At 38.3% G+C, this 115,343-nt stretch carries 99 protein-coding genes (2 of these 99 cut by a window edge); 20 read left to right on the top strand and 79 right to left on the bottom strand.

The window, feature by feature from the left end; all coding sequences use genetic code 11:
• From ACERJO_RS01090 to ACERJO_RS01015, 16 genes are all read right to left on the bottom strand, one after another.
• A protein-coding gene (locus ACERJO_RS01090) for a SulP family inorganic anion transporter (RefSeq protein WP_373646327.1) crosses the window boundary here: on the bottom strand, positions 1–634 show its 5' portion. 1,076 nt of this gene lie to the left of the window's left edge; 634 of the gene's 1,710 nt are visible here — the first part of the coding sequence; the start codon lies at positions 632–634; its stop codon lies beyond the left edge, outside the window.
• Positions 635–819: 185 nt separating this feature from the next.
• Positions 820–1,635: an urease accessory protein UreD gene (locus ACERJO_RS01085; RefSeq protein ID WP_373646326.1), complete on the bottom strand. Its 816-nt coding sequence runs from the start codon at positions 1,633–1,635 to the stop codon at positions 820–822.
• Positions 1,632–2,246, bottom strand: coding sequence for an urease accessory protein UreG (gene ureG, locus ACERJO_RS01080; protein WP_247105270.1), 615 nt, complete (start codon positions 2,244–2,246; stop codon positions 1,632–1,634). The genes ACERJO_RS01085 and ureG overlap by 4 nt, the downstream gene beginning before the upstream one ends.
• Positions 2,247–2,271: 25 nt before the next feature.
• Entirely contained in the window at positions 2,272–2,958 is a 687-nt protein-coding gene (locus ACERJO_RS01075) for an urease accessory protein UreF (protein ID WP_247105269.1), read from the bottom strand.
• The gene (ureE, locus tag ACERJO_RS01070; protein ID WP_247105268.1) at positions 2,951–3,397 is read right to left on the bottom strand and encodes an urease accessory protein UreE; all 447 of its coding nucleotides are present in this window, start codon (positions 3,395–3,397) and stop codon (positions 2,951–2,953) included. Before ureE ends, ACERJO_RS01075 begins: the two co-directional genes overlap by 8 nt.
• Positions 3,398–3,410: 13 nt before the next feature.
• Positions 3,411–5,120, bottom strand: a complete 1,710-nt coding sequence (ureC, locus tag ACERJO_RS01065) for an urease subunit alpha (protein ID WP_247105267.1) — start codon at positions 5,118–5,120, stop codon at positions 3,411–3,413.
• Positions 5,121–5,441, bottom strand: a complete 321-nt coding sequence (locus ACERJO_RS01060) for an urease subunit beta (RefSeq protein WP_247105266.1) — start codon at positions 5,439–5,441, stop codon at positions 5,121–5,123.
• Positions 5,442–5,456: 15 nt separating this feature from the next.
• Positions 5,457–5,759, bottom strand: a complete 303-nt coding sequence (locus tag ACERJO_RS01055; protein ID WP_247105265.1) for an urease subunit gamma — start codon at positions 5,757–5,759, stop codon at positions 5,457–5,459.
• A gap of 182 nt (positions 5,760–5,941) precedes the next feature.
• A complete protein-coding gene (locus ACERJO_RS01050) occupies positions 5,942–6,184 on the bottom strand; it encodes a hypothetical protein (protein WP_247105264.1) in 243 nt (80 codons plus the stop codon).
• Positions 6,184–7,734 carry a sodium:solute symporter family protein gene (locus ACERJO_RS01045; protein WP_247105263.1) on the bottom strand — a complete coding sequence of 517 codons (1,551 nt, stop codon included), beginning with the start codon at positions 7,732–7,734 and terminating at the stop codon, positions 6,184–6,186. The genes ACERJO_RS01050 and ACERJO_RS01045 overlap by 1 nt, the downstream gene beginning before the upstream one ends.
• 427 nt (positions 7,735–8,161) lie before the next feature.
• Positions 8,162–9,742, bottom strand: a complete 1,581-nt coding sequence (locus ACERJO_RS01040; protein WP_373646325.1) for a response regulator transcription factor — start codon at positions 9,740–9,742, stop codon at positions 8,162–8,164.
• Positions 9,739–11,517: a cache domain-containing sensor histidine kinase gene (locus ACERJO_RS01035; protein ID WP_373646324.1), complete on the bottom strand. Its 1,779-nt coding sequence runs from the start codon at positions 11,515–11,517 to the stop codon at positions 9,739–9,741. The genes ACERJO_RS01040 and ACERJO_RS01035 overlap by 4 nt, the downstream gene beginning before the upstream one ends.
• Positions 11,507–12,553: an autoinducer 2 ABC transporter substrate-binding protein gene (locus tag ACERJO_RS01030; protein ID WP_373646323.1), complete on the bottom strand. Its 1,047-nt coding sequence runs from the start codon at positions 12,551–12,553 to the stop codon at positions 11,507–11,509. Before ACERJO_RS01030 ends, ACERJO_RS01035 begins: the two co-directional genes overlap by 11 nt.
• A 208-nt stretch (positions 12,554–12,761) precedes the next feature.
• A complete protein-coding gene (locus ACERJO_RS01025) occupies positions 12,762–13,754 on the bottom strand; it encodes an ABC transporter permease (protein ID WP_373646322.1) in 993 nt (330 codons plus the stop codon).
• Positions 13,751–15,256, bottom strand: a complete 1,506-nt coding sequence (locus ACERJO_RS01020; protein WP_373646321.1) for a sugar ABC transporter ATP-binding protein — start codon at positions 15,254–15,256, stop codon at positions 13,751–13,753. The genes ACERJO_RS01025 and ACERJO_RS01020 overlap by 4 nt, the downstream gene beginning before the upstream one ends.
• A 72-nt stretch (positions 15,257–15,328) precedes the next feature.
• On the bottom strand, positions 15,329–16,330 hold the full coding sequence (locus ACERJO_RS01015) for a sugar ABC transporter substrate-binding protein (protein WP_247105257.1): 1,002 nt from the start codon (positions 16,328–16,330) through the stop codon (positions 15,329–15,331).
• Positions 16,331–16,826: 496 nt separating this feature from the next.
• Between ACERJO_RS01015 and ACERJO_RS01010 the strand changes: the two genes are divergently transcribed.
• The 6 genes from ACERJO_RS01010 to ACERJO_RS00985 all read left to right on the top strand — a co-directional run bounded on the left by ACERJO_RS01010 (position 16,827) and on the right by ACERJO_RS00985 (position 26,033).
• Entirely contained in the window at positions 16,827–18,623 is a 1,797-nt protein-coding gene (locus ACERJO_RS01010) for a cache domain-containing sensor histidine kinase (protein WP_373646320.1), read from the top strand.
• Complete coding sequence (locus ACERJO_RS01005) at positions 18,620–20,095, top strand: response regulator transcription factor (protein WP_373646319.1); 1,476 nt, start codon at positions 18,620–18,622, stop codon at positions 20,093–20,095. The genes ACERJO_RS01010 and ACERJO_RS01005 overlap by 4 nt, the downstream gene beginning before the upstream one ends.
• A 125-nt stretch (positions 20,096–20,220) precedes the next feature.
• Positions 20,221–21,552 carry an ABC transporter substrate-binding protein gene (locus tag ACERJO_RS01000; RefSeq protein WP_373646318.1) on the top strand — a complete coding sequence of 444 codons (1,332 nt, stop codon included), beginning with the start codon at positions 20,221–20,223 and terminating at the stop codon, positions 21,550–21,552.
• Between the two features lie 81 nt (positions 21,553–21,633).
• Positions 21,634–22,494 (top strand): carbohydrate ABC transporter permease, encoded by an 861-nt coding sequence (locus ACERJO_RS00995; RefSeq protein ID WP_373646317.1) that lies wholly within the window; start codon positions 21,634–21,636, stop codon positions 22,492–22,494.
• Positions 22,494–23,354: a carbohydrate ABC transporter permease gene (locus tag ACERJO_RS00990; protein WP_373646316.1), complete on the top strand. Its 861-nt coding sequence runs from the start codon at positions 22,494–22,496 to the stop codon at positions 23,352–23,354. Before ACERJO_RS00995 ends, ACERJO_RS00990 begins: the two co-directional genes overlap by 1 nt.
• 27 nt (positions 23,355–23,381) lie before the next feature.
• The gene (locus ACERJO_RS00985) at positions 23,382–26,033 is read left to right on the top strand and encodes a family 78 glycoside hydrolase catalytic domain (RefSeq protein WP_373646315.1); all 2,652 of its coding nucleotides are present in this window, start codon (positions 23,382–23,384) and stop codon (positions 26,031–26,033) included.
• A 139-nt stretch (positions 26,034–26,172) separates the two neighbouring features.
• Here the strand turns inward: ACERJO_RS00985 and ACERJO_RS00980 are convergent, their stop codons facing one another.
• From ACERJO_RS00980 to ACERJO_RS00970, 3 genes are all read right to left on the bottom strand, one after another.
• Positions 26,173–29,559 (bottom strand): alpha-L-rhamnosidase, encoded by a 3,387-nt coding sequence (locus tag ACERJO_RS00980; protein ID WP_373646314.1) that lies wholly within the window; start codon positions 29,557–29,559, stop codon positions 26,173–26,175.
• A 388-nt stretch (positions 29,560–29,947) separates the two neighbouring features.
• Entirely contained in the window at positions 29,948–30,952 is a 1,005-nt protein-coding gene (locus ACERJO_RS00975; RefSeq protein WP_247105256.1) for a FecCD family ABC transporter permease, read from the bottom strand.
• A complete protein-coding gene (locus ACERJO_RS00970) occupies positions 30,952–32,007 on the bottom strand; it encodes a FecCD family ABC transporter permease (protein WP_373646313.1) in 1,056 nt (351 codons plus the stop codon). The genes ACERJO_RS00975 and ACERJO_RS00970 overlap by 1 nt, the downstream gene beginning before the upstream one ends.
• A 156-nt stretch (positions 32,008–32,163) precedes the next feature.
• Between ACERJO_RS00970 and ACERJO_RS00965 the strand changes: the two genes are divergently transcribed.
• Entirely contained in the window at positions 32,164–33,144 is a 981-nt protein-coding gene (locus tag ACERJO_RS00965) for an ABC transporter substrate-binding protein (RefSeq protein ID WP_373646312.1), read from the top strand.
• A gap of 50 nt (positions 33,145–33,194) precedes the next feature.
• Here the strand turns inward: ACERJO_RS00965 and ACERJO_RS00960 are convergent, their stop codons facing one another.
• Positions 33,195–33,692 carry a hypothetical protein gene (locus ACERJO_RS00960; RefSeq protein ID WP_373646311.1) on the bottom strand — a complete coding sequence of 166 codons (498 nt, stop codon included), beginning with the start codon at positions 33,690–33,692 and terminating at the stop codon, positions 33,195–33,197.
• A 306-nt stretch (positions 33,693–33,998) separates the two neighbouring features.
• Between ACERJO_RS00960 and ACERJO_RS00955 the strand changes: the two genes are divergently transcribed.
• Positions 33,999–34,946, top strand: coding sequence for an ABC transporter substrate-binding protein (locus ACERJO_RS00955; RefSeq protein WP_373646310.1), 948 nt, complete (start codon positions 33,999–34,001; stop codon positions 34,944–34,946).
• 56 nt (positions 34,947–35,002) lie between these two features.
• Here the strand turns inward: ACERJO_RS00955 and ACERJO_RS00950 are convergent, their stop codons facing one another.
• From ACERJO_RS00950 to ACERJO_RS00895, 12 genes are all read right to left on the bottom strand, one after another.
• Complete coding sequence (locus ACERJO_RS00950; protein WP_373646309.1) at positions 35,003–35,854, bottom strand: ATP-binding cassette domain-containing protein; 852 nt, start codon at positions 35,852–35,854, stop codon at positions 35,003–35,005.
• Positions 35,855–35,866: 12 nt separating this feature from the next.
• Positions 35,867–36,250 carry a GntR family transcriptional regulator gene (locus ACERJO_RS00945; protein ID WP_373646308.1) on the bottom strand — a complete coding sequence of 128 codons (384 nt, stop codon included), beginning with the start codon at positions 36,248–36,250 and terminating at the stop codon, positions 35,867–35,869.
• A gap of 12 nt (positions 36,251–36,262) precedes the next feature.
• Positions 36,263–37,003, bottom strand: a complete 741-nt coding sequence (locus ACERJO_RS00940; RefSeq protein WP_373646307.1) for a hypothetical protein — start codon at positions 37,001–37,003, stop codon at positions 36,263–36,265.
• An 11-nt stretch (positions 37,004–37,014) separates the two neighbouring features.
• Complete coding sequence (locus ACERJO_RS00935) at positions 37,015–37,491, bottom strand: small multi-drug export protein (protein WP_247105248.1); 477 nt, start codon at positions 37,489–37,491, stop codon at positions 37,015–37,017.
• Between the two features lie 164 nt (positions 37,492–37,655).
• Entirely contained in the window at positions 37,656–38,066 is a 411-nt protein-coding gene (locus ACERJO_RS00930; RefSeq protein WP_247105247.1) for a hypothetical protein, read from the bottom strand.
• A gap of 274 nt (positions 38,067–38,340) precedes the next feature.
• Complete coding sequence (locus ACERJO_RS00925) at positions 38,341–38,697, bottom strand: MmcQ/YjbR family DNA-binding protein (protein WP_247105246.1); 357 nt, start codon at positions 38,695–38,697, stop codon at positions 38,341–38,343.
• A gap of 203 nt (positions 38,698–38,900) precedes the next feature.
• Complete coding sequence (locus ACERJO_RS00920; RefSeq protein ID WP_373646306.1) at positions 38,901–39,692, bottom strand: AraC family transcriptional regulator; 792 nt, start codon at positions 39,690–39,692, stop codon at positions 38,901–38,903.
• 171 nt (positions 39,693–39,863) lie between these two features.
• Positions 39,864–41,048: a DUF418 domain-containing protein gene (locus ACERJO_RS00915; RefSeq protein WP_373646305.1), complete on the bottom strand. Its 1,185-nt coding sequence runs from the start codon at positions 41,046–41,048 to the stop codon at positions 39,864–39,866.
• Complete coding sequence (locus ACERJO_RS00910; RefSeq protein ID WP_373646304.1) at positions 41,048–42,124, bottom strand: saccharopine dehydrogenase family protein; 1,077 nt, start codon at positions 42,122–42,124, stop codon at positions 41,048–41,050. Before ACERJO_RS00910 ends, ACERJO_RS00915 begins: the two co-directional genes overlap by 1 nt.
• Positions 42,125–42,126: 2 nt before the next feature.
• On the bottom strand, positions 42,127–42,309 hold the full coding sequence (locus ACERJO_RS00905; protein WP_373646303.1) for a hypothetical protein: 183 nt from the start codon (positions 42,307–42,309) through the stop codon (positions 42,127–42,129).
• Positions 42,306–42,812 carry a class I SAM-dependent methyltransferase gene (locus ACERJO_RS00900; protein WP_373646302.1) on the bottom strand — a complete coding sequence of 169 codons (507 nt, stop codon included), beginning with the start codon at positions 42,810–42,812 and terminating at the stop codon, positions 42,306–42,308. Before ACERJO_RS00900 ends, ACERJO_RS00905 begins: the two co-directional genes overlap by 4 nt.
• Complete coding sequence (locus ACERJO_RS00895) at positions 42,809–43,015, bottom strand: hypothetical protein (protein ID WP_373646301.1); 207 nt, start codon at positions 43,013–43,015, stop codon at positions 42,809–42,811. The genes ACERJO_RS00900 and ACERJO_RS00895 overlap by 4 nt, the downstream gene beginning before the upstream one ends.
• A gap of 118 nt (positions 43,016–43,133) precedes the next feature.
• Here ACERJO_RS00895 and ACERJO_RS00890 point away from each other — a divergent pair, with 118 nt between their 5' ends.
• Entirely contained in the window at positions 43,134–44,213 is a 1,080-nt protein-coding gene (locus ACERJO_RS00890) for a helix-turn-helix transcriptional regulator (RefSeq protein ID WP_373646300.1), read from the top strand.
• A gap of 164 nt (positions 44,214–44,377) precedes the next feature.
• On the opposite strand, the gene ACERJO_RS00885 is transcribed toward ACERJO_RS00890, so the two are convergent.
• The 13 genes from ACERJO_RS00885 to ACERJO_RS00825 all read right to left on the bottom strand — a co-directional run bounded on the left by ACERJO_RS00885 (position 44,378) and on the right by ACERJO_RS00825 (position 59,617).
• Positions 44,378–44,878: a CBO0543 family protein gene (locus tag ACERJO_RS00885; RefSeq protein WP_373646299.1), complete on the bottom strand. Its 501-nt coding sequence runs from the start codon at positions 44,876–44,878 to the stop codon at positions 44,378–44,380.
• Positions 44,879–44,895: 17 nt separating this feature from the next.
• Positions 44,896–46,596, bottom strand: a complete 1,701-nt coding sequence (locus tag ACERJO_RS00880) for a GMC family oxidoreductase N-terminal domain-containing protein (protein ID WP_373646298.1) — start codon at positions 46,594–46,596, stop codon at positions 44,896–44,898.
• 11 nt (positions 46,597–46,607) lie between these two features.
• On the bottom strand, positions 46,608–47,207 hold the full coding sequence (locus tag ACERJO_RS00875; RefSeq protein WP_247105237.1) for a hypothetical protein: 600 nt from the start codon (positions 47,205–47,207) through the stop codon (positions 46,608–46,610).
• Between the two features lie 156 nt (positions 47,208–47,363).
• Entirely contained in the window at positions 47,364–49,625 is a 2,262-nt protein-coding gene (locus tag ACERJO_RS00870) for a GH32 C-terminal domain-containing protein (RefSeq protein WP_373646297.1), read from the bottom strand.
• A 99-nt stretch (positions 49,626–49,724) separates the two neighbouring features.
• Complete coding sequence (locus ACERJO_RS00865) at positions 49,725–51,332, bottom strand: ABC transporter substrate-binding protein (protein WP_373646296.1); 1,608 nt, start codon at positions 51,330–51,332, stop codon at positions 49,725–49,727.
• Positions 51,333–51,455: 123 nt separating this feature from the next.
• On the bottom strand, positions 51,456–52,058 hold the full coding sequence (locus tag ACERJO_RS00860) for a YesL family protein (RefSeq protein ID WP_247105234.1): 603 nt from the start codon (positions 52,056–52,058) through the stop codon (positions 51,456–51,458).
• Positions 52,059–52,090: 32 nt separating this feature from the next.
• A complete protein-coding gene (locus ACERJO_RS00855) occupies positions 52,091–52,987 on the bottom strand; it encodes a carbohydrate ABC transporter permease (RefSeq protein ID WP_247105233.1) in 897 nt (298 codons plus the stop codon).
• A 15-nt stretch (positions 52,988–53,002) separates the two neighbouring features.
• The gene (locus tag ACERJO_RS00850; protein WP_373646295.1) at positions 53,003–53,962 is read right to left on the bottom strand and encodes an ABC transporter permease; all 960 of its coding nucleotides are present in this window, start codon (positions 53,960–53,962) and stop codon (positions 53,003–53,005) included.
• 41 nt (positions 53,963–54,003) lie between these two features.
• The gene (locus ACERJO_RS00845) at positions 54,004–55,527 is read right to left on the bottom strand and encodes a glycoside hydrolase family 32 protein (RefSeq protein WP_373646294.1); all 1,524 of its coding nucleotides are present in this window, start codon (positions 55,525–55,527) and stop codon (positions 54,004–54,006) included.
• Between the two features lies 1 nt (position 55,528).
• Positions 55,529–56,518, bottom strand: coding sequence for a PfkB family carbohydrate kinase (locus ACERJO_RS00840; RefSeq protein WP_373646293.1), 990 nt, complete (start codon positions 56,516–56,518; stop codon positions 55,529–55,531).
• 76 nt (positions 56,519–56,594) lie between these two features.
• The gene (locus tag ACERJO_RS00835) at positions 56,595–57,596 is read right to left on the bottom strand and encodes a LacI family DNA-binding transcriptional regulator (protein WP_373646292.1); all 1,002 of its coding nucleotides are present in this window, start codon (positions 57,594–57,596) and stop codon (positions 56,595–56,597) included.
• Positions 57,597–57,746: 150 nt separating this feature from the next.
• Entirely contained in the window at positions 57,747–58,643 is an 897-nt protein-coding gene (locus ACERJO_RS00830) for a DMT family transporter (protein ID WP_373646291.1), read from the bottom strand.
• A gap of 14 nt (positions 58,644–58,657) precedes the next feature.
• Entirely contained in the window at positions 58,658–59,617 is a 960-nt protein-coding gene (locus ACERJO_RS00825; protein WP_247105227.1) for a proline dehydrogenase family protein, read from the bottom strand.
• Positions 59,618–59,736: 119 nt separating this feature from the next.
• On the opposite strand from ACERJO_RS00825, the gene pdxR reads away from it, so the two are divergent.
• A complete protein-coding gene (gene pdxR / locus ACERJO_RS00820) occupies positions 59,737–61,149 on the top strand; it encodes a MocR-like pyridoxine biosynthesis transcription factor PdxR (RefSeq protein WP_373646290.1) in 1,413 nt (470 codons plus the stop codon).
• 54 nt (positions 61,150–61,203) lie between these two features.
• On the opposite strand, the gene ACERJO_RS00815 is transcribed toward pdxR, so the two are convergent.
• The 13 genes from ACERJO_RS00815 to ACERJO_RS00755 all read right to left on the bottom strand — a co-directional run bounded on the left by ACERJO_RS00815 (position 61,204) and on the right by ACERJO_RS00755 (position 77,785).
• Positions 61,204–61,818: a response regulator transcription factor gene (locus ACERJO_RS00815; protein ID WP_373646289.1), complete on the bottom strand. Its 615-nt coding sequence runs from the start codon at positions 61,816–61,818 to the stop codon at positions 61,204–61,206.
• Positions 61,799–62,545, bottom strand: a complete 747-nt coding sequence (locus ACERJO_RS00810) for a sensor histidine kinase (RefSeq protein WP_373646288.1) — start codon at positions 62,543–62,545, stop codon at positions 61,799–61,801. The genes ACERJO_RS00815 and ACERJO_RS00810 overlap by 20 nt, the downstream gene beginning before the upstream one ends.
• A complete protein-coding gene (locus ACERJO_RS00805) occupies positions 62,496–62,915 on the bottom strand; it encodes a hypothetical protein (protein WP_373646287.1) in 420 nt (139 codons plus the stop codon). Before ACERJO_RS00805 ends, ACERJO_RS00810 begins: the two co-directional genes overlap by 50 nt.
• Before the next feature lie 34 nt (positions 62,916–62,949).
• Complete coding sequence (locus tag ACERJO_RS00800; RefSeq protein WP_373646286.1) at positions 62,950–63,642, bottom strand: ABC transporter permease; 693 nt, start codon at positions 63,640–63,642, stop codon at positions 62,950–62,952.
• Complete coding sequence (locus ACERJO_RS00795) at positions 63,639–64,370, bottom strand: ABC transporter permease (RefSeq protein ID WP_247105222.1); 732 nt, start codon at positions 64,368–64,370, stop codon at positions 63,639–63,641. The genes ACERJO_RS00800 and ACERJO_RS00795 overlap by 4 nt, the downstream gene beginning before the upstream one ends.
• Entirely contained in the window at positions 64,370–65,314 is a 945-nt protein-coding gene (locus tag ACERJO_RS00790) for an ABC transporter ATP-binding protein (RefSeq protein WP_373646285.1), read from the bottom strand. Before ACERJO_RS00790 ends, ACERJO_RS00795 begins: the two co-directional genes overlap by 1 nt.
• Before the next feature lie 170 nt (positions 65,315–65,484).
• A complete protein-coding gene (locus ACERJO_RS00785) occupies positions 65,485–66,348 on the bottom strand; it encodes a methyl-accepting chemotaxis protein (protein WP_247105220.1) in 864 nt (287 codons plus the stop codon).
• Between the two features lie 19 nt (positions 66,349–66,367).
• The gene (gene yfmT, locus ACERJO_RS00780) at positions 66,368–67,825 is read right to left on the bottom strand and encodes a benzaldehyde dehydrogenase (RefSeq protein ID WP_247105219.1); all 1,458 of its coding nucleotides are present in this window, start codon (positions 67,823–67,825) and stop codon (positions 66,368–66,370) included.
• A gap of 142 nt (positions 67,826–67,967) precedes the next feature.
• Positions 67,968–70,520, bottom strand: coding sequence for a S8 family serine peptidase (locus ACERJO_RS00775; RefSeq protein WP_373646284.1), 2,553 nt, complete (start codon positions 70,518–70,520; stop codon positions 67,968–67,970).
• 243 nt (positions 70,521–70,763) lie between these two features.
• Entirely contained in the window at positions 70,764–70,952 is a 189-nt protein-coding gene (locus ACERJO_RS00770) for a hypothetical protein (protein WP_373646283.1), read from the bottom strand.
• Between the two features lie 124 nt (positions 70,953–71,076).
• Positions 71,077–71,949, bottom strand: a complete 873-nt coding sequence (locus ACERJO_RS00765; protein WP_373646282.1) for a hypothetical protein — start codon at positions 71,947–71,949, stop codon at positions 71,077–71,079.
• A gap of 156 nt (positions 71,950–72,105) precedes the next feature.
• Positions 72,106–74,442 (bottom strand): beta-galactosidase, encoded by a 2,337-nt coding sequence (locus ACERJO_RS00760; RefSeq protein WP_373646281.1) that lies wholly within the window; start codon positions 74,440–74,442, stop codon positions 72,106–72,108.
• A gap of 1 nt (position 74,443) precedes the next feature.
• Positions 74,444–77,785 carry a DUF5107 domain-containing protein gene (locus tag ACERJO_RS00755; RefSeq protein ID WP_373646280.1) on the bottom strand — a complete coding sequence of 1,114 codons (3,342 nt, stop codon included), beginning with the start codon at positions 77,783–77,785 and terminating at the stop codon, positions 74,444–74,446.
• Between the two features lie 169 nt (positions 77,786–77,954).
• On the opposite strand from ACERJO_RS00755, the gene ACERJO_RS00750 reads away from it, so the two are divergent.
• A complete protein-coding gene (locus ACERJO_RS00750) occupies positions 77,955–78,836 on the top strand; it encodes an AraC family transcriptional regulator (protein ID WP_373646279.1) in 882 nt (293 codons plus the stop codon).
• Between the two features lie 599 nt (positions 78,837–79,435).
• Here the strand turns inward: ACERJO_RS00750 and ACERJO_RS00745 are convergent.
• From ACERJO_RS00745 to ACERJO_RS00720, 6 genes are all read right to left on the bottom strand, one after another.
• The gene (locus ACERJO_RS00745) at positions 79,436–82,252 is read right to left on the bottom strand and encodes a glycoside hydrolase family 2 protein (RefSeq protein WP_373646278.1); all 2,817 of its coding nucleotides are present in this window, start codon (positions 82,250–82,252) and stop codon (positions 79,436–79,438) included.
• A gap of 129 nt (positions 82,253–82,381) precedes the next feature.
• Positions 82,382–83,497, bottom strand: a complete 1,116-nt coding sequence (locus tag ACERJO_RS00740; RefSeq protein WP_373646277.1) for a GntR family transcriptional regulator — start codon at positions 83,495–83,497, stop codon at positions 82,382–82,384.
• Between the two features lie 150 nt (positions 83,498–83,647).
• Complete coding sequence (locus ACERJO_RS00735) at positions 83,648–84,274, bottom strand: YesL family protein (RefSeq protein WP_247105210.1); 627 nt, start codon at positions 84,272–84,274, stop codon at positions 83,648–83,650.
• A 38-nt stretch (positions 84,275–84,312) separates the two neighbouring features.
• Positions 84,313–85,158: a carbohydrate ABC transporter permease gene (locus ACERJO_RS00730; RefSeq protein ID WP_373646276.1), complete on the bottom strand. Its 846-nt coding sequence runs from the start codon at positions 85,156–85,158 to the stop codon at positions 84,313–84,315.
• A complete protein-coding gene (locus ACERJO_RS00725; RefSeq protein WP_247105208.1) occupies positions 85,158–86,078 on the bottom strand; it encodes a carbohydrate ABC transporter permease in 921 nt (306 codons plus the stop codon). Before ACERJO_RS00725 ends, ACERJO_RS00730 begins: the two co-directional genes overlap by 1 nt.
• A gap of 72 nt (positions 86,079–86,150) precedes the next feature.
• Entirely contained in the window at positions 86,151–87,515 is a 1,365-nt protein-coding gene (locus ACERJO_RS00720; RefSeq protein WP_247105207.1) for an ABC transporter substrate-binding protein, read from the bottom strand.
• A gap of 503 nt (positions 87,516–88,018) precedes the next feature.
• On the opposite strand from ACERJO_RS00720, the gene ACERJO_RS00715 reads away from it, so the two are divergent.
• Positions 88,019–88,417 carry a hypothetical protein gene (locus ACERJO_RS00715; protein ID WP_373646275.1) on the top strand — a complete coding sequence of 133 codons (399 nt, stop codon included), beginning with the start codon at positions 88,019–88,021 and terminating at the stop codon, positions 88,415–88,417.
• Between the two features lie 125 nt (positions 88,418–88,542).
• Here ACERJO_RS00715 and ACERJO_RS00710 read toward each other — a convergent pair whose 3' ends face one another.
• From ACERJO_RS00710 to ACERJO_RS00700, 3 genes are all read right to left on the bottom strand, one after another.
• On the bottom strand, positions 88,543–89,151 hold the full coding sequence (locus ACERJO_RS00710) for a transglutaminase-like domain-containing protein (RefSeq protein ID WP_373646274.1): 609 nt from the start codon (positions 89,149–89,151) through the stop codon (positions 88,543–88,545).
• Between the two features lie 184 nt (positions 89,152–89,335).
• Positions 89,336–89,683 carry a hypothetical protein gene (locus ACERJO_RS00705; RefSeq protein WP_373646273.1) on the bottom strand — a complete coding sequence of 116 codons (348 nt, stop codon included), beginning with the start codon at positions 89,681–89,683 and terminating at the stop codon, positions 89,336–89,338.
• A 263-nt stretch (positions 89,684–89,946) separates the two neighbouring features.
• A complete protein-coding gene (locus tag ACERJO_RS00700) occupies positions 89,947–91,395 on the bottom strand; it encodes a family 43 glycosylhydrolase (protein ID WP_373646272.1) in 1,449 nt (482 codons plus the stop codon).
• Between the two features lie 235 nt (positions 91,396–91,630).
• Between ACERJO_RS00700 and ACERJO_RS00695 the strand changes: the two genes are divergently transcribed.
• From ACERJO_RS00695 to ACERJO_RS00685, 3 genes are all read left to right on the top strand, one after another.
• Positions 91,631–92,515 (top strand): pectinesterase family protein, encoded by an 885-nt coding sequence (locus ACERJO_RS00695; protein ID WP_373646271.1) that lies wholly within the window; start codon positions 91,631–91,633, stop codon positions 92,513–92,515.
• Positions 92,516–92,540: 25 nt separating this feature from the next.
• Complete coding sequence (locus ACERJO_RS00690; RefSeq protein ID WP_247105194.1) at positions 92,541–92,957, top strand: DUF1761 domain-containing protein; 417 nt, start codon at positions 92,541–92,543, stop codon at positions 92,955–92,957.
• A gap of 1,200 nt (positions 92,958–94,157) precedes the next feature.
• Positions 94,158–95,642 (top strand): potassium/proton antiporter, encoded by a 1,485-nt coding sequence (locus tag ACERJO_RS00685; RefSeq protein ID WP_373646367.1) that lies wholly within the window; start codon positions 94,158–94,160, stop codon positions 95,640–95,642.
• Positions 95,643–95,759: 117 nt separating this feature from the next.
• On the opposite strand, the gene ACERJO_RS00680 is transcribed toward ACERJO_RS00685, so the two are convergent.
• From ACERJO_RS00680 to ACERJO_RS00650, 7 genes are all read right to left on the bottom strand, one after another.
• Complete coding sequence (locus ACERJO_RS00680; RefSeq protein WP_373646270.1) at positions 95,760–96,713, bottom strand: formylglycine-generating enzyme family protein; 954 nt, start codon at positions 96,711–96,713, stop codon at positions 95,760–95,762.
• A 78-nt stretch (positions 96,714–96,791) separates the two neighbouring features.
• Positions 96,792–98,333 (bottom strand): sulfatase family protein, encoded by a 1,542-nt coding sequence (locus ACERJO_RS00675; RefSeq protein ID WP_373646269.1) that lies wholly within the window; start codon positions 98,331–98,333, stop codon positions 96,792–96,794.
• 40 nt (positions 98,334–98,373) lie between these two features.
• Entirely contained in the window at positions 98,374–99,228 is an 855-nt protein-coding gene (locus ACERJO_RS00670) for a carbohydrate ABC transporter permease (protein ID WP_247105190.1), read from the bottom strand.
• Between the two features lie 54 nt (positions 99,229–99,282).
• Positions 99,283–100,227 (bottom strand): carbohydrate ABC transporter permease, encoded by a 945-nt coding sequence (locus ACERJO_RS00665; protein ID WP_247105189.1) that lies wholly within the window; start codon positions 100,225–100,227, stop codon positions 99,283–99,285.
• A gap of 55 nt (positions 100,228–100,282) precedes the next feature.
• A complete protein-coding gene (locus ACERJO_RS00660; RefSeq protein WP_373646268.1) occupies positions 100,283–101,716 on the bottom strand; it encodes an ABC transporter substrate-binding protein in 1,434 nt (477 codons plus the stop codon).
• A 206-nt stretch (positions 101,717–101,922) separates the two neighbouring features.
• A complete protein-coding gene (locus ACERJO_RS00655) occupies positions 101,923–102,672 on the bottom strand; it encodes a response regulator transcription factor (protein WP_373646267.1) in 750 nt (249 codons plus the stop codon).
• A gap of 13 nt (positions 102,673–102,685) precedes the next feature.
• Positions 102,686–104,524, bottom strand: coding sequence for a sensor histidine kinase (locus ACERJO_RS00650; protein WP_247105186.1), 1,839 nt, complete (start codon positions 104,522–104,524; stop codon positions 102,686–102,688).
• Positions 104,525–104,842: 318 nt separating this feature from the next.
• Here ACERJO_RS00650 and ACERJO_RS00645 point away from each other — a divergent pair, with 318 nt between their 5' ends.
• On the top strand, positions 104,843–106,888 hold the full coding sequence (locus ACERJO_RS00645) for a sensor histidine kinase (protein WP_373646266.1): 2,046 nt from the start codon (positions 104,843–104,845) through the stop codon (positions 106,886–106,888).
• A gap of 4 nt (positions 106,889–106,892) precedes the next feature.
• Complete coding sequence (locus ACERJO_RS00640; RefSeq protein ID WP_373646265.1) at positions 106,893–107,579, top strand: response regulator transcription factor; 687 nt, start codon at positions 106,893–106,895, stop codon at positions 107,577–107,579.
• Between the two features lie 69 nt (positions 107,580–107,648).
• Here the strand turns inward: ACERJO_RS00640 and ACERJO_RS00635 are convergent, their stop codons facing one another.
• From ACERJO_RS00635 to ACERJO_RS00615, 5 genes are all read right to left on the bottom strand, one after another.
• The gene (locus ACERJO_RS00635; protein ID WP_373646264.1) at positions 107,649–108,368 is read right to left on the bottom strand and encodes an IucA/IucC family C-terminal-domain containing protein; all 720 of its coding nucleotides are present in this window, start codon (positions 108,366–108,368) and stop codon (positions 107,649–107,651) included.
• A gap of 9 nt (positions 108,369–108,377) precedes the next feature.
• On the bottom strand, positions 108,378–109,199 hold the full coding sequence (locus ACERJO_RS00630) for an ABC transporter ATP-binding protein (RefSeq protein WP_373646263.1): 822 nt from the start codon (positions 109,197–109,199) through the stop codon (positions 108,378–108,380).
• Positions 109,200–109,214: 15 nt separating this feature from the next.
• The gene (locus ACERJO_RS00625; RefSeq protein ID WP_373646262.1) at positions 109,215–110,255 is read right to left on the bottom strand and encodes a FecCD family ABC transporter permease; all 1,041 of its coding nucleotides are present in this window, start codon (positions 110,253–110,255) and stop codon (positions 109,215–109,217) included.
• Positions 110,248–111,264: a FecCD family ABC transporter permease gene (locus ACERJO_RS00620; protein ID WP_247105180.1), complete on the bottom strand. Its 1,017-nt coding sequence runs from the start codon at positions 111,262–111,264 to the stop codon at positions 110,248–110,250. Before ACERJO_RS00620 ends, ACERJO_RS00625 begins: the two co-directional genes overlap by 8 nt.
• 138 nt (positions 111,265–111,402) lie before the next feature.
• Entirely contained in the window at positions 111,403–112,428 is a 1,026-nt protein-coding gene (locus tag ACERJO_RS00615; RefSeq protein WP_373646261.1) for an ABC transporter substrate-binding protein, read from the bottom strand.
• Between the two features lie 635 nt (positions 112,429–113,063).
• On the opposite strand from ACERJO_RS00615, the gene ACERJO_RS00610 reads away from it, so the two are divergent.
• The 3 genes from ACERJO_RS00610 to ACERJO_RS00600 form a co-directional block, all read left to right on the top strand.
• Positions 113,064–114,029: an iron-siderophore ABC transporter substrate-binding protein gene (locus tag ACERJO_RS00610; RefSeq protein ID WP_373646259.1), complete on the top strand. Its 966-nt coding sequence runs from the start codon at positions 113,064–113,066 to the stop codon at positions 114,027–114,029.
• A gap of 199 nt (positions 114,030–114,228) precedes the next feature.
• A complete protein-coding gene (locus tag ACERJO_RS00605; protein WP_373646257.1) occupies positions 114,229–115,035 on the top strand; it encodes an AraC family transcriptional regulator in 807 nt (268 codons plus the stop codon).
• Between the two features lie 129 nt (positions 115,036–115,164).
• A protein-coding gene (locus ACERJO_RS00600) for a carboxymuconolactone decarboxylase family protein (RefSeq protein WP_247105175.1) crosses the window boundary here: on the top strand, positions 115,165–115,343 show its 5' portion. It continues 268 nt past the right edge of the window; only the first 179 of its 447 coding nucleotides appear in the window; its start codon is at positions 115,165–115,167; its stop codon lies beyond the right edge, outside the window.

The raw sequence follows: 115,343 nt of genomic DNA, 5'->3' as shown, positions 1-115,343 counted from the left end.
AAGCCACGACTATCGTTGAAAGAAAAACAGCGACTAAAGCATTTGGTAGCTTAGGAGTAAATTTCTTTACTAGTATAAGAAGAAGAATACTCCCTAAACCAACAGCTAGTGTCAGTAAGTGAATCTCATTTATCCGACTAAACACTTCAAAAAGCAGGAAATGAACTTGCAAATAATTGCCCGTATCCATACCTAATAAATGGTTTAATTGACTTATCCCAATCACAATCGCTGCCGCTGACGTATACCCATTAAGTACCGAGTGTGGAATAAACTTCACAATCACTCCCCACTTGAATAAACCGAATAAAAGCTGCAGCCCTCCAACCATGAAAGCCAAAACAATGACATAGGTAATATAAACTGATGAACCCGGTTCGGCATAGACAGATACCCCCGAAAAAACGAGCAATGACGTAATCGCTACAGGACCAATTGACAAATGCTTAGATGAGCCAACAAGTGCATAGACAAATAAAGGAACCGTTGCAGCATACAAGCCCATTACAGGCGGAAGTCCAGCAAGCATTGCGTAAGCCATCCCTTGTGGAATGAGCATCACAAACAATGTTAAAGCAGCTATTAAGTCTCTCTTAAACATTATTGGATCGTATTTCTTTAATGAGTTTTCCATACCGGCACCTCCTAACCATTTCAGCTCATACCTAGTTTACCACACTTTTAACCAAAATGGTTAAAACCTTTCGCACTACTTCTTTGTTGCACGCTATCATTCTAGTTGAACATGTACTTCACCAATACGTCTACTTCCCAATCCAATAAAATAACAACACCCCTCATCGGAGTGTTGCTCTCTTCTTAATACTTCCGCCAAGCCGCATATTCCCTGCCAAATAACTCCTTTCTTGAAAAAGAATGTGCAACCTTAATCAACTTTTCTATTACCATCGTTTGATTAGCTAATATTCTAATGATCACACCTTTAACAGGTAATGCAGACAAACCGAACCGAGCAGGCGAATTCAATTGAACGAGCTCTTCGTATAAACGATCGATCCATTCACTGTTCACCTGTTCATGAACGATCATGAACATGCCAACATGCGAATATCCATCCATTTGAAGAATTCCACTCATCTCTCCATCAGGGTGTAGTAACAAATGATCATAGACGACTAGTTTTCCATTTTGAATGATCTTTAGCTTAGAACGGATCCAATCATATTTAAAATAACTACCGTCTTCAGCCCATCCTGGAGTCATACTATCACTATAAATCAAGCAGGAATTAGGCTCCATTTCAACGACCGTCTCTTGTTGAAAACGCGAATTTTTATATGCGATCAGTGCATCTGGTACATATTCAATCACACTATTTCCCTCTAAAGTTATACGTGTTACTTGCTTCACAGGTGTCTTTGGGGTTTTGTATATTTTCGCAGAAGCCTGTGATGTTACAGCCAAGTGTGCCCCCTGCTCAACATGTAATGTCGTTGCATACGTATCACCATCAACATAACCACCGCCTATATCAATCATATATATAGTCGGTACATCCTCTTCTAAATAGACAGGCCTTGTTATTTTCATAGCTCCTTCATAATAGACATCGGAGAGAATCGACTTCTGCTCTCTTTTCGTTGCCGTTACCTCTAGGGTTCCTGTACGTTTCATGACTCCAAGCCAAGTAGCAGTGTCTGTTCTTTAATCCATTTCACTACTCCATCAAGACCCGTTTCATCCTTTAAATTTGTAAAGAAAAATGGTTTTTTACCACGAGCATTTATCGTATCCTGCTCCATCACCTCAAGACTCGCTCCTACATATGGCGCAAGATCCGTTTTGTTAATTATAAATAAGTCAGACTTAATCATTCCTTGCCCGCCTTTTCGAGGTATCTTTTCACCTTGAGCGACATCAATAATATAGATCGAGAAATCCACAAGCTCCGGACTGAACGTTGCAGCTAAATTATCTCCACCACTTTCAACAAAGATGACATCTAAGTCAGGATGCTTCTCCTTCAACTCATCGATCGCTGCGAAATTCATTGAGGCATCCTCGCGAATCGCTGTATGAGGACATCCACCTGTTTCTACTCCTATGACTCGATCTGCAGGCAAAACACCATTTTTCAATAAAAATTGTGCATCTTCCTTCGTATAAATATCATTCGTTATAACCGCCATACTCAATTCCTCATGCATTGTTCGTGTCAATTTCTCAACGAGCATCGTCTTCCCTGCTCCTACAGGGCCACCAATTCCAATTCGTACAGGTTCCATTGTTCTTCATCTCCTTTTCTCTTTACTAAGACATAAATAAACGTACATGTAAACGTTCATGACACATTTGCGCTACTTCCAAACCTGGACTTATCGCACCTAAATCATCTATTGTTAATGAAAATATGCCTTCAACCACTTTTTTCAAATCCGTTTGAAGCTCAACTAATATACGTTGACCATCTGTTTGTCCAAGAGGAATGCCCCTTACTGCGTTTTGCACTAATGAAGATAAAGTCGTAAATAAATACGTTTCAACTGCTGTTTCAATGTCTAATTGTAATTCATAGGCCACCGTTGCAAATACGAGTGCTGAATGGCCATGAGCTTGCTTTTCTTTTAAGAACATTAAATATTTCAAAAGAGCTTCAGATGGATACAGCTCATAACACAACTTCGCCATCCGCTCACCAATTCGTTTATTACCAAGTCTTGTTTCCTCTGCCAAACATGATACATGCAACAATTGGTCTAGCTCAAAAAATGACGAAAAATCGTCTGTTCGTAAAGCCTCATATCCTAACCTACACGCTAAACCATCAATATACTTTAGCTGCTTTTCTACATAAATCACTAATGCCTGCTTGAAGCTTTCCGTGTCGGCAATAACCCCCTCTTGAATATACGTTTCTAGACCAAACGAATGCGAAAAAGCCCCCGATGGAAAGTTAGAATCACTCAACTGTAAAAGGGGAAACAACTGATTAGTCATGACTATGCCCTATATGACGGAAGGCTTGTTTCACCTTACGATTCTCCCGTTTGTAAGGAATTTCAAGCTGCCGCAAAAGTTCTTCCACTAAATAATCATATTGAACAAGCATCTCGTCTCCTTCAAACTGGGCAGGTAAATGTCGATTTCCTAACTGATGTGCAATATCCCCCATCTGCTGAATAGATGTAGGCTGAATAACTAATAAATCATCCTCGGTAACAGATACAACGATCATATTTTTTTCATCCAAATACAATATATCACCGTCAACAAGCTCTCGATTTTCCTTTAGACGAATCCCAAGTTCCTTACCGTGGTCGGTTACGACCCGTTGAATTCGTTTAACTAAATCATCACTTTCCATGTAAACACGCTCAATATGTGGTGCACGCTTTTCCATTGTTGTAACATTTCCCACAATACTTTCTATAATCATTCGATTCCCTCCTTTAAAATAAGAAATAACGTTGCGCCATCGGAACTTCGTCAACTGGCTCACATGAAATGAGCTCTCCATCAACCTTTACTTCATACGTTTGTGGATCAACTTCAATTTCTGGTGTTTCATCATTCAACATCATCGACTTTTTCGAAATGTTACGCACATTATTAATTGGTTTAATTTGTTTCTGTAAGCCTAGCTTTTCCTTGATACCTGCATCAGCTGCAGCCTTCGAAACAAACGTTATCGCTGTTTTAAATTTTGCTTTCCCGAACGAAGCAAACATTGGACGATAAAGAACAGGCTGCGGTGTAGGAATACTTGCATTCGGATCACCCATAATACTATGAGCGATCAATCCGCCCTTTAGGATGAGGTCAGGCTTCACACCGAAGAAAGCAGGACTCCAAACGACCAAATCAGCTAGCTTACCAACTTCAACCGAACCAACATAATCAGAAATACCATGAACAATTGCTGGATTAATCGTATATTTGGCAATATAACGCTTTACACGATGGTTATCACCTACACCTTCATCACCTTTAAGCTTCCCACGCTGCTTCTTCATCTTGTCTGCCGTTTGCCATGTACGACTGATCACTTCACCGACTCGTCCCATCGCTTGAGAATCAGACGAAATCATGCTGAATACACCAAGGTCATGTAAAATGTCTTCAGCTGCAATCGTTTCCTTGCGAATTCGTGAATCGGCAAAAGCGATGTCCTCTGGCACACTCGGATCTAAATGATGACAGACCATTAGCATATCTAAATGCTCCTCTAGCGTATTGGCCGTAAATGGTCTCGTAGGATTCGTGGATGACGGTAAAATGTTTGAATATCCAGCAGCCTTAATAATATCTGGAGCATGTCCTCCACCAGCACCTTCTGTATGATACGTATGAATGACACGCCCATCAATCGCCGCTAACGTATCCTCGACAAATCCACCTTCATTAAGCGTATCTGTATGTATTGCTACTTGAACATCGTACTCATCGGCAACTGATAAGCATGTGTCAATTGAAGCTGCTGTAGTTCCCCAATCCTCATGAAGCTTTAGCCCAACAGCCCCCGCTTCAATTTGTTCACGAATCGCATCCTTTCCAGAGCTGTTCCCTTTCCCTAAAAAGCCGAGGTTCATCGGAAACTCTTCTGCTGCTTGTAGCATACGATAAATATTCCATGGACCAGGAGTACAAGTCGTTGCATTTGTCCCTGTCGCCGGGCCAGTTCCTCCTCCTATCATCGTCGTTACCCCCGATGACAGCGCGGTCTCAATTTGTTGTGGACAAATAAAGTGTATGTGCGCATCAATGCCACCTGCTGTAACGATCTTTCCTTCTGCAGCAATGACTTCAGTCGCTGCTCCAACAACGATATCGACACCATCCATTAAATAGGGATTTCCAGCTTTCCCAATTGCCGCAATGTAGCCATCCTTCACACCAATGTCCGCTTTGTAAATACCCGTGTAATCGACAATGGTAGCATTGGTTAAAACGAGGTCGACACTTTCCTCACGTGTCGCCAAAGGGTGCTGTCCCATCCCATCGCGTATAACTTTACCTCCACCAAACTTCACTTCATCACCATAAGTAGCGTAATCCTTTTCTATTTCAATGAAGAGCTCTGTATCAGCTAAACGAATGGCATCTCCAACAGTCGGACCAAACATATCAGCATATTGCTTTCTAGGCATTTGAAAGCTCATCTACTTAGCCTCCTTTTTTAACGATCCATTCGTTTTATTATTCAACCCAAATATCTTTAATTCACCTGAGAACGCCACCAGCTCCACTTCCTTCTCATCACCCGGCTCAAAGCGAACAGCTGTCCCTGCAGGGATATTTAAATGAAATCCTTTCGTTTTCTCTCTCTCAAAATGAAGATACGAATTGACCTCGTAGAAATGAAAATGCGATCCAATTTGCACAGGTCGGTCTCCTTTATTTAATACAAGGACCTTGATAATGCTTTTGTTATCATTACAAGAAATAGGCTCTCTGTTTAATTGATATTCTCCTGGTATCATAAGTATCGCCTCCACTTAACGTATTGGATTATGGACGGTGACAAGCTTTGTCCCATCTGGAAATGTCGCTTCTACTTGAATATCGGAAATCATTTCCGGAATCCCTTCCATGACATCCTCTCTCGACAGAATTTTCGTCCCATATTGCATAAGCTCCGCTACGGATTTCCCATCACGTGCCCCTTCAAGAACTTCGTATGTTATAACAGCTGTAGCTTCAGGGTAATTCAGCTTCAAACCACGTGCTTGACGGCGTCTTGCCAGGTCCGCCGCTACTACAATCATTAGCTTCTCCATCTCCCTCGACGTCAACTTCATGACTCTCACCTCTCTTTTTTCCGATTATTCAATTAAATTCATTTGTTATTCATTTTCTAATATACTACACTTCTATTCATGTTTGTCTCATATAGAGAAAGATAACCTAACACCATTCATGCTTATTTTGAAAAAAAGGATGCCTCACCATTCATCGAGACACCACTTATCTTAATTCGTACCTATTGCTCCGCTTTCTTCTTCTCTAAATAAAGCTCTACCCAAGGACGAATCGTAATATACAACCCTGCTATTATTAACCAGCCATATGCTAAATACGTCCATCCTGTAAAGAAGGCTAATGTATAATTATACCCCGTTAGAAACATCACACCTGGAAACACAAAAATCAAAACAAATGTTAACCCTAAAGCCCAGCGTGTACACATCTTAGCATCTTTTAGTAATTGTTTATCTCCTGTCATTAGACGACTTCCTTTCTACTCGCTGCCGTTTGAATCAACTCTTCATTCTCCTCATCAAAGCTCTTAAATTGATCTTTCATTGCTTCAAAATCAAAGCTTTCCTTCTTCATTAATGAGTGGCCCACTACAATCAAACCACTAACTAAGAATACCGTTACATTACCGAACAACATCGAATGTAGTTGTCCAAGCGAGTCAACACTAACTACTCCATATGTGCCATATGCATATGAAAACCACACGGTCACACCCGAAACCATCCCAACTAGCGCACCGTAGAAGCACCCTGTATTTGTCGTCCTCTTCCATAGTAATCCTAATGTTAACGGAATAACGGCCCCACTTACGAATATACCCATAGCCATATAAACAAACCCTAAACCAATTCCAATGTTAAAGAGCAGTACCGAGAATACTCCCATCGCTAAGCCAAAGCTTAATGTGACAATCCTTGAAACCTTTAATGTTTGTTGACTTGTAGCAGTAGGGTTAATTGACTTACGATAAATATCTGTGACAATAATGTTCGTAATCGCCGTTAATTCCGCTGCTCCAGTAGACATAACTGCCATAAATAGCATAACTAAGAATAAGATAGATCCAACTGTTCCTAGTAAATGAGCAGCCATTAATGGTGCAGATGCGTCTGGATCTGTGACGTTAATCCCTAAACCAGCTGCAGTCACCCCTAAAAACGTCGCGATCGAGAATGGAATCGCAAACCAAGCTATCCCCCCATAAATATATGCTTTTGATGCGGCACTATCCTTACTCGCAATCGCACGCTGCCAATAGGATTGATCGACAAATACTGTACCAAAATTACCAATAATGTTTATCATCCCAAACAACAATCCAGGAATAGAAGCCATAGTCAGCATCTGTTGTGATTCCGGTAACGAACGTAACCCTTCATAAACTGTCGTCACACCAAAATTCAAATACACAACCGTTGCAAAGATCGTTAAAATAACAAAAATCATGACTGTGTTTAAATAATCAGCAATAAAAGAAGCCTTTAATCCCCCAATCATCGTATAAATCGTGAAAGTGATCGGAATTAATAAAGCAGCTATGTAAATATTCATCCCCGTTAATGAATTAAGAGCAATCGCTCCACCTAAAATAACCATTGACGTAACAATAATGTTTGTCATTAACGCAAACACCATCATTAATTTGTGGTTTTTCTTATCAAAACGCTTTCCAATAAACTCCAAAAACGTATGAGCCTTAGGTGCCTTTCTCTTTAAATGAATCGCCACAATCGCAAATAGCAGCACTTGAATACACGCTCCAGCTGCATACCAATACGGACCGCTAATTCCATATTGAAACCCTGTTGAAGAGGACATCATCAATGTCGCAGCCCATGTCCAAGCCGCGATAATCGAGGCACTTGCTAGACCCACTCCAACACTACGACCAGCTGTACTGAATTGTTCAGCTGTCATCGCCGTCTTACGCCTTCTCTGCATGACAATTGTGAGAGTAGTAAAGAAAATTCCGAATATTAGCAAAATTAAGTATCCAGTTATGGGTGTTAACATGACCAAACCTCCAAATTTAAATTCATCTATCCATCCTTCAACATGAATGAATGTCAAAAACTCTAACAATGTGGTTTAGTATAACGGAGGTTTGGAACAGCCTTCAATGATGATGTGATATTATCTAACATCATTTTTCAATCTTGTTTGTCAAGGAAACGTATTTCCCCCTTAATGTCATGTCACATACAAGAATAAATACAGTGTACAATGAATAAAACATACGAATCAGATACTAATCTAGCCGTTCTTTGTGCATATTTTATAACATATCAAAAAGAAATTATGACAAAAGTCTTACATGTGTGATTGATCTAAATATAATTTAAGAACAGACTTACCAATACAAGTAAAACCAGATCAACTAAAATGAACCTAAAGAAAGAGTGTTTATAAAAGATCCCTCTTCTAAACACCCTTCAACACTTCACACATTCTTTTGCAACTCACGATACCTTGAAGGTACCTCCCCCATATATTGCTTAAATAACCGACTAAAGTATTTCGTATCCTTATAACCAACCTCTGTCGCGATATCATAGACTTTTTTATCTGTTTGTATTAATAATTGCTTCGCCTTCACCATTTTCTTCTTCGTTACAAAGTCTAAAATCGTTTCCCCTGTTTCATTTTTAAATACTTCACAAAAGTAGTTTGGATTCATATGAATTTGCTCTGCTACTTTTGAGATCGTTATATTCTCATGCAAATGATCGATAATCCATTCCTTCGCCCTATCTATCGGACTCCATTCATTCTCGCTCATTGATTTAGACTTAATGATGGCTCTCGTCCAATTCAGTACAATCGATTTCAATTCTTCGAAATTCGCTGCTTTTTTTATCTTATATAAGACATCCTCAAGAGGACTTGACTTCCATTCATAGTTCGATACTACCTGATTGTAAACCGTTGTAATATAAAATTGTACAACCTTCATCACAACATGAGCGGATTCACATTGTTGTAAATTGACAAAGAATCGCGCTAGCATTTTGTCCATTTGTACCAAGTCAACTTTCTCAATCGTTACAGACAAGTGTTGCACCATCTGATAGAGATCATTCGGTATGACACTCTCATCGTTTGGGTCATGAAGCGATTCCAGTGTACCAGGTGAGAATATTCGATTACCCCCTAATACTAAACGCATTTGAATCCTTGAAAGAAGCTGATCCCTAATAACAGGAATTAAGGATAATTCCTCAAAAGAATCACTTAACGCAACAGACAATGATCCTTGTTTCTGTAACGATTGGTGGAGTTGATTCATATACTCCTTTTGACTTCCAGACTCCACTACCTCCATCAACAATATCCAGTAACTCAAATGATCTCCGCGCCACCACCAAAACTTTGAATGGCCAAGCTGCGACACTCTCAAGTGATCAAGCTCTTTTTCAATAGCTTCAAGTTTCTTTGCTTGCTCTTCTTTATCCTCATGCTTATTCAATTGAGGATCATCCATACTTATATAAGCCAATGTATACGTTCCGTTTGGAAACTGCTTCACCCATTGTAACTGCGATAAATCGGTTTCCTTCATCCATATTAACTCACTAAGCTTCTGTATCTGTCGCGAATATATGACTTGATCATCTAGTTCAATCTGCCCCTTCATCTCCACAACTTTTCCTTTCAGCCTTTCTAACTGCTCTGCAAATGTCTTGCGATTGATCGGCTTCAACATATAATCAACAGCACCTTGACGAATTGCATTCTGCAGAAAATTAAAATCATCAAATCCGCTTATAACAACAGGTAAGAAAACATATTGCTCCTTTTTTAAGGATTCTATCAACTGCAATCCATCCATTTTAGGCATTTTGATATCAGTAATGAGAACATCAAAACTTACATTGGTTGAGCGAATTCCATCGAATGCCTTCTGACCATCAGCATAGCTTCCAACAACCGACCACTCATTTTGATTTTGTTCAATAAGACGTTCTATCCCTCTTCGAATACGTGCTTCGTCTTCAACAACGATGACGTTCATACTATTCATTCTTCAGAACCTCCTTCTCCCAAATACCTGACGATAGGAATACGTATGGTGATATCAGTCCCTTCTCCTACTTCACTATGAATTCGAAGTCCATATGACTCCCCATACATCATCACAATACGCGCATGGACATTTTTCAGACCAAAGCTCGAGTCCTTTTTTAGCATTAATTCAGCCTTTAATTGTTTCTCTAATTCAATTAACTTCTCAGGTGATATTCCTGGTCCATTATCACGTACAGAAAACACGATTTCATCGCCTACTTTTTTAACGGAGACATGGACGATCGCTTCCTCTTTATCCTCGATTGTATATTTGACAGCGTTCTCAACAACTGGTTGCAAGATAAATTTCGGGGTGAAGTATTGTTGACCATCTATGTTCTGTTCAATCGAAAAGGAAAGTCGATCTTCAAATCGATATTTTTGGATCGTGAGGAAATCTCTAATATGATCAACCTCTGTTGCAACTAACACCACTTCCTCCTTGTTACTCAATGAATAACGGAGCATGTTCCCTAAAATGGACACGACTTCAACAACCGTTTCCTTATCGTCCTCTTCGACCATCATACTAATCGTCTCTAGCGTGTTATACATAAAATGCGGATTGATTTGAAATTGCAATGCATACAATTCAGCTTCCTTTTGCCTAAGAGCTGTTTGATAATTGCTTCTAATTAATTCTTTTATTCTCGTAACCATTGAATGAAAGCTCCTCGTTAATACAGCTACTTCATCTTGAGACCTTGGATGCTTTGGTATATTAATGTCAAAATCGCCTCTTTCTACAGCACCCATTAATAGACTTAAGCGATGAATCGGTCTTGACACATTCCATGCTAGTAGAATGGAAATAATAACAAAGACCACAACAAAAGCAATAAAAATGATAATCGTAATATTACGTACAAAGTCTGTCCGATCTGTTAAATGCTTTGCTGGAATACTATGAGCAAGGATCCACTCATGCTCATCTGACGTACTAACACTAATGACTTTGTTATCATCGTTCGTTAACGTCTTAAAACTTCCATGCTGTACAGGCAATTTCTCTACTTCATTAAATCGCTCACCAATTCTATTCCGTTCCGAATGGTACAGAATACGATAGTCTTGATCCATCAACCAAATATCGCCACCATCACGCATTTCTTCTACTACCTGATCAATAAATTGTAAATCCAATGCAATGAACATCGTTCCTAAACTCTTTTGGTTATCAAAATCAATAATTTCCCTTTCTATTAACAAAAAAGGAATATCTCCTTCAAAACGCAAGTCCGTTTCAAAAAACGGTGTCACTTGATGCTGACCGTAGCTTGGTACATGCTCCAATTGTGCTTCACTTACAATGTCCACACGTGAATGATGAAAAAGACGATTATTCGATTGAATAAAAACAGCAATAATATCGTAATGAATCCCACTTAAATAAGCATTAGACAAGTACGTATTCATCTCAAATTTATCTCGCAATAACGTCGATTGATTCGGGTATTCATCATTTCGCAAAATAGACATAACAGATGATGAGCTATATAACAATTCATTCAATTTTTGTAGCTCCATAATTTGTTTATCTATATTCATATTTGCTTGCTTTAATAGTTGTGGGAAAAATTCACCTGCCTGTGCTTCAATTGATTTCGTGTAGTGATGATAGGAAATAAAACCCAAAAAGGCCATTGGAATAACCGTCAATATGATATACGTAATAATTAGTTTTGAGGCAAATCTTGACTTATGAAAATTTGAAAATAGTTTAGAAATCATATTGATCCACATTGTCCTTAGTAAAGTCTATCGGCTCTCCCATAATGACCGTATCACCATCAAAACGTATCCGTCCTACATTCGCAATATTTTGGAGATCGGTCGGTAACTCTTCTTCTAATAATTGATGAGCAAGACTAATCGTTAAATATCCAAGTTTCTTTGGGCTCCACAACGTAGTCATTTGTGCCGAACCCTCAAGCAAATATTGACGCATTTCTACCGGTGACGATAAACCAACAACATGGATATCTCCACTCAATCCTAAATCACTTACTGCCTGAGCGGCAGCTGGCGGACCCACCGATGACGTACCAATAACCCCTCTAAGATTCGGATTCATTTCAATTAATGAAACAGCTTCTTCATACGCTTTCACAGGATCATCATCTGTCGTCACAATATCAATCAAATTCATATTCGGGTAAAACTCCTCATGTTGAACTTGAATCCAATTTAACCACTCCCGAATATTAGCCGAGCCTGTAGAGCCTCCAAGAATGGCAAAATCTCCTGATTCATTTATCGTCCATGCCATTGTATCCATTAAATGACGCCCTAATGTCTCAGGGTTCACCATGTTAATAAAAAATGTTCGTAAATGAGATGAAGTATCCGAATCCCACGTGATTACCTCAATCCCCTTTTTGTGCGCCTCCATTATTACATCCTGTATGCTATCAGGATCAATTACCGAAATCGCTAATAAGTCCACACCTTCTTCTATTAAGTCTTGAATAATTTCAATTTGCATCCTCGAATCCACAATAACAGGCCCTCGATAAATCAGTTCCACTCCTAAGTTTGCAGCTGCTTCTGTCGCACCCATTTCAACACTATTAAAATAATGGATATCTACCTGCTTAGGGACCATCGCAACACGATATGTTTCCCTCTTTTCCTTTTCCATAAAGTCAAGAGGCTCTTGATCTGAACTATAAAGAATGACATACGCTTCATCTTGAGTCATTTGATGATATAAGATAGCGCTTACAATCAAAACAGAAACAATGGCTATTACTTTTAGTTTCGACATGGACTCACCTCAATCTAGTTTGAAAGCTACTATTATCATACAACCTGCCCTACTTGCTGACAAATTCAAATGATGTGATAAAAGGGATATTTTTCCTTATAATAAAAAGAAAGCAACAAGTAAGAAGTACACTGAAAAAGTGCGTTTTTTACTTTTTCAGTGTACTTAAAGTAAGACCCTTGCTCACCTACCTGTTGCTTTGTTCAATTTATTTTTTCTTCTTATTAAAAATCCGGTCTGCCCCAACAGCAATAATTAAAACCGAACCGACAATGACCATTTGATAGAATTCTCCGACATTCAAAATAACTAACCCATTTGATAGCACACCCATAATTAAGACGCCGAGAATAACCCCAATTAACTTACCTTGACCACCGAAAATACTCACACCACCAAGAACAACCGCTGTTACTACGTCTAACTCAAACCCTTGTAGCGCATTGGGTTGACCTGAATTTAAGCGCCCTAGTAATATTAAACCTGCAATAGAACAGAAAAACCCCGACATCATATAAACCATTAATTGAATTTTGTTCGTATTAATCCCCGATAAATGCGCCGCTTCTTCATTCCCACCGAGAGCATAGATATGGCGACCAATATACGTTTTATATAGAAGAATGTACACAAGAACAAAGACGAGCACCATCATAATAACTGGGACTGGTATCCCCATCACAAATCCCGTTCCAAACCAACGGATGCTTTCTGGGAAACCAAAGACAGGATATCCATCCGTAATAACAAACGTAACACCTCGTACGATCGTTAACATCCCTAATGTAGTAATCAACGCAGGGATTCCAACTTTGGTAATAATCAATCCATTAATAAGCCCAACTAACACCCCAATAGATATCCCTATTAAAATAGCAATAAACGGATTAACACCAGCTGCAATAAGCATTCCCATCGATACACTTGTTAGTGCTACATTCGATGCTACTGATAAATCAATTCCTCCAATAAGTAATACCATAGCCATCCCGGCAGCAATAATACCTAGCATTGCTACTTGTCTCGTTATGTTAATAAAGTTCCCCGTTGTAAAAAAGCTCGTCGACATGACTGAAAAGAAAATAATTAGTCCAATCAAAACAAGAAATAAAATAATTTCTTGATTTAATTTAAACAGCTTCTTATTTGATTTTGCTTCATTTGTCGGTGTAGGATTGTTTTCATTTGTGATTGTTTTCATGATTTCACCTCATTATCTAACTCTAAACCTGCCGCTAGTTGTAAGATCCTCTCCTGGGTTGCCTCTTCTTGTGAGAGGATCCCAGCCATTTCGCCTTCACACATGACCGCTATTCGATCAGATAGATTTAGTAATTCTGGCATTTCAGAAGAGATCATAATAATAGCCTTTCCTTCACTTAACAATTGGTTCATTAGATTATAAATCTCTTGCTTGGCACCAATATCAACCCCTCTTGTCGGTTCATCAAAGATAAGAAGGTCAACATTCGTTGCTAATGTTTTCGCAATGACGAGCTTCTGTTGATTCCCACCAGATAACTGCCCTGCTAGTTGTCCATTATAATATTTAATGCGAAGCTTCTCTTTATAGTTAGCTGTCACACGCTTTTCCTTTTTCCCATCAAGAAATAACCCTTTTGCAAACTTCTTAACGGATGGAAGAATGATATTTTTGACACAGTCTTGATCTAATACTAATCCTTCCTGCTTACGATCCTCTGGAATTAAACCAATTCCTAGCTTAATCGCCTGTTCTGGCGACTTTACGTTTTCAATCTTTTTTCCATCTATCGTAAAGGAACCACCTGTAATCGGAAATACACCAAATAACGTTTTTGCTAATTCCGTACGACCAGATCCAAGCAGCCCCGCTACCCCAAACACTTCTCCTCTTCTTAGCTCAAAGGACACATTTGAAATTTTATCCTCTGAGCTAAGATTCTCCACTTTGAGGATGATATCATCTTGTGCGACAGATGTTTTCGTAGACATCTCCAGTTCACGTCCAACCATTAATTGAATTAATTTATCATGATCCAATTCATCAATCGATTTTGTAGCGATATATTCACCATCCCGTAAGACCGTTATACGATCTGAAATTTCAAACATCTCATCAAACTTATGGGAAATATAAATGATCGCAACACCTTCATTTTTTAATTGCTCGATTAATTGAAATAGCTTTTTCACTTCTTCTTCTGTTAAAGCTGCTGTAGGCTCATCCATGATTAACACATTCACTTCTTGTGAAATCGACTTCGCAATCTCGACCAACTGCTGCTCTGCTACTCCTAAATCTTTCACAGTCGTTTTGGGCGAAAAATGAGCACCAATCCTTTTTAACGCAAGCTTTGTCGTCTCTACGTTCTTCTGCTTCTGAACAAATAAACCACGTCGATTCTCTTTTCCAAGCATAATGTTCTCTTCTACGGTTAAATGCGGAACTAAATTAAACTCTTGATAAATAATTCCGATTCCTTTATCCGCTGAAACTTTAGGAGAAAATTCTTCAATGACTGTTCCACCAATTTTCACGGTTCCTTCTGTTGGTGAAATCGCCCCTGCTAATATTTTCATCAATGTTGATTTCCCTGCACCATTCTCCCCGGCAATTGTATGAACCTCACCCTCATGGATACTCATCGTCACGCCACTTAATGCCGTCGTTCCTGGATACCTCTTCACAATATTTTCGACTTCAATCACTCGTTTTGTCATCTGTGTGATCACCTCTCGATTCAATAAAAAGGCTGGGGGAACCCCCTTGATATGGATTCCCCACCTTTGCTCTTACTCTTGATCAAACTGTGCAATGTTTGAATCATTAACACCCTTCACTTCAATTTCAACTTCTGACTCAAAATCTTCCCCATTAATAAGCGCCATCGCAATATCTACTAGAGATTCACCTGTTGCAAACGGTTGTTGATCAACAGTAAATTTATAAATGCCACCTTCACGAATCGCTTCCACCGCTTCAGGCACCGCATCAATTCCACCTACAGCAAACACGTCACTATCCTTACCTGCACCAACAGCTGCATTATACGCCCCTAACGCTCCACCATCATTAATTCCAAACACACCAATCATATCTGGATTCGCTTGTAAAAACCCTTCCGTCACATCGTAACCACTATTCGGATCTCCAGCTTGTTGATCACCGACAACCTCGACATCTGGTGCATGTTCATGAATTCCATCAATAATACCTTGCTTACGTTGAATAACCTGTTCAATTTGGTCGAAGTTCAAGATCCCGACTCCCCCTTGTCCTTCATGTGTTTCTAAAATCCATTCACCTGCTTGGATACCTAAAGCCCAACCCATGGAATATTCATCAGCACCAACCCACGCATCCGCATTCTCTAGCTTTGTCGTATGAGCAATTACTGGAATACCTGCATCCTTCGCATCTTGAATCGCTTCATTAATCACTTCTTGGTCCGTCGCTGTAACGATAATCGCGTCTACACCTTGTGAAATGAAGTTTTGAATCGCATCAACTTGCGAGTTCACATCATCTCTCGGATCATTTACGTTGACTGTATAACCATGCTCACCCGCTAAATCAGCCACCGCTTCTGTTAACTGAACAAAGAACGGATTTCCTAAATCAAGAACGGACATCCCGATTACGCCACCCTCACCAGTTGTTCCTTCATCCGTCACCTCTTCGCCACCAGTGCTATTATCATCCCCAACAGGTCCTGTACTTGCATCATCATTTTCCCCACACGCTGTTAAGATCATCATCAGTGCAAGTGAAACAATCATCCATAACTTCTTCATCTGTCTTCTCCCCTTTTTCATTTTCGTTCATTTGATCTTTACTCAGAGCAAGAACCCTCTTACTACCACATGAACGTATACGCTTTCATTTGTAAATAAATGAGCTCTCTGCTTCAGATCATTTATTTAATGTCATTGTATTGCTTATGTAAGCGCTTGAAAACGAGTCATTCTTCAGTTAGGGTAGACAATATTCAGATGTTAATCAAAACCACAACTGTGATACTCTCTTTTAATTCTCCCTTAGTAGTAACTCCACTATTTACACTGTATAATCACTGGCGTTTAATAAAAAATTTGTTTCCCAGCCTGTTAATAGATTATAATCAAGTCTTAATAAAGAAGCTTTAATGAAATACCTTATAGTTCTATCTACCGCGATTTGAAATCGCTATCATATAACGTCACGTTAGAAGTTATAATTTGAGGATTTTCTTAAACAACGTGAAGTGGAGTTATAAACAAATTTACGTTTCACATGATAAGGGGTGACCTAATGAAAAGCTTCTTTCATAAATTAACGATAAAAAATAAAATTTTTATTACTTTTGCCTTTACATACGTTATTGTCATTACTGTTATTGGTGTGTTGATGTATGTAACAAATGTTAATGAGATGAAAAACCAAACACAGTCCATGTCGAAAGTTTTGACAACTCAGTTTTCTCGAACAATTGATATGTATTTTGAAGATATCGAACGCCTGTCTATGGCCATTTTTACCGACTCTACTATTCAAACAACTTTGTCAAATTATGAAGAAAGTATCCTTTATAATGACATTACTATACGAAATGTTTTATACCCTCGATTATTCACTTTCGTATATCCACATGATTGGGTCGTAGGTGTTGAGTTATATACAAATACCGGTACAGTATTTGATTATAGAAATCACCGTAATTTGTCAATTCGATATGACACTCAACCACACGAATGGATGCTTCAATTAAATGAAATGGATAAGATTGATTTTATGTTATTACCAACAACCACCCCTTCTCCACCAGATGAAGGTGTAGAGCATATTGTCTCACTCGTGAGACATGTGTATGAAATTCCGCAACGTAACAAGATCGGTTCCATTAAAATTGATATTGATTTAACCGTTTTTGAGGAATTGTTAGAAATTGAAAATGTAGAAGAATTAGAAGAACATATGCGTGTTATAGTTGTTGATGACGATATGAATGTGATCTATGATCAAAATAATCAACTAATAGGACAACAATCTCAAGAATTAGCAACAGCCATTAACAATAGTCAACATTTAAATGATGGCATCATCAACTGGCAATCATCGCGCTTCCTTTATACAGATAACTATTCTGATTTTACAAATTGGAATATGCTCGTTTTAATTGAAAACGATTTTATCGTTTTTGAACAAAAGCAAATCTTATTTTTCGTAGTTATAACAGGTGCTATAACAATTACAATCATTGCCTTAATTTCTTATTATTTATCCTATGGAATCACACGTCCTTTTGCCAAACTAATGAATAAAATGAAACGAGTGGAACGAGGAAATCTATCCGCTCATATGAAAGAAACCCAAAACCCTGAAATCGATGTTTTAGTAAGAGTTTATAACAATATGTTAAATAGCATTCACAAACTTATTTCGGAAGTTTACGAATCAAGTATTACAGAAAAGAATGCAAAAATATCCGCCCTTCAATCACAAATTAATCCACATTTTCTTTACAATACATTGAATATTATGAAGTCCATTAGTCGTGTGAAAGGTGTGGAGGAAGTAGCAGAGATTTCAGAGGCATTATCAGATCTATTTAAATATTCAATGAAAGATTTAGACAAAGAAGTGACCTTGCTCGAAGAAATTAACCATATAGAGAATTATATGCGCATCCAGCAGCACCGCTTCCGAAACCGTTATCGTCTCCAAGTCAATATGACGGAACAAGTTAAACAAGCAAGTATACCGAAGTTAATGATTCAGCCATTAGTTGAAAATGCTGTAAACCATGGATTGAAAGATATTCAAGAAAATGGTCTCGTCACGATAACAGCCTTCCAAAAAGAACAAACCATATATATTACTGTTATTGATAATGGAGCTGGTATCTCAGAAGATAAATTACAACTTTTAAATAGACAACTTAATCAAAAGATCATTGAAACAAATGATTCAGGCGTTGGGTTAACAAACGTATCTCAACGATTACGTCTCATGTACGGGGCTCGCTATCAACTACAAATAGTGAGCAAAGAAAATGAAGGTACAAAAGTAACGATTCAATTACCATTTAATAGGAAAGGATCAAAATGATGAATATTTTTATTATAGAAGACGAATACTGGGCTTTAGCAGAGCTACAAACATTATTAAAGGCATATGAATCAAATCACTCCATCTCTTATTTTGAAAATGCACTCTCTGCTGTTGACGCATTAAAAAAAGAAAAACCAGACTTAGTCATAACAGACATTACAATGCCAGGGATGAGTGGCCTTGATTTTGTCAGCCACGTAAAGAAAATCGACGACCAAATTGAATGTGTCCTCTTAACTGTTCATGACACATTTGACTATGCGAAAAGCGGGATCAAGCTAGGTGTTGCAGACTATATATTAAAGCCGATAAGAAAAGAGTTATTATTTGAAACAATCGATAGAGTTTTAGTGAAAATTCAAGAAAAACAAAAAGATGAAGAAAACAAACAAGAATGGTCGATTCGAAATTTACTTTTTAAATCATCTGAACATGTTGATGAAGAAGATCAACATTTAGAACGGCAATCTTTGACCATCATTTATTTATTGTTTAAAAATTGGAAAACACCTCCAAATATTAATCAGCAATTGCTCAAAAGTAAAGTAGAATCTTTTATAAATAGAAATGACTACTATTTATCAATAGATGAACGTAGAAAGTTGATCATTCTAAATCACTTTCAAGAAGATCACTCCCTACGTTCATTATATAAAGAGCTGGCTTCCTTTTCACAGATCCATATTGCTATATACAATAAATCTGAAAAAGAAACATTAAATCACGGTTTCCTGAAAGTGCACCAAATGTTGGAACAACATAAGCATTTTGGTCATTCGAGCTTTGTAAATGAACAAAATCAACAAGAAGATCCATCATTAACTCCTATATGGGATATTGTTCGTTTATTGGAAAAGCAATTAAAAGCTGGTCAGTTTGGCTCAGCTGAACAGCAAATTCAACAATTAATGAGTAAAATAACACTCTTAAAGATTTCACAGCAACAACTGTTTCAATTTTTAATTGATATGTACTATGCATTAGCCCTTAATTTAGAAAAAACGATGAATATTAAAATTCAATTTGATGTTGACCTTCAGCTGGACAGTCTAAATCGCCTTTCTACATATGCCGAGTTGGAAAAGTGGATAACGAATATGCTACGTAACATTGAATCATACATTCATATTGATGATAGTGCGCCAAAGCATCTTATTCCTAAAATTAAAAAATGGATTGAATACGATTATGCCAATAGTATTACATTTCAACAATTTGCAGAAGATCATCATGTCAGTTTAAGCTATTTATCACAAGAATTCAAAAGACAAACAAATTGTACATTTTCAGAATACTTATCTCAAGTACGCATTGGGAAAGCAAAAAAATTATTTGAAAGTGGATTAACACGTACAGCTGAGGTCGGAGAATTAGTTGGTTATCATGACCCTAAACATTTTAGAGAGGTATTTAAAAAAATGACCGGAATGACCCCTAAAATGTATAAGGAGCATATACAAAGTAAGTGATGAGTACAAAACGGATGGGAGGGATTTGTAAAAACCCCCCCCTGTTTTTGTGAAATAGATAGGTTTTTTATTGTTGTAAGCGCTTTTAAAATAAGAATGTAAGAAAAAATAAGGGGGTAAGAAAAATGACTTTATTAAAAAAACAGTGGTTGTTAGGTGTAGCAGTCTTATTACTATTAACTATGGCAGCATGTGGTGGCAATGATTCAGACACAGGTACTTCAGGTGATAATGACAGTGAAACAGAATCAAATGAACCCGTGACACTTTCACTTTTAGTTGGTAATCAAACCGTATTAGATGGGATTGAAGCTGTAGCGGAAGAAATTGAAGAGTTATATAATATTCGAACCGATATTGAATTAAGGCCAGGTGGATCAGAAGGTGATAACCTTGTTAAAACGAGGTTAGCAACTGGCGATATGACAGATTTACTTGCTTATAATTCCGGCTCGCTCTTTAAAGCATTAAACCCAGAAGAATATTTCGTAGATCTATCTGGTGAAGAATTCACTCATAATTTAGAAGATGTATATACCGAAGCTGTTTCGGTAGGTGATGCTATTTATGGTATCCCGTCAACAAGTGCTGCAGCAGGGGGATTGCTCTATAACAGAGCCGTTTATGAAGAGTTAGGCTTAGAAGTTCCGACAACTTGGGATGAATTTTTAGAAAATAACGATATTATTAATGAAGCCGGTATTACACCTGTAATAGCATCTTATCGTGATACATGGACATCTCAACTCTTATTTTTAGCAGATTTTTATAATATCCATTCGATAGATCCTGATTTTGCAGACAACTTTACAAATAATGAAGCTAAAATTGCAGATACTCCGCTTGCATTAAGAAGCTTTGAGAAGTTACAAGAATTATTAGAGCGAGGGCATTTTAATAATGAGCAATCTTCGACAGGTTACGAGGATGCATTAGCTATGCTAGCCCATGGTGAAGCTGCACATTATCCAATGCATACATTTCCTTTAGCTGAGATTAGAAATACTTTTCCAGATGAAATTGATAATATAGGTTTCTTCGGACTACCTGGAGACGATCCAGATAATCATGGTATTACGTTATGGTTACCAGATGGAATCTATGTTAATAAAGATTCAGAACATGCAGAAGAAGCAAAGCAATGGATTGAATATTTCGTATCTGAAGAAGGTCTAACAACGTATATGTCCGTTATGCAAGCTGATGGTCCTTACATGGTGTCAGGTGTTGATTTACCTGAAGATTCATACGAGGCGGTAAAAGAAATGGTTCCCTACATTGATGAAGGAAAAGCAGCTCCTGCACTTGAATTCATTTCTCCTCTTAAAGGTCCAAATTTAGAACAAATTACAGTAGAAGTTGGATTAGGGATGGTAACACCTGAGGAAGCTGCTATAAATTATGATCGTGATGTCGAAAGACAAGCACAACAGTTAAACTTAGAAGGTTGGGAATAAGGTTTGATTTAATATAGAAGAAGCCCTGTTATATTACTTCTTTAACAGGGCTTTTCTATTAAGAAATAAGGGGGGAGAACAATGAAAATAAATAAAGTATATAGCTATTCTTTGTTAATTCCTGCTGGTCTTATATATGCTTTATTGTTTTTATATCCAACTGCTGTGTCTTTTTTCTTTAGCTTCACACGATGGACATTAACAGATTGGGAATGGATTGGCCTAACAAATTTTAGAATGTTTTTTGAAGAATCTTCTCTAATGATCGGCTTCAAAAATACATTTGTCTTTGCCTTTTTAACAGCAGGATTAAAGGTCGTATTCGGATTGCTTTTTGCTGTATTTTTAACATCACAAATAAAAACGAAACGATTCATTCGCTCAACTGTATTTTTCCCTGTTTTAGTAAGTACTATTGCAGTCGGTATCGCATTTAGTGTGTTAATGCACCCATCGCAAGGGTTAATTAATCAATTTCTTTCCTTTATAGGAATTAATGGTCCAGATTGGTTAGGGAATCCAAATCTAGCTATTTATTCTGTTGCATTAGTTGATGTTTGGAAAGGAGTAGGAATAGCTACAGTTATTTTCATTGCTGGGATGATGTCAATTCCGAAAGATTATTATGAAGCACATCAAGTAGATGGCGGAAACAAAGTTAATGCTTTTTGGCATATTACTTTACCTCTTTCAAGGCCAGCCATAAATGCCGTAATTATTTTAGCTTTAATTGGTGGACTTCGTACATTCGATCTTGTTTGGGCCATGACTGGTGGGGGACCTGGATTTAGTTCTGACTTAATCGCTTCGATTATTTACAAACAATACCAAGCAGGGTTCTATGGCCTTTCAACGGCTGGCAACGTCATTCTATTCCTAATGGTTGCCGTCATCGTCTATCCAATCTTTAGGTATTTAAATAGAAAAGAGGTGAACCTATGATGCGACAATCAAAGTTAAATAATGGTAAGAGAAAACGAAATATAGTTCAAATCATTGTTGAGTCATCTCTAGTGCTAATATGTGCTGTAGTGTTTATCATTCCATTTTATTTTATTGTTGTTAATGCGATGAAAACGAGAACAGAAGCGGCTCAACTATCCATTGCATGGCCTTCAGAATTTCGTATTATTGAAAATATTCAAGAAGTATTAGCCGCTAGAGATGGGATGTTGCTCTTAGCATTCTTCAATAGTACGGTCATTACAGTGACTTCTATTTTCATTTTGTTAGTCATTTGCTCGATGGCTGGCTTTGTTTTGCACCGTCGCAAGGGGAGATTAGTGAGTATAATCGGCTCAACCTTTTTAGCAGGTTTAATGATTCCACCTGCTGTTGTCCCTACTATTTGGGTATTAGAACAATTTCATTTATTCAAAACATTTCCAGGTATTATTTTGGTCATGGTTGCGATTTCCATTCCATTTTCTGTTATTTTATACACAGGCTTTATTGCTACAATTCCCAAAGACATTGATGAAGCTGCGATTATTGATGGGTGTGGTGGTTTTAGGTTGTTCTTTAACATTATATTTCCGATGTTAACGCCTATTCATTCCACCGTTATTATCTTGAATGCTGTACAAATCTTTAATGATTTCGTTCACCCATTATATTTTTTCCCAGGCTCAGAAAATGCAACCGTTCAGCTAACTTTATATAACTTTATGAGTATGTATAATACAGACTGGAATTTGCTATTTGCTAATGTGTTACTAATTACAATACCTCCTTTCATCTTGTTTTTAATCTTTAGCGAGAAGATTGTTGCAGGTATGACTTCTGGAGCAGTGAAAGGGTAATGACAGTATTAAAGGAGGAAAAAATTTATGATACAAGTTTACGATGTAAGGTGTGAGTACCTAAAAAATCCAGTAGGTCTCGATGTCCTAGAACCGAGAATTAGTTGGAAACTAACATCTGAAGAGAGACATGTTAAACAAATGAGCTATCAGCTACAAATAGCAGCTGATGATAACTTCTCATCCATTATATGGGATTCAAATGAGGTTATTTCTGACAAAAACCTTCATATTACTTTAACCGACATTCAACTAGTGTCAAGGAAACGCTATTATGTTCGTGTTAGAGTAACCGATCAAAAATCGAATATGTCTTCCTGGTCCGACATTGCTTATTTCGAGATGGGCTTATTAACTGCAAATGAATGGCAGGCGAATTGGATCATCCCCCCCATTACAATTAACGGAGAGCCCTGTCCTGAATTTAAAAAAACATTTCATGTATCAAAGAAAGTCACTCGAGCTCGCCTATATGCAACAGCATTAGGTTTGTATGAATTAAAATTAAATGGTGAAAGAGTTGGCAATGATTATTTCACTCCAGGTTGGACTCATTATGAATCAAGGTTACAATACCAAACATACGATGTGACTGATAAGTTAGTTGCAGGAGAAATAGAATGGACAGCATTATTAGGAAATGGTTGGTATAAAGGAAACCTTGGCTGGATAGGTGCTCGTGATATTTTTGGAGATCGGTTAGCATTGTTAGCCCAGCTTCACATTGAATATACAGACGGCTCTGAGGAAATGATCGGAACTGATAATTCTTGGCAAGTTACAGCAAGCGCTCTACAAATGTCTGAAATCTACCACGGTGAAACGTTTGATGCTACAGCGACAACAAGTGATTGGCAAGTAGTTGAAACAATTGATCATCCTAAAGATATTTTAGTTGCCCAGGAGAATGAACCTGTGCGAAAAATTGAAACGGTACGACCTCAAAAATTAATCCAAACACCCAATGGTGAAGTTGTCATTGATTTTGGGCAAAATTTAGTCGGTTGGGTTGCTTTTGATATTGAAGGTGAAGCCGGTCAAAAACTTGTCATTAAACATGCTGAAATATTAGATGGGGACGGTAATTTTTATACCGACAACCTAAGAACTGCAAAACAAACAAATACATTTATTATAAAGGGTAACGACAAAGAATCCTTTGAACCACATTTTACATTCCAAGGTTTTCGCTATGTACAATTAATCGGTTTTCATGATAAACAATTAGATTTAACTAATTTCCGTGCTGTTGTTTTACATTCTGATTTGGAATTTACAGGAGACTTCACATGTTCCGACCCTTTAGTAAACCAGTTACAAAGTAATATTATTTGGGGATTAAAAGGGAATTTCTTAGATGTTCCAACAGACTGTCCACAGCGTGATGAACGATTAGGCTGGACAGGTGACGCACAAATGTTTATACGAACGGCCAGTTACTTAGCCAATGTAGCTCCATTTTTCAAAAAGTGGTTACGTGATTTAAAAGCTGAGCAACTAGAAGATGGTAGTATCCCATTTGTGGTTCCAAATGTTCTTATTGAGGATATGAAAGAGCCTGAAGATACAACTACTCACAAACCTTATGGATCAGCTGCATGGGGTGATGCAACCGTTATTTGTCCATGGACGTTATATATCGCTTATGGTGATGAAAGAATTCTCGCTGAGCAGTATGATAGTATGAAAGCTTGGGTTGAATATATTAAATCACAAGGTACAAACCCTTATTTATGGAATACAGGATTCCACTTTGGCGATTGGTTAGCATTAGATGCTAAGCCTGATAGTTATATTGGGGCAACAGATCGTCCTTATATCGCAACTGCCTTCTTTGCTTATTCAACATCGCTAGTTCGAAAAGCGGCTAAAGTACTTGGCAAAGATGAAGATTACCACTATTTTTCTAGTCTTGAAGATCATATTATTAAAGCATTTACGAATGAATATGTCACGCCAAATGGTAGACTAGCTGTTCCGACGCAAACGGCACAGTTGTTAGCATTAATGTTTGACTTAGTGGATAACAAAGGAAAAGAACGCGCCGTCTGCAAGCTACAAGAATTGTTAGAAGAAAGCGATCATCATTTAACAACTGGATTTGTCGGTACTCCTTACCTCAATCACGTGTTAACAGAAAATGGTATGAATGACGCTGCTTATAAACTATTATTCCAACAAGATTACCCTTCTTGGTTATATCAAGTCACTAAAGGGGCCACAACCATTTGGGAGCATTGGGATGGCATTAAAGAAGACGGTTCGTTTTGGAGCACAAATATGAACTCATTTAATCACTATGCATATGGTGCAATTGGTGATTGGTTATATCGTAAAGTAGCCGGCCTTGAACTTGATGAACAAATACCTGGATTTAAGAAAATTATGATTAAGCCTTACACCGGTAATGGGCTAGACTATGTCGAAGCAAAATTAGAGTCAATGTATGGTCAAATTTGCAACGCATGGAAAAAAACAAACACTGGCATAGAATTAGAAGTTACGATTCCAGTCAATACGACAGCAAGCATTCATCTATTAAATGTAGACCGTGACCATATAAAAATAGACCAACAAAATCCAGAAAATGTAGAAGGAGTGCTTTTAGTAACTAATCAAGGAAAAGACACAGTGGTCACAGTTGGTTCTGGAACCTATGAAATAGTAACGAGCCTATAACTTAACGTTTTCAAACGATACCCTTAGAAACATAGTGTAATAATAAAAGTGGCACTCACCCAATGAGTTAGGGTGTGTGCCACTTTTTCATTTACAAAATTATCCTCGATCTCTTTAGTCATGCAATGTCTCTTTCATTTTACCAAAAGACCTCAAGTGATCGTGCACCAATTAACAAGTGAGCTTTTACACTCTCAGATAGTTCGACTTTATTATTTAAATGTTTTAAGAAGTTATTCAAGTGATGCTCTGCTTGTTTATATGCATCTCGATTAAGATGGTGCTGTACTTGATTTAAGCTGTTTGTTAATTGTCTTGAAAGTGGTTTTGTTACATCACTAGAGTCAATATAGCTTTCTAGTAATCCTTTCAACAAATCAATAGATTTTATTTCCTCACCGTTAATGACAGAATGGAATTCATAGCTACCTGATTGAAGTTCAAATACAGCTCTTCCATCCTCAAATTTAATGAATTCTACACCTTCTGCATTCGATGCTAACACATCTCCTTCAAGCACCATGTTTTCTGAAACGGCTTCTAGATAAAGAGTAGCTGTCGTATTTGCTGGAACTGTTGTTTTATAAATAACCGTATTCCCTTGATTTGTCCATTCGCTTTCTATTGTTCCATATACCGAGTCATATGAACCTTTCACCCAATCAATTCGGTTATAGGTATCTACAGTTGGCTTCAGAATAGTATGTTTGAATCCTGGGTTGCTTGGGTCATTAGAAATCCCAAGCATATCACTATACATCCATTCACCAATAGCACCGTATGCAAAATGGTTAAAGGAATTCATACTGGCTGGTCCAAATCCATCTTCTACGGAGTAAGAATTCCACCTTTCCCAAATAGTTGTTGCTCCGCTCTTGACTGAATATAGCCATGAAGGCATTTCATCCTGTAGAAGGAGAGTATACGCTAGGTCAGAATGTCCAACTTCACTTAACACAGGTCCTAAAACATTTATTCCTAAGAATCCAACAGATAAAGTATTTTCCGCAAAATACACTCTCGCACTATCTGGATTAGCAGCCTTGTATTCATCGGTATTTTGTATATTAGCTACCAATAAATCAACCATCTGTTGCCTTTGTTCTTCATTTTCATGAAGCCCTAGTTTCAATGCCCATAACAAAGACGTTTGAGCATTATCCTCACCAGGGTTCGATAAGTTTCCAGTTGTTCTACTACCTGCTAACAATGTTAGATTTCCTTCATCTATAACAATATAGTTTTCGATAAAGGCTACCTTAATATTTTCAAATAATGTCTTATATTTTTCAACATCTTCTGAATAACCAAGAACTTCTGCCATCTCAGCCATAAGCATAGCATCATATGCGTAGAAAGCATCACTAAGTAAATAGTGATTAGATCCCGACATTGCACTAACATCAGGTCTTTGGAATGACAACCAATCCCCATACGTACTGCCCGGCCCTCGATAAGTATCGCCAGTCATTGAATATAACAAATCCATGTACTCTTCCATACTTTCGTATGCTCTTTCAATTAACGTCGTATCTCCTGTCATTTGCCAATGAGTCCATGGAACAATAACTCCTGCATCTGACCAACCAGAGTCTGGTGATGTATTCCTACTGTAACGAGAACGTGGAACTGTTACTGGATATGAACCATTGTCGTATTGGGCATTAATCATATTATCAGTAAAGTGTTCCATGAAGTTAATAGTATCCATGTTGTAGAACCCAGTTTTTGCAAATAATTGTACATCTCCTAACCAACCTGCACGCTCATTCCTTTGCGGGCAATCCATAGGTATCCACAAATAATTACCACGTTGACCCCATTCAATATTACTAATTAGTTGATTCACATCTTGATTAGATGTCACTAATGAACCCGTAACATCAACAGCAGAGGTAGCAACTTTACCTGTTAAATTCTCAATTTCAACAGAAGCTCCTTCCGTTAAAACCGTTACTTCTACATATCTAAAGCCATAAAAAGAAAGAGAAGTTTGGTAAGATTCGCCTTCCTCATCACCGTTTAATGTATAATAGGCGCTTGCTTGAGCTCCCCTAAGGTTAGCAACATAAATTGAGCCTTCTGGTCCGTCAGCCCCATTACTATCATCATTTAACATTTCAGCGAATCGTATTCTAATCTCTGTACCTTCTTCTCCGTTCACATTAATATTAGGGACACCTACCATATTTTGTCCAAGATCATATATGACCGTTTCACCCTCTGTAATAGATGGTGAAAACTCTTTAGCTCGTTCTGGATCGCTCTCTGATTTCTCTGGAACAATGTCAATTTCTCCTCTTGCATTTCTACTAGACTCTTGATTAACAATAGAATCATACGTAGTAACTGAAATTGGATATTGATCAAGTTCATCTACAATTTGTGCTGTTTTTCCATTATAAGACGTAACGATAGCATTCGGAAATTGTTCTGTATAACCATGCTCTTTTACATCATCCCACTCAGAATCATCAAATCCAGTTTCATTCCACCCATTAATTTTTTTCGTTGCATCGTAAATTTCACCGTCGTAAATATCATCCGATATATAGGGACTATCATTTGTTCCTTTCCATCCAGAAGTTGTATCTGTTACGATACTTTCAGTTAATCCATCTGTATACGTAATGAGCATTTTAGCAAATAGGGCCAGGTCATTACCTGAATTACTATAATAAGGTGCTCCGCCTGAGGAAATCCTACTGTTATACCAACCATTTCCTAGTATCGCCCCAATAGTAACATTTTCCTTACCTTCTAAATAATGTGTCACATCATAGGTCATATAATTAATTTCTTTATCATAGGAAGTCCACCCTGGTGCCAACAGTTCATAGGATGTATCTCCTTCTTCAGTTAAAACTCCTAACTTTTCACCATTTATATATGCGTCATAAACACCTAATGCAGTAATATACAAACGTGCACTTTCTACCTCTCCATTTAATGATGCTTCCTTACGTAGCATAGGTGCTCCATTTTCTTCAGTTGCATCTAAAGCAATCCATTGGGCACCATCCCATCCTTCTACTCCATCCGTGCTCAATAGGCCCGTCTCAAAGAAGGAGTCCTCTGATGATTCAATCATGTCTCCATCTTTATCCCATACCGTAACTTTCCAATAATAGCGTGTCGAAGCTTGAAGAGTGTCTCCTTCATATTGAACGGCAACCGACTCATTCGACTCGACTTTTCCACTATCCCAAACATCTGCACTTTCAGGAGTTAAGTTATCAGAGCTCGTAGCTACTAATATCCTATACGCTGTTTGCTGTTGTCCACGAACTCCTGAAGCTATCTCCCAACTAAAGCGGGGCTTCTCTATATCCACTCCGATAGGGTTGTTCTGGTATTCAACCCTTAAATTATTCATATATGTCTGATTGCTTGCTGCCTTCACACTTGATGAGTCATTAGATTGGATTGATAATCCCGTATTAAAAACTGATACAGGAATCACCAATAAAAAAGTAGTAACAATGATCAAACAACGCTTGAGTAACTTGGATCGACGATTACTCATCATGTTCCTCCTTTTATTTCGCTTTTTTCGCTTCCATTCATAATAATAACCTCCTTCCTCAACTAAAAGGAAGCGCTTTCATAAAATTATCATTTTTTATCATTATTTTTAAGGAGACAATTCTCAGATTAGTAGGATATTCTTCATTAACTATCATTTTTTATAGAAATATAGCTGACTATTAATAGACCTAATGTGAAAATAATATATTTTTTCTACAAAAAATTGTTAGGGAATACAATTTGAGTAAAAAATAAAGGAAGAGGAAATAATTGTAATCATTACCTCTGCCTTCGTCTTCGATTATCTCTTACAGTTATTCACACTACAGCTTTGCATTTGCAGTAAAACTCTCATTAAAACTCTGTATATATGAAGAAATAACTTCCTAATCCACCTTAATCAACAAATAAATAAAATACGGCGCTCCTAAAGCCGAAACAACAAGCCCAACTGGTATTTCAGACGGTGCTAGGGCATTACGTCCTATCGTATCAGCAACTAATAAAAGCAGGGCTCCCATTAGTGCCGTTGTCGGAATTAGAACGTGATACTTCTGCCCGACAAGTCGCCGTGCTAAATGCGGTGCGACAAGTCCTAAAAAAGAAATTCCACCACCAACCGCTACACAAGAGCCTGCTAGGGCAACAGAAAGAATCAATAGTATTCTTCTTTCCTTTTCAACATCAGCCCCGAGACCAGTTGCCACTTGATCACCTAATGATAGAACATTCAAATATCGTGCTTTATAAATAACAATTGGAATTAAAATGAGAATCCATGGCAAAATCGTTAATACAAACGTCCAATTCGCTCCCCAAATACTTCCTGAAAGCCAAATCGTTGCTTGCATAAAATCTTGTGGATTCATCTTCAATTGAACAATAAGAAGCGCAGCACCAAATGCCGCATTCACACCAATTCCGACAAGAATGAGCCTAACGGGTGTTACGCCTTGTTTCCAAGCAAGTGTATAAATGAGAAAGGCTGCTAGTAAGCCTCCGATTAAGGCTGCAACTGGCATGACAAATATCGAAAGCGTACCAAGACCTGAAACAGAACCTTGGAAGAAAAAGATAAAGAGAACAACAGCTAACCCTGCACCGGCATTAATCCCTAAAATCCCTGGATCAGCCAATCCGTTCTGTGATACCCCTTGTAAAATCGCACCTGACACACCAAGACCTGCACCAATAAGCAAGGCAATGACCATTCTTGGCAAGCGAAATTCAAACAATACGAGCTGATCATTTTCAGTTCCTGAACCGAATAATGTCTTAATTACATCAATCGGTGTAATTTTTATGTATCCTAAATTCAAACTCACAAAAAAGCTGATAACTATGAAGATCATAATGAGAATCATAATGAGAATCGGTTTCTTTTCTTTCATTACATTCCCCTCCCATCACGTCGAGCAAGGTAAAGGAAAAAGGGCACTCCAATTAAAGCCGTAATCGCCCCTACTGGTGTTTCAAATGGTGGGTTCACTATGCGCGCTCCTAAATCTGCTAATACTAAAAGCAACGCTCCTAACAGTGCCGAACACGGAATGATCCAACGATAATCTACACCTACTAAGAAGCGAGTGATATGCGGGATGACTAGACCTATAAATCCAATGGTGCCAGCGACTGAAACCGCTGCCCCGGTTAAAAGTAAAACGACAATCGTTCCCAACACTTTTACTAGTCTCGTTCTTTGTCCCAACCCCTTTGCTACATCTTCACCTAAACTTAAAACAGTTATCGAACGTGATAAAATAATAGCAAGAGTAATACCGACGATCGCAACTGGAATGAGGAGTTGAACACTGAACCACCGCACACCAGCAACGCCTCCTGCGTACCAAAAGCTAATGTCCTGGGCAACATGAAAATGAATCGCAATCATCGAGGAGATCGAGCTCAATAATGCGGTTACAGCAGCACCAGCTAATGCTAGCTTAACAGGTGTCAGTCCACTTCTTGAGAGACTTCCAATTGTAAAAACAAGCCCTGCTCCCAATCCAGCTCCGATAAATGACCAAATCATTAAGCCGAGATAGGATGTCCCTGGAAAAAAAGCAAATGCGATCGCAATCATAAATGCAGATCCAGCTGTTACCCCCATAATACTAGGAGAAGCTAACGGATTGCGTGTCATCCCTTGCATAATCGCACCAGAAACGGCTAAAAAAGCTCCTACTAATCCAGCTGCTATTGCTCGTGGCAAACGTAATTCTTGAATAATTTGATGCTCGGTCAAATCAGGATTAAACTGAAAAACTCCCGTCCAGACCGTTTTCAAATCAATACTAGCTGCACCAAATGATATTGATACAGCTATACCAAAAACAAGAGCAATCGCTCCAATAATTAGTATACTTACAGCGAAGACAGGTCGCGTCTTTAAATTCTTAACCTCTTCACTTGGGGAAAGCTCCGATTTCCTATCCTTTGTTTCCATCTTGACGCATCCTTTATAAAAGTTTATGATAATGAGAATTATTTTCAATATAAAGTATAGTGATTTACACCTATAAAATCAACAACAGCTTCTAAATATATGAAAATAAAATAAATAGTTTAAGAGAATCAGTTAGATACAGGGGGGAATTATACAATGAGCAAGAAACACAGAATTACTTCACTATTAGCCATTTTGCCTTTATTCATCATGCTTTCAGCGTGTAGCGAAGCTAATGAACCAGCTTCTGAACAAGAGCAAACACCGGATGCTCACCAAGAAGCTTCAGCGAACGAATATGTATTAACAGATGCGCTTGGAAATGAAGTGGACATACCTACTAACCCCGAACGCATTATTGCTTCGTATTTAGAAGATCATCTAATTGCTCTAGGAGTAACTCCGATTGCACAATGGTCCATTCATGATGGTGAGGGTGTGCAAAACTACTTGCAAGACTATTTAACAGGCGTCGAACCCATTCCATTCGACTTACCTTTCGAAGCCGTAACAAGCTTCTCACCTGATTTACTAATTATGAGCTCAGCCGAATTAGTATCTGAAGGAAAATATGAGCAATATGCTAGAATTGCACCTACCTATGTTGTGGCAGAGGAAACAAATGATAACTGGCGTGAAACCCTTACTCAACTGGGTGACGTGTTGAATCGTGAGGAAGAAGCTACAACAGTATTAGAAGGTTATGAAGCAAAGGCACTAGAAGGAGCAGAGCAATTGTCAAGCGAAATTGGGACAAATTCAGCAGCAGCTCTTTGGCTCACGAGTAATCAATTTTTTATTGTGAGCAAAAATGTATCAAGTGGCGCAGTCTTGTATGATGATCTTGGGATTACCATTCCAGCAACGGTTGAGAAGGTCTCAGAATCAGCTACTGGAAACTGGTCAGCTATTTCATTAGAAGAATTAGTTGAACTTGACGCTGACTATCTATTTTTAATTAATAGTGATAGTAGTGATGGCTCTGAAATGCTCGATGATCCATTATGGCAGAACATCCCTGCTGTCCAACAAAATCAAGTATACGAATTTTCATCTGATACAAGCTGGCTCTATTCAGGTCCAATCGCTAATGAACAAATCATTGATGATGTATTATCTAGCTTGATTGATAAATAATACGAAACAGCCTCGTTCTACGTCGACGTAGAACGAGGCTGTTTTTACCCTTACAAATCATAATACTCCCACTCAATTTCCATTCCCCATTCACCGGCAAGCTCTTCTAATTGTTCTACAAACTGGTCATCAATTTCTCTTGCTTCAAGAATCGTATCCATATATTGATCTGGATCTAAATCAATTAACCATTGATACTCTGCATCTAGCTCTATTTGCAAAGATTGAGTATATAGTTGATGAATTTCTTGTAATCTCTCATTGTCAATTTGTTCACCGTATTCTTCAGACTCAACAACTAGTTGCTCAAGTGTAGGAATAAATGTCTCTTCTGTATATACAACAATATCCTCTTCGAATTCAGCCGTTTCGAAAGCCTGTTCTGATTGTATCTGTAAGTTAACATATTTATCCGTCATCCCATTTGTATCCTCTAAATAATCTTCCATTAACCCAACATTCCCATTGATGGTATGGATGATCGAGCATCCTGAAACTATCCCTAATACGATGACTGACACGAAAACCATCATTACCTTTTTCAACATTTTTAATCATTACCTCCTGTTTTTTACATTTGAACCTATAAAATTATAGAGGAATGTGGAGAATATGGGAATAGACCGAATATCCTATTTTAATGCTTTAAACAAATTAATCTCCTAGTAAAGCTTCTTCCACTTGGTCTAACACTACATGATATGCTACTGGGCCATAACCAGAAACCCATTCTGAGCTATCAACAAAATACACTTGTTCCTGCTGTACAGCAAAAAAGTGTTAGACAATCAGTTACAAATAGCATAACATTAATGATAATGATATTCATTAATGTTAATGACGGAGGGTATAACATGCATTCAAAAGTTCAATTGTTCCTGGTTTTCTTATTACTACCATTAGTAGGTTGCAATAGTGAGAGCTCTAGTAGTTCTCCCGAAGCTAATGAAAATGGCGAAACAAAGCTGTATACAGATGTAACAGGTAGGGATGTTGAAATTCCTGTTGAGCCGACAAAGGTTGTCACAACCCAATTTTTAGATGCACTGCTAGCATTAGATATAACACCTATTGGCGCACCATCACACGTATTAGATAACGAGTACTTAGGGGATCTCCAAGAAGGGGTAGCAGATTTAGGTCACCCATACTCCATGGAAAAAATAATAGAATTAAAACCTGACCTTATTATTACTTCCGATCCAGATGAAGTAGAACAACTAATGAAAATAGCGCCAACTGTTGTCGTCCCATGGATGTACGGTGATGTATTTGCACAGTTTAAAGAAATAGCTTCCATATTGGGGAAGGAGCAACAAGCTGAACAATGGATAGCAAGCCTCGATAACCTTGCTGCTAATGTACAAGAGGACGTTGCTACTAAGATCTCAGAGGATGACACTGTCTCGATATTCATGACGTTTGGTAAAGATGTACTCAGAATATACGGAGGAAGAAATATAGGACATATTATCTATCGCTCTTTAGACTTAACACCTCCGACGTACATAAAGAACAGGTTAGAACAAGACCCTACGTTCGAAGAATTTGTCTTCGATCAAATTTCAATGGAAATGCTACCTGAATATGCAGGCGATCACATCATCATGCTCGTTTACGACCAAGAAGCAAGAGATGAAGGCGGGATGTTTCATCAAGTAGAAGAAAGTACGCTTTGGCAAAATCTTGAGGCTGTTCAAAATGAACAAGTATACTATATAGACCCTGATCCTTGGTTCTCTTATTCTCCTATTGCCATTGAGAAATCATTGGAACAAGCTAGCAAGCTTTTTTCAAATTAGTAAAGGAAAAGGGTTTATCCAAAAATCATTTCTCACCTTTTAGATAAACCCTTGCCTTATTCAAAATAATACTCCATCACTTCATCTAACTCTAATCGTTGTCTATGGGTAACTTGAACATCCTTTTCCTGAAGAATTTCTTCAACATTAGGGAGATGATCCGTTACTATTTGTAAGGGCGCATGACTAATCGATTTTACATTTGGATGGTCTTCGAGCTGCTTGGGTAATGAGGATATCCAAATTCTTGCCCAGCACTCTTGAAGTTCGTCCTTTTCAAACTGATCAATAATCTGTCCTTGATTAATGAACCATATATAATCACTTAATTGCTTAATCTCATCCTGTTGATGAGTCGCAATAATAATACTCCTTGCACCACTTTCCATATAATCCATTAAATCTTCCTTCATCTTTCGTTGTGAAATGAGATCAATACCTGAAGAAGGCTCATCAAGCAATAATAACGATGGGTGATGGGCAATCGCTAAGATAAAATCAATCTTTTTCTTCGTTCCTGTTGAACAATTACGATACTTTTCACTCAAATCAATTTCATAGCGCTCTACTAACGATTCATACCACTCGTGATCCCAATTTGAATACCAATAAGAGACAAACGATGTTAATTCTTTAATGGACAATTGTTCAAATACATTATACAGCCCAATTCCCACATAGCCGACAGACTGTTTGAAAGAAGTCTCCTTATACCTTACATTTTCGTTATTCCATGTGATAACCCCTTGATCTTCATGGACCTGATTCATTAATAAACGGAAAAATGTACTCTTTCCAGATCCGTTTGGACCGACTAGAGCGACAATTGCACCTTGCTCCACTTCGATATCAATAGGACCAAATGAGAAGGATTTATAGCTTTTCGTTAATTGATTCACCTTTAACATCATCTCACCACACTATCCTTTTTGATTCATAATTTGATCAAACGCTATTCGAATTTCTTCTCTCGTACTACCCATTAGCTCAGCTTGCTCAATGGCTTGCTGTAGTGCGGAAAGAATGACTTCTTGCTTCGTATTTTGTTTCATATTATGATCTAATTCCTTTACAAACGTTCCTTTACCTTGAACAGTTTTAATAAACCCATCATTTTCCAGGTTTTGATACGCTCTCCTCGTTGTAATGACACTACAGGCCAATTCACTAGATAGTGCTCGAATAGAAGGAAGTAACGTATGAGCAGATAGCTGCCCACTCACAATTAACGTTTTCACTTGCATTTCAATTTGATGATAAATCGGTTGCTTACTATCGTCTGATACAACGATCGGTAGCTTCATAACTCCAGCCTCCTACACATAGTCTCTCGTTAAGAGGCGTTTCTTCAAAATGTGATAAAAGATCACGCAAGTGCTTCCCCCAACTAAAACGGAGATACTTGCAGCGAACCAACCATAGTCTTCAATTAAACGAAAGCTCGATTCAACAATACCAACATTATATACATGCTGGAACAATAGAGTTAAGACAATATAAATTAAAAGAAAGACGAATGAAAACAAATAAAGCATCTTCCCATTTGTCCCAAACTCAACAAACGTGTTAAAGCTTCCGAATAGTAACGTATATCCGAACCAAGCGATGATAAAGATCATCCAATTCTCCACAGATACATATTGAAAGAACGGTTCTGCTATTCCGATTGTAAGAACAGTATAAAAGACGATCGACATCGTCAATAGCGTCAGTAGCATAAATACTATTCGACTTAACGCAATGACACTAATTGGAATTGGTAATGCCCGGTAAAAACCAATTCGTTTCCCAAAAGGGTCTTCTTTAATCGTTCGAAACGTTAAATAAGGTCCCGACATAAACAATGCAGAGAAGGACGGTAAGATCCCTAGAAAAATCAGATCATGCACAAATTTGCTATAGAAGATATCTTCGCCACCATACATTTGCCTGGCAAACAAATCAAAAAGCGGGATCGTAATTAGACCGATAAAGGCTGCCGCCAACATCGTTAACAGAAATGCCCCACTGTGAAATTTCAATTCTTTTTTAATGAGCCATATTGAACTCTTCCACATCCTTTACCCCCCTATTCTGTAAAAAATCGTTCAAGGAAAGGATGCTCAATATTTAATACATCAATACCGAAAAGTGCCAGTATAGATAGAACGATACTCCAACCACAAATACTAATGAGCATCCAAACCGTTACCGCTTTTTTCGTACCACCGAATACTAACCCTAAGAAAGCAACTAAGTGACTTCCGATAATAAACGGCGCAAGCAACGCAAAACCAGGTAACCCATATTTTTGCCACATCCTTTGTGCTCTTGCCGCTTTTTTACTCGACCGTTCTTCTCCCTTCTTTTTCTTGCGCCACTCTCTAATTTTATCAAAAAAGACGATTACAATTAAAACGGTCAGTACATTTCCGGCTATCGCAAGAATGACTGAAGGAGCAAATGACAATCCTCCAAATACGGCAATCGGGCTAATATAAATTGCTTCCATAAGCGGTGTTGCTGACAATAAAAAGACTAATACATACATCCATAATACATCCATCATTTCAATCACCTCAAAGTGTTATAGTGTTTATATCAATATAAACAGTATAACACCATTTACCGTATTGTCAACTACAATAATAAACCTCCATGCAAATAAGCTTACCGAAATCTCGTTACACGAAATTTTAACGACAAGCTCAAGTTGGACTGTAAATCCTGCTAAAACTGAATAAATAGGTAACAAACAAAGATCGCAATAAGGACTGTATCTACAAGCGCAAGATACAAACCTATTTTAGACGATTTCACTTTTTCTAATTTATAGTTAAATAGACAATCATACAAGCTTATGATGAACAGAATGCCTGCCATAATAGCGACAACTAAATACTCTGTCACTAAGACTGCTAATATGTAAATCAACCATCTCCGAAAAAAATTGAATGTAAAAATGAGAACAAATATTGAAAAGGAATTAGGGTTTACATCTAATTCATCCTCAGTTTGAATCTCTCCAAGCCCTTCTTTAATCTGTTTATGTTCTCTTAAATAGCTAATATTGATCCACAATAGAACGAAGCAATATACGATAATAAACATTTCTTCATTGTTTAGCACAAATTCAGGCAATGGCACTCCTCCCTTCAATTACTCCAGGACATTTCAATCAATAACGACGCCTATTTTTCATTATAACACGAACCTCCTAAATGATTGGTACGAGTTATGTTTGAGAGACGTAATGAGGTCACTGATTTGACTAGCAATGGCTTCACTCGTTACTCGTTTGATAAGAGCATATCAAGCTTTTTAAAATAGACAAACTGCTTCGCGCAATGCTAAAAGGGCACCGAAAAAGTTAAAAGCAAACTTTTTCAATGCCCTCTGAAATACGCCCCCCGTTTCAAGCTTTCAATTCTTCCTTTTTTTTCTTCGTTAATTTGGAGAACACGAGTCCATAGGATTCCTCGATCATTTGTTCCATAATTTCCTTAGGTACATCACATTCTTCAAGGAGAACCGAATTCCAATGCGTCTTATTAACATAGTATCCAGGAATGACACTTTCGAACTCCCGACGGTAATGATCTGCTCTTTCAGGCTCACATTTTAACGTAACAATTTGTTTTCCTTCACCGTTTGTTCCCATCATCGCAAAAATCTTCTCACCGACAAGATACCGTATCGCTTCCCACTCTTCCTTATAATCACGCTCAGCTCCCAATTGCTTCTGACAGACTTCCTCAATAAACGATTGCACGCCTAATCAACTCCTGTTTCTTCATTATGCTGACACAGCCAACACATACTGTTAATGATTTTATGAATGTAAGGTCATTCATAACTCGCACACAATATGTACAAGCTTTGCCAAACTATTTGTTTTAGTTAAGCACATGCACATGCTTGCCCTTATCGTATCTACAACACTTTTCAATGTATTGTAAAAAAACGACATACACGTTATATCTCTTGTATCATCCTCTTAGGAGTCCTTCCACTAAATGTTTTAAAGTCCCTTATGAAATGAGATTGATCAACATACCCATACTGATAAACTAGATCTGCTGCATCACACGTGCGAGTAGCGTACATTCTTCGCCATATTTTCTGAAAGCGAACAAGATTGATCATTTTTTTCGGAGAGAGTCCGGTGTATGTTCGAAATAACCGTTCCAGCTGTCGTGCCCCAATCACACAATGCCTCTTTAGATCCTTCTGCGTAATAGGATCATTCGCCTGTAGTATCAAGTCCATGCTATTAAGAAAGTCAGGGTGAAGCTGTTTTCTTTCTTCAACTATCCTGTTCAATAAAACATTCTCGATCAGCTTTATCTTCTGTGCAGGATTCACACTTATAAAATGTTCACTTTGAAATAATGATGTTAGCATTGGAAAGTAATCCTTTGAATCACCAATGATATTTTTAGTTGATGTCAAATCCTCCGCAGAGAATAACCAACCACTCCACCCAAAAAAACGAATTCCTAACACGGCGCTCGCTAACTCCGTTGTCGTATCAAAATAAGTATCATTCATTCCCGAAAAGATCGAACGAACCTTATTTGATTCTTCATCAATATAGATCAAAACATCCATACATAAATCGGGAATCACACGCGATCGAGATTGAAGCAGGTGATCAAACCAAAAACAATGGACATACGTCTTTAAGATCGGGTGAGGCTCATACTCATCATAACCAATTTGATGAGGTTTAGCCGTTAACGTTTGAAACCTTTCCAGAAATTTCACGTCTACCTCCTGCTTTCATCCTTTCCTAACTCATTCGCCATTTAAAATTCGATTCCTCTAAAAAGTTCGTAAGCTTAACTGTTGAAAAAGAAACAATCCAAAAGGAATTGTCTCTTTTATACTAGCACTTCTCTTGGCGTAAGGATTCGTTATATAGTTGCTTTCCTAGCTTCACACCTTATAATACGTATACTTTCGCCACAGCCACTCCATTGGCCCCATTTTATTACGACTTAACCAATATCGGCTTATGAATATTTGGAATATAAAAATAATAACAGCAAGTAGGAAGCCAGCAGCTGCTTCAATTTTTCCGAACAAGCCAAGGCCATAGCTATAAAACAACGATGTACAAATAAGCGTTTGAAGCAAATAGTTGGTAAACGCCATCCTTCCAACAGGCTGAAAAAAAGCAATGATGACTCTAAACCGTTGTGATTGCATACACACATAGATAGCACTTACATAGAAAAGAGCTAAAGCTGGCCCACTTACAGAATACCCGATATACTGAATCACATAATAAGGTGAGCTAATATAATCGACATAAGATTGAGCCCAAATGGACAACAGAGCAAAGGGAAACCCAATGCAGAAGCTATAATTTCGAATTTGTTTCATCGTCCCTATGTGTTGCTTGGCATTGGCAATTAGACGGCTCTGCCATGCATACATACCAAGTAGAAAAAGCCCAAGAATAACAGGCGCCATAAGGATATAGCCTTGATAAATCATAGCTATATCAACTAAACGCTGCAGAAAAATCTCCCAAGCTGATCCATTCGCATAAGCATATAGAGCTTGATCATACATATCTCCAACTACCTTGGGAAAGGAGCCTCCTGAATCAAAACCGACTAACAATAATAGTGAAAGCAACACCAACGGCATGATTAGTAATGCTCCAGACCAAACGAGCAATGTCCTACTCTTCTTGTTCAAATAAAAGGGTAGGAGAAAAGCGATGAGGGCATATAATGTTAAAATATCTCCATACCAAAAAAAGAAGAGGTGAATGAGTCCAACAACAAGAAGAAAACGAATCCTCCTTCGATAGATTGACCTTGCATGCACCTCTTTATTTTCGAGCCTTGAAAGGAACAGAGCAAACCCAACTCCAAACAAAAAGGAAAACAAACTAACAAATTTAAATTCAAATGCCACAGTCACAATGATCACAACAATCTCATTTAATAGACCCTCGCCCTTCGATAGACCTAGTATATCGGCAAGCAAAGCTGGCGTTGAAAAATAGCTCATGTTTACAACGAGTATACCAAACAACGCTATTCCTCTGAGTACATCTAACTCTAATAAACGTTCCTTCTCCTTTGTTGGAACTACTTCCCCCTCCATCATACTCCCTCCGCTTCTCGTTCCCAACGTACTGTAGGCTGCAGATCTTTATACACTTCGCCCCATTGAAAAAGTTGTTCGATATGCATAACACCAGATGAATATACGCCTTCATATAATTTCTTTGCGACCATACTCGTTACGGATGCTGTTATTTCTGCCTCTTCTTTACCATGGACGGCTGACTTCACGATCATCTTTTGACCATCCTTCATTCCAATTACTTCCGTACAGACAGCAAAGTCAGATGAACCCCATTGGAGCTTTTCAAACAGCACCAGAAGGAGCGCTTCAGGAAATAGGTGAACCAATCGACTTACTTTTAGTAAATGGACCGCTTGTGTGACGAAACGAGAATCAAAGCAAAGTCTTGTCGATACTGGTATGTCAAGCCTCTTTCCAAGCACATGCTGATCAGCAAAATTAAAACGGTAAGCGTTTCTTTTATTCAATTGACTAACAAAATCAGTCGCTTTTCCATCTGTAAAGCCTGGATAGCTCACAACCTCCTCCTTCTCCCTCAACTTAAACGTTTCCTTCGTTTGCTGTAATGTCCAACGAATGGCCTCCCTCCCATGCTCATCTCCTAGTCCAAGCATGATAAAAAGATTCATTTCCGTTAAAGTATCTAATTTCGCCGCGGCCCAAGTAGCTAACAGGTTTGATATACCTGGAGCTAAGCCAACACTCAACAGCGCCGTCGCTTCATTCTCAATCGCTATGTCATTCAACTTCTCTACCTGTTCAATAAAAGAATAGGAGGCCGTAATATCAATATACGTGATCCCATGCTTGAGACATTGCACAACAAAATCGGTAGAAGTTTGCTCCACACACATAATGACAATTCGAACATCATGTAATAATGCAGGATCTACCCCTTCGCTCACATCTATATACAAGGGAAGCACCTTTCCATTTGTAGATTGTGCGAACTCCTTCGCCTTCTTTTCATTTCTTCCTGCTGCATATACGATAGAAGGGAAATCATTCGCGAGCTGGTGACAAACCTTTCGACCAACATGACCATACCCGCCAATGACGATGATTTTATCTCTAATTTCCTTCATGATCATTCTCACCTCCTTTTAAAACATATATAGGCATCAATCAAATAAGAACGGAAATAGCAGCTCACATCCTCAAGCTGACAATCACGTAATAGTGCTAAAAGCTCCATCTCTGTTATAAGGTCTGTCGTATCGCCAACAGACTCAGCAAACTGCTCAAATTGATGTTCCTCTATTCCCTGACTTATCATATGCTCTCCCCAAGCCGCCATTTGCACAGAAAAACGCGACTAGTCGGATCACCATTTATCATTGCTAAGCAAAGTGGCGCACCTGCTGGGATGTAGGATGCTAGTCGCTCCAAAAATTGACGCTTGTTATCCTTTCCTTTTACAAAATGCAAAACCAGTAAACAGGTGATGCCATCATAAAGAGTACTTTCAGAAAATGATTCTAACGACGTGAATCGATAACGAATTCGATTACTTACCTTCTCACGATCGATACGTACTTTCGCTAACTCAAGCATCGGTTGAGACGAATCAATCGCCGTGAACGACCAACCCTTCTCTTTAGACGCCAGTGTGGCAAGCTCTTCTCCTCCACCCGCTCCTATAACGAGTAGATTAGCTTCACGTTTTGCGACTGCCTCTGTCATTAACCGAGATGTTATATCATAGAGCAGGGGATAGCCCGCAATTTTACGTCGAATCAAATGCTCATAATCATATACGCTTGGATTATTCCACTTCATGATTCAATCACTCCTTCGACAGTATTCCATGTTTCAACATGTAGGTTTTCATCCTCCTCAGCTACGAGTACAAGTGGTATGAGCGATGGTGCATGAGGTGTATACACCGTAATCTTATCACTTAAATTTTGTTCTGACGTTGTAGCGCACACTCCTATGATGAAAGTAATAACCAAAACGAGTATTCCAGTAAACCATTTCACTTTCCCCTTCACGCCCTTTCTTTTCTTATGTATAATACTAGTAATAATCATTATCAATTATAAAAATAGTCACCATAAAAAAACATCCCATATAGTTGGGATATTGATTGGAGGGATTATGTTCAATATTGATCAACTAAAAAACAAGTTAACGACAGCCGATTTCCAGCAGCATTCTTATGCTTTCCGCCAATTTGTGCTCAATGAATTAAAAGCGTGTATTCCTTACACTGCTGCTTGCTTCACGACAATCGACCCTGAAAGTCTTCTCTCAACTGGTGCTGTCATCGACAAGCTCATTGAGCCGATTCATTCATATATTCTTGAAAATGAACATAGAGGCTTCGATTACAATCACTACTTCCAATTAGTCGATTCACCGCCTCACATAGCAACGTTACATGACGCAACTAACGGAGACCTACCTCTTAGTCATCGTTACACACACATTCTAGCACCAACTGGAATTCTCGATGAGCTCCGTGCTGCATTAATTGATCAAGGAAAGTGCTGGGGATATTTAACTCTTTTTCGTTCCGAGCATCAATCCGCTTTTTCAAAGGAGGAGCAACATGTCATTAGTAATCTACTACCAATTTTAACAAAAGCCGTGAAAAGGCTAACGATCCAATCATCCTTTTCACCGTTCACTCCCCAATCAGAAGAGGCTATTATGATTTTCTCAGATACATTTGAGCTACTTTCTGCCAATGAAGCCGCACACGCTTTACTAAACTCATTAAGAGAGCAGGAACAATTAAAAGAGGGTTTACTCCCACGTCCTATTGAAACACTGTGCTCAAAAATAAAAGCAAACTCCTCCACTAAAGGAGATCAGAAATGTCAGCAACAATCAGTTAGTATCCCAACTGCACACGGCCAGTTACTCTCTCTTTATGCAACTCAACTAACAGGAGAGAAGGTTTCAAAGCAATACGCTGTCATCTCACAACATACGAAGCCTTTTGAACGGTTAAGCTATACGCTCCTCTACTACGGTCTCACAAAACGTGAAATTCAAATTGTCGAGCAAATCGTCTATGGACACACAACAAAGCAAATAGCTAGCCACTTGTACATTTCGACTCATACAGTACAGGATCACTTAAAATCAATCTTTGCCAAATTAAACGTCCATAGCCGTAGAGAATTACTGTCCATGCTCAATCAAACAAATACGTCCGTTCCTAGCAAATAGCCATACGTAATTCCTCTGGTCCATTCTCGTTTCGATGCACCTTCTCTCTTCTTTTCCTACCAAACCTTCACCTATTCCTCTTCTAGTGCACTTTCTCTCTCCTTCTCCTTCCAATCCTGCTCCTATTCCTTTTTTGATGCAGATTCTCATTTTACCAATATTCTTCAAGAAGCCCCTTCCTCAATCTCTCCACCTTTCATCTTATCGAGCTTTCGAACGGTACAAATGAACAAGCGAACCAACCAAAATGTTAGCGTTAAGACTGTAATCGTATGATAAGCATTCCATCCTTTGTTGAATTTAATCAAATTCGTCTTTTTTTGAATCCAGTGCTCAATCACCCCCATTGGAACACTAAACAAAAAGACACTAAAAAACGTCTTAACTGGCTTCATTTGATACGTAAATTGATTGTACATCACACACAGCATTGGAAAGATTAAATACAAAAACGCAATATTTGAGTCAAAAAACTTTGGCATGTAGCGTATCGGATATTGTACAAACTTCCGTTTAATAACAGGTCCATCCATTAATGTCGAAACGAGTGTTTTAAATAAATAAATGAGTAACCAATCTTTAAAGTGACCTCTCTTTCGAAACAACAATATCCATCCTGACATACCGATTGCCGTAATAAGATACAATAGATTACGATCCCTCATCCTGACGCCTCCATTCATTATGAGCTAAAATACTGTTCTGCAATTTTCTCTGCTGTTCTCGTCGCTAACGCTTGTGTCGTTAATGTTGGATTAGGACCACCAATGCCATTAAAATGAACACTGTTATCTGATATAAATAGGCGCTTCACCTGGAAAGCCTCACAATCACGGTTGACGACAAAACCCATTCTCATCGTTGATTCAATATGAGCAAATAAACTCGCTGGCCAATCCGTTCGAATGATCTCTTTTGCACCTGCTTTACGTAATATGTTAGCGGAAATCTTAGCTAATTGATCACGTTTCATTTTATCCTCTTTACTTGCCGTATAACGAATAACCGGAATGGGGCCATGCTCATCCCTCATCGTAGGATGAACGGAAACGCCGTTTTGTTTATGTGGTTGGTCATCAGTTAAAATGAGGATGCTTAACGAGTTAGGATATTGCTCCATCAACTTTTTGAGCTTATCGCCAACAACCTTACCGCGAACATCCCAATCTTTTTCATTAGATTGTGGAAAAAGCTGATGACTTGAACTAAATCCAAATGTTAAGGAAGCGTATAGACCAGCACTTATGCCAGAAGGCTGGATACACCCTAGTCCCGGATAATCAAGCCTTGCTCCTGATTGTGCCCCAACAAAAGGGTTTACGTTATGTTGCCCAATTATCTTCATTAAATCCTTCTCATCAAATACACCAGTCACCCAGTCCCAATAATGATTCGTTAACCCTTTTCCTACCCAAGCATTTTCTGGCAATCCCGAATTCAGCCATAGCCGAGGGCTCTCGATACATCCCGCTGCCATCACAACGATTTTCGCATATAATTCTCCCACTTCCCCTGTCCACGTATCACGGTATTTTACCCCGGCAACGATTAACTCTCCTGCTTCATTACGATCGGTTAGCAGTTTTGTTGTATATGAATTCGGTTGTATTTCCACATTACCGGTTCGAAGTGCAAGTGGTACATAACTAACCATCGTTGAACGTTTCGCTACTTTATCTACTGACGGTCCATGCGGACAACCATTCACACAATGCCCACATAATGTACATCCTTCCATTTCTGATAATTTATCAATACTCACATTCGGATTCATTAACTCCTTATTGGGGTGGAGAATGGCATTAGGCTGTGGTCGATATCCAGGAGAAGTCGGTGTATTTGTATTAATAAACGACCAGCCATCCTTTTGCGCTCCATAGTAAAATAATTCTTCTTTTGCCGTCGTTGGTGCTGGCCGTACAGGTAAAATATCTTCTACTTTTTCATAATAGGGAACAAGCTCTTTGTAGGAGATAGGCCAATGATCATCAAATGCCGACGCATAGCCGCGAGGGGAGTTCGCCCAATAATGCTGAGTCGTTCCACCAACTCCTGCTGATTGCCAAAGCTGACCTTGTTTCGGAATCATTCGATACCATGGTGATTTTCGTCGATCTGCAGGCCCCCATCTCAGTCGACCAGTTATCACATCATTCATTGTGTGTTCGTTCTTAACAAATTGCTCTCGTAATAGTTTTATATCTAAATCATCAGCTTCTTTACTACTTTTTGGTCCTTTCTCTTGGTTAGGACGGTTCCATTTTTTATTGCCATACCACGGCCCCGCTTCAAGAATAAGAACATTCAACCCTCGCTCCCCTAATTCCTTTGCGATAACCGCTCCACCGCCACCGGCACCAATCACAATGACATCTACATTCATCTTGACCATCCTCATTCTTCAAATTCTGTTACAAGAAACCCCTTCATACCTCGATAGCCTTTAGATGTACCTGGGTAGTGAACCATTTCCCACGTGATACTCGGTCTTTGAACTTCACGCTTCTCAGGCTCAGCAAAACGAGTGGCACCTAGACTAAACCATTCTGAGTAATATCCGAACAACACCATTTGATGGAGAAAGCTCATAATACTTTTAATGAAGACGATATCATTTCGAAAAGGGGCCGGTAATGGCTCTATATCAAACTGGTTCTGCTCAAGCATATAAATCACCTCATGTCTTTGTTCATGGGTAAGTGCCGCAAAATAACTTCCATTGTTCACTTGTGCTACTTGTTTTTTTGAAACAACATATTGTCTAGCTGTATCTTCTAGCATGTCAGCAGTTGGAATCGACAGCTTCACTCGACCTTTCCCCCATTTCTCCTCAATAGAAACAAAATGATCGAGGACATAAATTAAATAGTCATCCAACCGTAAATCTAATGCTCCTAACACTCTTGGAATAATGGCATCAACATACGACATGAAAATCGTACGGTGGGTAGAAGAAGGGTCGATTAATGGATCTTGATTATCATGTAATAGCATCATGCACCTCCTTTTTCATTCAACAGGTCTTTTTTATATAGTTTTGGTCACTAATGGATTATTTATGCGTGTGCAAAAAAGCGTGTTAAAGAGTATTCACTCATTTAACACGCCCAATTATCTATTAGCTGTTACCTTCAATATGGCTAAGAAATATTACATGTATATACTTTTCATTCTCCAAACCTGAATCGACTTAATTATCTGACTCTCTCCCCCCATAATTGAAATTCCGACAGCATCCTCTCTTGTTGGATATACTCTCGTCGTCAGGCTTTTAAGATCATTTATATATGCTTCTACAATTGATTTATCAAGAAATATGCGGAGTTGAATTGGTTGCTTTTGATTTATACCTACTTTGCCGCCTTGCATACCAGTTGTCCACTCCTTCTTATCAAGTGTTGTCTTTGTTCGGTCAACGATTAATTGATCCACTACATGATCATAATATAGTAATGTTTCCTCTACGCGATCTTTTGATTGTCTAAAGTATAAACCAACCTGTTCGCTTGAAAGCTTTTTGATTCGAATGACGATTTCAAGCATTTCACCTTCTATAAATTGTAATGTTTCATTCGCTTGCTCCACAGTAATATCTTTCAAATCGACTAACTTAGATTCTCGAAGTGCTTCCACTTCATCTATTGGTTTAAAACGGATACGGTCATCCTCTCCTAAAAAGACATGAATAGGTAGCCCTCCATTATGAGCCCATCCCGAAGCGTATTCATATTCTAGTGGTCTTTCACCTTGAGCGATGGTAAATAAAATAATTCGCTTAGTAGTCGGATCAATCATTGCACTTGGTCCTGTAAAATGAAAGTCTCCTACATCGAACAAATGAGGTTCTTCAAAATCCGGAATGAATTTGCCACTTTGAAAATCCCATTCACCAACCCAATAATAAACCTCTACATCCGCATCACCATCAACTGGACTGATGATAAATAAATGCTTCTCTTGCCCATGACTGTCTTGACCAAGAGGAAGAAGAATTGGAAGCTCCCATATTTTACCTAGATAAGGGAATTTCACATAATCACTTATGTAAAGAGGCCCACGATGTTTCCAATGAAGTAAGTTCTTTGATTCAAATAATAATGCCGTACCACCTCGTCCTTTTATTCCAGAGCCGACAAGTTGATACCATGTATCCCCTTCTTTCCAAACGAAAGGATCGCGAAAGCCCTCATCATCTAGTTCATACCCTTTAGGTTGGTATAAAATGGGGCGACCATACTTTTCCCATTTTTCAAAATTAGGATCACCGTTATCATCTATGGTACACCTAGCTAAGCCAATCATTTGGTTAGGTATATATTGATGGTTGCCAGCTGTAAAAAATAATACAGGTAGTCCTTTATCATCATAATGAGCACACCCTGACCAAACTCCATCAGGGTCAAATGATTCCAATTCTGGTGAAAGTGCTATCGGCAAGTCTTTCCAATGGATCATATCCTCACTAACCCAATGTCCCCAATGAATATTTCCCCAATAAGGCCCTTGTGGATTATGTTGATAAAAAAGATGATACTTTCCTTTATAGAAGAACGGAGCATGCGGCTCATTCATCCAATGGCCCGGAGGTGACAAGTGATATTGGGGACGATGTCGATCTAATATAAATTCTTGTCGATTGATCACTAAATCCCCAAAATCAATTGAAGGAGGTTTGCCACCATGTTCGCTTAAATATGCCTGATAGGTACTTAAAACTTCCTGTTCTGATAACGCTTTAGAAAATAGACAAACTTCATCCATCAACCCAGAAAACATACCTAAAGCAAAGGTTCCTTCAATCATTTGAGGATCATTAGGCTTACCAATCAATAAATCTTCATTTGCTAAAAGTAGAGACTGTCCAGCTTCAACTTTTTTAGATCTAGACTTTTTTCCATTTTCATAAATAATCATTTCTCCGCTGGGGGCATGATAGGTTGCTACAACATAAGTCCATTTATTTTTAGATAATATCGACTGATCCACCATCAGTTCTTCCCAATTTCTCTCTAAGCCAAGTTGAAACGTAAGGTAACCATATTGTTTTATACCTAATAGAAAGCCTCTCTTTTTGCTTTGATCATTATGACTCATTAAAGCTGCTACATTATCATGATTTAGTCCACCAAATGAATAAGGAGCAATCCACATCGAAACCGACAATTCATTTTTATTTAGTGAAACGTGCTCTTTCTTTCTTTGTACATATGTGGAAAAACCATCGAACCATAATGCCTTTCCTTTTATCCCTTTTTTACGCTTTATATCTCTGCTCGGCTGAAACATTGCATTATGAAAAACATAATGTATTGAATCTTTCATTCCTCCAATTGTATCAATGGTAAACTTCCCTTCATCCTCAAACGACCATTGTGCTATCAAGGTATTACTTAACTTTGTACTCATCTCCATCCGTTTCTCCCTCCAATATCTTTACACTTAAGCACTGAGTGGGACTACAACCATCGAAGGTGTCAGAGGTTGATTCACCTCATGACACCCTATCTATCATTATTCAATATTTGATTTAAACCGATCTAACCCATCCTGATAAATTTCCATTAATTCATTCAATCCCATACGTTCAAGCTGTTCTAAATAATTATCCCATTCGTCTTCAATGCCACCATTCAATAACCAAGATGCTTGCTTTTGATCTACAAAATCCATGATATCAACTTCAAGTCGATTAATTCGATCTAGCTCCTCTTCACTAAAAAAGATTTGTGGGAAATTTTCATCGACTAGATACGGAGCATACACATCTTCAATATCTTGTAATCTCTGCTTCGCTCTAGGCTCCATATCAACTACTGTTCCAAAATCTTCTGCAAGGACAACGGTTGGTCCATTTGGTGCTACTTGTTGACGAAGCTCTCCCATTGAAACTCCTTCTTCTAATTCTTTGTTAATAAGCATTCCATTTTCATCTTCTTCATAAATGATTCCTATTGGTCCCCAACTTATTTGGGCAGACATTTTCGGATCATAAATTTGATCGACCCACCTCATCGTAATCTCCGGGTGTTCATTAGCAGAAGTAATCACAAAGGCTCCTCTTCCATATTCAGAATTATTTGAACGACCTACCATTTTATGACCATTTGGTCCTTCTAAAGGGGGTAACAATACATAATCATCTGCATGTTCAGGCCCAACGATTTCTTCCGTTTCCCACCAAATATACGATCCTAATGTAGGTGGCTCAGTCTTTCCTTTGGCAAAATACTGACTAATATCTTGAATGTATGATTCGGAATCAATTAACCCCTCTTCAACCCAACCATGATAATATTCAATCGCCTCTTTATATTCTGGCTGCACAGCAGTAAAGATTACTTCACCATCACGAACAATTCGATGCTCTGTATTATCTGGTACTCCAAATGCCGCAAACATATCTCCAAAGTTTCCTGTCCAAAAATTATGCATATAACTTAAAGGGATAACATCATCTTTCCCTGATTCATTAGGATCTTGATCTCTAAATGCTCTTAATACATCACCATATTCATCGAGTGTTGTTGGGACATCTAATTCTAATTTATCTAACCAAGCTTTATTTATCGATGTAAAATTGGGAACAGCCGCTAACCCCATCTCTTCTGCTCTCGGCAACGAATAAATGTGACCATCAGGAGCTGTAACCATACTTCTTAGTTCAGGACGTTTCTCAAATATCTCCATTAAATTAGGTGCGTATTGTTCAATTAAATCTTCCAATGGAATAATTTGACCTGACCTGCCGTATCGAACGATTTCATAATCTGTAAAATCCGCATTATAAAAAGCATCTGGTAGCTCATCACTTGCAAACATTAAATTTTTCCGTTCCTCATACCCTTCACCAGGTATATTATTCCATTCGATATGGACATTTGTCATCTCTTCTAACGTTTGAATGATTTCCATTTCATTATAATCAGGTGCTAATGGGGCTTTAGGAGAGACAAAATTCAATGTGATTTTCTCATCAACAACCGGAAGACCGTCTGCATTAAAATGTTGATCTCCATTTTCATTTACCTGTCCCTCATCCTCTCCACCAGAATCCTGAGAGCATGCTACCATAGTAGCTAATAAACAAAACAAACAGATTATTGCAAATTTTTTACCCATTCTTAATTCCTCCCTTTTTTAATAAAGTACAGAACTAAAACACCCGTTTCCCTTGCCCATCACCCCCTTCAAAAAAATAATCAAATAAGCCAATATCTCAAAGTTAATCGTTTACGTAAACGATTAACTAGAATACGGTGCTCCTAATTGCTGAAAGGATTTATAACAAATAACATATATGAAGTAACTAAAAACACTTGTAAAAAACAACATTAAAATTGGAAAGTGATACAAAAGCATTCCCACAGCTAAAAGAAAAGCTAAGCCTATGCTCGTATACTTCCATTGACTAGTTGCTATAAAGAACGCATTTTGAACCAACTTCAATACAGGAAGTTCAAAATGAACAAACACCGGGAATAGATACATACTTGTATAAAGAAAGATAACGAACAACCCACCTATTATGAAAGCCATCAATAAACTAATAATAGAAGCAGTTGGATTTAGTAAATGAAGATTAACAAGCATGATATATGTCAAGGGCAGCCAAATACTAGTTAAGATCATACTTGGCTTGATATTTTTCTTAAAATGCTTGAGAAATGGCATAATTACTCCCTCATCTTTTTTCATATGCCAGTCTCTAATGACACCAAACATGGCAATCGTTCCTGTAAAAAAGGTAACAATCGGTAAACAAGAAAGCAGCCAAAGGCCGTTTAACAATAAATAATTCATGCTCTTTTCCAATGTTTGATATAGACTTGAGCTCAAAACAGTCATATAACTAGCCTCCTCTGCTGTTATGAGGTTCATTATCCTTTTATTCCACCAATCATAACTCCTTGAACAAAATACTTTTGAATAAATGGATACACGATTAACAATGGCAAACTCCCAACAATAATCACGCCATATTTAATAAGATCAGCAATACGTTGCTGTGCCGCAACCGAATCAAGATCACTTACCATCGTAGCTGCTGCTTCATTTTGAATCAGAATATTTCTTAAGATTAACTGAAGCGGGTACAAGCTTTCATTATTCAAATATACAAGTGCATCAAAGTAAGAATTCCAATGTCCAACTGCGTAGAAAAGTACCATAACAGCAATAATTGGCTTAGACAATGGTAAGACAATCTTTAGGAAAAATTTCGTATTTGAACACCCATCTACTTTCGCTGCTTCAAGCATTTCATTAGGAATCGTTGCTTGGAAGAACGTTCTCGCAACAATGATATTCCAAATCGCAACAGCCTTTGGAATGATCATAGCCCACATTGTGTTCACCATTCCTAAGTTTTGAACAATTAAATACGTTGGAATTAATCCTCCTGAAAAGAACATGGTAAATACAAACATAATCATGAAAAAATTCCGACCATAAAAATCTTTCCTAGATAATGCGTAAGCCGCTGTTAATGTTAACGTAACATTTAAAATCGTTCCAATAACCGTATAGATAATTGTATTTTTATAGCCAATCCATATCTTCCCATCCTGAAATATTCTTGTATATCCTTCGAACGTAACCTCCAAAGGGTATAACCACACATCACCAGCAAAAATACGATCTGGATTACTTATAGAAGCAATTACGATGAAGTATAATGGATACAGAATGGCGAGTAGCATAATTGTTAATAATGAGATATTAATTACATCGAATATTTTATCTTCTTTTGTACGTTTAATTGTTGATAAATTCATCCTTTCACCTCACCTTTACCATAGTCCATTACCTGATAAACGCTTTGCCACTCTATTCACATACCATAATAAAAATAAGTTAATAACTGCATTAAATAATCCAATCGCTGCAGCAAAACTATACTGAGCTTGTTGAAGCCCTACTTTATATACATAAGTCGGAATGATTTCTGATGACGTTTGGTTTAACGGTGTCTGAAGTAAATAAGCTTTCTCAAATCCAATGTTCATAATATTTCCTACCGACAATACAAGTAGAATCATAGCAATCGGTAAAATAGCCGGAATATCAACATGAATCACACGCTGTAACTTATTCGCTCCATCTACAATAGCCGCTTCATGAAGTTCAGGATTAACGGCTGCTAGTGCTGCCAAATAAATGATTGCCGCCCAACCCGTCTCTTGCCAAACACTTGAACCTAAATATAAAGGCTTAAACCATGTGGGCTCTGTTAAAAATCGAATTTCATCCATTCCAATTAGAGATAAAAAGTTATTGATAAGGCCATTTCCTGAAAAGAAAACATAGACCATCCCAACTAAGACAACAACAGAAATAAAATGAGGCGCATAAATGACTGTTTGTACAAACTTTTTATACCGTTTAAATACAAGTTGATTTAACATAAGCGCTACAATGATTGGTAATGGAAAAGTAATTAACAGCTGAAGCGCACTTAATGAAAAAGTATTATAAATCAAATTCCAAAATTGATAGGATTCAAAGAATCGAATAAAATGTTCAAAGCCTACCCACGGACTACTTGTTAAGCCAAATCCGGGTGTATAATCACGAAAGGCAATTTGCACTCCATACATTGGAACATAGTGGAAGAGGACAAAATAAATAAATGTCGGTAAAAGAAACAAGTACAATTCCCAATTTTGTTTAATTTGACTCCAACGACGATCATTTTTATTTGGCTCTACAGGTGGTATAGGTTTAGAAAGTTTTTGAAGTACTGGTTTCATAATACCCTCCTTAATCTCCGTTTACTAAAGGTAGCGTTGCTTCATTCATTTACGTTGCCTGCACCTTCACTTTCATCTCCCCAAACACTTTTTAATGCATAAACCTCTAAGTTCAAAATGGTTACCTCGCCACCTTTAATATAAAAAGCCAGTTCCTGACTATCATCATCTGGGAATATCAAATCGGTTAGAACCACTTCTCCCTCTTGAAAAAATAATTCAATTGATGACTTATCGATGAAAATATGAAATTTTACTTTGTTCAAACTTTTCTCAATCGTTGCAACATGCTTCCCTTTAAATTGTTCACTAAATGAAACATCTCCAGAATTTTCTCGATCAATAAACAGTTTATTTGCTAACAGGTTATATCCGACAATAGTACCTTCCTTTTTCTTTGAAGACTTTCGCAATTCAAAGCCAAATTCTTCTGCAGAAAGATTTTCAACTTCAGCAATTAACTCAAAAACCTCTTCCTTCTGATCCTTCAATACATTCATTTCACCGTTTACTACTCGATTGTTCATTTTAAATTTTTCTTGTCGTAGCTTTTTCAGTTCATGAATTGGGTGTTGATGAAGTTTAATATCTCCATTGGCTGTTTGTTTAAGCTCAACCTCACGAGGGATAGTCATTGCACTTCGCCAAGGGCTAGTTGGGACTTCATTTGCATATTCCCAATTACTCATCCACGCTAACCAAATTCTTCTACCATCCTCAATTGGAATATCGGAAAATGACTGAGTAGCGTAGAAATCTTTACCGAAATCAAGCCATAATGTTTTTTCAGGTTCATTCACATTTTTAAATGTTGTGCCATCAAATTCCCCGACAAAATATTGCGCACCTGATCCTCCTGCTACAGCACCCGAGCCTATGTCCACTTGCAATATCCATTTTTGATTTAATAAATCTCCATTAACAGGTAATGAGAAAAGATCAGGACATTCCCAAACACCACCATGAGCACCCTCAGATTCACCGAATTCACTAAGAAACGTCCATTTCCTTAAATTTGTTGATCCATAAAGCATTACTTTTTGACCGGCAGCTAATACCATAATCCACTTTTGAGTAACCTCATGCCAAAATACTTTTGGGTCTCGAAAATCTTTAATATGTTCGTTAGGGATAACAGGATTATTTTCATATTTTGTCCAAGATTGTCCTTCATCTAAGCTATAAGCAATACTTTGTGTTTGTACACCTTCATTTGAATGAGTAAAAATAGCAACTAACCCCTCTCCCCCATTAAAAAAGCCAGATGTATCATGCCAATCCACTACTACACTCCCTGAAAAAATCATTCCTAATTCATCTGGTTCTAAAGCAATTGAACAGTGCTGCCACTTCACCATATCATTACTTTTAGCGTGCCCCCAATGCATAGGCCCCCATGTATTTCCTCCTGGATAATATTGATAAAACAAGTGATACTCCCCTTTATAAAAAACCAACCCATTAGGATCATTCATCCAATGCTTTCTAGGACTAAAATGGAATTGAGGACGATATTTTTCTCGATAATCTATTCTTGCTTCTACTAAACTATTAAGGTCTGACATACTAACACTCCTCCACTAAATCTTGTAGCAAACTATTTACATCTTCCTTACTTGGAAGCGCTGCAATTGCCCCTCTGTTCATTGTAGTTAACGCCCCACATCCATTAGCAAACAGGACTATTTCTTTTAATAAGCGCTGTTGTCTAGTAACTTTTTCTAAAGAGATTGAATCATGTAATATTTCTGCTAATTTATAAAGAAATCCACCAACAAAAGCATCTCCTGCCCCTGTCGTATCTACTGTATGAACTTTTATTGATTGCACATGATCAAAGCCGTATTTTGTATAAAACGAGCACCCTTTATTTCCTTTTGTGATCAGAACTAATTTAACATCTCCTTTCATAACCTTCTTGACTGCCTCTTGCTCTTTTCTATGATGTGTCAAAAAGTACAATTCATCTTCACTTAGCTTTACTATATTCACTTCAGAGAGCTGTTCCAAAATTTGTTCGCGGGCTATTTGTTCACTCGGCCAGAGACCAAGTCGTATATTAGGATCAAAACTAATAATTGAATGTCGTTTTCGAGCATATTTTATAGCTTGTTTCGTTGCGCTTCTTATCGGTTCATCAATTAAGGAAATAGAGCCAAAATGAAAAATGGGTGATGAGTGGAACCAATTTTCATTTATGTCTTTACGCTCTAACAACATATCGGCTGCTGGTTGACGATAAAACATAAAGTCTCGTTCCCCATTTCTTTGTAACGATACAAACGCAAGGGCAGTATTTGCCTTATCTGTTCTTAATAGATAATGAGTATTTACACCGTTCTCAGATAAAACCTCCTCTACATACTCTCCGAAAGCATCTTTCCCTACCTTTCCTATAAAAAATGACTCTCCGCCTAAACGTGCTATTGTAGCACTTACATTGGCAGGCGCACCTCCGGCAAACTTTTTAAACTCTGAAACTTCTTTTAACTTATAACCATTAACAGTCGGAACAAAATCAATCAACACTTCTCCTAGACATATGATTCTTGTCATTTCTACACCTCCTTATTATAGTAATCGTTTACGTAAACGATTACGTAAACCATTAAAGAAATCAATGTAAGTACACTTACACCGATTTTCTTGAAATAAACTCTGAAGGTAACAAAACTTGTTCTCCTTCATACTCCTTTCCATTTTCTATACGTTCTAAAAGAATACGCACTGCTTCCTCACCCATTTCAAATGATGGCTGTTTAATAACCGAAATAGGTGGAGACGTAATCTTCATCCAATCATAATCATCAAATCCAATAAGAGCAATATCATCAGGAACCTTCAGGTGATTTTCATTTAAATACCTTAATGCTCCCATCGTCATAACATTGTTTGCAACAAAAATTGCAGTTATATTTTGATTTTCAACCAATTCTTCTGCAAACTTATATCCACTATCAAAGCAGGATTCCCCTTCTTTAATACATAAATTGTCGATAGGTAAATCATTTTGTTCATATGCCTTTTTGTAAGCTGCTAACCTCTCGTCGCTTGTCGATATTCCTAATTGTCCAGTTATAAACCCAATTTTCTTATGATCCTTTTTCATTAACAATGTAATAGCTTCTAATGTGCTACTATAACTATCTGCGATAACAAGATCTCCATTGTATCCAACAGGTTTGCGATCAATAAAAACCACTGGATACTCTCCACTAAAATGTTCAAGATAAGGCTCCACATTATCAGCTGTTGGTGCAATAATGAGTCCATCTATCAACTGTGAATTAAACAGTTTAATTTGTTCAATTTCAGTTTGAATATTTTCATGAGAATTACCCAAAATCAAATTATAGCCTTGTTGCTTTACAATCGTTTCAATTCCATTTGCAATGGACATAAAGAAAAAATTTGATGTATCTGTATATTGCATAGGGACTATCAAACCTATAATCATAGATTTTCGACTTCTTAAGCTTTTGGCAACTAAATTCGGTTTATAATCTAGTTCTTTCATCGCTAAAAAAACTTTATCCTTCGTTTCTTTTGCAACATAACGAGTTCCATTAATCACATGTGATACTGTTGCGGTTGATACTTTCGCTACTTTAGCAACATCTTTTATACTAGCCATCTCTTACTCCTTTGTATCCCACTTAGGTAAACGTTTACGTAATCGTTTACATAAATGATAAAACGTAATTAAACGATTGTCAATATCTTTTTTTACTAACACTTTATTTAGGAATAAGTCATTTAATTAAACAACTTATCCCTAGCCAACTTATGCATGATGTTCAATCTTTCGGTTCTTCCCATAAGCAATCAAACAGACTGCTAACAAAACAAGTATCATCCCAACCAAATGACCAAAAGAAAACGGCTCTCGTAAAAAAATAAACGATAATGTAGCTGCACTCAACGGGGCGACTCCTGTTAGCACGCCAGCCTGGTTTGCTGGTATTTCCCTAACAGCTTGATACATTAATATGAAAGCTACTACTGTAACAAATAATCCATGATGCACGATAATCCCGAAATCTATTAATGAAAGCTCTCTAAAAGAAAATAATCGCAACTCATAAATAGCAAACGGTAAAAATAATATTGACCCTATCGCACTAACGAAAGTCGCAATAACAAGTGGAGAATGCCTCTTTGAGCTAATCTTCCCTAGCAAAACAAACAAAGCTTCACTAATGACCGCACAAAAAATGAATCCATTGCCGATTAACGGTGCTAATCCCCCTCCAACTTGACTAACTCCTGCCGTTTGAATACAAGCCAATCCTATCATCGTTAACCCTATGCCTATCAGCACTTTGAATGATGGCTTTTCCCTTATAATAAAAAACGCACACACTGCCGTAACAGCAGGAAGCGTACTTGTTATAATCCCACCTTCCAGAGCAGTCGTATATTTCAAACCATAAAGCATACAAATACTAAACAAAAACACTCCTGTTAACGCTTGAAGAAACAGTATGAATAGTTCTTTCTTACATACTTTCGTAACTTCTTCATAGACGAATAAAAATGGTACTAAAATCATGGTAGCCATTAAAAACCTTAATTCAGAAGCAACAAAAACGGGTACATTTTCGACAAGTACTTTATTTGTAACAACTGAACTTCCTGCAAGAAACATAGCCAGTATCATTTTGAAATATGCGCGTCTCATTCTTCCTAGCTCACTTAATAGGATTCTCTTAGATAAGATGTAGAGTCAAGCATACTTGTCACAGCTCTATATATATTCGGTGGGTATTCTGCTAAACGATGACACAAATATAAATACCATTCAGTACCATAGACCATATACACTTTTGTTGCCACACCTTGATCCTTTAGCTCTTTAAGCAAGTTCGGTTGAATGCCATAAAGCATTTCACATTCAACACCTTTTCGATGAAGAATTTCTTGATTAAATAAACGTTTAATTAATTTCTCATCATGAGTCGCAATCGATAATGGCTTATGAGCATTCGTTATGAGTTTTACTAACTGAATATAACGATCATCTAGCTCTTTAGATCGCGGTAAAGAAATTCCTTCATCTTCTTGATAGGCGCCTTTTACGATTCGTATTTTCCCTGGATAATGGATTAATTCTTCTATATCTGCTTCAGATCGATGCAATTGAGCTTGCACGGTTATACCTATATTTTGATATTCAACTACTAGCTCCTTGTATATATCCAATATGACATCCGTTTTTGTGGCTTCTTCCATACTAATCATCATCACATGATCAAAGCGTTTTGCTTGATGAAGCAGTTCACGCATATGCTTCAAGGTAAGCTGTCGATTAACCAATAAACCAATGTGAGATAAATCTAATGATACCGTTGCCCCCCTTGCCTTACTCCCGATAGCCTGGATGCATGCGATATATTCATCCTTTGCATCGATACTCATCTTCTCATCTCTATTATTTTCACCCATGTATTCTAAAGAAATATCATAACCCTTCTCAAGAAGCTCCATTGCTTGTTGAATTGCTTCTTCTTTAGTATCTCCTGCTACAAACCTCTTTGCTGCTTTTAATAATAATGAATACCATTCTTCTGATTGAAGAACACTTGCTTTCTTCTCTTCATCACGAGCCAATTTCTTGAAAACACGTGCCATCTCTAATGCATCTTTTGAGAACATGACTTCCCCTTCTTTCGTTAAATGATTTACTATGTATTAGGCTACCATGGTAAACTGGTATAAAATAGGTCCACTATATCACCATTTCAACAGTACCAATTTAAGAATGGGGGATTTAAATGCTATGGTTATCAATTGACCGACAATTAGAACGTCCTTTAACAGAGCAGATTTATACACAAATAAAAAAGAAAATTTTACAAGCTGAGTTAAAAGCAAATGAGCGGTTACCCTCTACGAGGCAATTAGCGCAGGATTTATGTGTTTCGCGGAATATTACGATTGAAGCATACGAAAGGTTGATGGCTGAAGGGTATATCGAGACACGTCAAGGCTCTGGAACTTATGTTTCCTATGGCGCCCATTTTGAATTAAATCAACATATGAGCCTTTCCGACATAAACGAAGAGCGATCACCTTCTGATGATCAAAATGTTACCAACTTTCGTTCAGGGATTCCCGACTTACGCTTATTTCCAAGAGCCATATGGGCAAAGCTCACATACAACACCATTCATGACTGTGATTATAAAGCTCTAAGCTATAGCAATCCTGAAGGTCTCTTAGAATTAAGAGAACAATTAGTTAACTATTTATTAAAGGTTAGAGGCGTCCAATGCCATTCTAATCAAATCGTTATTACCTCTGGAGCGACTCAGGCATTATCACTTGTTGCAAAGCTCTTATTATCAAAGGAAGATCAAATCATTATGGAAGATCCGATTACAGAGGATATCCAATCGATCTTCTCTAGCAGTGGGGCGATCATCCAAGGGATTCCTGTTGACCATAACGGTCTCCAAACAGACTTAATTAAACAGCACGAACGATTAAATGCGATTTTCGTTACTCCTTCCCATCAATTCCCTTTAGGTAGTACTCTTCCGATTCAACGTCGAATCCATTTAATTCATGTAGCAAGAGCGGCAGACTGCTACATAGTGGAGGATGATTATGATAGTGAATTTCGCCATGAAGGTGCTCCAGTTAGTTCATTACAAGGCCTTGATCCAACAAGAGTTATCTACGTCGGCTCCTTTAGCAAAATATTATCTCCAGCTCTACGTATCGGTTATTTGGTGCTACCGCAACCGTTCATTCAAAAATGCCGTGAATACAAATGGTTCTCAGACCTACATACACCATCCGTTGAACAGTTGACTTTAGCACGATTTATCGAAAAGGGTTATTTAGAACGTCATATCTTAAAAATGAAAAAGGTATACCGAAAAAGGCGTGATCTACTCATACATTTACTGCACAAAACATTTCCGAACCAGCTGTCTATAACAGGTCATTCCACTGGATTACACTTGATCGCAGAATGGCACGATCTACATTTTTCTAATAAGATAATTGAAACGATTCGGACGAATGGGGTTTACCTTTATCCAGTTGAGGATCATTCGATAGAGAAAGGTCATCATACAAAGAAAGTTATCTTTGGATACGGTCATCTTAACGAGGAGGAAATACACGAAGGAATACGTCGCCTCTCAAAAATTTTGAACGAAATAGATCTCATTTCATAGGAGAGACAACTTGAGGGCATCGAAAAAAATTAATAACAAATTTTTTCAGTGCCCTTACTTCTTATGCCGCAAATAAAAAATAGCCAGCTGTGTACGATCACGAAGCTCCAGCTTATCCAAAATGACGGACAATGTATTTCGTACCGTCCCAACACTTAAGAACAAATACTCAGCTATTTCTTTATTAGAAAGACCTTGCGCCACCCTTTCTGCCACTGCACTCTCTCTATCCGTTAGCATGTCTAAACGATCTGCTCTTGGTTCAACTAGCTTCTGCACAACTGTTTCATCAAATACAGAGGAGCCAGACTGTAATGCCCTAATTTGCTGCGTCATATTCTTCTCAGCGGTCGACTTGATTAAATAGCCATTCGCCCCAGCTTGAAGCGCAAGTCGAATATTTGGCTCATCTTGAAACGTCGTTAGCATCATAATGAGGATATGAGGGAAATCCTTCTTAATCTGTTTTGTGCTTTCGATTCCATCCATAACTGGCATACGAATGTCCATTAAAATAAGGTCCGGATTCTCATCGCTTCCCTTGCAAAAGCTTATTGCTTCTTGACCATTTCCAGCAGTACCAATAACAACAAAATCATCTTCAAGCTCCAACATCAATTTCAAACTTTGACAGACAAGAGGGTCATCATCAACAATGACGATCTTCATTTAACTCACCCCTTCCTTCATGAATCGGAAACACACATACAACTAAATAACCATCAGCAACATTCACAGAAATACTGCCTCCAGCCGCTCTCGCTCTTGCCTTTAAATGCCTTAACCCCGTCCCATGATCTTCTTTGTCCAAGACGAATCCATTATCTCGAACACTTAATCGAACAATCATTTCTGTTACATCTAAATGAATGATCACCTTAGTTGCATTACTATGACGTGCAATATTAGTCAGAACTTCCTTCATACAAGGTTCAAGTAAGCTCCAAATTTGAACAGGCACGACATTCATATTCCCTGATTGATTAAACTCCACCTCAACCTCATTTCCTAAATAATTGTTCGCAATAAACGCCAGTTGTTCTGCACCTAATCTCGCTACAGGTGTCAAGTCATGAACAGTTTCACGTAATGTCGTCGTACTTCTTTCAATCCTTTCTTGAACCTGATCTAATATCGCCTCTTTCTCACGTCCTTTTTCAAGCCTTCTAAATGTTTGCAAGCCAAGAACCGCACCCGTTAAGTCATGACCGAGATGATCGTGTAAATCACGAGCAATGCGATACCTTTCTGAGACCTCAGCCATTTGTACAGCTTGGCTATTGGCCTCTAGTAATTCCGCCTTCACCTTCTCTAATTCATAGCGAGCCAAACGTTCTTCATCTGCCTCAAGTATCGTTTGGTCGTAGCTTTTTTTTCCAATAATATAGAATAGCACCTATTACACCTACATTCAGTAAATACCAAAATAAGAAGACCTCATGAACCGAAGCCAATATCACACCGACAGGAATTAGGAACAGAGAATAAAATCGACCTCTCACCATTCCATCAAAAAGCGACAGAGCGATTCCATAAATGCTCCCACTCCAAATAGGTAAAAAGACAAGGCAACACACTAAATCAACAAAGGACAACCAAAAAGGTATTTTGAATCTCCAACGTAACCCAGCTAATATGGCAAGGATGAAGATGAGAATAAATCCATTATTCCATTGATCATTCACAACCCACAGTGTACTAAGAAAAAGCAAACACAATATACGTATCAAATAAACAAATGAAATAGGCTCTACCTTTACCTTCATACTTCACCTCATCCATACCAAACTCTAAAGGGAATCAATGTATTCGTCGCATACTCCCAATCACCAAGAACAAAAATGTATATAAAACCATTATACCTCCAATAAATAGGAAATGACTAATGGATTCATCTCCAATCGCGATCCAACCTAACCCTTCAGCTAACCAATGCACGGGTAAAAGCATGGATAAGCGTTGAAGAAAAGTAGGAAGCATTTCCACTGGAACAATTAAGCCACCTAATAACGACATAAGCATAACGGCTGCCATATATACTAAAAATGCTGATTCCTTACTACGATATAATGAATTCCACGCTAATGCCATTGATAAGGAAACGAAGCTGAACAAAATGAATAATACAAGTACATACATCGGTTGATAGAGCTCATGTCCGTATAGATACCCTCCTGCCACGACGATGATACATTGAAGCACAAGAATAAGACTATAAGCCAATAAGTTTTGCCAGAGATACTGGAAATGGCTCACAGGTGCAACTGCTAGTCGTTTGATAACTCCTTTTTGCCGATCTTCAACCATTAAAGATGTTAGGCGAATCCCGACAAATAAAATCAAGATCCCAAAGTATTGATAACCAACCGGAAACCACATCCACCCTTCAGGAGGATTAGGTAAAAATATAGCCGCAATCGGAAACACCGTTAAAAACAAAAGGTTCGATAGATTACGAACATTTCTCTTCAACACAAAGAAAAAAATCGTCATGGCATACGTCTCCTTCCTAAAGCGAGCATGATAGCAAATAAGACAACAATGTATCCAAGTAGAAGCAGTACTTGAAAAATCACTTCCTGTTCGAACACACCATTATAGTCAAAAATCGCTACGTAACTGATTGTTAATGGATTAACGTATTGATTAAACCAATCGATAATGACATGATCAGGCATCGGAAAGAACAGACCAGCCATGAGAAACGCACCGAGACCATACACCTCGCTTAGCCTTTCAGCAATCTTAAAGTTCCTCACCGTAAAAGTGAAAATCAAACAAACAATACTCGACAATATCGCCATTAACGAAATAATAACAATGCTCCATAGAGGATGGCTCCAATTCACTCCTAAAGCGTATTGTGAAAACACCATTAAAATCACTCCAAGTAACACGGAAAGGATCGTTCCAAGCAGCATTATAGTATATCCATACAATGTATGATTCATGGGCAACGTTTGGATACGATGACGACGTTCAGTAAAAAAGTCCATGTAAATATAAGACATAACAATAGCTCCCCCAAATAATTGAAAGCCTACAATCATATACATAGCTGTTTCTTCCATAATAGGAAATCCTCTTTCACCAGGTACATCTGGTAAGATGAAAGAAAAAACCGTCAAAATAACCATAGGGAGCAAAAGAAGAAGCATCATCGTCATATAATCTCTAGCCAATCGCTTAATCGTATAAGGAACCGTACTTAACACTCTCATCATTCATCCTCCCCATCACGCAATTGTTTCCCCGTAAGCGTTAAAAAGACATCCTCCAAATTCGGTTTCTCCGATTGAATACCAAGAACACTCGTATGTGACTTCACAATTGACAGCACCCGGTCAAGGTTACCTGAACCTGTTGTCGATACGATATGAATATTGCTTCCTTCCTTCGTTACTTGCTTCACCCCAGTTAATGACTGTAGGCGGTCAAGTGGAACTAAATGAGGATCAGTCACATCTATGACTAGCTTTTCTTCATGCTGAATCGTTTGGATCAATTCTTCTGTTGTTCCCTCCGTAATTAATTGTCCTTGATCAACAATGACAACCCGTGAAGCAATCGCTTGAACCTCCTCCATATAATGGGTCGTATAAATAATCGTTATTCCACGTCTTTGTAGTTCTTTAACTGTTTCTAATATGTGATTTCTTGATTGTGGATCAATGCCTACAGTCGGCTCATCCATAATCACCAGCTTCGGATTATGTGTCAGAGCGCAAGCAATATTCAGCCGTCTTTTCATTCCGCCAGAAAACTTCTTCGGCAACATCTTCCCTTTAGATGAAAGTCCGACAAAACGAAGAGCTTCCTCTACTCTTTGTTTCTTCTCTTCCCCCTTCAGCCCATACACACCAGCAAAGAACTCCAAATTCTCCTTAGCCGTTAAATCTTCAAATATCGTCAACTCCTGTGTCACCAAGCCCATTTGTTGTTTATTTTGGTTACTAAACGGCTTTTTATGATCACCAAACAACGTAATCGTTCCGTTATCCTTAGAAATAATACCTGTGAGTACTTGTATAAGCGTTGTTTTCCCTGCCCCATTTGGCCCTAATAATCCAATGACCTCTCCTTCTTTAATCGTTAAGTTCACATAATCTAAAGCGACAAACGAGCCATAGCGTTTTACCACATCATTCATCGATGCAATAATCATTTTCCATCACTCTCCCTTATTGATTTCAACATTAGTATGACATCACCTATCGCTTCCGATTAGTGACAAATGTCATTTAATAATTGCAAAAAAAAATAAAAGTGTACCCAAAAGCCCAAAATCAACCTTGGATACACCTTTATTAATAACAGACAAGCTTTTTTAAACTTTTATTCGCTCTGGTCTCCTGCCCGTAATGAAGATTCAGCCAATAAAGCAAGTTCTTGTGAATTTTTACTAATCTCCTGGATCGTTTCAGAAAACTCCTCAATTGACCTAGCTTGTGTATCAGTTAAGGAGTGAATATCTGTGAAAGCACCGTTCAGTTCCATAAGAAGTTGCTGAATATTATTCGTAATTTGGTTAATTTGATTAACATTGTCTTTCGAATACGTTGCCAGCTTACGTACTTCATTAGCAACAACAGAAAATCCCTTCCCTGCTTCACCTGCACGTGCTGCTTCAATAGCCGCATTCAAACCTAATAAATTACTTTGATCTGATATTCCTTGCACGACAGATGAGATTTCTCCAATTTGCTCCGCGCTTGAGCTCACATCCTTCATTTGTCCTGACATCTCCGTTACATGTACGACTAGCTTTTGAATAGAATCACTAATATCATCAATCGATGCTGCCGTCTCTTCTACAATCGCAGAGAAGCTTTCAGCCATTTCAAAGAGCTGATTTGCTTTTTCCAAGCTTGTACCAATCCCAACACCGCCGATGACTTTCCCTTCATCATCATGTAGTGGGATTGCACGAGCGATTAATGGGAACCCAAATATTTCTTTTGGAACATTGGCAGACAATGGTTGATTGTTACGGATTGCATTTGTAATGATATCTCCCTCTGCCAGAGGATCACCAGGCTTCACATTTAACGAAAATGTCTTGCCAGGAATATTAACGATTAATTTTTCTGTATCATAAATACCGACTGTAATATCATCTTGTATCAATTCATTAAGAAATGGAGCAACTCTTTCAAAAGCCTGAATAATCTCTTGGTTTGATTTTACATCTTGACTCATGTCACGTAACCTCCTTTATTTAATATGGGAATTGTCGTTGACCGTAATGAACAGAAATCCATTGTAATGTCGTAAATTCATCTAAACTCCATTCCCCGTTCAAGCGACCAATTCCAGATTGATTTTCTCCACCGAAGGCGACAATTGGTTCGTCATTGATCGTAATGTCATTTACATGAATCATCCCTGTACGAACCTTCTTAGCAAATTCAACACCACGCTCTACATTAGATGTATGTACTGCCCCACTTAATCCAAAACGCGTATTATTAGCGATTTGAATCGCTTCTTCCTCCGATTCAAACGGAATCACGCATACAACAGGGCCAAACAATTCCTCTTGTGCAACATTCATACTCGGCTTGACGTCGATTAAAATCGTTGGCTCCACCATTCTCCCAGAGATGTTTCCTTTTAATAACGGAACAGCTCCTTCTTCAATCCCTTTGTCAATCAATTGCGCGAGCACTTCTGCTTGGCGATCATTAATAACAGGACCAATGATCGTTTCTGGATCACGTGGATCACCTACTTTTAATCGAGATACCTTATCTGCATATTTTTTAGTGAATTCTTGATAAATTGATTGATGAACAAGTACTCGGTTAGCTGACATACATATTTGTCCTTGATGTGTAAAACGGCTAAAAGTAGCTGCTTGAACAGCATAATCAATATCGGCATCGTCTAAAACGACAAAGGCACTATTACCACCGAGCTCCAATAATGGCTTTTTAAAGTTTTTAATGGCCTGTTGGCCGATATAACTTCCTACTTTCGTTGAACCTGTAAAGGAAATGATTTTCGGTATCGGATGCTCCACAAAGGAATCACCAATCTCGTCGATCGTTGTCACGACGACATTTAATAACCCTTTCGGAACTCCTGCCGCTTCAAAAATACGGGCAATCAATGTTCCTCCTGTAATTGGTGAATTTTCATGGGGCTTTAATACAACGCCATTACCTGCGCCTAATGCCGGTGCAACAGATTTAACCGATAGAAAGAATGGAAAGTTAAATGGGCTAATGACTCCTACAACACCTACAGGTATTCGATATAACCGATTTTCTTTTTGATTCTCCGCCGATGGTAGAATTTTCCCTTCCATTCTTAACGGAAAGGTGGCTGCTTCTTTAATCATATTTTTAACGAGCCCTATTTCAAATGCTGCTTTTAGACGTGTACCACCTAGTTCATCTACAATAAGACTTGTAATCTCTTCTTCATGATCTTCTATATACATCACTGCACGCTCTAAAATATCTCGTTTTTGATACGGATTCACATGATCCCATTCTTGCTTTGCTTTTGCAGCAAATTGATAGGCTTCATCAATATCTGCAACATTTGCAACATGAAATTGATTGATTACTTCATCTGTATATGGATTAACGTTATTGAGAATAGTATTTCCTTTTCCGCTCCTCCATTCACCACCTATGTATTGTTGAGACAATTGTTCTAAATTCATCATGCTCCTCCTTTTAATTACAGTATATAAAATATATCGGATATAGGACTAAATTGTTGAATCATTTATACTATATTTCTTTATTTAACAAAGCTTTAGAAAAAAGACCCATAGCCGTAAGCTATGGGTCCTAAAACTGAAACGCTTAATTGTTCTTCAGCTTCATCCTTCTCATCGTTGTAAATGCAAACCCTACTACGATTAAAGCCGCACCAACCATCAACCAATTATACAAATTTGTAGCTGTATCAGGTAATGTTTCACCCGATCCTTTTTGTTCATCATGACTGACTTCTTCAGGTTGATACTCTCCATTTCCAGTTTCAGTTTCATTTTCTGTTCCAGTTCCGTTTCCAGTTCCGTTTCCAGTTCCGTTTCCAGTTCCGTTTCCAGTTCCGTTTCCAGTTCCGTTCTCTTCAAATATATTTGAAGAGAACACTGTGAAAATACTAAAATGGTTCGTTTCAGCTACTATAAAGCCATCCTCTTCGTATCCACCTATCTCTTCCCAATTACCTGTCTGTTCATTCCAATAATAAACCTTCAAATTAGTTGTATCATCATCTTCATTAATTGGAAAGCGTAGTTCGATTGGCTCCTCGAATTGATGAACACTATCATCATTTTGAACAAGCTTAAATTGATAGACCGCGCTTTTGGCTTGCTCAATATTAGAAATATCATCTTCGGATTCAACAAGCTCCATATGAATGACCGCATCCCCTTGCTTGAATGCGCTCGCTGGAATTTGTATCTGTACATCCTCCTTGGATAACACTATATCAATACCTCGTGTAATTAATTCGTTTACTTGATCAGCTGTTAATTGTAGACGTCTTAAATCAGTAGAAACAGAATTAAGTGCAATCCATAGTGTACCATGATTTATTACCGAAGCTATCACATCATCTGAAATAATCGCAGCTCCATCTTTTTCTTCTGGTTGAACTAAGATCAACTCAACTTGCTCTTCTTCAACTGGAGGAGCGATTGAACCTTCTTCTTCTTTGACTGGGTCTTGATCTGTCTCATCACCAGTCTCTTCCTCTTTGACTGGGTCTTGATCCTTCTCATCACCAGTCTCTTCCTCTTTGACTGGCTCTTGATCCTTCTCATCACCAGTCTTTTCCTCTTTGACTGGCTCTTGATCCTTCTCATCACCAGTCTCTTCCTCTTTGACTGGCTCTTGATCCTTCTCATCACCAGTCTCTTCCTCTTTGACTGGCTCTTGATCCTTCTCATCACCAGTCTCTTCTTCTGGTGGCGGTGTAGTAGCTTCTTCTAATACTTTAATTGTAATGTATAACGGCTCTGCTTCATTACCAGCTTCATCAACCGCTGTATATTCCACAACATACGTAGCTGGTACCGTTGTATCAATGTCAATTTGCTTAACCACTTGTTCTTCTTCATTATAAATTGTAACCGTCGCCTCAATATCTCCATCGACATTATCTGTTACAGTGACGGTTGGAACGATAAATTCCGCACCATGTTCAACCTCTATCTCTAATTCACCATCATATTGAATAACCGGTGGCTCAATGTCTAGTGGAGAATATTGCACAAGGCCATAACCATACAAGCTATCTCGTCCTTCTGGACCGAGATCATTAGCTTTTTTGATAAGAAGATCTCTAATTTCTTCATTTGAAAGCTGAGGATATTTCTCCATTAAAATAGCTGCCAAAGCCGCAACATGAGGCGTGGCTTGAGAAGTACCACTCATTGCGACATAACTATTTCCCGGCGCTAACCCGCCAATAGTACCACCAGGAGCAGCTACTTCATTTTCAGGCCCAGTGGCTGAGAAGCTTGAACGTGATAAATCCTGATCAACTGACGCAACTGCAATAACCTCGTCGTATTTTGCAGGATATTCAATTTGTTCACCTGATCCATCTTCATTTCCATCATTTCCACTTGCTGCAACGACTAAAATCCCTTGTTCAACCGCCTCTTGAATCGCTTCAAGTACAGCAGGAACCTCACCCTCAAAGCCTAAACTCATAGAAATGATGTCCACTTCCTCTTGAATCGACCAGTCAATTCCAGAGACGAGATCTGTAGTAGTCCCACCTCCATTTTCACTAAATACTTTCACACCATATAATTCAACGTTTGGAGCAATTCCTTGATGCGTCGTTCCTTTTTGTGCACCAATGATTCCCGCTACATGCGTACCATGGCCATCGAAATCATATGTATAAACGTCATCCTCAAATACCGAATGGCCACCTGCATATGTAATATCTTGATGCTCATCAAATCCTGTATCTAATACAGCCACCTTGACACCATTACCTGTATAGCCATCATCCCAAGCATCAAAAGCCTTCACCATTTCGTTATTCCAATCATATTCACTTATTTCTCTTGATGAGTCTGCTTCTTCTACCATCAAATGGAGCGGTTGATCAATTGAAACCGAAACAACATTAGCATATCCTTCTAACCGTTCAATCTCACGTTCAGGTACCTTCATTGATATAATCGGTAATGCTCCCATTTCGACTACATTTTCATAGTTTGCACGATTGAAAGAATCTACTAAATTTGTAGAATCTCCTTCATACGTAACTAGCACATCTACTTTTTCGGCTTCAGCTGTAGCAAATGTGCCAAAAGGAAAGAGTAAATGAGTCAAAAAAATAAACATGAAAAATAAGACCGATACTTTATAACCTCTTCTTTTCATTCTATTCCCTCCTCGTAATCTTGTTGTCTAGCAATTAATCATTCTTTAATTATATCGGTTTAACATGATTAATGTTTACTTGTAAATAACTTCAACTATCGTTATTGAGTGATAGACCTACTAACAAGCTACACCACAAAGCACCTCGTTCATTTAATAGTAACCGGGAGATGCTTTATGAAAAGTATGCATGGTTTGATACGGCTTTACGTTACACCTTCCTAATATCTCTTAAATGACCTTTTATTTCCCCCATCCACTCGTAAACATAGCAAGTATCGCTTTCGTCTTACGGTTTGATTGAACGGGCATCCATACACTTGACAATGTAAAAATGTTCCCTGTAATATGCACTAGCAACAAATAACTAATTCCTTTGTATCTTTCTCTTCTCGTACCCATCCCGGTAGTGAATTCGAAACGAGTTATCATTGTCATGCTCTCTAATCACAAAAAAGCCTGTCGACTGTCTCTCTTTTTCGATACTTTGTCGACAGATTATAACGAATTCATCTATTTATGAGTCAATTGTTCAAATCGACTGCTCCGTTAATGCTCATGGTAGCTCTATAATGGTCTTCGTACGCTGACTGTCATTCACAAGCCTGAGCTCATCCACGCCAAAATCAATCGCCGTTAATACTAGCCCATGTTTAAATGCTGTCAAGTCTATTACATCTGTTTCAAACGTAATCTCAATTTCTGTTTGATTCTCTACAATTTCCGTCATCTCCAAATCATTCGGAATCATTGAATAATAGTACTCACCATCATCAGCTTCTTTCATTTGCTCAACCGTTTGTTCAAACGTATTAGTCATCGATTGACCGATATGACGCCCGCTTACATAAGAATCACTATTTGAAACCGCATAATACCCTCGGTTCTCCTCTCTATTGACAGTCATCGTTTCAACTTCCCCCATTTGTCCATACGTAATTCCAGGAGAATCTTCAACATAGAATTTTAATTCATCAATCCCATAAAAATGACTGATCTCCATTAGCATCTCATCGAACATCAATTGCTCCGTAGACGCCATACTCATTAATTGCTCATTCTCAGAAAACACAAGTGTCACTTGAGAGCCATCTTCTATCGTCACTTCAAGAAGCTCAGCTAACACTTGATTTGAAGTGAAATCACTAGCAACTAATGAGTCCATAAATCTCATATTCATATCACGAGGTGATTCTAATTGCTCAAGCTGTAATGTCATAACTGCCATCTCAGTCTCATCTACTAGCTCAAAATCTGTGTAAAGAACGAACTCTTCTGCAATTCTCTCCTCGAGTATTTCACCCTCTTCAGGCTCATCACTTTCTTCGTTTTCTATAGGCCTCTCCTCATTTTCGTCTAATCCCTCTTGCTGACAAGCAATGAGTATGAGCAGCATAACAAATGAACAGTAAATCAATATCTTCTTCATATGACCCTCACTTCCTTCATACCTTACTCTTTTCCTCTCATTCCCCTACTACTAAAAGACAAAACCTAAAGGGAACTGAAAAAGTCGTTTTGTACTTTTTCAGTTCCCTCAAACCCTGTATTTCTTCACAGTACAGGGTTGACAACAGCTACCTTTCTAATAATCTACTAGCTCCATCTCAACAACCGAAGAAACCCACACTGACTTAATCTTTGCAATCTGCATTCGTGCCACTTCAGAGCGAGCAGCCATTGGAGAATCACTTTTCACGTAGCTATCCTCCTTCAAAGGAGAGATATAGAGATACATTCCCTTTTCCTTAATCGCTTCTTCATGTGCCGTTAAACCAATTTGCCAAGTCGTTTGATTACAGAAGTTATCGTGGATCAGCTCTCCATCGATAAATGCATAGCCGATGTCTCCTTCATAATCAACATTCAGAAGCAATTCCTTAACACTGTCAAAGGCCACATCAGGCACTCGCACCTTCACTTTTGCATCACTCACTTGTTCCACTTCGCATTCAACGCCCCGTTTACTCAGCTTACACCGATACGTATGAAAGATTCCACTCTGTCCTAAGTGTACAATCTCTTGTTCTCGACTTGAAATCGTATCACGAAATGCAGGGAATGCTTTTAATTCAAATGGTGACTTCTCTTGACATTCTAAACGAAAACGATGTTGATCAACTAAGACGACTGCGTTTGTTACGATTGCTCTCTCTTGCCCATCAAGATTCACTTTCCAGAAATTCAATGATTCCTCATGTGTGAGCGTGCATATGTGCACTCTTTTACCACCCTCACATTCCAACATAACCGGTTGATTCATGAGCTCTTCTCCCCTAATGACATACGCAGTCTTATCCTTTACTACCTCTGCATCCGTATGTACCGCGACTATCCCCTTTTTATCAACAGAATACTCAGGTGACATCCCTTTCGGCGTAAAGAAGAAATGATACACTTCTTCTTGATACTCAACCTGTGTCATATATTGAGTAGTCGCATACAATAGCGTGCAGCTTGATAAAGATAAACGATACGGCAGAATGCATGACTCCCCCTTTGCAAGCGACATTGTCCCTTTCTGTGGCACACGAATTCGTTGTTCCTCAAGCTGTAATGCTATCGCGAAATCCTCCTGATTCTTCAATTCCACATGGTCCTGATAATTGTTAATAAACAGAAAACCACGATCACCATCTGCTCTTACCGCATATCGTAACGTATCTACATCTGTCGGAGCAACTTGATCTGCATTTTCTGGCAAAACAGTTTTCATTTTCGTTAATATTTGCTCGCATTGCTGATAGAAATAATGCTGACGCTTCAATCGTTTATACGATTCTCGAACTTGACCAAATTCCCCAAGTGGCGCTTGATAATCGTACGATATTTTCGGTGTTGCTGTTTCGTTTAAAAAGGCTGTTTTCTTACCTTTTGGATGGGAGCCACCATGAAAGACATAATACCCAACGAAATTACACCCACCTGCAACCTTCATGTTAGCCATTGCATCGACACTTTCATAAGGCAATTGAAAACGATATTTATAGAAAACAGTCATTCCACCGCCCATTTCACAGCAAGCATACGGAAGGCTACTAGCAGGGTAATTCGGTGTAAACGCAGCATACGTCGTCCCGTCCTCATGGAAGCTTCGATAGACATATTCTGAAGTGGCCGGGTGCTCGGTCTCATCTCCATAGAAGATCCACGGCCAAAAAGCATATCCACCCCACAACGGCAATACATCATGAGCTGGAGCAGCTGCTCCTCCCCAGCCAGTCGCCGTATAAAGTGGCGTCTTAATGCCGACCTTTATCGCTACATCCTTTAACACCTTAATATGAGAATCGCCATCTTTCCCTGCAGAGACCCATTCTTGGGCAGTTCCTGTCGTGATCTCCCAGGGTGCTCCTGCATGCTCAAATTCATTTTCAATTTGCGTACCGATTATCGGACCACCTTGCCCAAATAAAAGTCCATTTATCTGCTCGGCAATTTCCGTATAAAACCGCTCAACAAACGATACGTACTCATCATCATTTGAGCGCAGATCAAACGGTCTACCAAATAACCAATCGGGCATTCCACCATTTCTTGCTTCACCGTGAGCAAATGGACCAATTCTAAGGATCACATAGAGACCATGCTTCTGACACAATTCTACAAACCTTCTGACATCTTTATTACCTGACCATTCATACACACCTCGTTCTTCTTCATGGTGATTCCAAAACACATACGTCGGAACAATCGTAATCCCAGCCATTTTCATTTTAATTAACTCATCTTCCCACTTCTGGTCATCATAGCGACTAAAGTGAAATTCCCCAGAAATCCCGAAAAAGGGCTGGCCGTTTTTTTTAAGGTAGTAATTCGTTAACGACCATTGATCACCATTCGGTGCCGTTCCTTGTACGTCTAAATCAGCTCGGTAAATCTCCTTCCTCGCTCCTTTTACATCAATCGAATATTCTCGCATGCTAGCCCTCCCTTTCTCCTTGAGCCATCGTAAGATGAATTGCCGCTCCTTGATGATTAGGGTCTAACTCCAAAACCTGTTTAAATTCTTTCATAGCTTCCTCTTGCTTATTCAAACCTAACAATCCTAATCCCCGCATAAAATGACAGTGTATTCGATTTCTAATTGATAAATCATCATCAAACACAAGGAAATCAGGCAAGGATACAGCAAAATAATCAATCTTCACAACATCGAAATAATGTCTTTCCGCATAGTCGATCAACGTGTGAAATCTCCTATTCGCCTCATGCTCATTGTTCAGCTTCTTCCAAGCTAACCCTTGATAAAAAATCATCTCTGGTGGTTGGTCATTGTAATACATTACACTTGCTGGCTCTTCTATTCCTTCTGAAGCAGCCTCAAAGTATTGCACTGATCGTTCAGCTTGCTCATCTCCTTCATAAGCACAACCCAAATAATAAAATATATCATTTTCCTGTGCTCCATGAAGTTTTCCTTCTCCGAGATTCTCTGGATAATGTAACGCCTTTTTCAACAAGTTGATCGCTTGCGAATAGTCTCTCTTCTTCAAATGCCATTTTCCTAATTCGACGTGAGCATAGACATACTGTCCTGTTACTTTTCCTTCACCGCCTTCCCACGGATGGAAGGTTCGCGACAGTAAACGCTCAATTGCCAGCATATATGTTTCAGTAACGTTTAGTAGCGTGACATATTCAATATAGAGGTCATCTCGTTGTTCAACTAAATCAATATATTTATCCATTAATGATAAACGCTCTTTCGGATCAAACCCAAGCTTCTTCTTAAGTTGATCGAGCTCATAGAACACACGCGCATCACTAGGATCACACCGAAAAGCCTGCTGTAATGATGCAAGAGCAAGGTTTGTCTCATGACGCTTGTTGTAATAAGCTAACGCTAAATTTCGATGAGGTGTGGCAAATGATGGTGCAAGATCTGTTGCTTCTTCCCAATGATTAATCGCTTCATCATAACGCTTCTTATCATAAAGTAAATTACCCAAATAATAATGTGCTTTCTCATCATCAGGATAATCCTTGAGAACATTAGTTAGCACGAGATAATCTTGCAGTGTGTTCGGAAAGCATGTAGACTCATCAATCTCATAAGCCTTCAAACGCCAACGCTTCCCCTCTTCCGTACGACCTTGCTTCTTAGTGATATAAGCTAACGTATAAGGTACCATCGGCTCATTCGAGAAATTCACTATTTTAGTCAAGAGTTTTTTTGCTTCTTCATACAGCCCACACTCCATATAATCATTCGCAATATAAAGAAATGATTGTGATTCTCCTCTCGTCAACTCCACTATTACATTCCATAAACGTCGTGCTTCCTCCTGCTCTTCTTGCTCCTCTAGAATGAAGACTTGCTCAAAATACGCCCCAAAATCCATTGAATCTAGCTGAATCGATTGCCGACATTCGTTCAACGCTTTATTCCATTGCCCTGTCTTACGCAAAAGAGCTGCTTTTAGCATGCGTGCTTTCATATGGTTCTTGTTTCTTGAAAGTGAGCGATCAATAAGCTCTAATGCATCCTCATAAGACTGACGCTCTGTCGCAATTTGCGCCAAAACGAAATAACTACTATCCTGCCATAACGACGACCAAACCGCTTTATACAGATTGGCAAATGCTTCATCAAGCTTCCCTTGTAGCTTTAAACTCAACCCTAACTGATAGTACGCTTCACTATCGTACGGATTCGTATTTTTCCACGTTAACGATTGCACAGCTTGGAGGAAATAACGTTCACTTTCTGCGAACAAACCTCTTCTTAGCAGCATTAGCCCATATGCAATGTTCAGGCGAATATCCTTCGAATCACGCTTCAAACCCTCTTCATAATAAGATTCCGGTTCAAAGGTTGCATGGCGATATTGCTCAAGATGCAAGCCCGCAAGATAGAGCTCCTCCGTCGTTTTCAATTCTTGTGGCTCAGGTAACGGTTTAGCTGCTTGAGGGATTTCCTCTAATGCTGGCTTTTGTGGCTGATAGGAAACGAGCCTTTTTCCTTTACAGTCTTTCACTTCAACGAGAACGTCATGAGGCTGCTCACTCTCTTTCAACTGAAATTCAAGATGATAGATATCATTTGGAGACAACCTGCATACCTTTTCGCTATAAGTCGTCTCCTTTCCAGTTACCTTCACTGTTGCCTTTTCTACTAGCGATGTCGCGTATACAGCGATGACTGCTTTCCCTTCCTGCTCATCGACTTCCATATTTAGCGCAGCATCCTTCGTCGCATTTTTCACAAGTCCGATCTCTTTGTAAGGCATAAAATATTGCGTAAATGTTTTTGTTTCATAAGGGTGAAGCCATGTAAAGTCCGGTTGATTGTCCGTAAAGACACCGGTCATTAACTCAATGTACGGTCCATCCTCGTCGGTTAGCTGCCGATCCCACGCTTGACCGAACTCCCCATTCCCCCACGTCCATTGCTTCTTACCAGGAGAAAGAAGATGGTTAGCTACATGTAGCAGTCCTCCACGTACTTGATGATCATAGCCCCCGACAAAATCATAATCTGATTTATAAGCCATATACGAAGTCGGTACCGGAATATTTTTATACTTTGAAATATCCACACCTGCGGAATAATCCATTTTGTAGTATTCGCCTGTTGCAATCGGAAATCTCGATACATCTCTCTTCCCATGATCAAAGACAGCGTTTACATCAGGAGGGAAAACGGATTGTGTATAATCATTGACCGCTACAGCTGGATTCGCCCACCAAAGAAACGTCTGTGGCATGGATGTCCGATTGTATAGCTGCACATCAATTTGTAAATAAGCTTTATCAGGATGTAGCGTAACCCCTGCTGTCATCTTCGTTCCGTACATGCGATCAATCTCTCCCATCCAGACCGTTGCACTTCCATCCTCATTTTCATTCATTTGATAATCAACTGGACCAAATGTATTCGGTCGATGGTGTTGTGGCCAATTAAACTCAATTCCACCCGAAATCCATGGCCCTGCCAACCCAACGAGTGCAGGCTTAATCACTCGATTGTAATAGACAAAATCATAATCGTTTGTTTTATCGAGTGCTCGATAAATTCGCCCGCCAATTTCCGGCATTAGTTCAATCCGAATATACTCATTTTCCAAAATAACGAGCTGATATGTTTTTAACTCTTTCTCATCCTCAATTTTATCAATAACAGGATACGGATATACCTTCCCCGAGCTCCCTTGATACACTCGTTTTTCTAAAAACATTGGATTTTTCTCCGGCTTTCCTGTCTTATAAGTTGGAATTTCTCGTTTCTCGGTCCATACTTTCACTTGTTCAACTTTGCCCATTCACTAGCAACCCCTCTCCCATGTCTTAACATAAGCGTACATATGTCCAAAGTCAGAAGCCATTGAGCAAATGCGGAATGTAATGGATAATATTCGGTTTTGATCTAGGTTTAGGTTTGCTATACTAGTAGAGATAACATCATTTATTTTCTTAAATATGGAGGATCATATGAAAAAGGCTGATGGCTTCGCGGCAGAAAAGCTATACATTTTACCTGAATATATTGAGGACGACTTACATGAGCATACACTTCTCAAAGAAGGATATATGAGTGATATCGGCTACTTTCCAGAAGCCAATCATCATTTTAGAAAACGAGAAAGAGGATGCCCTTCACATATTATGATCTACTGCTCTGCAGGAGAAGGATGGATTCAATTAAATCATAGCAATATGATCCACATAAAACCTAACACGTTTTTCTTTTTACCGGCTCATACAGCACATACTTATTTTGCCGATGAACGAAATCCATGGAGTATTTACTGGTTTCATATAAAAGGAGGCAGTATTTCCACATTAGCACTTGAATTGAACCTTTGCCTTAAGCCGATCGAGATTTCCTACAAAGAAGGCTCTCTGTTCATTCAAATGTTTAACCAATGCTATGACTTTATCTCACATAAACCTTATTCAATCGAGCACCACCTTCATCTCACTCAAACGATTCGTTACTTGCTCAGTACGTTAGCTATGCATACGTATCAATCACATGATACCGAACGTAAAACGGCCTATATAGAAGAAGCCATTCTATTCATGGAAAATCATCTTCATACGTCGGTATCACTTGAAGACATAGCAAAAAAGGTGCAACTCTCAAAGCAGCACCTTAACCATATTTTTAAAGAAGCAACAGGCTTTCCACCGATCGATTATTTCTTACGCCTTAAGATCCAACGTGCCTGTCAGCTACTCGACTTAACTAAGCTTAGCATCAAGGAGGTCTCCTACGATATTGGCTTTAGGGATCCTTATTACTTTTCACGCATGTTCAAGAAAATCATCGGCCAATCCCCAAGCGCCTACAGAATGACGTTAAAAGGATAAATCTTGAAAACAAGAGTTTCATTCAAAGAAAAGTCCAAATGATCATATAACATTCTCCAGTGTCCATTCGAAGATGATAAATAAACTACTAGCCATTTCGCTTCAGTGGAAACGAAGCGAGCCTCTTTGCGAGTATTGCAAAAGGAATCCTAATCCGAACGAAGAACCTCATGCAGCGTTAGATCAGGAGGCTCGTCGTCGTCCGCCACTCTGTCGTCGCTCGGAGTGTGAAAGAGCCCACTCCAATAGGGAATCCTCTTGCCCTTATTTAGAAAAAAATAACCGTACAGCGTGGAAAGGTAATCCCCCTGCCGCTATCCAAGCAAAAATAAGAGAAATGAGGCACAAATGTCAAAATAGAGGCATGAAGAAACCGTAACGTCGTACAAATCTGAAATATAGAGAGAATAGAGGAACGAGGAGCACAGGTAGCGTGAAAAAGTGGGCCTCGTCGTGGCTCGAAGACTCGGGCCGTGAAATCGTCGGCTTCGTTATCCCCTCCCGCTTTCGCGATGCCACTGAAAAAGTGAAAATCGCACTTTTTCAGTGGCATCCTCTTTCGCCAATCGGAGTGGAAAGAGCGCGGGCCTCGTACCCACTCATGTGACCGTTTGCCCATTCACTTTAAACATCCGAACAAGGTCACCAACTGTCAGCTTTGCATTCGGTTGAAACGATTCACTTAATGTATAATCTAAAATCGTCTGGAACAGATAGCTATTTTCAGGACGCTTCAAGTCATTCGTTTCATAAGTCCGAAAGCTAGAGACAAATAACCTTCCTTTACCGACTTTCGCTTCAAAAGCATAGGTTAACCTTTTCATTCGGTGGAAATTATCAACGACCTCAACTATCGGTTCTACTTGCGGAACACCGTCTAGACATAAGGCTGCTGTCTGATCGACAAGGTGATACCACTGCCAATTGGACATCCCATCATGCGGGAAATGATTGAACACAGGATGCTCATTCACAATCATCCCCATTGTCGTACTTGCTTGGGTCGGAAACCAGAGGAAGTTCCAAAAGACCGGCAAATATTTCGTTTGCACCTCATCATATTGATTACCAGGCTTAGCCATCAACCATACCGAACCACCATCTAATAAAAACTGCAACACATCACGCGACATATATTCGGTAATCGCCAATCGAGCATCTTCCTTTTTATAACTACGCTCTTCAATCCCAATTAACTCACCATACGTTGCCCCATATAAAAAGGAATTCAGCTCTTTCATATTCGTCCAAATCTGTTCTATGCTAATAGGTAAAGGCTTCCGAGGATAAGACCAGAAATCCCACTCATTTTCAACCTTCGTCCCAGCACATTCAAACGTGACCGATAACGAGTACTGCACAGGTCGATCTTCTATCATTTTCATACGAATGTTCCCAAATGAATGGAGCATGCCTGCTTCAAGCGAGGAAGCCGTTTGTTTCCCTTGCTTCAAAACCGTTTCCCCATCATTTATGGTCCACGTTAGAACACCTTCACCAACCCTCGCACCAAAGTTGGAAAGCTCCAGTGCGACTTCTAGCTCTTCTCCTCCATAAAACGTCCGGCGATCACTCCGCATAAGCAGAACACGTGCATCGTTAAACCGCTTAAATTCCTTCGGTTCGATTACACCTTTACGATCCCAAAACACATCTAATACTCCCGTCGTCGCATGTCCTTGTCCAGGAAAGTCACGAATATCTAGCAGCTGGATTCCAGCTAGCTTCGGTGTACGTCGAGCTCTCTCCATAATCTCTTTATAGGATCGGACCATATGAGCGCCCGTCACTTTCTTAAATTGATCGACTCGCTTCCCCCATCCCTTCGCTGCAACGGACTGGTTGAACGAGTGCAACCAAACTGGCTTTAAATGTCCATTGAACTTCTCTTCAATACTCGGATCAATATACATCGTAAATTGTCCGTGCTCATGTCCAATAACAGGCTTCTCTGTTAGCCTCGTCAATTCACGATAATCCTCAGTCGTATTGGGTGAACCAGCATAACTTAATTCATACGGAGGATGCCAATTCAAAGACTGAATATAGAAATTCCCTTGACGATCATGGGCTGGAAGCTGGCCAAACCCCGTATTGTCCGTATACATTCGAGATGGATCGATCGATTGAGCGAGCTCTACTAATTCATTTAACGCATCATGTCCACTAGCACTAATTAATTCGTTCCCAAATGATAGCATGACAAACGAAGGATGCTCGTTCAACAGCTCCAACAAACGGCCAAGCTCCCTTTTGAAGAATGACTGCACTTCCTCTGGCGGCTGTACATCCCTATTAATGTAGTGATACGACCAATGAGGAAGCTCTGTTTGTACAAGCATTCCCTCTTCATCTGCCGCCTCCCAAAACGGCTTAGGCGCTGACCAACCGTGCAAACGAACATGATTAAAGCCATGCTCCTTGGCGATTTGAAATTGCTTCACATAATGAGCTTTGTCCCAAACAGGATACCCTGTTAGCGGAAACACACAACAATCCACATACCCACTCAAGAATACAGGCTGATTATTTAATAAAAAATGATGACCCTCCGTTTGAAATTGCCTTACTCCTATCCGCTTTTCTACACAATCGATCACCAAACCTCCTTGATGAAGGAAACATTCAACATCATACAAAGCTGGATGACTATCTGACCACAGTGTTATATCCGCTTCATTCAAGTCCAGCTCTACTTCAATCAATGAATGAGACTGCTGCAATTGGATACTCGTTTCAATTTCTTTCATCACCTTTTCTGATCCATTCTTTCTTATAACAACCGATAACTGACAATCTCTTATATCCTCGCAACAGACTTCAGCTCGTAAACGCCAAGACTGAGCATCTTTTTCTGGATAAAAGGAAACACGCTCCAATTTAGTCACAGGTAAGCTCTCGATTTCCACGCCACCCGTAATCCCACCCCAATTCGTTGCAGTATGATACGAGTGAATATGACTTTCCATTAAAGGAATATGCAGACGATTATCTACGGAAATCACAAGCGTTTGAACTTTGTCATACTTAATAAACGACGTCAAATCAAACCGTTGATCTGTCACCAGACCTTCTCCATTTCCCACAAACATCCCATCTAACCATACTTCCGTAAACCAATGAACGCCAGATAATACTAAGTAATGGTGTTGATCGCTCACGAGCTTAGACGAATCAACCTCAATCCAATACCACGCCTTTCCGATATATTCCCTCTCTTTTTTCCACGTTCCTAATGGATCATGTTCACTCTCTTCCCCATAGCCTTGCTCCTCCCATGAACCGGGTACTTGGATCTTATGGCCGTTTTTAAATGTTACATGTTCAATAGATATCTCATCTTTGGGGTCCAAGCAAAATTCCCATTCACCGTTTAAAGGCAGTGACTTACGTACATTCCCTTTCTCAAAACGCATGAATAAAACCCTCCCTCACCATTTATCATTTGTTGTTATTGTAACGCTTACATAACATATTGACCATTCACAATGACAGGGTGATGATGGAGGATTTACGGATTTTTCGTTCGAAATGAATAGTAAAGTTTATTTATTACTTTTGGGTGAATTTGTTGATTGACGCATAATTAATTCCGGTTTAAATACAACTGACTCTAATGTTTCGCACTTCTTAGATATGTTCTTCTGTTCAACTAATTGATGAATGACCTTACCTGCAGCATACCCCATCGTATCTTGGGGATGATGGATTGTAGTCACCTTCACTTCAGAAGCAACAGATAGAAATGAATTATCAAACCCGACAATTGATATATCTCTTGGAACTCTCAACTGTAATTCACGAATTATATCTAGTAACCAAATAACAAGTTCGTCATTATAACATACGATGGCGGTTGGACGCGTACTATATTCAGTCAATTTCCTTCTCAACTCTTGCAATGGATATTCCTTTTTTGTTTCTGTCGTATACGTAATAATATTACTTGGATTTAAAGGCAATCCTTGTTCACGGTGGGCCTTTATAAACCCTTTCATTCGCTTAATCCCTTGAATGTCGTCATTTTTAAAGAAACCGATAATTTCAGTATGATTAAGCTCCATTACATGCTTAGCTTGAATATATCCACCAGTTTCATCATCTAATACAACATAATAAGGGTCTAATTCGTCATAATAAGCATGTAACATCACATAAGGAATTCCCAATTTTTCAATATTCAAATAACTTCTAATATTCCGATTTGGAAGAGCACTTTTAGTAGGTTCTACTATTAATCCATCAAATTTTTGATGGATTACATTTTCTAAACAGCGCCGCTCTTGATGTATATCATTATTGGTACTGAATACGCTAACATTATAACCACAAGAACTTAAATAATGCTCCATTCCTCTAATAATCGTAGGAAAGATATAATCGTTAAAATACGTAACAATAACGGCAATATTTTTATTTATTTTTACTTTGTCAGAAGATGAACTCAAAGATCTATCAGCACAAAACGAACCTGCACCTTGCTTCTTATAAATCCATCCTTCATTAACTAAATCATCAATTGCTTTACGAACCGTATGACGGCTTAATTCAAACTGCTTCATCAGTTCGCTTTCTGAACCTATTTTTTGATGAGGTTGTATCAAACCCTCTTGTATCTTCGATTTTATGTGTTTTTTAACAATGCTGTATTTAGTATTCATTTAAACACCTCATAAGATTTGATGGTCATTTGTTATATCAAAAGGACTTAAATTAAATCTGGACCATTCAAAAGTAATGAGAATACATCTTATATGAATTGCCTCTTAGCCCCTTCTCTCCCTTAATTACACCAAAAGAACAATATTCATTTATGATGAATATTGTTCTTTTGGCTTATTCTGCTCTATCTTATCTAAACTACGATGAAAAAACCACATCATCATATACGATAACACACTTCCAGTAAAGAATAGTAGAATCGTCGGGAATGCTATTGAAAGATAGACAGATGTCCAAACTAAAACGAGTAGCAGTAATGCTAGATGAATTCTTGCAAACATAAATAGTATAGCTTTTTTAATAATCTGCTTCACTCCACCTGAAAAGTGAACCGCAACTGGTAGTAATGAAACAATAAAAAGAAAGTAGAGAAGAACCAATAATAGGAAAGCAAGAACAACAATGAAAGGGACATCTGTTCCTAATGCGATCATTAATTGATAGTTCACATAAAATAGTCCACCTATTAAACTCAGAACCCATCCAAACAAATTCGCTTTTAGAAAAACTTGTTTGTAAATACTCCAGAATACTTGGAAAATAGGAATTTGCTCTTCGCCACGCACCCATTTACGAACGATTACAAACATTGCCACAGTTGCCGGAAAAAAGCCAATTACTATAAATCCTATAACTGAAAAGCCTAGCCACAATAAATTTAAAATGGCAAACTTCATAATCACCCGAAACAATTGATCAACCTTTTCCATGATCATTGGTGATTCTCTCCTCCCTTCTATTTAAATCAATTATATTATCCTTTTACTCCACCAGATGTTAAACCCTCGATGAAGAATTTCTGGAAGAACAAGAATAAAATAATAATTGGAATAATACTTAAAACAGACCCAGAAAATAATATTTGGTAATTATTACCATAAGGTGTTAAAAGAGTTGCTAACCCTATCGGTAACGTAAACATATCATTAGAACGTAAAACTAATAACGGCCATAAGAAATTATTCCAACTTGTAAGACCTTGCAAAATAGCCATTGCCGCAAATGAAGGTAACATCAACGGAGCCATTATTTTAAAGAATATACCATATTCAGTACAACCATCTACTCGTGCAGATTCCATAAGCTCTTTTGGCAACCCTAAGCAATATTGTCTAAAGAAGAATACAGCAATTGGCGCCACGATCAATGGAAGCATCACAGCAAAATATGAATCAACTAATTGAAAAGACGTCATCATTCGAAAAAGCGGCAACATTAAGATTTCAAAAGGAATCATTAAAATTAGTAGAACGAGCACAAAAATAAACCTTTTCCCTTTAAATTCATAAAGAGCCAATGAATAGCCCACCATTGATGAAAACAACAGTGACAATACAATAAGAACCCCAGATATAATAAGACTATTCAAATACCATTGCCAATAGATGCCGCCCTCAGCTCCGAAAATGGCAGCGTAATTTTCAAAATCCCAGCTAGATAAAAATAAATCCGCTGTCAATCCATAACGCATTAGGTCAGAGGCTGGACTTAACGAAGCAACGATTAGTGCAATGACAGGGAATAGAGCAATAACTGCCACGGCCGAAAATAATAACACGAGCAATACACTAATAAGTATCTCTTTTCGCTTTTTATTCATTATGAATCACCCTTTTTAAATGCACCAGTTAAGAATAATTGAATGACACTAACAATAAAGATAATGACTAATAGTACAACCCCTACAGCTGCTCCAAATCCCATATCATTACGTTGAATACCTTCCACATAAATATATCCAACTACAGTTAATGCAATATTACCTGGTGAACTTGTTTCAAAGAAAACGAAACTTTCTTCGAACATTCTAAATCCATTAATAGTCGTAATTGTTGTCAAAAAGATGACAATAGGTTTAATCGCAGGAAACGTAACATTTTTGAACTTTTGCCAATTATTCGCTCCATCAATATCTGCCGCTTCATATAAGTCTTTACTAACATTTTGCAGTGCAGCTAAGAAATAGAGGATATTAACCCCAATCCATCTCCACGAAGCTAAGAAGACCATCAGAAACATAGCAGACCATGCATTATAACGCCAATCAACTGGATCAAAACCGAGAAATTGCAGCACTTGGTTTGCAAATGCTTGATCTGAATCCCCAAAGATAATTCGGAAAATCGTACCGGCCACAATAACCGACGTTAACGCTGGAATAAAAATAGAAGCACGAAATAAATTCGTGAGTTTCATTAAACGATGATTTAAAAATATCGCAAAAATCATTGGGACTAACGTTAATAGAATAACGGTAAAAATAACATAAATCGTTGTATTTTGTAATGCAGTATAGAAAGTAGGATTGAATACTCGTTGAAAATTAGCAGTCCCTACATACTCTATTTGGCCAGGTAGTACTCTTTGAAAACTCATATTTAGAGCACTGATAAATGGATACAGAAACAAAAATAGAAATGAAATAATAAAAGGAGAAACAAAAATATACGGCGCTGCTTTTTTTGAATACAGAAAATTAAATCGTTTTTTTGGGACGTTCCCTACGGAAGAAGTTTTCACTTTTTTGCCTCCTCTACAAAAATCATGCCTAAGGAGGGATGCAAGATATACACCCTCCTTAGAACCATACTATTAATACATTCTTGCTCGTACTGCTTCCGCAGCGTCATGTAAAGCTTCTTCAGGAGTCCGCGCCTGTTCACGTAAGACAGAATGCATCACTTGTGAGTGAATTTCTTGTTGCGCATTTGGTGTTTGTTCTGTGATATTTAAATCGTTAATTTCATCACGAACTTCTAATAAGATATCAAAGATGTCATCATGGAAGTAATCATAGAAACGGTTTTCTCCACGCATTTCTTCTGAATCCCAAACATCATGGCGAAGTGGATCGAAACCTAAGATTTCCCACAACTTCACATTACCTTCTTCAGTCAATTTCGCAAACGCAAGGAACTCTTTCGCTAATTCCGCATGTTCTGTTTGATTTGTCACAACCGTACCAGTTCCACCCATACCAGCTGATCGGTTTCCACCCTCTTCCCAAGCAGGAAGCGGACGAATTTGAATCTTACCTTCAAGGTCTTCCATAGAATCAAGGAATCGGCCCATATACCACATAGGCATCATAATAGAAGCCGCACCACCATCATTCATAAATCCAAAATATTCTTCCGCGTGATGGAAACCACCAGGCGTTAACTCAGCAATTTCATGTTCATATACTAAATCACTCAAAAACTGAAGAGTATCAATGTTAATCTCATTATCTAGAATGACATCATGATTTTCATCAAAATAATCAGAACCTCTCTGACTAATTAATGGCCAGAAGGAGAAATGCTCATCCGTTTCAACAGTTGTCATTGTCGCGTCAGTATTTGCAACAACTTGTTTACCTGCTTCAACATAATCATCCCATGTTTCGATCGAATCAATATCGACGCCAGCTTCTTCCATAATTTCTACATTGTAATACATCATTGTTGCACCAACATGGTAATCAATCGCGTAATAATCCCCTTCTTTTGCATAGATCTCAAAGCGAGACTGTACGAGATTATCCAACTCTGGTTCAACAACATCATTTAATGCCTCTAACTGAGGTACACCTTGTAGATAGTTCGGAAATTGAGAAATTTCAATATCAGCAAAGTCCGGTGCTCCACTTCCTGATTGCAGAGAAAGCAACAAATTATTGTGAAGTTGATCAAAAGGATATGTTTCCGCTACCAATTTGATCGGTTTATCTGGATTTTCTTCATTCCATCGTATCGCAGCATCTTCAAAAAATTCTGAATGTAAGCTTTGGAAATTCCAGAATGTAAGCTCAGTTGCTCCTTCGATATCATCACCAACAACAATTTGCTCTTCTAATTCTCCTCCTTCTCCTTCTGAAGAACCTTCATCTGACCCTTCATTCGATCCCCCATCACCTCCACATGCAGTAACAATAAATAGTAGAGAGATAATTAATACTGCTAAAAACTTCTTCATAAATGACCACTCCTTACCTCGATTATTGATTTACTAATTTAAAACTTAGTAAGCACTTCCATTTCAACTTATACGTATATGATGGCACCATCAAATTGAAATAGCCTAATTTAATCGCAATAACTTTAACATCATTACTAAAACACCATACATTAACCGCTTTCAATTCATTAACTTATACGTATAAGATTAACTCTAGTATAAATGAGTGTTTACTATTACGCAATATTTATAATTAATTTTTTTACTGAAATATCAATGTATTTACTGATCATTGTTTTCGTTATTAAGTTTATACATTTATTACCCTTATAAAAACCGTTCTAATCATAACATACATACAAGTTATTACTTCATTCCAATTGAATACACATTCATACTCCTCTTATCAAGCAAGAGTTATACGGTTAAGTTATTGATTAACACCTGTTCAAAACTCATTGAAAAATTTAAAAACAAACCTGTATAAAAAATGGTACGATATATTTAACTAATACAAGGTGGTGTTCAAATTGAAGCATCTTCTTTTTCATGTTTCCAGAATATTGTTAGGTGTTATCTTCTTAGGTGCTGGCATCAATGGTTATTTTGTTATTCTACAGTTCGATCCTTTCATCCCCACTAGTCCAGAAGCAATGGCCCTATTTGAATTTCATTATTTGCTCGTTGCCGAAAAAACACTTGAGGTTATTTGTGGGGTCTTACTTTTATGTAATCGCTTTGTACCACTTGCTGTAGCCTTATTAGCTCCACTCATCGCAAATATTGTCTTACTTCACATATTTCTTGATCATTCTCTACTTCCATTAGCGATTGTTCTTCTTTTGCTTCATATTTATTTACTTTTTTACTATAAGAACAACTTTATTAAGCTTCTTGAAAAGCAGCCATCTGTTCCTTAATATGTACTTGAAAGAACTGAGGAAACGTGTCAAAAGGGCACCAAAAAAGTTAAAAACAAAACTTTTTCAGTGCCCTTTGTTAAATGCGCTCTCTCCGGTTAAATTTATCATGTTTGGTAATTATCTCACAACTCATCTGGCAAATCATTTCGATAAAGTTCAATAAGGTTGTTACTACCCTTCAATGCCGCAACCACTCTTGCATGTGGACGGGCGTAAATGATCGGGTCATCCTGTTCACCGTACTCCCTCCGAACAGGAAAAGCTAATTTTTCTTCATCAAGAGAGAGCTCTGCCTGTACGCCAGGTTTGTTTCCACGTGCATCAATTCGTATCCAACGAGCCAATGATTGTAAATAAACAGCATTAAAGCCATGTAAACTATAGCCTTCCTCTGGCGTATCAAAGAGCATTAACCTTTGATAACAAAAGCCTGTTGGAATCCCTATTCCTCTTAGTAGTGCAGCTAACAAGTTCGATTTAGCAAAGCACATTCCGTGCTTTTTTTCCAACACTTCTGATGCATGATACGTCACATCCGTTGCTTGAATGTCCCAAGAGTGATCAATCTCGTCTCTAACAAACTCAAAAGCTATCTTAGCCTTTTCTATATCTGATTTCGTTCTAGCAAACAAGTCAGCTACCATTGCTTGTATGCTATCGTGTGAATAATTACAACAATCTAGCTCTCGGACATATTCAAAAAAATTGGACACTTCCGGTTTTACGTTCATCAGACACCTCCATGGAATAATATGATTGTTTATTTATAAATATACATAATAATTTATTTTTATTCAAAAAAAAAGAACCACGTTCCATTTTATTGAAACGTGGTTCTTTTAAATGATTCACTCAGGTCAACTGGTAATTACGGAAAATTAAAGAAAGCAATGAGCGAGTTGAATCGATTTTAATTTAAGATAACTTCCATGCCGGTATAAGAGAATGGAACTTAAAAAAGTAGCTAACCAATATATGCACGAAAGAGTAGATAACAAGTGTAATTAAATAAGTTAGCAACCAAGTAAGGAATGGTTCATTCAAAAAGATAAACAGTAAACTCATACCTACCGGAAATGGCACAACGATAATTAACCAAATAGGAGCTTTAATAGCCTCAGTAATTGCACCTAACGTAACCACAGATATACCAATAATGAGAGCTTGCCACATTAAAATACCTTCACTGAGAACTAAACTGCCGATAACATACGATATTGAGGTTAAGAGAATAGCTAAAACAAAATTAATAAAATATTTCACGAGAACCACCTACAGCATCAGATAATTTTAACCATTTTATCATGATAGTATAAATTTCGAAAAGAGCTTTGTTGCTATTCCTATAATAACATCAGCAAGTTCCTATTCTTTTTTCTAGCATTTTAATTTTGACTTTAGAATTAGAAGACAGAATCCTATAGGTTTTACGGGTGTAACGAAAAATTATAATGAACTTTATCACCTTCATCTATTGGAGCCATGCCTCTACTTAATGGCTTTGCTTTCATTCTATAAGCATCCCCTCACACACCCAATTCCCGATAAACAAAATCGGAAAAATACACTACACCATCACCAACTGCATCCAACCCAATCCGCAAGCTCAAAAACCCTCCGAACGTATTGTGATGAAAGCCAGAGGAATCGATAACTTTGTCATACTTCTGCCATTTCCCGTCCTTCCCTTTAAAATAAAACGAGACGATATTGTCAACGTTACTAATTCGTAAGCGGATAGTGTCGCCTATATAAGGCTCTTGACTATACGTTTTAAATGTCCGAAAATGTCTTACCCCATCCTGTGTAGCAGCTAAGCCAAACAACGCATTTGGATCATAATACAAAATAAAATGCGCAGCTGCCTCACCTACGACTCTAACAGAAACCTCTGCCTCATACTGTCGATCTCCAGTCATATATAAAATCGGTGATGAGGTTGATTTTTCCTTATCCTTCCCTTTCACCATAAGCTCTCCATTTTGACATGTGAAACGCTCTTTATCCGGTTCTCCAAACCACTGCCAATGAAGACCTAATTCATTCCCATCAAATGAATCAGATGTTGGAAATCCATGCTTGCCGGCTTTTCCTGTTGGCTTTTGGAGGATCTGCTCGGCATTTATCGAATTAGGAACTTTAAACCAACCATCCTTTGTCCATTCTATCGGTAATAACAACGTTTGCCGACCAATTGTATGAAGATGATGCTCATACGCATGAAACACCATCCACCACTCCCCGTTTGGTGTATCAATCAACGTTCCATGACCTTGTGACCACCATTGCTCCTCTTTTGAGTTCGTCTTAAGAATAGGGTTATAAGGAGAATGCTCCCAAGGCCCCCAAGGTGTTTTCGAACGAGAGGCTGCGACCATGTGACTGGTTGGCGGTCCTGCCGTTCCACCAACTGCAACTGTACAGTAATAGTACCCATTATAATGTGTAAATTTCGGTCCTTCAGGGCTAAATCCCTCAACCTCCCATTCATCAGGATAACGCCACGGCTCATACACATGTTGAATATCACCTACAACCGATAAACCGTCATCTGCAAGCTGAACCATTTTACCTCCAGACAAATGGAGATAACGCTTCTTATCTGGTCCAACAACATGACCCGGATCAATGTAAGATGTTTCTAAGTTAATTGGTTTACTCCAAGGCCCTTTCGGATCTTTTGCTGTTGTTACCCAATTCGTTCGATCAGCCGGAAAGTAAATATAAAATAAACCTTCATAATATAACAACTCAGGAGCCCAAACATCTCCGTTTAAATGCTCTAAAGCCGTTCCAATCGCCTCCCAATTGATTAAGTCCGTTGAATGCCAAATAATAAGCCCTGGTACATATTTATACGATGTATGTACCATGTAATAATCTTCCTCTACCCGTATAATAGAAGGATCAGCATAATTACCTCTTAATATCGGATTACGAAATGTCCCATTGCCGAGATCACCACTTACTGTCATTCTAATTCCCCCTATGATTGAAATAATATGCTTACAGTTTAATTGTAAGCGATTACATCATATTGCAAAGTGTTCTATAAATAGACTACTGAAATGAATGAATAACAGCTATAATCATTGTCTTATGTCTTGTAAAACCCTTACTAAATCAGCTTTCATATCCAACATCCAAGCTAAGGATTATACAGAAACAAGTATAATTCAACGTATAATCGTAACGAAAGGAGCTACATCTATGCCCCTAATCACAGTAGCAAAAGATGGCAGTCGTGATTTCTCCACTATTCAAGAAGCCATTCATTCCGTGCGTGTTCATCCTTTAGATCCTGTAACGATCCTAATCAAAAGCGGTCATTATCACGAACGTATCTTCATCCCAGAAAACAAACCTACTCTCACGCTCATGGGAGAAGATAAAGAAAAAACGGTGATTACGTATGACGATCATGCCAACATGCTTGGTGAAAACGGAAAACCAATTGGAACGTTTCAAACACCGACGATGAAAATACTTGCCGATCAAACCCAATTAAAAAATTTGACGATTCAAAATATTTCTGGTCGTGGTGAGGACGTTGGGCAAGCGCTCGCTCTTTCTGTCTCAGGTGACCAATGCTATTACGAGAACCTTCAACTTTTGGGCTATCAAGATACCCTTTATACGTGCAAAGGGCGACATGCCTTTAAGAATTGCACAATTGCAGGGGATATTGATTTTATTTTCGGAGCTGCAGAAGCTATTTTCCAACAATGTACGATTCATAGCCTAAGAAGAGGCTATATTACCGCAGCCTCCACACCGGCCAATCAACGATACGGCTTCATCTTCCTGAACTGTAAATTAACCGGAGACGCTGAGCCTAACTCTGTCTATCTTGGGCGACCTTGGCGACCTTATGCTCATACGCTTTTCATCAACTGCTGGATGGACGAACATATTAAACAAACAGGTTGGGATAATTGGCGTAACGAAAGCAATGAACAGACCGCTCGATATGGCGAGTCTTGTAGTGAGGGGCCAGGGGCCCTTTCTAGCAAACGAGTTCAATGGGCTACAGAGGAGGGCAACCTAGCAGAGATCGAACACCGACTTTCTTGTCTTGAAATAGAAGGAGTATGAACCAAATAGGCATATGGTATAATAAATGTTATTCAAACTAGCACAGAAAGTAGGGATCGCATTGATTTTTGCCATCTTAACTGGAGTTATTTTGTACATGGCTCTCGGTATGCTTTATTATTCTCCACTATTATTTGGAAACCGTTGGATACAATTATTGAACATTGAGATTGGGAAGATGAATATTGGTCTGCTGTTACTTACGACAATCGTATCGAACGTCACACTTTATATCATTCTCCAACTATCTCAAGCTGAAACATTAGTAGACGGCGCCTTAATCGGCGGAGCCATCGGATTGATTGTCGCATTTGCATATGCAAAGGATTTTCTATTTGGGTTAGGCGAAAAAAGCAATAACGTGTTCTTACTTTATTTGATTGCTGTTGGCTATCATGTCATCGCCCTGACGATTATAGGTGCTATGATGATGTTTTTTTAAGAACAAAGGGAACCCTTATTCCTCTAAACCGAGGAAACCCCGCTTCCTGAGAAGAAAAAGTAATCCTCATTCCACTATTTGATTTAAATAAGACAAAAAAAGTCATAAAAGCCGAAATAGAGGAATGAGGAACCATAACGACATACAAAAGGGAATGAGAGTGAAAATAGAGGAATGAGGAACCGCATACAGCACGTGACCTTTGCCCCCCGTCTCCGTCCATCCCTCTTCAGTCCATTAGAGAGACTAGAATAGGTAATACTTTTCTTGAAGTGGATTCTCCTCCATTCTCACCAAAACTCCGTCTACTAGTAAATCTCATTCTCAGGAATTAAATCTTCTCCTCTAACCCTTCCTATTCTCAAGGCTTCGTATGTCAGCTCGTTTTAACAGACAACGATTTACTGCTATCCAAGCTTCCATGTAGCATTGCAAACTTGCATGCACTCCATATCGCTTCACTCTTTTTTGTTTGATATGGTAAGATTAACAAAACAAGAAGTGACGTACAAATAGAAACGGAAGCAAATAGTCCGAATTACATTACTTATGCAAAAAGGTTTAATAGATGCTTGATGATACTAACTTCCATTATTAAAGAATTGAAGAAAACGGACTCATAATGATGAAGGAGCTTGACTAAAAGGTGGATACGACTCCTCATAAGCTACATGTAGAAGCAAGAAGACGCAGAAGTTATCGATGGGTATTCTGCCCATATAGATCTGATAAATTAGGTTATTTTGCCCGCGTATTTATTGTCGTTTATCAAAACCCATTCACCACGCACAATGCTAACCTTCTAAAAAGAACACCCGTCCTCCATCATCCAACTGCACAGGAGACGGAAGGCCTCTGAAAAAGGCTTTTTCAGTACCTTTGATTTAACTATCGAAGGCTTTGCTCGTTTGATACATGAAACCCATTCGTATCAACCTTTTTTCAGCAATGGACAAATGGTTCTCCCATTGCTGGAATTTCAACGAAAAAAGTTAAAACCAAACTTTTTCAATACCCATAGAGACGGCTTTTATTTAATAGAGTGACGATTCCGTCCTCTTTTTACGTCATTAAATATGTATGCAAATTACAAATTGATTAAACATTCTCTCAAACTGTTTCCTTTGGTGGCAAAGCGCGAGAACCATTAACATAACTTATTCTAAACCATAGAAACTAAAAAGGGGGAAAGCGAATTTGATGTTTTTTGAAACACTTCATACGAATACCTTTGTCCTACTTGGAGCGTTACTGCTTATAAGCGGAGTTCTCGTAGCGAAATTCTCTACACGTTTAGGGCTTCCTGCACTCGTTCTATTTATCCTTATTGGCATGCTTATCGGTAGTGATGGCTTAGGTTTTATTTATTTTGATAAACCAGAAGTCGCACAAGTAATCGGGATCTTTGCCCTTATTATCATTTTATTCGAAGGTGGAATGCAAACAAAATTTGCGACAGTGCGCTCTGTCATTGTTCCTTCGATTTCGTTAGCAACAATCGGTGTCATTTTAACCTCAGCCATTGTTGGCTACGTAGCATTTTTACTATTCGATATTACGTTACTAGAAGCCCTACTATTCGGGGCTATAGTCGGCTCCACCGATGCTGCCGCTGTTTTTGCATCACTTAAAGAGCGGAACATCAAAGCAAAGATGGGAGCAACACTTGAGGCTGAATCAGGCACAAATGATCCAATGGCTGTCTTTCTCACGCTATCATTCATCGAACTTATACTATTTCCAGAAACGAACCTTTGGACGTTAATTCCCTCCTTCTTTTGGCAAATGGGAATGGGTATTGTCGTTGGAATCATTGTCGGAAAGCTGGCCTCCTATTCAATCAATCGAATTAACCTAGAATCGAGTGGGTTATACCCGATCTTTGCTATTTCCTTTGCTTTATTAACGTATAGCGTAGCAACAACGATTGAGGCGAGCGGCTTTTTGGCTGTATATGTTTCGGCACTTGTCATCGGAAACGCTGAATTAACCTATCGCTATTCGATCTTTCAATTTCATGAAGGATTTGCCTGGATGGCACAGATTCTCATGTTTATTATTCTTGGATTACTCGTCTTTCCTGCACAACTCATCAACATAACCGTTATTGTGAATGGTCTAATCTTATCGATTGTATTAATGCTACTGGCTCGTCCCATTGCTGTTTTCCTGTCGACCATTGGCATGAACTATTCGTTCAAGGAAAAGGTCTTTGTATCGTGGGCCGGACTAAGAGGTGCGGTACCGATCGTTTTAGCGACTTTCCCTGTCGTAGCAGGGTTAGATAATGGACAACTGTTTTTCAATGTCGTCTTTTTCATCGTGTTGACTTCAGCTCTTGTTCAAGGTTCATCGATATCAATATTTGCAAAGAAATTAGGATTAACTGGTCCGAAGAAGGATACGCCACACCATTCATTGGAGTTAATTTCAATGGGGAAGGCTAATGCGGAAATGGTTCAATATCAAGTCCATGAAACATCAGCTATTGTCGGACATACGCTGCGCGATATTCAATTCCCAAATAGAGTCACAATCAGCGCGATCGTCCGCAATGAAAAGCTCATTTCCCCATATGGCGAAACAGAAATTATGGAAGGTGACTTCTTGTACATTCTCGTTTCACGAAAATATAAAGCCGACTTGAAGAAAGTATTAGAGAAGAAGAAAGAGGGTTCTTCATAATTAAAGACTGCCTAGATAGGAGAAGCTTTGTCTCGATCCTATCTAGGCTTTTCTTTGCAATAATTTGAACATTTCTGATAACGATAATTTGTCCAGAAATTCATATATCAAGCCTACTTAGTCTATATCGACTGCGCAACGAAACCCTAAATTACCCGTTGAACTATCAGGTGTATTCTTGCTTCTCGCCGCCACTCTATAACGATTACAATAAGATTGGTGACATAGATATGAACCACCTCTCATGACACGTTCCACTCCTATCTTTGGTCCAATAGGATTGTCTTTCTTTTCGTTATGCTCATTCGTAAACCAATCAGCACACCATTCCCATACATTGCCGACAACATTATATAAACCATACCCATTTGGTTCATAAGCATCAACTGGAGCTGTGGAAAGGTACCCATCTTTTCCTATATTATTTGTTGGAAACTCCCCTTGCCAAATGTTACACAGATGCTTTTTTCTATACATTAGCTTGTCACCCCAAGGGTATCTCTTTTGTACTAAACCTCCCCGAGCAGCATACTCCCACTCTGCCTCAGTCAAAAGTCGTTTTCCAGACCAAGTGCAATAAGTCATTGCATCATTCCAAGAAACATGTACAACCGGATGATACATTCGATCAGCAATTGATGTACCTATACCCTCAGGGTGTTCCCATGTCGCACCTTTCACCGCTAACCACCAAGGTGTTCCTTCGGGAGAGCCTATGACATCTTTCTTCGTTCGATTACTTAAAAACAAATGGAAGACGAACGACCAGCCAAATTGTTCAGCGTCGGTCTTATATCCTGTTTCCTCAATAAATTCCTTAAACTGTTCATTCGTTACTGTATACCGATCAACTGCGAATGAGTCCACATTAACAGAACGAACAGGTCCCTCTCCATCTAGCTTATACCCTTCTTCATCATTTGTTCCCATTAAAAAAGTCCCTTTTGGAATTGTAATCAAATTATCTCTATGCCTCTTTTTAGAAAATGTCTTACTTTGAGTTATTTCTTGTGGTTCAGGGAATTTTTCAATGCTTTCTCTTTGTACTCCACAGCACGATTTTGGTTCCATTTCATCACCTCTATACTATACAACTAGCTCAAAATATGTTTGCTATAAAAAGAAGCCTTCCTTTTATAGCAAAAAAACTTAAAATAATCGACTTCTCATTAGATTATCAAATTCCAACCGTTTATGATCTGATTCCTCAGGAAATTCATTTGGATGTCTCTTTTTCAATTCATTAAATTTCTCTTCTCTTCCTGTTTGGACGAGTCTTTCACCATAATTCTTAAGGAAACCTTTAGCATGGAAAGGACCTCCTTCTTTTATAACAGTCCATAATGGATCAACATCATTTCTTGATCTAAACATCATTTCATCATGCCATTCATGCAAATAATAAACGGCTTGCATACATACATCTTTATTTTGAGCTGCGACATTATTTTCTTCTCGTGGATCCTGCTTAATATTATATAACATCTCCTTATCAAATAAATGATACCCATCATGATACGTTCTCATATACAACCAATCTCCAAACCTTACACTACGCTGAGCGACATGAGCACATTGAGACATGACTACATAGTCTCTTCCACACTCTTTTCCTTCTTTAAGAACGGAAGCAAAGCTTTTACCATCCCAATCAGGACATGGAGGTATATCAAGCATTTCAGCTAATGTAACAGGTAAATCCAAGTGATAGTGCAATCCGTCATCAACATGCCCCTCTTTCATTCCAGGCCAAGAAATAATCATCGGAATGCGACACGTTCCATCATCTGCTGTTCCATGCTCACCATAAATACCTAGCTGTCCCATATTTTCACCATGATCAGCTGATACAATAATAATCGTATCCTCCAAAATTCCCTTTAGCTCTAATAATTCAAATAGCTGTCCAACGTGATCATCTACATACCGAATTCCACAATCATACCCGTCAATCATTACACGTAAATCATCCATAGTCTTAATTTCTCCAGGGCTTCTTGGAAATTGATCACTTTCAACATTCGTGTATGTTTCATTTTGGTGATCAATCACAAGCTCATGCACAGTATGAGGACCTACTTCTTTCCTATGCTTCTCTAACGTTTCTTCATTTGCCCAGCTAGGCAACGGTTCATTAGCAAATGGATTACCAAAATCCTCTGGTGCGCGATAAGGAGTATGTGCATCCCAATAATTCACATATAGGAACCAATCGTCTTTCTCTGCGTTTCTTTCAACCCAATCATGAACGACTGGTGATACTTGTTCAGCTGATTCCATCCCAAACTTCCCTGTATTAATAATTTCGTTAAATCCAGCATAGAAGTTATACGTCGCATGTCGTTGAGGAAATGGGCTAATCAATGTCGTATTTAATCCAGCACCTAACTGTAGAAAGGACGGGAGAGAACCACCAACTGATAACCTTCCAAAAATCGTACGATCAACACCCTCATGTCTCATATCCCCAGCTGTACCTCCATGGCCGACTAAGCCGTTACGAAGACCAAACTGCCCTGACATTAATGCAGTTCTCGATGGGGCACAAGGAGCATCCGATGTATAATAATTTGTAAATCTTACTCCTTTTTTAGCGACTTTATCAATATTAGGAGATGTGTTGCGCTCATATCCGTAACAACCTAAATGTCTTGGACTTACTGAATCTAAATCAAGAAATAATACTCTCACAAAAATCTCTCCTTTTAGAAATTCATAGATATTTAAAGGCTTAACCTTTTACTGCTCCTGAAATCCCTTCGATAAAGTATCTCTGTAAAAATAGAAAGACGACAATGACTGGAATAATAGAAATCGTGGCTCCTGCGGCGATCCCTGTCCAATCAACTACATTCTCCCCACGAAACGCATATATCCCTACTGCTAAAGGGCGAATACTTGGATTACTAAGTGTTAGCACTAGTGGAAGCAAAAAAGAGTTCCAAGTCCATACAATTTGCATAATGGCTGCACTACCTATAATCGGTTTTGATAATGGAAGCATAATACTGACATACGTTCTTAAAAATCCACTTCCATCTATCGTAGCTGATTCCTCTAATTCTTTTGGAATTTGACTAAAGAAACCCGCAAATAGCATGACTAGCATAACCGATCCGCCACCTGATTCAGCTAATATGACACCAAACAGTGAATTAGAAAGGCCTAAGGCATTAATTAATACAGCGATCGGAATAATAGAAAACTCAAGTGGAATGAACATACTGCAAATTAAAATGACAAAGATTAATTTTTTTCCTGGGAACGAATATCTACCAAGTGCATAGCCACAAGCCGAGGTCGTTACAATGACTATAAGGACAACACCGGCTGTAATCAAAAAGGAATTCAAGAAATATTGGCTAAAGTTTGCTGTATCCCACGCTCGTATAAAGTTTGACATATTAAGTGTCTCAGGAATTAGACTGAGACGATTAGCAAAAAACTCTCGATCTGTTTTGAATGATGACGAAACCATCCATAAGAATGGGTATATCCATATAAAACATAATCCAATAAACAAAATATGTGTACAACCTCTTAGTAAAGAACTCAGACTTATGCGTCGAGAGGTCACGTTATTCATTTTATCCCCCCTTACTTTGCTCATTTATTTCGTAATACGAAATAATAATTCAATCTATTTTCGTTTTAATTTATACTTTATTAATTGAAGTGTCGCCATTATCGTAATAACAGTAAAGCCAAAGAATAATCCAGCCGCTGAAGCATATCCCATTCTCGGCTGTCCAACCTCTCCTGAAAAAGCATGTCTATACACATACGTCGAAACAACATCAGTCGAGAAAAAAGGTCCACCATCCGTAAGTGTTTTAATTAAATCAAAGACTCTCAGTGAAAAAGCAAAGTTAAAAAGTAATATGACGGCTCCAATCGGAATCAGTAGGGGAACCGTCACTTTGAAAAAGGTCTTAACATAGCCAGCCCCATCAATATACGCTGCTTCGTATAATTCCCTTGGGATCCCTTGAAGTCCTGCTAACCAAAATACCATGTTAATCCCTACACTCATCCAAACAGATACTATAATGACAGTAGGCATGGACCAAGTCATACTTCCTAAAAAATCAATTGGTACATTAATTATTCCCATGCTTATTAATAAATAATTAACTCCTCCATTGGGGCTCCAAATAAATCCCATAATAATCCCAATAATAGAGGCACTTGTCACAACAGGAATGAAAATAAGTGTTCTATACACGTTTGCAAATTTCAACTTTGGATTATTTAATACCACTGCAAACAATAGACCTAATATGAGCTGAGATGGAACTGTACCAGCAGCAAACATAAATACATTTTTATAAGCATTCCAAAAATATTGATCACTTATCAGTTCACGGAAATTAGCCAAGCCAATGAAATCAGGTTGAGCACTTAACCCAGACCAATTTGACATTGAATAATACCAGTTAATTACTATAGGCCATCCTTGAAACAAGGCAAATAAAATTAAATTAGGTAATACAAATAACCAACACCATAAGACTACTTTTTTGTTATATTTCTTCTGTTTAATTGACGTTAATTTGTTTCTCTTTGTCGTTGATACATTCTCCATTTGCCTCCCCCTTCATTAGTGACAGGTAAACACCTGCCACTAGCAAAGTCAGTAACTATTCAAATAATCTAAAATCATCAATACTCACATTTGCACCTTTTTCCTGAGCTTCATTTATAGCATTCTCTAGTGCTTGATCTGTCTTTTCCGATAATTCTTCTAGCATTTGTTCATAATCACGTAAACCCGTTATCGCAACAGCTTGCAAAATCTCCCCGACATTCGGTGTTACATCAACATACTCGGAAAACACAGGTAACACATCTGGATTCGTCGCGGGGTTAGGTCCTACCGCAGCAAACTCCTCATTAATTTGCCACGCCTCTAACATTTCTCCTGTCGCATACTCTTCGTTAATCCCATCTACAATCGAAAGCTCCAAGTTATTTTGTACAACCTCTTGCTGAAAGTAATCTCCACCATAGTACTCCTCTAAATATCTTGCAGCCCATTCTGGGTGCTCTGATTGTGAATAAACACCGAATCCAGGCATATTAACTAAGTTGATCCATCCATCTCTCTCTCCATTAGAAAGCGGTGGTGCCATTACTCCATAATTTAATTCTGAATTACTTTCATTCCAAATACCGATATTCCAAATCCCTTGAATAATAAAACCAGCTTCCCCATTTGCGAATAGCTGCCTCGCTTCAGGTGCAGAAATACCAGATGTTTGTGGATGATAACTCCCATCATCAGCAATTCCTGCAAATAGGTCAAAGACATCTAATACCGCTTCAGTATGGAACGGTGCTTCCCCAGTGTAAACACTTACTGGACTTGCTTCGCTTAACCCACTCCCATTTAGAGAAGACCAATCTTGAACAGTCGTAGTCCAACGCTGTGTTTGTCTTCCACCTTCAATAATGCCATAATAATTCCCATTTCCCGCTTCTGTTATTTTTTTTGCATAATCACGGAATTCTTCATACGTAGTAGGCGGCTGTTCTGGATCTAGCCCAGCTTCCCTAAATAAATCTTTATTATAAAAAACAATTGTTGAAAAGGCAGGTAAATTTTGAGGTATCGTATAAATATCGTTATCTACGGTTGTTATACCTTCAACAAAAGTTCCTTCTGAAAATTCATTAAATAAAGCTTCATCAACCAAACCTTCTAGTGGCTGATACCATCCATCTTCAACTAGATTAGGTAATCTAAACCCAAATGGTACAGGAAAGATATCTGGCGCCTCACCTGTTCGAACCGCTGATAGAATAGTATCTCTAAATTGATCCAGTGTAAGTGTTGTATATTCGATTGTTACATGCGGGTATTTTTCCATAAACTTCCTATGAAATTCATCCCGTTGCTCAAGTGTAGAGTCATACCAATCCATGACACGTAATGTAACTTGTTCATCACTACTAGTATCATTACTATTTGAATCCTCACTATTTCCATTCCCAACAGTATCATCATTACTACCACAAGCAGCTAGTAGAATTACACATGCACATACCCCGAAGAAGAAGTTCCACTTTTTCATTTTAAAGATCCCCCTTTTAGTATAGTATCTACCCTACCTATCCAATGTCTTTTTATACGTAAAATATTTAACTCGCTTATCCCATTCTACCTTCCCCTAGACAAACAGAAAGCATCACACTGTTACTCCTCCTTTCTTACAACTAATTGTAAGCGCTTTAATAATTTTAAGTTAGACTCACTTTTTTACATTAAGGGGGCTTTTTTTTACTTTCCATATATTTTTCGATATTCTCCAGGCGTCATCCCTAAGTCCTTTTTAAATGTTCTTCTAAAATGTTTTTCATCCAAAAATCCAACCTTTTGCGATATATGTTCAATTGTCAACTTACTATTTATTAACAAATAGCATGCATGTTTCATTCGTATATCTCTTAAATATTGTACAAAACCCTTTCCTGTTTCTACCTTAAATAATCGGCTAAGGTAAGAAGCATTATATCCTGCTTGATCGGCCAATATTGATAGTGACAAATCCTTCATATAGTTAGTCTCAACAAGTTGCAAAATCGATTGTATGAGGTCGGCACCGCTATTATTAAACTCTAAACTTTTTGGTTCGTTATTGGAAAGACTGTATTGCTTTTTATGCTCCAACTCCCAATGCTCCAAAACTTCTCTCAGTTCATCATTTTTTATCGGTTTTAACAAGTAATCAACTGCACCATAGCGCAAAGCCTTTCGAGCATATTCAAACTCATCAAAGCCTGTAATAATAATGACAGGCACATTGTACTTCAAGTTCTCCATTTCATCCATCATCTGTAGCCCGTCCATAATCGGCATGTTAATATCTGCAAATAACAAATCAAACGTTTGTTCTTCCATTTTCTCAAGTGCTTCTTTTCCATTATGAGCCACGTCTGTAACTATAAAATTGATATCTAAATGACGAACCATCTTTTTCAATCCTTCACACATCCAGAATTCATCTTCAACCACTAGTACTCGAAACATGACATCGCCTCCATCACTCATTATGAATTGGTATACGAACCGTTACAGTTGTTCCAACCTGATATTGACTATCTATCTCCAAACCTCCGCTTTCCTGATAGCTTAATGTCAATCTTTGATGAACATTAGATAAGCCAATATGAGAAGAATTCACTATGATCCCTTGAATCGAATCCGTTTTTTTATAAATTGTATCTTGAAGCTCTTTCAGTTTCGTTTTAGTCATTCCAATCCCGTCATCAATTATTTCGATCAATAATTCGTTAGGTTCTTTTCTGGCACTGATATTGATGGTTCCTCGAGAACCTTTAGGCGTAATCCCATGCTCGACTGCATTTTCTACAATCGGCTGAAGAATTAACTTAAGAACAGGTAGATTAAATAGGCTTGAATCTATGTCGAAATGACAATCTACTTGATTAGGAAAACGAATTTGAATAATATTCAAAAAAGCTTTTACATGATTTATTTCTTCTTCAAGTAGTTTATATTTATCATGATCTATGCTATAACGAAACATATCAGAAAGTGATTCGCTCATTTCAGACACTTCCTTTACATCATAAACCTCCCCAACACATTTCATCGTGTTTAATGTGTTATATAGAAAATGAGGGTTAATTTGCATTTGTAATGTTTTCAACTCTGATTCTCTATTCAGTAATTGTAGTTTCATTTGCCTTATTTCAGAAACATATACTTTATCACGAAGCTGTTCTAACCGCTCAATCATCCGATTGAAGGCTCTCATTAACATACCAAATTCGTCTTCACGTTCTAACGGTACACGTAGCGATAAATTGCCTTCTTCCGCATATTTCATATAATTTTGTAACGTGAATAGCGGTCTTGTAATCACCCTAGCCAAGTATTTAGAAAATACGAAGATAATAACCAATGACGTAACAGCCATCAAATAAATCCCATTCTGAATGGAACTTATTTTCCCCGATACTTCATGAAACGGTACGACCCCAACGTATCTCCAACCTGTATTCTCTGAAGTATTAACGGCTATCAATGTTTGTTCTCCACCTAAATCTACTAATTCATAGCCACTTTCTTCTTTCAATATATTGAACTTTGGTAAGTCATTTATTAAAGTCTCTGTCACCTTGTCATGTTCAAAAAGCAATTCTCCCTCTTCTGAAAAAATGGCTACATACCCTGTATCACCTAAATGTATTGAATTACTCATACTCGCAAAATAATCTGGATCAAAATTAAACAATAAGGTTCCTCTCTCTTTATTCAATTGATATAACCTTCCTCCAAACGTCACAACATAATCACTGTTATAATAATCAGATTTATGAGGCTGATATAAAAGAAACTCTTTTTCGTGAACAATTTTTTGGTAAATAGGGTCATGATGAAAATCATGATCCAGTTCAATTTGGTGCCACCAGCTTGCAAAGACAGGATTAACAAAATCTTCACTATAATAAATAACACCCCCGTGATCATTAATTAGAAACACAGACCATAAATATTCACGATGTGAAACAATGTTTCTCAAAAAGTTACGTAAATCAAGTTGCCATGATAAAGATGTAGGCTCCGTTTGGTCCTTTAAATTTAAAAACCGCTGAACATCCGGATCAAAATGCACAATTCTAGAAAGCGCTTCCATTTCCCCGATGAATGAATTCATTCTTAAATCTACCTGACGTGATGTCTCAACGATATGACTCCCCAATTCTTCTTTTAATGCTTGAGTAGAATTGACATACATAAATGACGAAACGAACACTAAGGGTAACAAACTAACAATATAGAAAGTAACTAGTAGTTTCGGATGAACTAGAATATTACTTGTCCATTGATCAATCTTATTTATTAATTTATTCATAAGTTCACACCCTTTTTAAACAATCTTTTCTTCTATTCTACATAGCATACTGTATAAAAATCATTAGAAAATATTACTCTATTCAAATCATAATGTCATTAATTCACTTCTATTAAAGGAAACTCTCCTATAAACAAATAAGTACCGGACTTTCATTCATCCTACACTGACCCACCCTCCTCCAGATCACTCCTCTTTCAAATTCCATCTTTGTTAAGGATTACGTCAAGTAGTTCTGTTAGACTTCATTCCTCTATAAATTTTCGACATATTTCATGATATGATAGTAATAATTGTTTATATTTGGGGGAATCTTTTATGAAATGGCTACACATCGCACTAATTGTAGCATTTTTTATGATATCTGCTTTTTATTCTAATGACCATGCCAAAGCAGAAGCCACTGTTCAAAAAGGGGTCATCGACTTGCATACTTGGGATTCTCTTAATGAAACTATCGATTTAAGAGGAGAGTGGGAATTTTATTGGGAAGAATTATTGGAGCCTAGCGACTTTGATGACGCATCTCGTTCGTCTCAATACGTTCACGTCCCTGATTTATGGGCCACATACTCGATAGCGGGTGCACCCCTATCAAGTCAGGGCTATGCAACTTATCGATTAACATTTATATTATCTAATGAACAAATCGAGACAAACTCAACATTTGGTCTTTATTTTAAACGTGTTGAAACGTCCTATCGGGTTTGGATTAATGGAGAAGAGAAGGGGGGAAATGGCACGGTCGGTACGACCTTAGATGACACTACCCCAAGAAATTATCCTCAAGTCATTTATTTTGAAGCACAACCTGGAAATAACGAATTAATTATTCAAGTATCTAACTTTCACCATAGACATGGTGGGATGTGGGAAAGGCTTCATTTAGGCACCGCTGAGACGATCACATATATAAGAACTGTCAATGTCGCCATGCAATCGTTTGTCAATGGCTTATTCATCATGATGGCCATTTACTTTATGTTCATATATTTCTTTAGAAAAAGAGAAAAGACTTCACTTATTTTTAGCTTCCTATGCTTCTTTATAAGTATCCGAATTAATATCTTAGGTGAATCGACTGCGTTGTACTTATTCCCCCATCTACATTGGGAATGGGTGTCCAAAATGGAATATTTGTCCGTTGCCTTTGCTGCCATTATGCTCGTTTTCTTCATTCATTATGAATACCCAAAAGAGTCGAATCGATTCATACCTATTATCATTAGTATTATGTTACTTATTTTCTCTATCTTTGTTTTATCGACACCAGCTATCATTTTCACAAATTATATTTTTATGTTTACATGGTTTATGCTCTTTCCAGCTATTTTATATACACTATACATATATATTGTTTCCGCCATCCGGAAAAGAAAAGGCTCTATTTCAAATGCGATTGGTTTTGCCTTTTTCTTTCTATTTGCTCTTAACGACATATTGTTTTATAACGATATTATTAATACAGGAGATTATTTATCCTATGGCTTATTAATTTTTCTATTCACTCAATCAATCAATCTCTCATCACGATTTTCAAAAGCATTAAACGATGCTGAACAATTATCTAACAAACTACGGCAATCGAATGAACGACTTGAAGTGAAGGTGGAAGAACGAACAGCTAAATTAAAGCAGGCAGAAATGTTTCGTACTCAATTATTATCAAACATTTCTCATGAGCTAGGTACACCTATCACCTCGATCAAAGGTTATTCAAAAGCATTGCGAGACGGCATTATTACTCAAAATGCTCCTAAGTATGCGAATCGGATATACGAAAGAACGATTTTATTAGAAAGGTTAATTGACGACTTAGTAGAACTGACTAAGTTAGAAACGAGGCAAATAGACTTTCAGTTTAAAATCACAGATGCTCGTTCATTTTTCAAACTATTATTTGAAAAATACGAATGGGAGGTACTAGAAAAAGATCTTCATTTCTCATTCGAGGAAAGTAACCCATTCCCATCTACTCAACACGCTGAAATGGTCATCGACCCTTTTCGAATCGAACAAGTATATTCGAATTTACTAACAAACGCCATTAAATTTTCACCTGTAGGAGAGGCGATTCGAGTTATTCTCGAATGGCAACATCCTTCTCCAACGAAGGCTGGACAAGTCATACTTCATATCGTCGATTCTGGCATAGGGATAGACCCATCTGAGCATGAACTTATTTTCAAACGATTTTATCAAACAAAAAAGGAAAAGGGCTCTGGTCTTGGACTTGCGATCTCCAAAGAGATTGTTGATTATCATGAGGGTGAATTACATGTAAATAGTGAATTAAATAAAGGAAGCGATTTTTATTTTTCCTTACCGGTACAGTTTATAAATGAAGAAGAGAAAAGAGAGTGATGAAGTGGGAGCAACCAATATTTTACTCATTGAAGATGATGCAGACATTGCAGAACTTGTCACAATTTATTTAAAGCATGCAGGCTTTCAATCATCAGTCGCTTCTAATGGGGAAATGGCATTTCAAATGCTAGCTCAATATGATTATCAGTTAATCATTTGCGATATTATGCTTCCTGATCGTGAGGGAACTGAAATCATTAGAAGCTTTCGCGAATACTCAACGACACCTGTTATCTTCTTGAGTAGTAAAAAAGAAAGCGAGGATATCCTTAACGGCTTTCAGCTAGGTGGTGATGATTATATTACAAAGCCCTTTGATCCAGATATACTAGTGGCAAGAGTAAAAGCGCAGCTAAGACGTTCTACCTCCACATCTCATTCAAACGTGTGGACAGATGGTCAACTGGAGCTCCATTTCCGTAGCTTAGAAGTCAAGCTAAATGGAAACGAAGTCCCTTTATCTACGAAAGAGAGGCAGTTACTCTTTCATTTAGCTCAATACCCAAACCAAGTTTTTACAATAGACCAGCTTTACGATCGAATTTGGGGTCTAGAAGGAATGAGCGATACTCGAACAGTTATGGTTCATATTCATCATTTAAGAAAAAAATTAGAAACGGGTCAGTCTCGTTATATTATCACGGTAAGAGGCCTCGGATATAAATTCAATTCCATTACTGATGAATAGCGCATGTTTAACCTCATGAGAAGAGAACGTTTCCTCCCTCATGAGGTTATCACAATCGACTTAGATTCTTCACTTTTTCACTGGACACACCTGACAATAGCTTACCTTTCCACTCTTTTCCTTTAAACGATAGTACATACAGCATGTTTGGCGAATGGGATTACACTGAAGCTCTTTTCCTATTTTCATATACGGTTTAATCGGGTTTTCCTCCAACTGAAAGAGCACCCCGTCTGCTTCTTTCAAAAATTGAAAATCTTCATAGATCCTTTGTTGCTTTGTTTCATTTCCAGCAGAACCATCTAATGCCTTTCGATAAATCGAATTGATCCGTACGGCGATGTTTTCCCATAAGATGGTCTGTGGTATTCGGCTAACACGTTGTAGAGCTACTACGACTGGTGTAAGATGGTTAGCAAATAGCTCCTGAAAAACTGCTGTACGCCACTCTTCACGGTTAGCATGTGCTTCTTGCCATGGACAATCGTCTTCATTTATACATAGTGCCCGTTTTTCCGTTAAGGCACACGCTTTCATCGGAAAGCACGGCGCACCATTCAGTTCAACCATACTATACAAAGTTGAACTTACGACTAAATAAGCATATCGCTTTGACAACATTGATGCAGCCACCGCCAAATTTGGTGCATTCAGCTTCTCTTTTTGATTTTGCAAATAAGCAAGTGCTTTCTCCTCTTGAAGTAAATCGATCGTTGAAATACTTATGTCACTTTCCCCTAATCGCTTTATGTCAAAGCTATCTAATCTCTCTATTACACTTGTACTCATTTTGGCCACCTAAGACGTCTTTCTCGTACTTGTTGTCATATCTCGATACCTACCTTTACCATGGGGAATACATAAAGGCGTTCCAAAGAGAGGATCTTCTATAATCTCACATTCCATCCGAAATACATCCTTGACCAATTTGGGTGTTAACACCTCTTCTGGTTTTCCTTGTGTATACACCTTCTTATCACATACAGCCACTATTTGATGAGCATATCGGCAAGCCAAATTAAGATCGTGTAACACCATCACAACTGTGCGCTTCTCTCGTTCATTCAGATCAAATAAGAGATCAAGCACATCAATTTGGTGTGTCATATCTAAGTAAGTCGTTGGTTCATCTAATAAAATGATATCTGACTGCTGAGCAAGAGTCATCGCGACCCAAGCACGCTGCCGTTGTCCACCTGATAACGATTGAACAGGACGGTCGGCAAACTCCTTTAAGTTCGTCACTTCAAGAGCTTCATCAACAATTCGTTCGTCTTCCTTCGACCACTGCTTTAACCACGTTTGATGAGGAAAACGGCCTTGCTTAATCAATTGCTGTACAGTCAATGAATCCGGAGCAATTGGACCTTGTGGTAAAATAGCTAAGCGCTTTGCCACTTGCTTTGTTGATAAGCTACGAATGTTATCGCCATCTAATAGAACGTCTCCCGCTTGGGGCTTTAATAGCCTTGCGAGTGAACGAAGCAGAGTCGATTTTCCACTCCCATTTGCTCCAACAAAGACCGTAATTTCTCCAATTGGTATTTGCAAATCTAACTCTTCGATAATAAGTCCCTCACCATAGCCTAATGACAATGATTTCGTCTCAAGAACACTCATGTCTCTCAGCTCCTTCTACATATTTCGATTACGATATAGCAAATAAATAAAGAATGGTGCACCAATGCCGGCAGTGAAAACACCTGCTGGAATATCCAATGGTACAAAGGCCGTACGTGCCACCGTGTCAGCAATAATGACAATCATTCCACCAATAAAGGCAGAAATGAACACAAGACTCGCAAAAGATCGACCTGCCAGCATTCTGGCTATATGAGGCGCCATTAAGCCAACAAAGCTAATTCCACCTGCCGTAGCCACGGCAGCTCCTGCTAGTGCGACACTAACAAATAACAACATAAATCGATGGAGCTGAACGTGTATCCCTAAACCGACTGCTACATCATCTCCAAGCTCCTTCACATCGACAACTCGTGAAAAGAACAGAGCAAGTGGTATGAAAATCAACACCCATGGTAGGATAAGATACACATCTTGCCAGTTCGCCCCGTATAAGCTTCCCGTCATCCACAAATATGCTCTCGTTACAGCCATTGTATCGCTTAGGACGATCATCATTGTCGTCAATGCACTCATCGTCGCTGCTACTCCAATTCCAATTAGAACGAGGCGAATGGGTGTGACACCTTTCTTCCATGAGAGAAAATAAATCACAACCGATACGATCGCTGCACCTAAAAAAGCTGCTAACGGAAGCCACTGCATACTAACCGCACCTGCGAAGAGCACAATAAATGTAAGTGCACCAACTGTTGCACCACCTGTTATACCAATGATGTCTGGTGAGGCAAGCGGATTACGTATGATCCCCTGTAATATAAGTCCCGATACTCCAAGAGCTGCTCCAACGAAGAAGGAAAGAACAATTCGAGGCAGCCTTAATGTGTGTAAAACAAAATGATGTTCCTCAAGCCCAAAGCCGAATAAATGCTTGATCGAATGGAACGGATGAATCAACGAGCTTCCAACGGACATCGATGTAATAAATAACATCATCGTAAGGGCAACGAGCGATAGTAAGACGATAAATGGCTTTTTGTATATTTGTATAGATACCGACTCTGACTTCGTTCGAAATGTGAAATACTTAGCCATTCTTCGACAACCCCCTACGAGCAATATAAATGAAAAATGGCGTACCGATCAAAGCCGTCATCACACCGATTGGCATCTCCTGTGGCATAATCACAAACCTTGCCGCCACATCAGCTAGCAATAACAGACTAGCTCCGCATAGCATACTAAAGGGGATGACCCAGCGATAATCATAGCCTACGACACCACGCACCATATGCGGAACAATTAAACCGATAAAACCAATTGATCCCGCTACTGCAACGGAACCGCCTGCAAGCAAGATAACTACGATACCGATCAACATTTTCACTAATATAACGCGCTGTCCTAGCCCCTTCGCTACATCCTCACCAGACTGCAACAAATTAATGGACTTCCCTAGAAATAAAGCAATCAGCATCGCAGCAATCATATAAGGTAAAATAGGCAAAAGCATATCCATACTTCTCCCTGAAACAGAACCAGCCAACCAAAACAAAACACTCTGAATACTTTGCTCATTTAACACTAATAGCCCTTGTGTAAATGAAATAAATAGTGCTGAAATCGCAGCTCCAGCTAAAACAATTTTGATAGGCGATAAACCATCTCTTCCAAGTGAACTTAAAAAATAAACAAGTGCACTGGCAACCGCAGCTCCTAAAAACCCAATCCACATATAGTGCATTAACGATTGTACAGATAAAAAAGCAGCAGAAAACACAATAAAAAAGACCGCTCCTGCATTGATCCCAAAAATATCTGGTGCCGCTAATGGATTTCGCGTTAACGCTTGCATAAGCGCACCAGCCACAGAAAGACTAGCACCAACAACGGTTGCAATAACCGCTCTAGATAGCCTTGAAGTCGTCACAATAATATGCTCTGTGTTTGACTCATCATAATGTAAGAAAGCATCTATCGTGACACTTAATGGGATAGAGGTTTGCCCAAAAGCGACACTCAAACAAAAGGAGCTAACAAATAAAATAAAAGCGAAGGCCAAGCCTATCCATTTAAAAGGTGTATTCACCGCCATGACATACATACCTTCCTCCTCACAAACTCTTACAACAAAAATAACAACAAAGCCACGGAAAAGGTTTCATTACCTTTGTCCGTGGATTCTGCATAAACGCGCGGGAACACTCAAGCAATCGTTCCCTACCCTTTTATGCACCAGTCATTATTGTTCTAACTCAAACCGCTCATAAATATCATCAAGCATTAAATTCGCTGACAAAATACCACCAGCTAAATTCCAAGTAATTTCATCAACCACAAACACTTGATCTTGTTGAACAGCATCCAAATTATCCCATAATGGATGACTCGTCCATTCATCAAAGCTCTGCTCAACCGCACCTTCCGTATGATCATAGAAGATATAGAAGACGTCTGCATTCATTTCAGGAATACTCTCTTTATCTGTTAGCATTAAAATATCCTCATCATCTTGACGGCCTTCAGGAGAACCAAAGCCAAGCTCTGTTAAAATCGAACCAGCAAAGCCAGTTACATATATACGCGCATGATCCGCTCTAAAGTTCAATACAGAAACAGAAAACGGCCACTCATCTTCTAATTTTTCTTCCATTTTGACTTGGAAATCAGCCACTCGATTGTTCCAATCTGTTAGAATTTCATTCGCTTTCTCTTCCTCACCTGCTGCTTCAGCTAATAATTCAACTGACCCTTTGAAGTCAAACACCGTTTCATGCACGACAGTCGGAGCAATATCTGAAAGCTGCTCATACACTTCCTCATGACGAATTTGTGAAGCGATAATAAGATCAGGATTCAACTGTGCAATCTCTTCTAAATTAGGCTGAGTTTCTAAGCCGACAACCTCAACATCATTTAACGCATCACCGAAGTAATCGTAGAATGGCTGCTGATCCCATGACTCCACTGCTCCAATCGGCGTAATCCCTAATGCAACCGCCGCATCTGTTGCTCCTTGATACAGTGTAACAATGCGTTCTGGCTTTCCGTCAATTTCGGCTGTGCCTAATGCATGCTCAACCTCACGTATACCTTGACTCTCTTCCTCATCTTGGCTATCCTCTACTTGCTCATCACTTCCATCCTCATCTGGCGATTGAGCAGCATCTTCTCCACCGCACGCCGCTAAAATGAATAAAAATGATAAAATAAGAACAAATAAACGACTACTATGTACCCCTTTTTGTGAAAATGCCACTTTGGACATGTTCCCCACTCCTCTTTATGTATATTGATAATAATTATCACTGTCATTTATTTTAAGCGACAGCTTTCATTGTGTCAATGAGAATTTTTATCATTATTATTTTCAGTACCTATGATTTGACTGACAATGTCTCCACTCGTTGCTCGCTTGATACAAGAAATTCACTCTTATCAAGCTTTTCAAAATAGGAAACAGTTTCGCATATCGCTGAAAGGGGCCCTCGGTATCTACTTTCATCCTCCTTAATTGAACCTCATTCCGTTATTTCCTTCATAAAGCCCTTTTTGACCACCCTTCCGGAACCTCATTCCGCTATTCGACCTTTTGTGCTTCACTTTTCTCTTCTTTTGGAGTATTAGCGGAATGACGTTCCACATCGTACGCATAAACCGTGTATTTCTTCCTATTAACGGAATGAGAATCCGTTTGGCATAACAACGGCCTTATTGAAGGTGGAACGATGCGACGTATGGAGCTAAACACCCACGATACAAATACGTCTTCCTCAATTACATTTGAATAATCCATCCTTACTTATTCAGATCGTCCATTGAATTACAGGATAAAGTCGTCTATAATATCATCGACATTGATAATCATTTTCAAATAAAAAAAACGAAGGTTAGGTGTTTACATTGAAGACTCGATTTAGCATTATTCTATTATTAACTACTGCACTAACTCTATTATTAATAGCATGCAGTTCTCAATCTTCTACTACAGAAGATGAATTAGAAGATACAAATTCTAATATAGGTCGTCATAGAATTGTCGTAGACCATAAAGGAGAGCAGACTTTACCCGAACACCCTGAACGAATAGCAGTCACTTACTTTTCATTAACAGAGCTTCTGCTTTCATTCAACCACCCTCCTGTCGGGGCAAATTACTTTGACGACTTTGTAGCCAATTTCAAAGCACTTCAGCCCTACTACCAAGGAACAGAGATTGTTGATATTGGTAGCTACAATGAAATCAACCTAGAGAAATTACTTGATCTGAATCCCGATCTAATATTAGCAGCAGGTTCTGATGGAGATGCTTCGGGAAATGACCAGATTTATACTCAACTAACTCAAATCGCACCAGTATTTTTCATTGATTCTTTAAAGGCAAATGACGATTGGCAATGGGCATTGCTTGAAATTGGTAGGGCCCTGAACCTTGAGAAAGACGCAGAAGAGATTATTGCTCAATATCAAAACAATCTAAATGATGCCAAAGATCAATTATCCGATTCAAATGAACAGACAGTATTATTTGTCGATGTGCAAGACAATGGCTTTTACTTATGGGGAACAGAACGATTACATTACTACAATGATCTTGAATTAACAACTCCTGAACCTTTTGATGGTACGTCTCAGGAAATTTCGCTTGAAGGGATAAGTTCATTAAATCCAGACCATATCTTTATACACAACCGTTCCGATGTCGAACTAGAGCCTAGATTAAAAGAATTAGAAAACAGCACCGTTTGGAATCACATACAAGCCGTGCAAAACAATCACATTCATTTGCTCGAAAGCTCCGCATTCTCTCCTGGTCCAATTGGGATAACTTACGGAATTGAAACCATTATCAATGCTTTAAATCATTAACATTACTACTAATTCTCCGTGCAAGCTGTTTAGTTAGAGCTTTCCTTGATTAGCATTCTTTTGCAAGGAAAGCTTATTTTTTTAAGTTCATTTGCCACCCATCTCTTCACGATCATGTCCCTCTAATTTAGTTGAGATTTCTCCTAAGCAATTATGTATGATAGTATTTGATCATAATGATCGTATAAGGGGTAAAGCAATGGTGAAACTAGATTCATTAACTTCATACTATTCAAGAGGCTTATTTTTTGTTTCAGATGTATTTTGGTGCACTCTTGAAGGAGGATATTCTAATTTGAACTTCAAAACTCCTGCTGCTGGCTTTTTGTATGTACTTAAAGGAGATGGAAAATTTACTTTTGATGGGACAGAATACAGTGCTACGCCAGGAACCATTTTACACGGTGGGTGTCAAATGAACTTAGATTATGAAACAAGCACAAAGACAGACTTCGAATATTGTTTAATCCATTATACTTGTGAAGCTGATACAGTTGATAAATACGTCAAGTCACACTATAAATTACAAGTGCACCTTAACCATACATTACTCGAACTATTAAAGTCTCTTCATACAAACTCTGTTGCGTCTGGACCCCTTTCTACATTTCGTTCTAAAATCCTATTTTATCAGTTATTGTATGAATCCATTGTTTCTTGTCAAAACGAATCCCATTCGAATGAGCAAACAGATATGGTTCATGATGCCGCCCGCTATTTCCAATTGAATTATAGTAAATCAATAACGTTAACTGATATGGCTAATCGATATAACGTCAGTCAAGGTTTTTTTTCATCTCAATTTCGATATTATAACGGACTAAGTCCGATTAATTATTTGATTAAATTCCGAATCAAAAAAGCTAAAGAATTACTTACGTTCACTCATCACTCTGTTCTCGATATAGCTAAAGCAATTGGATATTCAGATGTATATTATTTCAGCCGACTATTCAAAAAGCATACCGGGATGTCTCCAAGTGTTTATCGCAACCATCATAAATAACGCTAACGTAAAGCATTCATCTATGCAACTTTATTTTCCAGAGAAATATTTCTCTCAATAATGTCACAAATTCCCCTGTTCGTTTGTCATATATATTGCAACAAACTATTTTTAGGGAGAGTGATAGCATTGACTATTCGAATCAATCATCAAAAGGTCCATCCACAAATTTTCAAAACGATGATGAAGCTAGAAACCTTGATTACTGAAAGTGGACTAGATCCAACACTGTACAGTCTTATTAAGATGCGCGCTTCGCAGATTAACGGCTGTTCCTTTTGCATCGATATGCATGCGAAAGAGCTTCA

Origin of the sequence: Halalkalibacter sp. AB-rgal2 (assembly GCF_041821005.1) — a bacterium.
GTDB lineage: Bacteria > Bacillota > Bacilli > Bacillales > Bacillaceae_D > Halalkalibacter.
The sequence above is the reverse complement of the archived record's forward strand: the minus strand, read 5'-3'. Positions and strand labels throughout refer to the sequence as shown.

Excerpts from the sequence above, each read along its gene's own strand:
- ACERJO_RS00815 (WP_373646289.1), bottom strand. The coding sequence starts at position 61,818 with ATGAAGATCGTCATTGTTGATGATGACCCTCTTGTCTGTCAAAGTTTG.
- ACERJO_RS00630 (WP_373646263.1), bottom strand. The coding sequence starts at position 109,199 with ATGAGTGTTCTTGAGACGAAATCATTGTCATTAGGCTATGGTGAGGGA.
- ACERJO_RS00700 (WP_373646272.1), bottom strand. The coding sequence starts at position 91,395 with ATGACAGTAAGTGGTGATCTCGGCAATGGGACATTTCGTAATCCGATA.
- ACERJO_RS00785 (WP_247105220.1), bottom strand. The coding sequence starts at position 66,348 with ATGAGTCAAGATGTAAAATCAAACCAAGAGATTATTCAGGCTTTTGAA.
- ACERJO_RS00745 (WP_373646278.1), bottom strand. The coding sequence starts at position 82,252 with ATGCGTTTTGAGAAAGGGAATGTACGTAAGTCACTGCCTTTAAACGGT.
- ACERJO_RS00830 (WP_373646291.1), bottom strand. The coding sequence starts at position 58,643 with ATGAGACGCGCATATTTCAAAATGATACTGGCTATGTTTCTTGCAGGA.
- ACERJO_RS00885 (WP_373646299.1), bottom strand. The coding sequence starts at position 44,878 with ATGAGGGATCGTAATCTATTGTATCTTATTACGGCAATCGGTATGTCA.
- ACERJO_RS00935 (WP_247105248.1), bottom strand. The coding sequence starts at position 37,491 with ATGGATGTATTATGGATGTATGTATTAGTCTTTTTATTGTCAGCAACA.
- ACERJO_RS00755 (WP_373646280.1), bottom strand. The coding sequence starts at position 77,785 with ATGGGCAAAGTTGAACAAGTGAAAGTATGGACCGAGAAACGAGAAATT.
- ACERJO_RS00995 (WP_373646317.1), top strand. The coding sequence starts at position 21,634 with ATGAAAATAAATAAAGTATATAGCTATTCTTTGTTAATTCCTGCTGGT.
- ACERJO_RS00655 (WP_373646267.1), bottom strand. The coding sequence starts at position 102,672 with ATGTTTCGAGTACTAGTGGTTGAAGATGAATTCTGGATGTGTGAAGGA.
- ACERJO_RS00740 (WP_373646277.1), bottom strand. The coding sequence starts at position 83,497 with ATGAATACTAAATACAGCATTGTTAAAAAACACATAAAATCGAAGATA.
- ACERJO_RS00975 (WP_247105256.1), bottom strand. The coding sequence starts at position 30,952 with ATGAAAGAAAAGAAACCGATTCTCATTATGATTCTCATTATGATCTTC.
- yfmT (WP_247105219.1), bottom strand. The coding sequence starts at position 67,825 with ATGATGAATTTAGAACAATTGTCTCAACAATACATAGGTGGTGAATGG.
- ACERJO_RS00790 (WP_373646285.1), bottom strand. The coding sequence starts at position 65,314 with ATGATTATTGCATCGATGAATGATGTGGTAAAACGCTATGGCTCGTTT.
- ACERJO_RS00990 (WP_373646316.1), top strand. The coding sequence starts at position 22,494 with ATGCGACAATCAAAGTTAAATAATGGTAAGAGAAAACGAAATATAGTT.
- ACERJO_RS00615 (WP_373646261.1), bottom strand. The coding sequence starts at position 112,428 with ATGTCCAAAGTGGCATTTTCACAAAAAGGGGTACATAGTAGTCGTTTA.
- ACERJO_RS01025 (WP_373646322.1), bottom strand. The coding sequence starts at position 13,754 with ATGAAAACAATCACAAATGAAAACAATCCTACACCGACAAATGAAGCA.
- ACERJO_RS00770 (WP_373646283.1), bottom strand. The coding sequence starts at position 70,952 with ATGATAACTCGTTTCGAATTCACTACCGGGATGGGTACGAGAAGAGAA.
- ACERJO_RS01040 (WP_373646325.1), bottom strand. The coding sequence starts at position 9,742 with ATGAATAGTATGAACGTCATCGTTGTTGAAGACGAAGCACGTATTCGA.
- ACERJO_RS01010 (WP_373646320.1), top strand. The coding sequence starts at position 16,827 with ATGAAAAGCTTCTTTCATAAATTAACGATAAAAAATAAAATTTTTATT.
- ACERJO_RS00685 (WP_373646367.1), top strand. The coding sequence starts at position 94,158 with ATGTTTTTTGAAACACTTCATACGAATACCTTTGTCCTACTTGGAGCG.
- ACERJO_RS00605 (WP_373646257.1), top strand. The coding sequence starts at position 114,229 with ATGGTGAAACTAGATTCATTAACTTCATACTATTCAAGAGGCTTATTT.
- ACERJO_RS00720 (WP_247105207.1), bottom strand. The coding sequence starts at position 87,515 with ATGAAGAAGTTTTTAGCAGTATTAATTATCTCTCTACTATTTATTGTT.
- ACERJO_RS00980 (WP_373646314.1), bottom strand. The coding sequence starts at position 29,559 with ATGAGTAATCGTCGATCCAAGTTACTCAAGCGTTGTTTGATCATTGTT.
- ACERJO_RS00825 (WP_247105227.1), bottom strand. The coding sequence starts at position 59,617 with ATGTTCTCAAAAGATGCATTAGAGATGGCACGTGTTTTCAAGAAATTG.
- ACERJO_RS00960 (WP_373646311.1), bottom strand. The coding sequence starts at position 33,692 with ATGTTGAAAAAGGTAATGATGGTTTTCGTGTCAGTCATCGTATTAGGG.
- ACERJO_RS00905 (WP_373646303.1), bottom strand. The coding sequence starts at position 42,309 with ATGATAAGTCAGGGAATAGAGGAACATCAATTTGAGCAGTTTGCTGAG.
- ACERJO_RS01005 (WP_373646319.1), top strand. The coding sequence starts at position 18,620 with ATGATGAATATTTTTATTATAGAAGACGAATACTGGGCTTTAGCAGAG.
- ACERJO_RS01020 (WP_373646321.1), bottom strand. The coding sequence starts at position 15,256 with ATGACAAAACGAGTGATTGAAGTCGAAAATATTGTGAAGAGGTATCCA.
- ACERJO_RS00670 (WP_247105190.1), bottom strand. The coding sequence starts at position 99,228 with ATGAATAACGTGACCTCTCGACGCATAAGTCTGAGTTCTTTACTAAGA.
- ACERJO_RS00860 (WP_247105234.1), bottom strand. The coding sequence starts at position 52,058 with ATGACTGTTTTGAGCTCAAGTCTATATCAAACATTGGAAAAGAGCATG.
- ACERJO_RS00650 (WP_247105186.1), bottom strand. The coding sequence starts at position 104,524 with ATGAATAAATTAATAAATAAGATTGATCAATGGACAAGTAATATTCTA.
- ACERJO_RS01030 (WP_373646323.1), bottom strand. The coding sequence starts at position 12,553 with ATGTCGAAACTAAAAGTAATAGCCATTGTTTCTGTTTTGATTGTAAGC.
- ACERJO_RS00985 (WP_373646315.1), top strand. The coding sequence starts at position 23,382 with ATGATACAAGTTTACGATGTAAGGTGTGAGTACCTAAAAAATCCAGTA.
- ACERJO_RS00880 (WP_373646298.1), bottom strand. The coding sequence starts at position 46,596 with ATGAATGTAGATGTCATTGTGATTGGTGCCGGTGGCGGTGGAGCGGTT.
- ACERJO_RS00900 (WP_373646302.1), bottom strand. The coding sequence starts at position 42,812 with ATGAAGTGGAATAATCCAAGCGTATATGATTATGAGCATTTGATTCGA.
- ACERJO_RS00805 (WP_373646287.1), bottom strand. The coding sequence starts at position 62,915 with ATGAAGGTAAAGGTAGAGCCTATTTCATTTGTTTATTTGATACGTATA.
- ACERJO_RS00680 (WP_373646270.1), bottom strand. The coding sequence starts at position 96,713 with ATGGAACCAAAATCGTGCTGTGGAGTACAAAGAGAAAGCATTGAAAAA.
- ACERJO_RS00620 (WP_247105180.1), bottom strand. The coding sequence starts at position 111,264 with ATGTATGTCATGGCGGTGAATACACCTTTTAAATGGATAGGCTTGGCC.
- ACERJO_RS00915 (WP_373646305.1), bottom strand. The coding sequence starts at position 41,048 with ATGGAGGGGGAAGTAGTTCCAACAAAGGAGAAGGAACGTTTATTAGAG.
- ACERJO_RS00965 (WP_373646312.1), top strand. The coding sequence starts at position 32,164 with ATGAGCAAGAAACACAGAATTACTTCACTATTAGCCATTTTGCCTTTA.
- ACERJO_RS00660 (WP_373646268.1), bottom strand. The coding sequence starts at position 101,716 with ATGAAAAAGTGGAACTTCTTCTTCGGGGTATGTGCATGTGTAATTCTA.
- ACERJO_RS00695 (WP_373646271.1), top strand. The coding sequence starts at position 91,631 with ATGCCCCTAATCACAGTAGCAAAAGATGGCAGTCGTGATTTCTCCACT.
- ACERJO_RS00645 (WP_373646266.1), top strand. The coding sequence starts at position 104,843 with ATGAAATGGCTACACATCGCACTAATTGTAGCATTTTTTATGATATCT.
- ureG (WP_247105270.1), bottom strand. The coding sequence starts at position 2,246 with ATGGAACCTGTACGAATTGGAATTGGTGGCCCTGTAGGAGCAGGGAAG.
- ACERJO_RS01060 (WP_247105266.1), bottom strand. The coding sequence starts at position 5,441 with ATGATACCAGGAGAATATCAATTAAACAGAGAGCCTATTTCTTGTAAT.
- ACERJO_RS00625 (WP_373646262.1), bottom strand. The coding sequence starts at position 110,255 with ATGGCTAAGTATTTCACATTTCGAACGAAGTCAGAGTCGGTATCTATA.
- ACERJO_RS00855 (WP_247105233.1), bottom strand. The coding sequence starts at position 52,987 with ATGAATTTATCAACAATTAAACGTACAAAAGAAGATAAAATATTCGAT.
- ACERJO_RS00840 (WP_373646293.1), bottom strand. The coding sequence starts at position 56,518 with ATGACAAGAATCATATGTCTAGGAGAAGTGTTGATTGATTTTGTTCCG.
- ACERJO_RS00870 (WP_373646297.1), bottom strand. The coding sequence starts at position 49,625 with ATGGAGATGAGTACAAAGTTAAGTAATACCTTGATAGCACAATGGTCG.
- ACERJO_RS00690 (WP_247105194.1), top strand. The coding sequence starts at position 92,541 with ATGTTATTCAAACTAGCACAGAAAGTAGGGATCGCATTGATTTTTGCC.
- ACERJO_RS00945 (WP_373646308.1), bottom strand. The coding sequence starts at position 36,250 with ATGAAGCTACCGATCGTTGTATCAGACGATAGTAAGCAACCGATTTAT.
- ACERJO_RS01045 (WP_247105263.1), bottom strand. The coding sequence starts at position 7,734 with ATGTTAACACCCATAACTGGATACTTAATTTTGCTAATATTCGGAATT.
- ACERJO_RS00795 (WP_247105222.1), bottom strand. The coding sequence starts at position 64,370 with ATGAGAGTGTTAAGTACGGTTCCTTATACGATTAAGCGATTGGCTAGA.
- ACERJO_RS00835 (WP_373646292.1), bottom strand. The coding sequence starts at position 57,596 with ATGGCTAGTATAAAAGATGTTGCTAAAGTAGCGAAAGTATCAACCGCA.
- ureC (WP_247105267.1), bottom strand. The coding sequence starts at position 5,120 with ATGAGCTTTCAAATGCCTAGAAAGCAATATGCTGATATGTTTGGTCCG.
- ACERJO_RS00845 (WP_373646294.1), bottom strand. The coding sequence starts at position 55,527 with ATGTCAGACCTTAATAGTTTAGTAGAAGCAAGAATAGATTATCGAGAA.
- pdxR (WP_373646290.1), top strand. The coding sequence starts at position 59,737 with ATGCTATGGTTATCAATTGACCGACAATTAGAACGTCCTTTAACAGAG.
- ACERJO_RS01000 (WP_373646318.1), top strand. The coding sequence starts at position 20,221 with ATGACTTTATTAAAAAAACAGTGGTTGTTAGGTGTAGCAGTCTTATTA.
- ACERJO_RS00735 (WP_247105210.1), bottom strand. The coding sequence starts at position 84,274 with ATGATCATGGAAAAGGTTGATCAATTGTTTCGGGTGATTATGAAGTTT.
- ACERJO_RS00775 (WP_373646284.1), bottom strand. The coding sequence starts at position 70,520 with ATGAAAAGAAGAGGTTATAAAGTATCGGTCTTATTTTTCATGTTTATT.
- ACERJO_RS00955 (WP_373646310.1), top strand. The coding sequence starts at position 33,999 with ATGCATTCAAAAGTTCAATTGTTCCTGGTTTTCTTATTACTACCATTA.
- ACERJO_RS00800 (WP_373646286.1), bottom strand. The coding sequence starts at position 63,642 with ATGACGATTTTTTTCTTTGTGTTGAAGAGAAATGTTCGTAATCTATCG.
- ACERJO_RS00710 (WP_373646274.1), bottom strand. The coding sequence starts at position 89,151 with ATGAACGTAAAACCGGAAGTGTCCAATTTTTTTGAATATGTCCGAGAG.
- ACERJO_RS00950 (WP_373646309.1), bottom strand. The coding sequence starts at position 35,854 with ATGTTAAAGGTGAATCAATTAACGAAAAGCTATAAATCCTTCTCATTT.
- ACERJO_RS01015 (WP_247105257.1), bottom strand. The coding sequence starts at position 16,330 with ATGAAGAAGTTATGGATGATTGTTTCACTTGCACTGATGATGATCTTA.
- ACERJO_RS00730 (WP_373646276.1), bottom strand. The coding sequence starts at position 85,158 with ATGAATAAAAAGCGAAAAGAGATACTTATTAGTGTATTGCTCGTGTTA.
- ACERJO_RS00765 (WP_373646282.1), bottom strand. The coding sequence starts at position 71,949 with ATGAAGAAGATATTGATTTACTGTTCATTTGTTATGCTGCTCATACTC.
- ACERJO_RS00760 (WP_373646281.1), bottom strand. The coding sequence starts at position 74,442 with ATGCGAGAATATTCGATTGATGTAAAAGGAGCGAGGAAGGAGATTTAC.
- ACERJO_RS00665 (WP_247105189.1), bottom strand. The coding sequence starts at position 100,227 with ATGGAGAATGTATCAACGACAAAGAGAAACAAATTAACGTCAATTAAA.
- ACERJO_RS00910 (WP_373646304.1), bottom strand. The coding sequence starts at position 42,124 with ATGATCATGAAGGAAATTAGAGATAAAATCATCGTCATTGGCGGGTAT.
- ACERJO_RS00865 (WP_373646296.1), bottom strand. The coding sequence starts at position 51,332 with ATGGGTAAAAAATTTGCAATAATCTGTTTGTTTTGTTTATTAGCTACT.
- ACERJO_RS01085 (WP_373646326.1), bottom strand. The coding sequence starts at position 1,635 with ATGAAACGTACAGGAACCCTAGAGGTAACGGCAACGAAAAGAGAGCAG.
- ACERJO_RS00890 (WP_373646300.1), top strand. The coding sequence starts at position 43,134 with ATGTTCAATATTGATCAACTAAAAAACAAGTTAACGACAGCCGATTTC.
- ACERJO_RS00940 (WP_373646307.1), bottom strand. The coding sequence starts at position 37,003 with ATGTGGAAGAGTTCAATATGGCTCATTAAAAAAGAATTGAAATTTCAC.
- ACERJO_RS01035 (WP_373646324.1), bottom strand. The coding sequence starts at position 11,517 with ATGATTTCTAAACTATTTTCAAATTTTCATAAGTCAAGATTTGCCTCA.
- ACERJO_RS00635 (WP_373646264.1), bottom strand. The coding sequence starts at position 108,368 with ATGAGTACAAGTGTAATAGAGAGATTAGATAGCTTTGACATAAAGCGA.
- ureE (WP_247105268.1), bottom strand. The coding sequence starts at position 3,397 with ATGATTATAGAAAGTATTGTGGGAAATGTTACAACAATGGAAAAGCGT.
- ACERJO_RS01075 (WP_247105269.1), bottom strand. The coding sequence starts at position 2,958 with ATGACTAATCAGTTGTTTCCCCTTTTACAGTTGAGTGATTCTAACTTT.
- ACERJO_RS00850 (WP_373646295.1), bottom strand. The coding sequence starts at position 53,962 with ATGAAACCAGTACTTCAAAAACTTTCTAAACCTATACCACCTGTAGAG.
- ACERJO_RS01055 (WP_247105265.1), bottom strand. The coding sequence starts at position 5,759 with ATGAAGTTGACGTCGAGGGAGATGGAGAAGCTAATGATTGTAGTAGCG.
- ACERJO_RS00970 (WP_373646313.1), bottom strand. The coding sequence starts at position 32,007 with ATGGAAACAAAGGATAGGAAATCGGAGCTTTCCCCAAGTGAAGAGGTT.
- ACERJO_RS00750 (WP_373646279.1), top strand. The coding sequence starts at position 77,955 with ATGAAAAAGGCTGATGGCTTCGCGGCAGAAAAGCTATACATTTTACCT.
- ACERJO_RS01050 (WP_247105264.1), bottom strand. The coding sequence starts at position 6,184 with ATGACAGGAGATAAACAATTACTAAAAGATGCTAAGATGTGTACACGC.
- ACERJO_RS00875 (WP_247105237.1), bottom strand. The coding sequence starts at position 47,207 with ATGCTATTACATGATAATCAAGATCCATTAATCGACCCTTCTTCTACC.